The organism is Enterobacter cloacae complex sp. SHL018 (genome assembly GCF_049237905.1).
GTDB lineage: Bacteria > Pseudomonadota > Gammaproteobacteria > Enterobacterales > Enterobacteriaceae > Enterobacter > Enterobacter hormaechei_C.
Genome location: NZ_JBMKJE010000007.1, coordinates 1 through 115343 on the forward strand (window position 1 = coordinate 1; position 115343 = coordinate 115343).

Genomic DNA, 115343 nt, shown 5'->3' on the forward strand with positions numbered 1-115343 from the left:
CCACTCGTCAGCGAAGCAGCAAGCTGCTTCCTGTTACCGTTCGACTTGCATGTGTTAGGCCTGCCGCCAGCGTTCAATCTGAGCCATGATCAAACTCTTCAATTTAAGTTTGATGCTCGTGAATTAAACTTCGTAATGAATTACGTGTTCACTCAGAGACTTGGTATTCATTTAGTGTCCGAAGACATTAAGAATCCATGTCACTTTGAGTGCCCACACAGATTGTCTGATAAATTGTTAAAGAGCAGTTGCAACGCGGCTTTCAGCTCATCGTTGCGAGGTCCCGTATATTACGTTTTCCTCATTCAGAGTCAAGCAATTATTTTCACTTTTCTCTGTTGGTGTTCATCTCTGAACCCCGCTGTCCCGGCGGCTTGTAAGCCGTTGTTCCGTGTCAGTGGAGGCGCATTATAGGGAGTTCTCCGACGTTGACAACCCCTCTTTGAAAAAAAACGTTCAACCGTCTCTTTTTTGCTCAAAACCGTGCTACAGCGCCAGTTTTTCGAGCGTTTCGAAGCCATAACGACGTAAAACGGGCAAAAGTTGTTCGGTTTCTTTTGTTATCGCCATACAGAAAGCGATGTTCGCATCCGCTGATTTCGCATCCGGCGCCTCGTGTTCCAGCAGCCAGGCCGTCCGACGCGCAATTGCAGCACCGGAATCCACCAGCCGGGTCCCTTCAGGCAGAACCTTTAACAGCTCTTCCTGTAATAGCGGGAAATGGGTGCAGCCGAGAACAACCGTATCCGGTGGTTCCTGCATCCGCAGCCATGGACGCAGAATACGGCGCAGCTCTTCAAGCGATACCGTCTCGCCGTGCAGTTTTGCTTCCGCCATTTCCACCAGCTCCGCGGAGCCGAGCATGGCGATCTGGCATTCATTGGCAAAGCGCTCTATAAGCTCACGCGTATAAGGACGTTTTACCGTACCGCGCGTAGCCAGCAACCCCACAATGCCGTTCGCCGTCAGACGCGCCGCAGGTTTGATTGCCGGAACAACGCCCACAACCGGGAACGGGAATTTTTCGCGCAGGGCAGGAAGAGAGACCGTGCTTGCCGTATTACAGGCAATGACCGCCAGCGCCAGGGGATAACGCTTTTGTACCGCGGTGACGATTTCAACCACACGTTCAACAATAAAGTCTTCACTCTTTTCCCCATACGGGAACGCGACGTTATCGAAGGCGTAGATGTAATGGAGATCCGGCAGGAGCTGCCGAATCTCATCATAGACCGACAGCCCACCGACGCCGGAATCAAACACCAGCACGGTGGGACGCGGATCAGAAGGTGTAGCTGCCAGACAAGGTGTATTCCCGTCCTGCAGTTTGGTAGCCATAAACTGTCTCGTAATCTTTATCGAACAGGTTGGCTATTTTACCACGAACTGTGAGATGAGAGGTGACAGGATATGAAACCGCGACGTCCCACAGGCTGACGCCGCCCATTTTCACGCGTTCTGTTGCATAGGTATTCGGATCAACGGCAACATCATAGCGAGTGCCCAGATAACGGTACGCCAGATTCCAGTCGAGATCCCACACCTGCCAGTCAAGCTGATACTTAACCTGTTGCTTTGAGCGACGAGCCAGGACTTCGTTAGTTTTCGCATTACGCGGGTCGACGTAGTCGTAAGAAATCTGATGCCCTACCGGGCCAGTGTCGAACTGGGCCGTCGCCTCGATTCCTTTAATACGGGCTTCATCGACGTTGTAATAACGGTAAGTCCGCGGGTCGCTATTAATGAGGTTATCGATATCATTACGATAGCCCGTCACACGCCAGTTTACCGGCCCCGTCAGACCTTCAAAGCCGCCTTCCCACTGCTTACTCTCTTCTGGCTTCAGATCCGGATTACCGTAATCTTTACTGTGGATCTGGCTCATGGTCGGTGCTTTATACGCTGTACCGTAAGAACCGATGATGCGATACCCCTCGATGAACTCCCATGCGGCGCTGGTCTGCCAGGTGGCGTGATTGCCAAAATTAGAGTTATCGTCATTACGCGCCGCCGCTTCCAGCGTCACGCTGTTGAACTGCTGCATCGCCGAAAGGAACACGCCGGTATTACGTTGTTCGTAACCTTTTTCCAGATAGCCCGTACCCGCCTGGGTTTTCTGCTTCTGCCAGTCCAGACCCGCGCCGATATTGCCGTGACCCACTTCAACCGTATTCAGCCACTGGGTGGTGTACTGCTTCACGTCATCCATGGTTGCGGAGTCAGCGTAGCGGCCTTTTTTCGGATCATAGTTCTGATCTTTGCTACGGCCATACCCTGCCACCAGCTGTGACTGGAAAATACCCTGGTTATAGCGCAACCCGGTGTCCCAATTCTGGCTGTAAACCTGACGCGTGTCCGGCCGCCCATCAATGCCGGTCGCACCATAGTGATCGTAACCGTCATACGCGGAGCGGTTATCGTAGCCAAAGCCACGGAAGAACCCACTGACGCTGTCGGTAAACTGCTGCTCCACCGAGCCAAATAGCGATTTACTCATAAAACCATCGCGGTCTGGCTGGCGCGGGGCATCTTTTGCGGCAATATCAAAACCACGGGTATAGGTATAATCACCGGCCATGGTGATTTTGGTTTTATCGAACACCTGCTGGAAGGCACCGTTATAGTTTTGATACCCCTTTGAACCGACACCCGCAGAAATTTCTGCACCCGGCTTGTCGCGCCCGGTAATGATGTTAATCACACCGCCAATCGCGTCGGAGCCATACAGCGCCGAACGTGGGCCGCGAATGTACTCAATACGCTGAATCAGCGACGTCGGAATTTGGCTTAAATCGGGAACATTGCTGATCCCGGCATTATTCAGGGGGATACCATCAATCAGTACCAGAACATGGCGGGATTCCGTACCGCGAATAAACGTTGAAGAGGTTGACCCCATCCCGCCGCTTTGTGCGATGTCCACACCCGGCAGGCGTGACATGATTTCCACAACACTCGTTGCCTGCCAGCGTTCAATATCCTCACGGGTCACGACGGAGGTCGGAGCCAGAACGGTTTTTGCTGGTTGTTCGAAACGGTTTGCTGTCACCACCAACGAGTCGGCGCTTTCCTGCGCCCAGCCCGAAAATGCCGTGACGGAAAACGCCGTCAACAGCGATACTTTTTTAATCATTGTTAAAGCATCCACAATATAAGAAGGATGCCGCAGGCCTCATCGATAGCACGCGATGATGAAACCAAATGCGACGTGATCCCGGCAGGTCTTCGGGCTGGGTGGCGTTATACGGATGAAGACTTCCCATTTTCACAGTGTCTACAACTCTCATCCCGCCAGTCTTTACCGCTGCGCGTCAGCTCCAGATTTGCACTGAATTCCCTTTTCACTCTCAGGAGACCGGAAACAGAATGCTACAATTAGACACGTATAGATGTCCAGATAGCTATTAGCCATTAAATCTGGACATCCACTGCACAATCCCTACAATCCCCGCGTAATTCTTTATCACTCAGGACGCATCATGACCCCCGAACACCTCCCGACAGAACAGTACGACGCACAGCTGGCAGAAAAAGTTGTCCGCCTGCAAAGTATGATGACGCCTTTCAACGCGCCGGTTCCCGAGGTGTTTCGTTCTCCGGTCAGCCACTACCGTATGCGCGCTGAGTTCCGCATCTGGCACGATGGCGATGACCTGTACCACATCATTTTCGATCAGCAGACGAAATCCCGCATTCGCGTAGACAGTTTTCCGGCGGCGAGTGAGCTCATCAACCAGCTGATGACGCTAATGATCGACGGTGTACGCAATAATCCGGTGCTGCGCAACAAGCTGTTCCAGATTGACTACCTGACCACTCAAAGCAATCAGGCCATTGTTTCTCTGCTCTATCACAAAGCGCTGACCGACGAGTGGCGCGAGCAGGCAGAAGCCCTGCGCGATGCGCTGCGCGCACAGAACATCAACGTGCACCTGATTGGCCGCGCGACCAAAACCAAAATCATGCTGGACCAGGATTACATCGACGAGCGTCTGCCGGTAGCAGGTAAAGAGATGGTTTACCGTCAGGTAGAGAACAGCTTCACCCAGCCGAACGCCGCCATGAACGTGCAGATGCTGGAGTGGGCGCTGAAGGCGACAGAAGGGTCTAAGGGCGATCTGCTGGAGCTCTACTGCGGTAACGGCAACTTCTCGCTGGCGCTGGCGCGTAATTTCGAGCGCGTGCTGGCGACGGAAATCGCCAAACCGTCGGTGGCCGCCGCGCAGTACAACATCGCCGCTAACCATATTGATAACGTACAAATTATTCGTATGGCGGCAGAAGAATTTACCCAGGCGATGAACGGCGTACGCGAGTTTAACCGCCTGCAAGGGATTGATTTGAAGAGCTACCAGTGTGAGACAATTTTTGTCGATCCGCCGCGCAGTGGCCTGGACAGCGAAACCGAGAAGATGGTGCAGGCGTACCCGCGTATTTTGTACATCTCCTGTAACCCGGAGACGCTGTGCAAGAATCTGGAAACATTAAGCCAGACGCACAAGGTTGAACGTCTGGCGCTGTTCGATCAGTTCCCGTATACGCACCATATGGAGTGCGGCGTTTTACTTACCGCACGGTGATCTGTAGGCCGGATAAGCGTAGCGCCATCCGGCATTTTTTGGCAGATGGCGCTTCGCTTACCTGCCCTACAAATAATTCATTACTCCGGTAACTGGCTCTTGCGGCTACGCATGCGCGAGCCAATCCAGAACACCAGCGCCACAGACAGTACCGCAGGCAGGAAGTTAGAGCCAATATCCGGATACTCTGCGCGCACCACGGTGCTGTACAACAGTACACCCAGAATAAAACAGGCTGCGGCCAGTCCCGGTAACCCAACCGGCATGGTGCGGTTCAGATAACGTTGATGCAGGCAGTACACCGTCAGCACCAGCGCGATAATCGGGAAAATCGAGAACGGTACAATTGAGCTAAAAACCGCCGCAAACGTACCATTAATGGATAAGCCAGCGATCAATGCCAGCAACAGCGTTCCTTTATCCTGACCTGACTGTTTCATTACTCACCTTCACTCATCGTTTTGATGTGCCAACTTCTCTTGTTCACGGCGATACCAGTAGTACGCACCTTTAGAAATCATCCGCAGCTGCAATACCAGTCGCTCTTCGAGTTGCTTACGTTGTTCAATGCTGACATCCAGCGCTTCGGCACCCGCGCTGAAAACAATCGTCACCATCGCCTCGGCCTGTGCTTCAGTAAACGCACGCGGCATATGGTTTTCGAGTTCAAGATAGTCGGCAAGTTCCGCGATGAAATGCTGAATTTCACGCGCGACGGCGGCACGAAACGCGGCTGACGTTCCGGAACGCTCACGCAACAGCAGGCGAAACGCGTTAGGGTTATTGCCGATAAATTCCATAAATGTCGACACGGAGGTGCGGATCACGCTGCCGCCTTTGGCGATACGCTGACGCGCCTGACGCATAAGCTGGCGCAGCATCAAACCGCTCTCGTCGACCATGGTCAGGCCCAGTTCATCCACATCACGGAAATGACGATAGAAGGACGTTGGCGCAATCCCGGCCTCGCGCGCCACTTCACGCAGGCTCAAACTGGCAAAACTCCGCTCAGCACTCAGTTGACTGAATGCGGCTTCCACCAGCGAACGCCGGGTTTTCTCTTTTTGTTGTGCTCTTACGCCCATCACGATAGTTGAATCCTTCCAAAGGCCCGTTGGCACTATACCAGAGAATAAAATTAATCTGTTTACCTGGCTTTGTGAATGATTGTTTACGGGCGGTTTGTGCTCCACTGCCCGAAAAAAGCACAACGATAATTGGGTTACCCTGGCAATGATGTTATGATTCTGTTGCTTTTATGTATAAGAACAGGTAAGCCTTGCCATGCCACATTCCTACGATTACGACGCAATAGTTATTGGTTCCGGCCCCGGCGGCGAAGGTGCTGCTATGGGTCTGGTAAAACAGGGAGCCAGAGTAGCGGTTATTGAGCGCTACCATAACGTCGGCGGCGGTTGCACCCACTGGGGCACCATCCCTTCGAAAGCCCTCCGCCACGCCGTTAGCCGCATTATCGAATTTAACCAGAACCCTCTTTACAGCGACCACTCCCGACTTCTTCGCTCCTCCTTTGCCGATATCCTGAATCACGCAGACACGGTCATTAACCAGCAGACGCGCATGCGTCAGGGTTTCTATGAGCGCAACCACTGTGAAATTCTGCAAGGGAACGCGCATTTTGTGGATGAACACACCCTGGCGCTGGAGTGCCACGACGGTTCGGTTGAGACGCTCACCGCTGAAAAATTTGTGATCGCCTGCGGCTCCCGTCCTTACCATCCGGCAGACGTGGATTTCTCGCACCCGCGCATTTACGACAGCGACTCCATCCTCAGCCTGCACCACGAGCCACGCCATGTGATCATCTACGGCGCGGGCGTGATTGGCTGCGAATATGCGTCGATTTTCAGGGGAATGGAGGTCAAAGTTGATCTGATCAACACCCGCGACCGCCTGCTGGCGTTCCTCGATCAGGAGATGTCAGATTCCCTCTCCTACCACTTCTGGAACAGCGGCGTGGTGATTCGCCACAACGAAGAGTACGAGAAAATCGAAGGCTGCGACGACGGTGTGATCATGCACCTGAAATCTGGTAAGAAGCTGAAGGCGGACTGCCTGCTGTACGCCAACGGCCGTACCGGCAACACGGATTCATTGCAGCTGGAGAATATCGGGCTTGAAACCGACAGCCGCGGTCAGCTCAAGGTCAACAGCATGTATCAGACTGCGCTGCCGCACGTTTACGCGGTGGGCGACGTGATTGGTTACCCAAGCCTGGCCTCCGCCGCGTACGATCAGGGCCGCATTGCCGCACAGGCGCTGGTGAAAGGTGAAGCGACGGCGCATCTGATTGAAGATATCCCGACGGGCATCTACACCATTCCGGAAATCAGTTCTGTCGGCAAAACCGAGCAGCAACTGACGGCCATGAAGGTGCCTTACGAGGTGGGTCGTGCCCAGTTTAAACATCTGGCGCGGGCGCAAATCGTGGGGATGAGCGTAGGTACGCTTAAGATCCTGTTCCATCGCGAGACGAAAGAGATCCTCGGTATTCACTGCTTCGGTGAACGCGCGGCGGAAATCATTCATATCGGCCAGGCGATCATGGAGCAAAAAGGTGGTGGCAACACCATTGAGTACTTCGTTAACACCACCTTTAACTACCCGACCATGGCGGAAGCTTATCGGGTAGCTGCGCTGAACGGCTTAAACCGCCTGTTTTAACGCGCTGTCGAAATGGCCATCCATCGCACCCCGGATGGCCTCTGCCAGCTGCTCATAGCGGCTGCGCAGCGGTGACCCCGGACGATAAACCAGACCAATGGTGCGACGCGGCTCCGGCTTAATACAGGGCAGATAGACCACGCCATCACGTTTACGCTCGTGCGGCACCGCCAGCGCCGGCAGCAGCGTAATACCGCTTCCCGCCGCCACCATATTACGCAGCGTTTCCAGGCTGGTTGCGCGGAAATGGGTATCTTCATCGGCACCCGCTTCGAAGCAGAAGCCCATCGCCTGATCGCGCAGACAGTGGCCATCTTCCAGCATCAGCAGTTTTTCACCGGCCAGATCGGCCATCGGCACGCGATCGCGGTTCGCCCACGGGTGATCTTCATAGATCGCCAGCATCATCGGCTCATCGAACAGCGGTACTTCAATAAACGCTTCACTCTCTTTGACCAGCGCCAGGATCGCGCAGTCGAGCTTGCCGCTGTCTAACTGCGCCAACAGCTGATGGGTTTGCGCTTCATGCAGGTACATTTCGAGTTTCGGGAACGTCTGGTGCAGCATCGGAATGATTTGCGGCAACAGGTACGGGCCAACGGTTGGGATCAGGCCAATATGCAGCGGGCCGGACATCGCTTCCCCCTGCTGGCTTGCCATTTCCTTGAGCACTTTGACCTCGCGCAGTACGGTGCGCGCCTGATCCACCAGCAGCAGACCTGCCTGCGTGAACAGTACCTTACGACTGGTGCGCTCCAGCAGCATCACGCCCAGCTCATCTTCCAGCTTGCGGATCTGACCGCTCAGCGTTGGCTGGCTGACGTGGCAGGAGTCTGCCGCGCGGCGAAAATGGCGATGCTCAGCTAACGCTACCAGGTATTCAAGATCACGAATATTCATTATTCATCCTCCGTCGCCACGATAGTTCATGGCGATAGATAGCATAGCAACGAACGATTATCCCTATCAAGCATTCTGTTGAATAATACATCACATAGACGAGGCGGCACGTGTTTGACCCTTGACGTCCCCGCACCGTCAGCGAGTTTCTCTCAAAACTCGAAAAACTAAAGCCAACGTGAACTTTTGCGGACCCCGTGGTCCGCTTTTTTTTGCGTAAAAAAAAGCCCAGCACTAAGCCAGGCTCCGTTTTTCTCCCTCTCCCTGTGGGAGAGGGCCGGGGTGAGGGCACCAGCCCGCACTATTCAAACCAACCGGTTTTTCGCATCCGCAATCGCCTGCGCTATCTGCTTCGGCGACACGCCACCTTTCGCTGCACGCTTATCCAGGCAGGATTGCAGGGCCAGAATCGGGTAGACATCATCCCCGATAACCGCGCTGAATTTTTGCAGGTCGGCAAGCGCCAGCTCTTCAAGGGCTTTACCCTGACGAATCGCTTCCACCACCGCTTCACCCACAATATGGTGCGCCTCGCGGAACGGTACGCCTTTCGCCACCAGGTAGTCCGCCAGCTCGGTAGAGTTAGCATACCCCTGCTGCGCCGCTTCCTGGCAGCGCGGACGTTTCACCTGAATGCCGTCCAGCACCAGCGCGCCCATATGCAGACAGTCCAGCCAGGTGTCGAGCGCGTCGAACAGCCCCTCTTTGTCTTCCTGCATATCTTTGTTGTATGCCAGCGGCAGCCCTTTCAGGGTCATCATCATACCGGTCAGCGCGCCCTGCACACGGCCACACTTACCGCGGATCAGCTCCAGCGCATCCGGGTTTTTCTTCTGCGGCATCAGGGAGGAGCCGGACGTCACGCGGTCGGACAGCTCTACAAACCCGGCTTCGCCAGAGTTAAAGAAGATCAGGTCTTCGGCAAAGCGCGACAGGTGCACCATCCCGATAGAGGCATTCGAGAGCAGCTCCAGCACGTGGTCACGGTCAGAGACGCTGTCCAGGCTGTTGCGGGTGGCGGAGGCAAAGCCCAGCCAGCCTGCCAGCTGCTCACGGTCGATTTCATACGCCGTACCAGCCAGCGCGCCGCTGCCCAGCGGGCTGACGTCCAGACGCTTTAAGGTATCCTGTAAACGGCTCTCATCACGCGCCAGCATCTCAACGTAGGCCAGACACCAGTGCGCGAACGTCACTGGTTGCGCGCGTTGCAGGTGGGTATAACCCGGCATCACCGCATCCTGATTGCTCTGCGCGGTGTCCACCAGCGCGCTCTGCAACTGACGATTCGCCGCCAGCAGTTCGCCGACGGTCTCTTTGCACCACAGCTTCAGGTCGGTCGCCACCTGGTCATTACGGCTACGCCCGGTATGGAGCTTTTTACCCAACTGGCCGACTTTGTCGATCAGTTTGCCTTCCACCCAGCTGTGAATATCTTCGGCATCGCTCTGGAGGATTTGCTCCGGATCCAGACGCACCTCTTCCAGCAGGTTGTTCAGCGCCTCTTCCAGCTGCTGCTGTTCGTCTGCGGTCAGCACGCCAACGGTCACCAGCGCTTTGGACCAGGCCACAGAGCCGACAATATCCTGTTCGGCCAGGCGGTAGTCGAAGCGCAAAGAGTCGTTGAACTGTTTGAACCGCTGATCCGCTGCCTGTGTAAAACGCCCACCCCAAAGTGCCATAACGAATTTCCTTAATGATGATATTTTTGCCCGGTGGCGCTGCGCTTACCGGGCCTACAAAATTCACGTAGGCCGGATAAGCGAAGCGCCATCCGGCACAGAATCTTAAGCCAGAATACGCGTGCCAATCGGCGTGCCGTTAAACAGCGCCGGAAGCTGCTCTGCGTGACGCCAGGAGGCGATATCCACCGGGCGGCCCAGCGTGCGGGCCGCATCCAGCGCGGCGTTAACTTTAACGATCATGCCGTCGGTGATAATGCCCTGATCGATCAGCTGCTCGGCTTTTGCGGCGGTCATTTCCGCAATGCGCTGGCCTTTGCCGTCCAGAATGCCGCTCACGTCGGAGAGCAGGATCAGGTCTGCGCCCAGCGTTGCCGCCAGCGCCGTCGCCGCCTGGTCCGCATTGACGTTCATCAGTTCGCCCTCTTCGGTCACGCCGATTGAGCTCACCACCGGCAGGAAACCGCCTTCCAGCAGGGTGTTAATCAGCTCAGGCGAACCTGGCTGCGCCAGTCCAACATGGCCAAGCTCTTCGTCGAGCTGGGTCACTTTTACGCTATCTCCATCGCCCAGACAGAGGCCAACGGAGGCGATATGGTGTTTCTTCGCCCACGCCAGCAGCGTTTTGTTCGCCGTTCCCGCCAGCGCGCCGGTAATGATGTCAATCTGGTCCGCTGGCGTCACGCGCAGGCCATTTTTCTTTTTCACCGGCAGGTTGAGCCCTTTCATCAGCTCATCCACCACGCAGCCGCCGCCATGCACAATCACCAGCGGACGTTGGTGTGATTCGCGATAGTTCACCAGTGCGGTAAACAGGCGCTCCAGCGCTTCTTCGCTGTCCAGCAGTACACCACCGAGTTTGATAATTAATGGATTCATCATCACACCTTAAATAAGAGCCTGCGTTTCAGGGAAGCCGAAACGAATATTTGCACACTGCATTGCCTGTGCGGCAGCGCCTTTGAGTAAGTTATCTTCTGCGGCGACCACAATCAGATGCTCGCCCTGCACGGCAAAGCCGATGTCGCAGAACGGCAGGCCAACCACGTTTTTCAACGCCGGCACGCCTTTGTCATACAGGCGCACCAGCGGTTTATCCGCATACGCCTGCGTGAAGACCTCGCTCACCTGTTCTTTGGTCACACCCGGTTTCAGGCGGCAGGTAATGGTTTCGAGGATCCCACGCGGGAAGCTGCCGAGGTGCGGGGTGAAAATCACGTCCGCGCCCAGATGGGTGGTGATTTCAGGGTGATGGCGGTGATTAAACACGCCATACGGCTGAAGGCTCACTTCGCAGAAGCTGTTGGAGATCGCCGCTTTGCGCCCGGCGCCGCTCACGCCACTGGTGGCGTTGATCACCGGCCACTGATTCAGATCCAGCAGACCCGCGTCGATCAGCGGCTTCAGGGAAAGCTGCGCCGCCGTCGGGTAGCAGCCCGGCACGGCAATCAGATCCGCTTCTTTCAGTTTGTCAGCGCTCCACTCCGCCAGGCCATACACCGCTTTTTCGAGCAGATCCGGGTGCTGATGGGTGAAACCATAATATTTTTCGTAGAACGCGCTGTCGTTAACGCGAAACGCGCCGGAGAGATCAAAGACCACGCAGCCGGCCGCTAAAAATTGCGGTGCCAGGTCGTGGCTAACTTCATGCGCCGTGGCTAAAAACACAACGTCAACGCCGTCGGTGAACTCGCTGATGTCAGACATGGGCTGCAAAGGCAAATCAACCACGCCCTTAAGCTGTGGATGCAAATCGGAAATTAACTTTCCGGCATCATTGCTTTGCGCTGACACCGTCAAAGCGGTTATGGTCATATGAGGGTGGCGATTTACGTAGCTTACAAGCTCTGCGCCCGCATAACCGCTAGCGCCTACAATCAGCGTATTCAACATCGGGTTCCTTTATGCTCAACGATAATGTATTTTTATTCACATTTATTGCATGAATATTGATACTATCACGACCTAAGGTGTGTCAACAATGAAAATGAACTTACCGCCATTTATCGAGATTTACCGCGCCCTGATTGCCACACCCTCCATCAGCGCGACGGAAGAAGCCCTGGATCAGAGCAATGAGTCTTTAATCAATCTGCTGGCGGGTTGGTTTAGCGATCTTGGGTTTAACGTTGAGGTTCAGCCCGTCCCCGGAACACGCCACAAATTTAACCTGCTCGCCAGTACCGGACATGGCGCGGGCGGCCTGCTGCTGGCTGGCCACACTGACACCGTGCCGTTTGATGATGGCCGCTGGACGCGCGATCCGTTCACGCTGACCGAACATGACAACAAACTCTACGGTTTGGGCACCGCCGACATGAAAGGCTTTTTCGCCTTTATCCTCGACGCGCTGCGTGACGTGGACGTGACAACCCTGAAAAAGCCGCTCTACATTCTGGCGACCGCCGATGAAGAGACCAGCATGGCGGGCGCACGTTATTTCTCTGAAAATACATCGATTCGTCCTGACTGCGCGATCATCGGCGAACCGACCTCTCTGCAACCGATTCGGGCGCACAAAGGCCATATTTCTACCGCGGTGCGCGTGCTCGGACAGTCCGGCCACTCCAGCGATCCGGCGCGCGGCGTGAACGCCATCGAGCTGATGCATGACGCGATTGGCCGCATCATGACCCTGCGCGACGATCTGAAAGAGCGCTATCACTACGAGGCGTTCACCGTGCCGTATCCGACGCTAAACCTCGGCAGCCTGCACGGCGGTGATGCGTCCAACCGTATCTGCGCCTGCTGCGAACTGCATATGGATATCCGTCCTCTGCCGGGCATGACGCTGAGCGATCTGGATGGCTTACTGAACGAAGCGCTGGCACCGGTCAGCGAGCGCTGGCCGGGCCGTCTGACGGTCTCCGAACTGCATCCGCCGATTCCAGGCTACGAATGTCCGCCTGACCATCAACTGGTTCAGGTGGTGGAAAAACTGCTCGGCGAGAAAACCGACGTGGTGAACTACTGCACCGAAGCGCCGTTTATTCAGACGCTGTGCCCGACGCTGGTTCTGGGCCCTGGCTCCATCAACCAGGCCCACCAGCCGGACGAATATCTCGAAACCCGCTTCATCAAGCCCACTCGCGAACTCATTACCCAGGTTGTGCATCACTTCTGCTGGCATTAAAAACGCACCGAACAGTCCCCTCTCTCTGTGGGAGAGGGTTAGGGTGAGGGCAACAAATCGCATGATCTTCGTCACATTCCCATAAGCATCTCTTATCTGACGCAATACGAATTAAATTTCGTAAATTGCCCACATTTATTCGTTTGCTGAACCGTTTTCGCAGCAATTGACGACGGGGGTTTTACGTGGCTTTATAAAGGGAGATGACAAAATAATGTCCAGAAGATTTTCGCATGGGCATAAACAAAAATGATGGGGTGACTGGGTTTTTATGAACGAACAATATTCCGCGTTGCGTAGTAATGTCAGTATGCTCGGCAAAGTGCTTGGAGATACCATCAAAGACGCACTGGGGGAGAACATCCTCGACCGCGTTGAAACCATCCGCAAGCTGTCCAAATCTTCCCGCGCCGGTAACGAGGCCAATCGTCAGGAGCTGCTCACCACCTTGCAGAACCTCTCTAACGATGAGCTGCTGCCCGTTGCCCGCGCCTTCAGCCAGTTTCTGAACCTGGCAAACACCGCTGAGCAATACCACAGCATTTCGCCAAAAGGCGAAGCGGCCAGCAACCCGGAAGTCATTGCCCGCACCCTTCGTAAACTCAAAGACCAGCCCGACCTCAACGAAGCGACCATCAAAAAAGCGGTAGAATCCCTTTCGCTGGAGCTGGTGCTGACCGCACACCCAACCGAAATCACCCGTCGTACGCTGATCCACAAAATGGTGGAAGTGAACAACTGTCTGAAGCAACTGGATAACAAAGACATTGCCGACTACGAACGTAACCAGCTTATGCGCCGTCTGCGCCAGCTGATTGCCCAGTCCTGGCACACGGATGAAATTCGTAAGCATCGCCCAAGCCCGGTCGACGAAGCCAAATGGGGCTTTGCGGTGGTGGAAAACAGCCTGTGGGAAGGGGTCCCCAACTACCTGCGCGAGCTGAACGAACAGCTGGAAGAGAACCTGGGCTACCGCCTGCCGGTTGATTTTGTTCCGGTGCGCTTTACCTCCTGGATGGGCGGCGACCGCGACGGCAACCCGAACGTGACGGCGGAAATCACCCGCCACGTCCTGCTGCTGAGCCGCTGGAAAGCGACCGACCTGTTCCTGAAAGATATTCAGGTGCTGATCTCCGAGCTGTCGATGGTGGAAGCCACGCCGGAACTGCGCGCGCTGGCCGGTGAAGAAGGCGCCAGCGAACCGTACCGTTTCCTGATGAAAAAACTGCGCGGTCAGCTGATGGCCACTCAGGCCTGGCTGGAAGCGCGCCTGAAAGGCCAGCGCCTGCCGAAGCCGGAAGGTCTGCTGAGCCAGAACGAACAGCTTTGGGAGCCGCTGTACGCCTGCTATAAATCGCTCCAGGCCTGTGGGATGGGCATCATTGCCAACGGCGAACTGCTCGACACCCTGCGCCGCGTGAAGTGTTTCGGCGTGCCGCTGGTGCGTATCGACGTTCGTCAGGAAAGTACCCGTCATACCGAAGCACTGGGCGAGCTGACCCGCTACCTCGGCATCGGCGACTATGAAAGCTGGTCAGAAGCCGACAAACAGGCGTTCCTGATCCGCGAGCTGAACTCCAAGCGCCCGCTGCTGCCGCGCAACTGGGAGCCAAGCAACGACACCCGCGAAGTACTCAACACCTGTAAAGCGATCGTGGATGCGCCGAAAGGATCGGTGGCCGCCTATGTGATCTCCATGGCGAAGACCCCGTCCGACGTGCTGGGCGTTCACCTTCTGCTGAAAGAAGCGGGCATTGACTATGCCCTGCCAGTGGCCCCGCTGTTTGAGACCCTCGACGACCTGAACAACGCTAACGACGTGATGACCCAGTTGCTGAACATCGACTGGTATCGCGGCTTTATTCAGGGCAAACAGATGGTGATGATTGGCTATTCCGACTCCGCGAAAGATGCGGGCGTGATGGCAGCCTCCTGGGCGCAGTATCAGGCGCAGGATGCGCTAATCAAAACCTGCGAAAAAGCCGGTATTGAACTGACCCTGTTCCACGGACGCGGCGGCTCCATTGGTCGTGGCGGTGCGCCTGCACACGCAGCGCTGCTCTCTCAACCACCAGGAAGCCTGAAAGGCGGCCTGCGCGTGACCGAGCAGGGTGAGATGATCCGCTTCAAGTACGGCCTGCCGGAAGTGACCATCAGCAGCCTGTCGCTCTATACCAGTGCGATCCTGGAAGCCAACCTGCTGCCGCCGCCGGAGCCAAAAGAGTCCTGGTGCCGGATCATGGACGAGCTGTCTGACATCTCCTGCGACCTCTATCGCGGCTACGTGCGTGAAAACAAAGACTTTGTGCCTTACTTCCGCTCAGCCACGCCTGAGCAGGAGCTGGGTAAACTGCCGCTGGGTTCGCGCCCGGCCAAGCGTCGCCCGACCGGCGGCGTTGAATCCCTGCGCGCCATTCCGTGGATCTTCGCCTGGACGCAAAACCGTCTGATGCTGCCGGCCTGGCTGGGTGCCGGTGCGGCGCTGCAAAAAGTGGTGGAAGACGGAAAGCAGAGCGAACTGGAAACCATGTGCCGCGACTGGCCATTCTTCTCTACCCGTCTGGGCATGCTGGAGATGGTCTTCTCGAAAGCCGACCTGTGGCTGGCGGAATACTACGATCAGCGTCTGGTGAAACCAGAGCTGTGGGCGCTGGGTAAAGAGCTGCGCGAGCTGCTTGAAGGCGATATTAAAGTGGTGCTGGATATCGCTAATGACTCCCACCTGATGGAAGACCTGCCGTGGATCGCCGAGTCTATCCAGCTGCGTAACATCTACACCGACCCGCTGAACGTTTTACAGGCTGAACTGCTGCACCGTTCGCGTCTGGCGGAGGAGGAAGGTAAAGAGCCGGATCCGCGCGTTGAACAGGCGCTGATGGTAACGATAGCAGGCGTTGCGGCAGGTATGCGCAACACCGGTTAATGCTCAGTGCCCGGCAGCGCTACGCTTGCCGGGCACTTCTCGATCTTCCCCCTTCCCTGATCTCCCCCTCAATCTTTGCCACCGGTAAGGCAATCACGTTTCCCTTAGACGTAGCGCAACAAATGACCGGCACGCCGGGAGTAGAGTCACTCTTAGTGCAGCTCGAACAGGACAGAATTTACCTCAAACACTAAGGGAGTAATGTTATGGACCGTGTCATTCAATCCCCGGGAAAATACATCCAGGGCGCAGATGTTCTCACTCGCCTCGGCGACTACCTGAAGCCGCTGGCAAATCGCTGGCTGGTGGTGGGCGATAAATTTGTGCTGGGTTTTGCTGAAGAAACCCTGCGCCAGAGTTTTAAAAAAGCCGGACTCCATGCCGAAATTGCACCATTTGGTGGCGAATGTTCGCAAAATGAAATCGATCGCCTGAAAAAGCTGGCCGACAGCACTGACTGTCTGGCGGTGCTGGGTATCGGCGGCGGAAAAGCGCTGGATACTGCCAAAGCGCTGGCCCACTTTATGGACGTGCCGGTGGCCATTGCCCCGACCATTGCCTCCACCGATGCGCCGTGCAGCGCCCTTTCCGTGATTTATACCGACAGCGGCGAGTTCGATCGCTACCTGATGCTGCCGCACAACCCGAACATGGTGATTGTCGATACCAAAGTGGTGGCGGGCGCACCTGCGCGCCTGCTGGCCGCCGGGATTGGCGATGCCCTGGCAACCTGGTTTGAAGCGCGTGCCTGCTCACGTAGCGGCGCGACGACCATGGCGGGCGGCAAGTGCACGCAGGCAGCGTTAGCGATGGCAGAGCTGTGCTACAACACGCTGGTTGAAGAGGGCGAGAAAGCGATGCTGGCGGCGGAACAGCACGTGGTCACACCGGCTCTGGAACGCATTATCGAAGCCAACACCTATCTCAGCGGCGTGGGCTTTGAAAGCGGCGGGCTGGCGGCGGCGCATGCCATTCACAACGGCATGACGGCGGTGCCGGATGCGCATCATTTCTACCATGGTGAAAAGGTCGCATTCGGTACGCTGACGCAACTGGTACTGGAGAACGCGCCGGTTGAAGAAATTGAGACCGTCGCCGCGCTTTGCCACAGTGTTGGGCTGCCGATCACGCTGGCGCAGCTGAATATCAAAGAGGATATTCCGGCCAAAATGCGGCTGATCGCGGAGGCGTCCTGTGCCGAAGGGGAAACCATTCACAACATGCCTGGCGGCGTAACGCCGGATCAGGTCTATGCGGCGCTGCTGGTGGCGGACCAGTACGGACAGCGATTCTTGCAGGAGTGGGAGTAACGAAAAAAGCCGGGTGGCGCTGCGCTTACCCGGCCTACATGGCACTTTAATTTGTAGGCCGGGTAAGGCGTAGCCGCCACCCGGCACAATGGTTACTTCACATCAAACCGGTCCAAATCCATCACTCGCGCCCATGCGGCAACAAAATCACGAACGAACTTCTCGTGTGCATCACTGCTGGCGTAAACTTCGGCCAGCGCACGCAGGACTGCGTTTGAACCGAAGACCAGATCGGCGCGGGTCGCGGTGTATTTCACTTCCCCGCTGGCGCGATCGCTACCGGCAAACAGCTCGTTTGAGTCGTCGGTCGCTTTCCACTGGGTGTTCATATCCAGCAGATTAACGAAGAAGTCGTTGCTCAGCACGCCCTCGCGGTTGGTAAACACGCCATTCTTGCTGCCATCGAAGTTTGCACCCAGTACGCGCAGACCGCCGATCAGCACCGTCAGTTCCGGCGCAGTCAGGGTCAGCTGCTGGGCTTTGTCGATCAGCAGCGACTCCGTAGTGGACACATCCACCTGCGCACGGTAGTTGCGGAAACCGTCAGCAACCGGTTCGAGCAGGTTAAACATCTCGATGTCCGTCTGGTCCTGACGCGCATCCACGCGGCCCGGCGTGAACGGTACGTTGACGTAAACACCTGCGGCTTTCGCAGCCTGCTCAACGCCTACGACACCCGCCAGCACGATGATATCGGCCAGTGAAGCTTTGTTGGTGGTGCGCTGGATGGCTTCCAGAGCCGGTAACGCGCGAACCGCTGCGGCGTTCACATCCCAGTCGCGCTGAGGCGCCAGTGCCAGACGCGCGCCGTTGGCACCGCCGCGCTTATCGCCACCTCGGAAGGTTGAAGCCGACGCCCAGGCAACCGAAACCAGTTCGCTCACGGACAGACCGGATGCCACAATTTCCGCTTTCAGGCTTTCAATGTCTTCTTTCGACGGATTGAACACCGCCTGCGGCAGCGGATCCTGCCAAATCAGATCTTCTTTCGGTACTTCCGGGCCGATGTACCGCGCTTTTGGCCCCATATCGCGGTGGGTCAGCTTGAACCAGGCACGCGCAAAGGCTTCGTTGAAGGCCTGCGGATCGTTCAGGAAGCGACGGGAAATTTTCTCGAATTCCGGATCAAAACGCAGCGTCAGGTCGGTGACCAGCATGGTTGGCTTGCGTTTTTTCGACGGGTCGAACGGGTCAGGCATAATTTCCGGCGCATCCACGGCTTCAAACTGAATGGCGCCCGCCGGGCTACGCGTCTGCACCCATTCGTATTTGAACAGGTTCTCGAAGAAGTAATTGCTCCACTGGGTCGGGGTTTGAGACCAGATAACTTCCAGCCCGGAGGTGATGGCGTCAGCGCCAATACCGGTGCCGTGCGTGCTGGCCCAGCCCAGGCCCTGCGCTTCAATCGGCGACGCTTCCGGGTCAGTGCCCACGTGCGTGGCTTCACCTGCGCCGTGCGTTTTACCGAGCGTATGTCCGCCCGCAATCAGCGCGACGGTCTCTTCGTCATTCATGCCCATGTTGCCAAAGGTAGCGCGGATCGCCGCCGCCGCAGACAGCGGTTCACCGCTGGCGTTTGGCCCTTCCGGGTTCACATAAATCAGACCCATTTCGGTGGCCGCCAGCGGGCGCTTCGCCAGCGCTTCCGGGTCACGGTGGGTCAGCCAGGCTTTTTCATCGCCCCAGTTCACGTCCAGATCCGGTTCCCAGACGTCTTCACGCCCGGCACCGAAACCAAAGGTGCGGAAGCCGGAGTTCTCCAGCGCCACGTTACCCGCGAGGATAAAGAGGTCAGCCCAGGAGATTTTTTGTCCGTATTTTTGCTTAATTGGCCACAGCAGGCGGCGAGCCTTATCCAGGCTGACGTTATCCGGCCAAGAGTTCAGCGGTGCAAAGCGTTGCTGACCGCGTCCGGCGCCGCCGCGACCGTCAACGGAGCGATAGGTACCCGCACCGTGCCAGGCCATACGGATAAACAGGCCCGCATAGCTGCCCCAGTCGGCAGGCCACCACGGTTGTGAGTCGGTTAACAGTGCTTTGAGATCGCCCTTAAGGGCGGAATAGTCGAGCTTGCTGAATTCTTTGCGGTAGTCGAAGTCTTCACCCAGAGGGTTAGAACGGCTGGAGTGTTGATTAAGTAGATCGATGCGAAGTTGTTTAGGCCACCATTCTTTGCTGCCGGTACCTGCACCCGCGCTATGATCGACGCCGCCCTGGTGGAACGGACATTTGCCGGCGGATGCCGCGTTATTGGTCTCGTCTGACATGCTCATCGCTATGCTCCCTTTACAGTGTTACCGTTACGATATACACCACTAGCGATAAGAGATAGTTGAATTAATCCACAGATTCGATAGCTAATACCTTTTAACTCTCCGTTCGATTAAAAATCCCTCATTTTATGAGGGATTTTTACTTTACAGCGCCGGGCGAACACCGAGCGTATGGCAAATGGCGTAGCTCATTTCCGCGCGGTTCAGGGTATAGAAATGGAAATCTTTCACCCCTTCGCGACTTAAAATCTTCACCATGTCCATCGCGATATTGGCCCCCACCAGCTTACGGGTTTCCGGATCGTCGTCCAGCCCTTCGTACATTTTGGACATCCACAGCGGAATGCGCACGTTGGTCATATCTGCGAATTTCTTCGCCTGTTTGAAGTTCGAGACCGGCAGAATGCCAGGAATGATTTCGACATCAATACCCGCCGAGACGCAGCGGTCGCGAAAGCGCAGGTAGCTTTCCACGTCAAAGAAGAACTGAGTAATCGCGCGGCTAGCACCGGCCTCCACTTTACGCTTCAGGTTGAGCAGATCCGCCTGGGCGCTTTTGGCTTCCGGGTGAACTTCAGGGTAGGCAGCCACGGAGATATCAAAGTCGGCAACGTCTTTCAGCAGCCCGACCAGATCGGCGGCAAACATCTCTGGCTTGCCGCTGCCTGGCGGGAGGTCGCCGCGCAGGGCCACAATGTGGCGAATGCCGTTATTCCAGTAGTCCTGGGCAATGGCGCGCAATTCATCACGGGTGGCGTCGATACAGGTCAGGTGCGGTGCCGCTTCCAGACCGGTTCGATCTTTAATGCCCTTAATGATGCTGTGCGTGCGGTCACGCTCACCGGAGTTGGCGCCGTAGGTCACGGAGACGAACTTCGGCTTGAGGCTGCTCAGACGATCGATAGAGCTCCACAGGGTTTGCTCCATTTCACTGGTGCGCGGCGGGAAAAATTCAAAAGAGACGTTAATCTGGCCGTTTACTTCGGCCAGGCTCTGATTCAGGGCTTCCCGCTGGTTGGCGTGAAAAAAGCTCATACCTTACCTCTATCTTTCGCGTGTCGTTGTTTGTTGTGTTGTGAACTTCTATACGTTTAGACGTCCAGATGTAAAAATGACGGAAAAGCGGGATGACGTCAACAGAAATAATCAACATTAACGGTGAGGTTTGTTCAGGCAAGATGAAGGGCGTTCATGATGGGGGTGAGAAGCACGCCCTCTCCCCATTGGGGAGAGGGTTAGGGTGAGGGGTTACAGCAGCTTAGCCAGACGATTAATATCAGACTGAATGGCTCCGGCGGTGACATCACGTCCCGCGCCCGGGCCACGGATCACCAGCGGGTTATCGCGATACCAGCGGCTTTCGATGGCGAAGACGTTGTCGCACGGCAGGAGCGCCGCCAGCGGATGTTCAGGACGCACCGCCTCCACGCCCACGCGCGCTTTACCGTTCGCCTCGAAACGCGCCACGTAACGCAGCACCAGGCCCATCTCGTTAGCCGCTTCCAGACGTTGCACCATCTGCTCGTTCAGCTCGTCACCGTTCTCGAAGAAGTGATCGACGGACCCCTCCTCGCAGCCCGCAGGCACCAGAGACTCAACGCGTACCTGACCCGGCTCAATGTCGTAGCCGGCTTCACGCGCCAGGATCACCAGCTTGCGCATCACATCTTTACCGGCAAGGTCAACGCGCGGATCCGGCTCGGTTAAGCCCTGCTGCCACGCCTGATCCACCAGGTCGGTGAACGGAACGGTGCCATCAAACTGCAAAAACAGCCAGGAGAGCGTGCCGGAGAAGATCCCGCTCAGCGCCAGAATGCTGTCGCCGCTTTCAATCAGGTCGCGCACGGTATGGTTCACCGGCAGACCCGCGCCAACGGTGGCGTTATACAGCCAGTGACGGCCCGTTTTTTCGAATGCGTCATGGATCTGACGGTATTTATCAGTGCTGCTCGCGCCCGCCAGCTTGTTGGCGCTGATGACGTGGAACCCATAGCTGGCAAAATCCAGATACTGATCGGCCAGCTGTTCGCTGGCGGTCACATCCAGCACCACCAGATCGTCGTACGGGTGCGCGCGCATCCACAGGAACAGCGACTCTTCATCCTGCTCAACCGCTTCATCGTTAAAGAAGGCCAGCGCCCGGCTGGCGTCCAGCCCTTCGTAGTTCAGCAGGCTGCGGCGGCTGTCCACCACCCCTGCCAGAATAAATTCAAACCCGGTACGCGCCGAAAGCGTTACCTGCTCGCGGGCGAACAGCTCCAGCCAGCGGGAACCGATGTTCCCTTTCCCGAACAGTACCAGGCCGATGCGTTTTTCCGCGCGGAACAGGGAGGTGTGCAGACCCTGAATCAGGCTTTCGGTTGGCCCTTTACGCAGCACGGCAACCAGACTGATGCCCTCTTCCGACTGCCAGGTGAACTCCACCGGCTGACCTTTCAGTTGCTGCCAGAAGCGGTGGCAGTGGAGCGGGTTACGGGTGACGCCCGCGCCCACCATCGCCACCAGCGCCAGCCCCTGACGCAGGCGAAGCTCGCCCGGCAGGCCCGCTTCATCCAGAATTTTCAGGGCGCTGTCCACCACTTCAGCGGTATAGCAGAACTGCAACAGCTGACGATCGTTATGTACGCCAACGGCCAGCGGACGCACCTGGGCACGTTTCAGGATGGTGTCGATATCTTTGTGTGCCAGTTTGAAATCCTGGCCCGCAGGCACCTGGAACTCAATCAGGCAGATGTCATCATGGCTGGTGACAATGCGCGCGCCCGTACCGGATGCCAGCACGCGTTCAATGCGGGTGGAACCCTGATCCGGCGTGTAGCTACAGCGTAGTTGCAGGTCGATGTCGCTGCCGGAAACCGGCTGTAGCGTGCGCGCGTGCAGCACCGGGGCCGCCAGACGCGCCAGTTCGCTCGCTTCGTCGAGACGCAGCAGCGGCAGCAGGCAGGCATCTTTTACTTTGCGCGGGTCCGCGCTGTAGACACCGGCCACGTCGCTCCAGATGGTGACGCGGGACACGCCCGCCAGGGCACCAATCTGCGTTGCCGAGTAGTCAGAGCCGTTACGGCCCAGCAGAACGGTTTCGCCGGCATTGCTGCGGCTGATAAAACCGGTGACGACAATACGTTTACCAGGATGTTGCACCAGTAGCTGTTGCAGCAGCGGGTAAGACAACCCTTCGTCCACCTGCGGCTGTGCGGCACGTTCGGCACGCAGGAAATCACGCGCGTCGAGCCAGGCGGCTTCCACACCAAGATGTTGCAGCACGGCGGCCATCAGGCGCGCAGACCACACTTCACCGTGGCCAACCACTTCCGCATACACTGCATCGGTAATGCCGCTGTCCAGCAGAGCGGCCAGACGCTCAAGGTCGTGCGTAAAAGCGCTAATCAGCCCGTCCGCCACGTCCGCAGGCAGCAAACCGGCAATCAGTTCACTCTGGTAACGACGTAAGGACTGTTGCACCTGATGCGCAGAGAGGCGATCGGTCTGGCTCAGTTTCAGCCAGCTAATCAACTGGTTGGTGGTGCTGCCCGCCGCAGAGACAACCATCATGTCCCCCGGCTGTGAATACTCGGTCATGATCCCTGCGACACGCAGGTAACATTTCACATCAGCAAGACTACTACCACCAAACTTGTGCAGCTGACGACCCTTCGTCCCTGCCTGCGCTATCACACTCATGATTACCCCTTGGCTGCGACCCGGAAGCCATTTTCCAGATCGGCAATTAAATCTTCAGAATCTTCAATACCGGTCGAGATACGCAGCAGCGTCTCGGAAATCCCGGCGGCGGCACGTGCTTCGGGTGCCATACCTGCGTGCGTCATGGTTGCGGCGTGGGAGATCAAGCTTTCTACTCCCCCTAAGGATTCCGCCAGCGTAAACAATGACAACCCGCTCAGGAAGCGACGCAGCGTTTGCTCGTCACCGTCCAGTTCAAAACTTAACATCGCGCCAAATCCTTTCTGTTGGCGCGCGGCAATCTCGTGCCCCTGGTTTTCCGGCAGCGACGGGTGATAAAGCTTCTTCACCAGCGGCTGGGTTTTCAGGAAATCCACGATCGCCTGGGCATTACGCTGCGCCACGTCCATACGCGGCGACAGCGTACGGATGCCGCGCAACAGCAAATAGCTGTCGAACGCGCCCGCGGTGACGCCAATGTTATTGGCCCACCATGCCAGTTCGGTGACTACATCAGGATCTTTGGCAATCACCACACCTGCTACTACGTCAGAATGGCCGTTCAGATATTTAGTGCATGAATGCAACACCAGATCGGCACCCAGTGCCAGTGGGTTCTGAAGGGCCGGACTGAGGAACGTATTATCCACTACACTTATCGCTCCCGCATCCCTTGCGAGCTGACAAATTTTCGCAATATCGACTACGCGCAACAATGGATTGCTTGGACTTTCCACCAGCACCAGCTTCGGCTGCTCGGCAAGCGCCTGTTTCAGCGCCTGTTCGTCGTTTTGATCGACAAACAGCACACGGTAGCAGCCACGTTTCGCCAGGCTATCAAACAGACGATAGCTGCCGCCATAACAGTCGTGCGGCGCCACCAGCAGATCGCCAGGTTTCAGGAACACCGTAGTCACCAGGTGAATGGCAGACATGCCGGTATTGGTTAATACCGCACCCGCACCGCCTTCCAGTTCCGCCAGCGCGCGCTGGGTGACGTCACGCGTAGGATTGCCGCGACGCGAGTAGTCATGCGCGCGGGGTTCATTAAATCCGGTGAAATTATAGGTGCTGGAGAGATGAATTGGCGGGACAACGCAGCCGTACTGCTCGTCATCATTCAATCCGCTACGCACTGCGATGGTGGCCTGTTTACGCGTCATGGTGAGGCTTCCTGGCGAATGAGGTGAAAAGTCAGGCACCAGAGTAAACATTGAAAGTATGGACGTCAATACATCTGGACATCTAAACTTCTTTGCGTATAGATTGAGCAATGTGCAAATAGCCGTTAAAATTATATGCTTTAGGACACGCTACAGCGGCAATATCCGTGCCTCGGTATCGTCTCTACGGTAAACTACGCAAGATTACGGTTCAAAACTGATGGTTACCGGTTTTGCACCTTTAGATTAATGACTGAGAGGATTAAAGGTATCTCATGGCTGAATGGAGCGGCGAATATATCAGCCCATACGCTGAGCACGGTAAGAAGAGTGAGCAAGTCAAGAAAATCACGGTGTCCATTCCTCTGAAGGTGTTGAAGATCCTCACCGATGAACGTACGCGTCGTCAGGTGAACAACCTGCGTCACGCCACCAACAGCGAACTGCTGTGCGAAGCGTTCCTGCATGCGTTTACCGGCCAACCGTTGCCGAACGATGACGATCTGCGCAAAGAGCGCAGTGACGAAATTCCAGAAGAGGCGAAGGTGATCATGCGTGAACTGGGTATCGACCCGGATACGTGGGAATACTGATAAGCGGATACAAAAAAGGCACCTTGCGGTGCCTTTTTTTCGGGAAACTTATTTAGCGCCCGGGATGCTGAAACGCTTGTTGAAGCGGTCAACACGGCCACCGGTTGCAACATCACGCTGCTTACCAGTGTAGAACGGGTGGCATTTGCCGCACACGTCCAGGTTCAGATCGTGACCCACGGTAGAGCGGATCTGGATAGAGTTACCGCAAGAGCAGTTTGCAGTAATCATTTCGTATTTCGGGTGAATATCTTTTTTCATGGGAGAACCTCAGTTAAGGCCGCGTCGCTCTTCCAGCCCTAACGCCAGACACCACGCGATGTTGAATGTAAGTTCTTTGGCGTAAAATACACCAAAGGCGGCGAATCATACAGAATTTGACCAACGTATGCAAACTGATCCGCACGCCGCTTTCACTAATGTGTATACTAACGCGCCACTTTTCAAGTCAGGAAGATTCGATGCCCGTCGCTCACGTTGCCCTGCCCGTTCCGCTTCCCCGCACCTTTGACTACCTGCTGCCCGACAGCATGAGCGCCAAAGCGGGCTGTCGCGTGACCGTGCCGTTTGGCAAACAGCAGCGTGTGGGGATCGTGGTGTCCGTCAGCGAACACAGCGAACTGCCGCTTAACGAGCTGAAATCGGTTGTTGAGGTGCTGGACAGCGAGCCGGTTTACTCCACCAGCACCTGGCGACTGCTGCTGTGGGCGGCAGATTATTATCATCATCCGATTGGCGACGTGCTGTTCCATGCCCTGCCCATTATGCTGCGCCAGGGCAAGAGCGCCAGCCACGCGCCAATGTGGTACTGGTTTGCCACCGAGCAGGGCCAGGCTGTGGACATTAACAGCCTGAAGCGCTCGCAGAAACAGCAGCAGGCGCTGGCCTCGCTGCGCCAGGGAAAAATCTGGCGCCATCAGGTCGACGAGCTTGAGGTAAGCGAAACCGCGTTGCAGGCATTAAGGAAGAAAGGGTTGAGCGAGCTGGCCAGTGAAGCACCTGCCCTTCACGACTGGCGCGACGGCTTTTCCGTCTCGGGCGATCGCCTGCGTCTGAATACCGAGCAGGCCACCGCCGTGGGCGCGATTCACAGCGCCGCCGATCGTTTTTCCGCCTGGCTGCTGGCGGGCGTCACCGGCTCCGGTAAAACCGAAGTATATCTGAGCGTGCTGGAAAACGTGCTCGCGCAGGGCAAACAGGCGCTGGTGATGGTGCCGGAAATCGGCCTGACGCCGCAAACCATCGCGCGTTTCCGTGAACGCTTTAATGCGCCCGTTGAGGTTCTGCACTCCGGCCTGAACGACAGCGAGCGCCTCAGCGCCTGGCTGAAAGCGAAAAACGGCGAAGCGGCGATTGTGATCGGCACCCGTTCATCGCTGTTTACGCCGTTTAAAAATCTCGGCGTTATCGTGATCGATGAAGAGCATGACAGCTCCTATAAACAGCAGGAAGGCTGGCGCTACCACGCCCGCGACTTAGCCGTGTACCGCGCCCACAGCGAGCAAATCCCCATTATTCTCGGGTCCGCCACCCCCGCGCTTGAAACGCTGCACAACGTTCGCCAGTGTAAATACCACATGCTGCGCCTGACGCGACGCGCGGGGAATGCCCGCCCGGCCATTCAGCATGTGCTGGATCTGAAAGGCCAGCAGGTGCAGGCCGGGTTAGCGCCTGCGCTGATTAGCCGCATGCGCCAGCATTTGCAGGCGGGCAACCAGGTGATCCTGTTCCTGAACCGCCGCGGCTTCGCGCCTGCGCTGCTGTGCCACGACTGCGGCTGGATCGCGGAGTGCCCGCGCTGCGATCACTACTACACCTTCCACCAGGCTCAGCGCCATTTACGCTGCCACCACTGCGACAGCCAGCGTCCGGTCCCCCGTCAATGCCCGTCCTGCGGCTCAACGCACATCGTGCCGGTCGGTCTGGGAACGGAACAGCTTGAACAGGCGCTCGCGCCCTTCTTCCCGGACGTGCCCATCTCCCGTATAGACAGGGATACCACCAGCCGTAAAGGGGCGCTGGAACAGCAGCTTGCGGAAGTGCATCGCGGCGGCGCGCGCATCCTGATTGGTACTCAGATGCTGGCGAAAGGGCACCACTTCCCGGACGTGACGCTGGTCGCCCTGCTGGACGTCGACGGCGCGCTGTTCTCCGCGGATTTTCGCTCCGCCGAGCGTTTCGCCCAGCTTTATACCCAGGTTGCCGGTCGCGCTGGTCGAGCGGGTAAGCAGGGCGAGGTAGTGCTGCAAACGCACCACCCTGAACATCCGCTGCTGCAAACTCTGCTGCACAAAGGCTATGACGCCTTCGCGGACCAGGCGCTGGCCGAACGTCAGACGATGCAGCTTCCCCCATGGACCAGCCACGTTATCATCCGTGCGGAAGATCATAATAACCAGCAGGCGCCGCTGTTCCTGCAACAGCTGAGAAACCTCCTGCAAGCCAGCCCGCTGGTGGATAATCAGCTGTGGATTTTAGGCCCGGTACCCGCGCTCGCCCCGAAACGCGGGGGCCGTTTCCGCTGGCAACTCTTACTTCAGCACCCCTCGCGTATCCGTTTACAGCAGATCGTCAGCGGCACGCTGGCGCTGATCAATACCCTACCGGAAGCGCGAAAAGTGAAGTGGGTTCTTGACGTCGATCCGATTGAAGGCTGAAGACGGATCGAAAAATTTAATGCGCCTCACACTTTTTATGAAAATTCTGTAACCGATTCCATTAACTATCTGTAAAAATGGTGCAGTCCGCAGTTCGGTGTTCAGGCGAGGAGAAGACGTTGAAGTCCAGGAAAGAGGTTGCCTCGGCGACCATGAAAGACGTTGCCGAGAAAGCACAAGTCTCAACAGCAACCGTGTCCCGCGCATTGATGAACCCTGACAAAGTCTCCCAGGCGACCCGAAACCGGGTTGAAAAGGCGGCGCTTGAGGTCGGTTATTTCCCGCAAGCCATGGGACGCAACGTTAAACGCAACGAATCCCGCACCATCCTGGTGATCGTGCCGGATATCTGCGATCCCTTCTTCAGCGAAATCATCCGCGGCATTGAGGTCACGGCCGCCGCCCAGGGCTATCTGGTGCTGATTGGCGATTGTGCTCACCAGAACCAGCAGGAAAAAACGTTCATCGACCTGATCATCACCAAGCAGATTGATGGCATGCTGCTGCTTGGCTCACGCCTGCCGTTTGATGCCAGCATTGAAGAACAGCGCAATTTACCGCCGATGGTCATGGCGAACGAATTCGCGCCGGAGCTGGAGCTGCCAACCGTTCATATCGATAACCTCACCGCCGCATTCAACGCCGTGAACTATCTTCAGGAACTGGGGCATAAGCGTATCGGCTGTATCGCCGGACCAGAAGAGATGCCGCTGTGTCATTACCGCTTGCAGGGCTACGTTCAGGCGCTGCGCCGTACCGGGGCTATCGTCGATCCGCACTACATTGCGCGCGGTGATTTCACCTTTGAAGCGGGCGGGCAGGCGCTGGAAAAATTGCTGGCCTTGCCAGAACCGCCCACCGCGGTCTTCTGCCACAGCGACGTGATGGCGCTGGGGGCGTTATCCTACGCCAAACGTCACGGCCTGCGCGTGCCGCAGGACCTGTCGATAATCGGTTTTGATAATATTTCACTTTCGGAGTTTTGCGATCCGCCGCTTTCGACCGTTGCACAGCCGCGGTATGACATCGGCCGTGAAGCGATGCTGCTTTTGCTGGATCAGCTGCACGGTCAATCAGTTAGCAGTGGGTCACGACTACTGGATTGTGAGCTGATTGTGCGCGGCTCTACCCAGGCATTAACTTAAAGTAAATACCTTTCGACACCCTTATCTGGTCAAAGCCCCGTCGCTTAAGTAACATGGCGGGCTGACGAACGAATAAATACAGCGAAACGATAGTGGCACAACGAGATTATGTACGTCGCGGCCAGCCGGCACCTTCGCGACGCAAAAAGAGTAGTTCAAAAAGCAAGCAACGCAGCCTGTCTGCTGTCTCCCCAGCTATGGTCGCCATTGCTGCGGCTGTGCTGGTGGCCTTTATTGGCGGCCTCTACTTCATTACGCATCATAAAAAAGAAGAGTCTGAAGCCCTTCAGGGTAATAAGGTCGTCGGCAACGGCCTGCCGCCGAAGCCTGAAGAGCGCTGGCGCTACATTAAAGAGCTGGAAAGCCGCCAGCCTGGCGTACGTGCGCCTACCGAGCCTTCTGCCGGGGGTGAAGTAAAGAATGCCGATCAGCTGACGGACGAACAGCGTCAATTGCTCGCTCAGATGCAGGCGGACATGCACCAGCAGCCTACGCAGCTGAACGAAGTACCGTGGAACGAACAAACCCCGGCGCAGCGTCAGCAAACGTTGCAGCGCCAGCGTCAGGCTCAGCAGCAAACGCAACAGCAGCAGTGGACGCAGACGCAGCCGGTACAGCAGCCGCGTACACAACCGCAGCAGCAGACGCGTACCGTACAAACTCAGCCTGTCCAGCAGCAACCGAAGGCGCAGCCGCAGAAGCAAACGGCACAGCCGTATCAGGATCTGTTGCAGACGCCTGCGCATACCACTGCGCAACAGCCAAAAACGCAGCAGGCTGCGCCGGTCACCAAAGAGACCGAGGCACCGAAGCAGACGGCTGAGAAAAAAGATGAACGCCGCTGGATGGTTCAGTGCGGTTCGTTTAAAGGCGCCGAACAGGCAGAAACGGTGCGTGCTCAGCTGGCATTTGAAGGATTTGACTCACGCATTACCACCAACAACGGCTGGAATCGCGTAGTAATTGGACCGGTCAAAGGCAAAGAAAACGCAGACGGCACCATTTCCCGTTTGAAAGTGGCTGGCCACACAAACTGCATTCGACTCGCCTCCGGGGGTTGAAACCCCCAAAATCCCCCCCATCTATCATTTAATTCAGCCCTGAGCACAGGCTCAGGGCTTCTGTTTCCCGAATCTGTAACCAGGGGGTCTGCTCGTGACAACAATAGTAAGTGTACGCCGTAACGGCCAGGTGGTAATTGCCGGTGATGGCCAGGCCACGCTGGGTAATACCGTCATGAAAGGCAACGTGAAGAAAGTACGTCGTCTTTATAACGACAAAGTGATCGCCGGTTTCGCAGGCGGCACGGCTGATGCCTTCACGCTGTTTGAACTGTTTGAACGCAAACTGGAAATGCATCAGGGTCATCTGGTGAAAGCCGCCGTTGAGCTGGCAAAAGACTGGCGTACCGACCGCATGCTGCGCAAGCTCGAAGCGCTGCTGGCCGTGGCTGACGAAAACGCCTCGCTGATCATCACCGGTAACGGCGACGTGGTTCAGCCTGAAAACGACCTGATTGCCATCGGCTCTGGCGGCCCGTACGCCCAGGCCGCAGCCCGTGCGCTGTTGGAAAATACCGACATGAACGCGCGCGATATCGCGGTGAAAGCGTTGGATATTGCAGGTGATATCTGCATCTATACCAACCACAATCACACCATCGAAGAATTACCGTCTAAAGCGTAAGGATCGCCCATGTCTGAAATGACCCCACGCGAAATTGTCAGCGAACTGAACAAACACATTATCGGCCAGGACGACGCCAAGCGCTCCGTGGCTATCGCACTGCGTAACCGCTGGCGTCGCATGCAGCTCGACGAAGAGCTTCGCCACGAAGTAACGCCAAAAAATATTCTGATGATCGGCCCGACCGGTGTGGGTAAAACCGAAATCGCCCGTCGTCTGGCCAAACTGGCTAACGCGCCGTTCATCAAAGTTGAAGCCACCAAGTTCACCGAAGTGGGCTATGTGGGTAAAGAAGTGGACTCCATCATCCGTGACCTGACCGACTCGGCGATTAAGATGGTGCGTGTCCAGGCAATTGAGAAAAACCGCTATCGCGCCGAAGAGATGGCCGAAGAGCGTATTCTCGACGTGCTGATCCCACCGGCAAAAAACAACTGGGGACAGGCTGAACAGCAGCCTGAACCTTCTGCTGCGCGTCAGGCATTCCGCAAAAAACTGCGCGAAGGCGAGCTGGACGACAAAGAGATTGAGATCGATCTCGCTGCCGCGCCAATGGGCGTGGAAATTATGGCGCCTCCGGGCATGGAAGAGATGACCAGCCAGTTGCAGTCCATGTTCCAGAACCTGGGCGGGCAGAAGCAGAAAGCGCGTAAGCTAAAAATCAAAGACGCGATGAAGCTGCTGATTGAAGAAGAAGCCGCGAAGCTGGTTAACCCGGAAGAGCTGAAACAGGATGCTATCGACGCGGTTGAGCAGCACGGTATCGTGTTTATCGACGAAATCGACAAGATCTGTAAGCGCGGCAACGCGTCCGGCCCGGATGTCTCACGCGAAGGCGTTCAGCGCGACCTGCTGCCGCTGGTGGAAGGTTGCACCGTCTCCACCAAGCACGGCATGGTTAAAACTGACCACATTCTGTTTATCGCCTCCGGTGCGTTCCAGATTGCCAGCCCGTCTGACCTGATCCCGGAACTTCAGGGACGTCTGCCAATCCGCGTCGAGTTGCAGGCGCTGACCACCGAAGATTTCGAACGTATCCTGACTGAGCCAAACGCTTCTGTGACCGTACAGTATAAAGCGCTGATGGCGACCGAAGGCGTGAACATTGAATTTACCGATGACGGTATCAAGCGCATCGCCCAGGCCGCGTGGCAGGTCAACGAAACCACCGAAAACATCGGTGCGCGTCGTCTGCACACCGTGCTGGAACGCCTGATGGAAGACATCTCTTATGATGCGAGCGACCTTAACGGTCAAAGCATTACCATTGACGCAGACTATGTGGGCAAACACCTGGATGCGTTAGTGGCAGATGAAGATCTGAGCCGTTTTATTCTATAATCGCGTTCAATGCATTTTCATCACTGTTGATGGGGGCTATGGCCCCCATTTTTATTGGCTAAATAACTATGACTGATATCAGCCGTACACAGGCGTGGCTCGAAAGTCTGCGCCCTAAAACGCTTCCTCTGGCTTTTGCCGCCATTATCGTCGGTACCACGCTTGCCTGGTGGCAGGGTCATTTCGATCCGCTGGTAGCAGGTCTGGCGCTTGTCACCGCCGGGCTGCTGCAAATCCTCTCTAATCTCGCCAATGATTACGGCGATGCGGTAAAAGGCAGCGACAAGCCTGACCGCATCGGGCCGCTGCGCGGGATGCAAAAAGGGGTGATTACCCAGGCACAGATGAAACGGGCGCTGATTATCACCGTGGTGTTGATTTGCCTGTCCGGGCTGGCGCTGGTGACGGTCGCCTCGAAAACCACCAGTGATTTCATTGGCTTCCTGGTGCTGGGCTTGCTCGCCATTATTGCAGCCATTACCTATACCGTCGGGACGCGTCCTTACGGGTATATTGGTCTGGGCGACATCTCCGTGCTGGTGTTCTTCGGCTGGCTGAGCGTGATGGGAAGCTGGTACTTACAGGCGCACACGGTGATCCCTGCCCTGTTCCTGCCGGCGACCGCCTGTGGTCTGCTGGCGACGGCGGTGCTGAATATCAATAATCTGCGCGACATCGACAGCGACCGCGAGAACGGTAAAAACACGCTGGCCGTGCGTCTGGGTCCGGTGAATGCACGCCGCTATCACGCCTGCCTGCTCATCGGCGCGCTGGTCTGCCTGGCGCTGTTCAATCTGATTTCGCTGCACAGCCTCTGGGGCTGGCTGTTTGTGCTCGCCGCACCGCTGCTGATTAAGCAGGCCCGCTACGTTATGCGTGAACTCAGCCCGGCCGCCATGCCACCGATGCTGGAACGTACGGTAAAAGGCGCGCTGTTGACTAACCTGCTGTTCGTCATCGGGATTGTCTTAAGCCAGACGCTGAGTTAGCTGACAAATATCAATTAACAATTGATGATTTTGCCAACAACGCATTTCGCACGATATACTGAACACATTCGCAGCAACAGAGCGTTAAACCTATGAAATACGATACCTCCGAGCTTTGTGACATCTACCAGGAAGATGTCAACGTCGTTGAACCCCTGTTCTCCAACTTTGGTGGACGGTCGTCGTTTGGCGGACAAATCATCACGGTGAAATGTTTCGAGGACAACGGGTTGCTGTACGATCTGCTCGAAGAGAACGGTCGTGGTCGCGTCCTGCTGGTGGATGGTGGCGGTTCCGTGCGCCGTGCATTGATTGATGCTGAACTGGCGGGAATTGCCGTCCAGAACGAGTGGGAAGGCATTGTGGTGTACGGTTCCGTGCGTCAGGTGGACGATCTCGAAGACCTGGATATCGGGATTCAGGCCATCGCGGCCATACCGGTAGGCGCAGCGGGCGACGGCATCGGCGAAAGCGACGTGCGCGTCAATTTCGGCGGCGTGACCTTCTTCTCGGGTGACCACCTTTATGCTGACAATACCGGCATTATCCTTTCTGAGGATGCGCTGGATATTGAGTAGTTAATCGGTAAGCGAGATGCATAAAAAAACCGCCAACAGCAATGTGGCGGTTTTTTTGTCCCTCGGGATTCGCGGTCCGTTGGGACGTCTTACAGACTAACACCAAGGAACTTCATCATACTCTCGCCCAAACCTTGGGCAACCCTTCCTAACCTTTATAAAATCCTAATTGTCTGTGAATACCTTAACTACCTGGTTGATGCTCATTATGATACCGCGTCCCTTTCCGCCATCTCGCAAATGGGCATCGGTCCAGGGAAAGGTGTATTCACTACCGTAAAGCAGGCTAACATCAAGGCTTGTGTCCACCGACTTATCACCGGTGGTGAACGGTGGAGCGGTAAGCAGCAGGGACCGCATAATGAAACGCTATTTATGTATCGCGTTCATTGTCGCCAGCGTACTCGTGGTAAAGAGCGATGAACCTGTTGGGTTTGTTGCTTTTGCTACGACAGCGCAGGACAAGTAGCGTTAAGGCCGCCCAGGGCGGCCTTTTTTATGGTTTGATATCGGTTAGCGGAAACCATAAAAAAGCCGGGTGGCGGCTTCGCCTTACCCGGCCTGTTCAATGCATTCCCTAAGGAAATCAAACTTCTTCCATACGTCCCAGCAGCGCCTGCAAGCGTTCCTGCCAGCCGTTCTGCTGTTCGCGCAGCTGGTTGTTTTCGCGCTCCAGTTCTTCACGGCTGTGCTGAGCATTCTGAACTTCCTGTGACAGGGAGTTGTTCTTTTCTTTCAGCTCTTCAATTTCCATTTGCAGCAGCGTGATGGTGTCAATCGCCTGCTGTACTTTCGATTCCAGTTTCTCAAACACTTCTAAAGACATGATCCTACCTCTCCTGAATTGCAAGGCGACGCTTTAACGTAAACGCGCACAACATATGTTCCGATTGTATGGAGCGCCGTCGCCCCTGTCCAGCGGCATGCCACGCAGATCGCGGTTTGCAACACTTTTCGGCCTCGTCCTGGTGCGTTCGCCGCATATACCCCTAAGTTGTTAACCCATAAGTTAAAGAAATGATTCAGCCCATAATCATTATCTGATGCAAAAACGCGCTTTATGGCGCGAAAACGCTCATTTTATTGACGCAGACCACACATTTAGATTTCGATATTTCTCGTTTGTGCTCGTTAACGATAAATTAACACTATGTCTACAGGGCATCGTGACTGTCACGGGCGGTCACGCAAACAATAAACATTACTCTTTTGCAGGATTCCGATTATGAGTCAGACATCAACCTTAAAAGGCCAGTGTATTGCCGAGTTCCTGGGTACCGGGTTGTTGATATTCTTCGGAGTAGGCTGTGTCGCAGCACTGAAAGTGGCGGGTGCCAGTTTTGGTCAGTGGGAAATCAGTATTATCTGGGGTCTGGGCGTGGCGATGGCCATCTACCTGACCGCAGGGGTTTCCGGTGCACATCTTAACCCGGCGGTGACCATCGCGTTGTGGCTATTCGCGTGTTTTGACGGACGCAAAGTTGTTCCTTTCATCATTTCGCAATTTGCCGGCGCCTTTTGCGCAGCGGCGTTAGTTTACGGGCTTTATTACAATCTTTTCATCGACTTCGAACAGACGCATCATATGGTGCGTGGCAGTGTCGAAAGTCTGGATCTGGCAGGCATTTTCTCAACGTATCCGAATCCGCATATCAATTTTGTGCAGGCGTTCGCGGTTGAGATGGTGATTACCGCTATTCTGATGGGCGTCATCATGGCGCTGGGCGACGATGGAAACGGCATTCCGCGCGGCCCGCTGGCGCCACTTTTGATTGGCCTTCTGATTGCGGTAATTGGCGCATCCATGGGTCCGCTGACCGGCTTTGCGATGAATCCGGCGCGTGACCTGGGTCCAAAAACCTTCGCCTTCTTTGCGGGATGGGGCGATGTCGCCTTCACGGGCGGCAAAGACATTCCTTACTTCCTGGTTCCGCTGTTCGGGCCAATCGTAGGGGCGGCGCTGGGCGCATTCGGCTATCGCAAATTAATTGGTCGCCACTTACCGTGCGACACTTGTGTGGAAGAGGAGAAAGAGACGGCTTCCACCACACAACAAAAAGCTTCGCTGTAATCTGACTACGGGACACATACCATGACCGAAAAAAAATATATCGTTGCGCTCGACCAGGGCACCACCAGCTCCCGCGCTGTCGTAATGGATCATGACGCGAACATTGTCAGCGTGTCTCAACGCGAATTTGAGCAAATTTACCCGCGTCCAGGCTGGGTAGAACACGACCCGATGGAGATCTGGGCGTCGCAAAGCTCCACGCTGGTGGAAGTGCTGGCGAAAGCCGACATCAGTTCTGACCAGATTGCCGCTATCGGTATCACCAACCAGCGTGAAACGACTGTGGTCTGGGAGCGCGAAACCGGTAAGCCCATCTACAACGCCATTGTCTGGCAGTGCCGTCGTACGTCAGAGATCTGCGAACAGTTGAAGCGCGAAGGAATGGAAGAGTACGTGCGCAGCGCCACCGGCCTGGTGGTTGACCCCTATTTCTCCGGCACCAAAGTGAAGTGGATCCTCGACCACGTGGAAGGTTCACGCGAGCGCGCACGACGTGGCGAGCTACTGTTCGGCACCGTCGATACCTGGCTTATCTGGAAGATGACTCAGGGACGCGTTCACGTTACCGACTACACCAACGCCTCGCGCACCATGCTGTTCAACATCAACACCCTTGAGTGGGATGACAAGATGCTGGACGCGCTGGACATTCCGCGCGCGATGCTGCCTGAAGTCCGTAAGTCTTCTGAAGTATACGGCCAGACCAACATTGGCGGTAAAGGTGGCACCCGTATTCCTATCGCCGGTATCGCCGGTGACCAGCAGGCGGCCCTGTTCGGCCAGCTGTGCGTCAAGGAAGGGATGGCGAAGAACACCTACGGCACCGGTTGTTTTATGCTGATGAACACCGGCGAGAAAGCGGTGAAATCAGAAAACGGTCTGCTGACCACCATCGCCTGCGGCCCGCGCGGCGAAGTGAACTATGCCCTGGAAGGCGCGGTATTCATGGCGGGTGCCTCCATTCAGTGGCTGCGCGACGAGATGAAGCTGATCAGCGATGCGTTTGACTCCGAATACTTCGCGACCAAAGTGAAAGACACCAACGGCGTGTACGTGGTGCCAGCGTTCACCGGTCTGGGCGCACCGTACTGGGACCCGTATGCCCGCGGCGCGATTTTCGGCCTGACGCGCGGCGTGAACTCAAACCACATCATTCGCGCGACGCTGGAATCCATCGCCTACCAGACGCGCGACGTGCTGGAAGCGATGCAGGCTGACTCCGGCATTCGTCTGCACGCCCTGCGCGTGGACGGCGGTGCGGTCGCGAACAACTTCCTGATGCAGTTCCAGTCCGACATTCTGGGCACCCGCGTTGAACGTCCTGAGGTGCGAGAAGTGACGGCGCTGGGCGCGGCGTATCTGGCAGGTCTGGCGGTTGGCTTCTGGCAAAACCTCGACGAGCTTCAGGAAAAAGCGGTTATCGAACGCGAATTCCGTCCTGGCATCGAAACCACCGAGCGCAACTACCGCTACAGCGGCTGGAAGAAAGCGGTGAAACGTGCCCTGGCGTGGGAAGAGCACGACGAGTAAACCTATATTCCCTCTCCCCTGGGAGAGGGTTAGGGTGAGGGGCTCCGACCGCACCGGTCCCCTCGCCCCTCCCCACTCTGTGATAAACTTCGTGCAATTCCTTTTGATTGTACGAGTACCTCATGAAACGTGAACTTGCTATCGAGTTTTCCCGCGTCACCGAAGCTGCCGCCCTCGCAGGCTACAAGTGGCTGGGCCGTGGCGACAAAAATACCGCAGACGGCGCTGCCGTCCACGCCATGCGCATTGTGCTTAATCAGGTCAATATCGATGGCACTATCGTCATTGGCGAAGGCGAAATCGACGAAGCGCCGATGCTCTATATAGGTGAAAAAGTCGGGACGGGCAAAGGCGATGCGGTGGATATCGCGGTCGACCCGATTGAAGGCACGCGCATGACGGCGATGGGCCAGGCCAACGCGCTGGCGGTACTGGCGGTGGGCGATAAGGGCTGCTTCCTCAACGCCCCCGATATGTATATGGAAAAACTGATCGTCGGTCCTGGCGCTAAAGGCGCTATCGACCTTAGCCTGCCGCTGGACGCCAACCTGCGCAATATCGCTGCGGCGCTGGGTAAAGCGCTCAGCGAACTCACCGTGACCATTCTGGCGAAACCGCGCCACGACGCCACCATTGCGTACCTGCAAGCGCTCGGCGTACGCGTGTTTGCTATTCCGGATGGCGACGTTGCCGCCTCTATTCTGACCTGCATGCCTGACAGCGAAGTCGACGTGCTTTACGGCATCGGCGGCGCGCCGGAGGGTGTGGTCTCTGCGGCAGTGATCCGCGCGCTGGACGGCGATATGCAGGCGCGTTTGCTGCCACGCCATGAGGTCAAAGGCGACAGCGACGAGAACCTTCGCATTGGTGCAGACGAACTGGCGCGCTGCGCGGCGATGGGCATCGAGGCCAATAAAGTGCTCGCGCTGAACGAGATGGCCCGCAGCGATAACGTGGTCTTCTCCGCAACCGGCATCACCAAAGGCGATCTGCTGGACGGCATCACCCGCAAGGGCAACATGGCCACCACTGAAACCCTGCTGATCCGTGGTAAATCCCGCACCATTCGTCGCATTAAGTCCATTCATTATCTCGATCGTAAAGATCCGGACGTACAGACGCACATTCTGTAAAACCGTTTGATCGATAGAGCTTTCCGGCCCGAATGGGCTGGAAATGTTTCCCGCAAGTACGGAAGATAGAAGAGAGAAACAGCACAGGAGAAGATCATGGCGGACTGGGTAACAGGTAAAGTCACAAAGGTACAGTTCTGGACCGATGCGCTATTTAGCCTCACGCTGCACGCTCCCGTTCATCCGTTTACTGCCGGGCAGTTTGCCAAGCTCGGGTTGGATATCGACGGTGAACGCGTACAGCGCGCCTACTCTTACGTTAATGCGCCTGATAACCCGGACCTTGAGTTCTATCTGGTCACCGTCCCGGACGGTAAGCTCAGCCCGCGCCTCGCCGCGCTGAAACCGGGCGATGAAGTGCAGATTGTCTCCGACGCGGCGGGGTTCTTCGTGCTGGATGAAATCCCCGACTGTGACACGCTCTGGATGCTGGCGACCGGCACGGCCATTGGCCCGTATCTTTCCATTCTGCAATACGGCAAAGATCTGGAGCGCTTTAAAAATATCGTGCTGGTTCACGCCGCGCGCTACGCCGCAGACCTGAGCTATTTGCCGCAGATGCAGGCGCTGGAACAGCGATATGGCGGGAAGTTAAAAATTCAGACGGTGGTCAGCCGCGAAACCGCAGCCGGCTCGTTAACCGGTCGCGTTCCGGCGTTGATTGAAAGCGGCGCGCTGGAAGAAGCGGTGGGTTTACCGATGAATACCGAAACCAGCCATGTGATGCTGTGCGGTAACCCGCAGATGGTACGCGATACGCAGCAGTTGCTGAAGGATACCCGGCAGATGACGAAGCACCTTCGCCGCCGGCCGGGCCACATGACCGCCGAACACTACTGGTGATCAGCGGTACTTCACCTCAAGGGTATCTTTTCCATATTTGTTCTCGCTCTGGGTGCCGATAAACGCGCCCAGTTCGACAACCATCATTACAAAGATAACCGTCGGCAGCAGTCTGCCCACCACCCATGGGAGGATTGAGGGCAGCATTGACCAGTTCCCCGCCACCAGCATCCACGCCAGAATAATCAGGAAAGCCCATGCGCCGGAGCGGCCACGATCGTGCAGACGTTTCACCACTACGGCGGCGGTTGGCCACAGTAAACAGACCAGCGCAAATGCCGCCGTTTGCGTGCTCAGCCATGCGTTGTAGGCAACAAAAAACAGAAGCAGCATGGCGACAACCCACGTTGCAATCCAGATCCAGAAGTCACGGCGTCCAATACGCCCTTTGAATGAAAACAGCCACTGCTGTATGGTCATGTAAGGTTCCTTATTATTGTTTAGCCCGCATTTTACCCTGGAGTTGTGACCTTTTGACAAGCCGACCAGATATCGTTTTAATCATGGGCAATGACGGCCAGGGGCAATGTTGATGAAAAGTTCGGCACACTCTCTTTATTTGTGTTTAGCGATGCTGAGCGCCAGTTTTTCCCTGTATGCCGCGGAAACGGCTTCCCCGGTCACCGCCCCCTATCTTCTGGCGGGCGCCCCCTCTTTCGATCAATCTATCAGCCAGTTCCGCGAAGCCTTCAACAAAGAAAACCCCTCACTTCCGCTGGGAGAGTTCCGTGCGATTGACAGCGCCCGCGATACGCCGACCCTGACCCGCGCGGCCAGCAAAATTAACGAGAATCTGTATGCCTCTACCGCCCTTGAGCGCGGAACGTTAAAAATCAAAAGTATGCAGATCACCTGGCTGCCGATTCAGGGGCCAGAGCAGAAAGCGGCGAAAGCGAAAGCGCTGGAGTACATGAGCGCTATTCTGCGCGCCTTTACCCCCACCTTCACGAAAGCGCAAAGCCAGCAAAAGCTGCAAAAACTGCTTACCGCCGGGAAAAACAAACGCTATTACGCCGATACCGAAGGTGCCGTTCGCTATGTCGTCGCAGATAACGGCGAAAAGGGGCTGACCTTCGCGGTTGAACCGATTAAGCTGGCCCTATCAGACGCACTCGAGGGGGCGAATTAATGACAAAAAGCAAAGCCTTTCGAGGGAAAATCTCTATACTGATTCACAGACCATGCTGCCCGACAGGGCGGCCATATTCCTTAATTCGCTTATTGAGCGTGGAGAATTGAAATGCGACATCCTTTAGTGATGGGTAACTGGAAACTGAACGGCAGCCGCCACATGGTAAACGAACTGGTTGCTAACCTGCGTAAAGAGCTGGCTGGCGTGACCGGCTGCGCGGTTGCTATCGCTCCGCCGGATATGTACCTGGATCTGGCTAAACGTGCCGCTGACGGCAGCCACATCATTCTGGGCGCGCAGAACGTTGACGTTAACCTGTCTGGCGCGTTCACCGGTGAAACCTCCGCTGAAATGCTGAAAGATATCGGCGCGAAATACATCATCATCGGCCACTCCGAGCGTCGCACCTATCACAAAGAATCCGATGAGTTCATCGCGAAGAAATTCGCTGTGCTGAAAGAGCAGGGTCTGATCCCGGTTCTGTGCATCGGTGAAACCGAAGCAGAAAACGAAGCAGGCAAAACCGAAGAAGTGTGCGCACGTCAGATCGACGCTGTGCTGAAAACCCAGGGCGCGGCAGCGTTCGAAGGCGCGGTTATCGCTTACGAGCCAGTCTGGGCGATCGGTACCGGCAAATCTGCAACTCCAGCGCAGGCACAGGCGGTGCACAAGTTCATTCGTGACCACATTGCAAAAGCAGACGCGAAAGTGGCTGAGCAGGTCATCATCCAGTACGGCGGTTCCGTTAACGCATCAAACGCAGCTGAGCTGTTCACCCAACCAGACATCGATGGCGCACTGGTTGGCGGCGCATCCCTGAAAGCAGACGCTTTCGCGGTGATCGTTAAAGCGGCAGAAGCGGCTAAGCAGGCGTAATTGCCTTTGTGGCGGGTGGCGCTTCGCTAACCCGCCCTACAAACGACCTAACACGCTAAACCACAAATAATCCAGCGGCAGCAGCACCAGATACGTCGCAATCGCCAGCGCCAGACAGAGCAGCATCCCCGCCTTCGCAGGCACTTTCCCTAAGCCCATCGCCACCACAATCGGCGACGCCTGATAAGGCAGCAGCGGCGTGGAATACCCCAGCACCTGAATCATGATCACCGACAGCAGCGGGAAGCCGGTCGCGTCGGAGAAGCTCTGCGCCAGCGTGGTGTACAGCGCAGGAACGCCGTTGGCGGTCATAATGAAGTTGAGCGCCGTGGTGATCCCCGTCAGCGCCAGGAAGCTGGTAAACGGGCGGTCTGCATCCAGCGGCATGATATGGAGCAACGCCTCGCCTACGGCCGCACCGATACCGGTCTGCGTCACCGTAATGGCCAGCCCGAGTATACCCGCGACGTAAATACAGGTGCGCATATTCACCCCCGCCGAGAACTCCTCCCCGGTGATAAAACCGATGCGCGGCAGCATAACGATGACCGAGGCCGCCAGCCCCGTCCACGCTGGCCCAACGCCATGCCAGCTCTCCGTCACCCACATCGTCAACACCACCGCCAGCAGCCAGGCGAGTCGTTTTTCGTCACGCCCCATCGGTTCCGATGGCGCGAGATCCTTCGCCGGTTTCGGGTTGCCGGGGAACAGCCAGCAGATCAGGCCAATCAGAATCAGGCCTTTGAGAATACCCAGCACCGGGGTGTGCAGCAGCAGATACGGGACATAGTTGAGGTGGATACCGTATGAGCCTTCCGCCGCGCCGCTCATCACCAGGTTTGGCACGTTGGCGGGCAAAATAGTGGCCGAGAGCTGGAAGGTGCCAAACCCGACCGCCAGCGCCAGGCCAAACCAGGCCCGCGAGCCATCAGGAATGCCGGCCCGCTTCGCCATCGCGGCGACAATCGGCATCAGCAGCGCAATACGTCCCATGTTCGACGGCATCACGAATGCCAGGGCATAGCTCAGCAGCACAACGCTCGCCACCATCAGCACCCAGGAGTCGGTAAGCTTTGCCGACAGCGCCTGGGCGGCCCTGTCCGCCAGGCCAGTTTTCCGAATCGCCACACCCAGCACAAAGCCGCTGAACACCAGCCAGAAGGCAGACGAGGCGAAGCCGCCGAAGATCACTTCCGGCGGGGCGATTCTGGCGGTCATCGCCGCCGTGAAAAACAGCAGCGCGGTGATAAATTCCGGCAACAGCGACGTCGCCCACAGCACGATGGTGACGCCGACGATCAGCGAGGGAAGCAGCAGAGGATGCGTTAACCAGAGCGACATACCTGTCTCCTGTAGAATTTTTCAGCAAGTCTACGGCGACAGGCAGGGCGAGTAAACGCTATTTATGGTGGGGTCACTTCAGGATATCGCATTGATGATCCTGCAATTCCTCAGCCGACGCGCGGTTAAAGGTAAGCAGGTTACGCTCTGTCGCCAGCAATACAAACGAGCCGTCCGACTGCTGCGCCATCGCCAGCGCGAAGCGTCCCATATGATCGCGGGCTTCCGGCAGCTCTTCCGCCAGCATCATAAACGGGCTGCGCTGCACCAGTTCGTTCTCCGTCACCCGACGGGCAAGGTATTCATGCCCTTCCAGCCCGCCCGGAAGCGGTAACCACTGGGTGCTGATTTGCCCCTGCGACGCGTTCAGCTTCTCGCGCACGTCTGGGCGCAGACAGGAGATGTGGATATGAAAATGGTTTTGCGTGCGCCCGGTCGGGGAGTTGATGGTCAGCGAAACGGCGCTGTCAGGCACGTCGGCCCCCCGTTTCATGCTCATAAAATGACGAGACTGCCATGCCAGCCAGAAGAAATTCGGTGTCTGCGGCTCAGTCAGCAGCGGGCTTTCGGTGCCGTTGATACGGTACGTGGGCATCAGCAGGTATTGCAGCGGCCCGTTGCGGTCCTTGAACACCACGTAGCCCGCATCTGGCTTCACCTGCGCACACGGTGCCGGGTTACGGTTATGCAGCTGGTTGGGCACACACTGGTCGAGAACGATATGACGCAACGCATTCGGATTACCCGCTTTCATCCAGTACACGCCGCCTGCGGCAAGGGCGATAACGATCAGAATCAGTAAGATAATTTTTTTCACAACGCGTTCCCTGTTTTCAATAGAGGCAAAAGAGTAACGCAAAATGATGACCAAATAAAAAACCCGGCGGATTTCTCACACCGGGTTACCGTGTCGTTCTTTGTAAAACGCTTAGCGCTTGCTGATCTGGTCGAAGGTGCCGCCGTTAGAGAAGTGCTCTTTCTGCGCTTTGGTCCAGCCGCCAAACACATCATCAATAGTGAACAGCTTCAGTTTCGGGAAGGCGTTTTCGTATTTCTTCGCGACGGCCTCATCGCGTGGGCGGTAGAAGTTTTTCGCCGCAACTTCCTGCCCTTCAGGTGAGTAGAGGTACTTCAGATAGGCTTCCGCCACCGCTTTGGTGCCCTTCTTATCAACAACCTTATCGACGACGGAGACGGTCGGCTCAGCCAGGATCGATTCGCTCGGGGTGACGATCTCGAACTTGTCTTTACCCAGCTCGTTGGTCGCCAGCAGGGCTTCGTTTTCCCAGGCGATCAGCACGTCGCCAATGCCGCGTTCGACGAAGGTGTTGGTTGCGCCGCGCGCGCCGGAGTCCAGCACCTCGACGTTTTTAAACAGTGCTTTGACGAAGTCCTGTGCTTTGGCCTGATCGCCGTTGTTGTGGTGCAGCGCGTAGCCCCAGGCTGCCAGATAGTTCCAGCGTGCGCCGCCGGAGCTTTTTGGGTTCGGGGTAATGACAGACACGCCTGGCTTAATCAGGTCGTTCCAGTCCTTAATCTGTTTCGGGTTGCCTTTACGCACCAGGAAGACAATGGTCGAGGTGTATGGCGCAGAGTTGTCCGGCAGACGCTTGATCCAGTTTTTGTCGATACGGCCACGCTCCGCGATCGCGTCCACGTCATAAGCCAGCGCCAGGGTAACCACATCGGCTTCAATACCGTTGATCACCGATGTCGCCTGCTTACCGGAACCGCCGTGAGACTGGCGAACCACCACGTTATCGCCGGTTTCCTGTTTCCAGTGCGCCGCGAAAGCTTTGTTGTACTGGTCGTACAGTTCACGCGTCGGATCGTACGACACGTTCAGTAACTGAATGTCCTTTGCCAGAACGCTGGTCGATGCCAGCAATAATGTTAACCCCACGCCCCATTTATTCATCGCCCAGCTCTCTTGTGTAGTGTTTTGATGAATGCAGCGTGCCAGAAAGCTAACCGATGATTAAAGAATAAAAAAAGATTGGCTATAACGTGGAGGAATAAAAGAAAGGGTGGGCGCATAAAAAAGCCCGGTGGCGCTTCGCTTACCGGGCCTACGAACCGTGCTTTTGTAGGCCGGGTAAGGCGAAGCCGCCACCCGGCGCAATACAGACGCCGATCAGTACAGTTTTTTCGCGCAGTCCAGCCAGTCACCCTTGAACGGACGCTTCATGTTTTCAATGGCATCGATGATGTCATGGTGAACCAGTTTCTCGTTCTGAATACCGACGCAGCGGCCGCCGTGGCCCTGAAGCAGTAGCTCGATCGCGTACGCGCCCATGCGGGACGCCAGGATACGGTCGTACGGGCCTGGGGAACCACCACGCTGAATGTGACCCAGAACGGTCGCGCGGGTTTCGCGTTTGGTTTCGGTTTCGATGTACTTCGCCAGCTCGTCAACGTCACAGATGTGCTCGGTGATAGCAACGATGGCGTGTTTCTTACCTTTCGCGATACCGGCTTTGATTTCAGCGACCAGATCTTCACGGCTAAATTCCACTTCCGGCACCACCACGAACTCACAGCCACCGGCAATTGCCGCCGCCAGAGTCAGGTCACCGCAGTAACGGCCCATCACTTCAACAATAGAAATACGCTGGTGAGAGGAAGAGGTGTCACGCAGGCGGTCAATCGCTTCCACAACGGTACCCAGCGCGGTGAAGTAACCGATGGTGTAGTCGGTGCCTTTGATGTCATTGTCGATGGTGCCAGGCAGGCCGATGCACGGGAAGCCCATTTCAGTCAGACGTTTTGCACCCATGTAGGAGCCGTCGCCGCCGATAACCACCAGCGCATCCAGACCCCGTTTTTTCATGTTTTCGATAGCCACTTCACGGATGTGTTCGTCACGGAATTCCGGGAAGCGCGCAGAACCGAGGAAAGTACCGCCACGGTTGATCATGTCAGAAACGCTGTAGCGGTCGAGCTGAACCATGCGGTCTTCATACAGACCCAGGTAACCGTCATAGATACCAAAAACTTCCAGACCTTCCGTCAGCGCTGCACGGACAACCCCACGGATTGCCGCGTTCATGCCCGGCGCATCACCGCCGCTTGTCAACACACCGATTTTCTTAATCATGACTACCTCTGAACTTAGGAATGCAAAATTGAAATCTGCTGCCGGAAGAAACTGTTCAACCGTCGAATACTGCAAATAGTATATCAATCCCTTCCAGCTGAATTGATTCAGGTCAGGCCATATGGTGGTAATTTATCCACAAAATGCTGCTCTGGCTCACTTTTTTACAACGAATTACGAAAGCTCAAAACGCCCTGGGTACGACAGAGCACGGATCCTGATGAATAATGACGTCTGACCCAGGGAAACGCTGCAAAATCGCCTGCTCCACCTGTTCAGCGACCATATGCGCCTGAACCAGTGGCAGGTTGTCTTCCATTTCCAAATGAATCTGAATAAAGCGGGTCGGCCCTGACTGCCGCGTACGAAGATCGTGAGCACCACTGACGCCAGGCCAGTTGGTCACGATGGCATAAATTTCATCACGTTCTGCGTCCGGAAGCGCACGGTCAAGAAGCGACTGCACCGCGTCATACCCCATCCGCAACGCGCTGTATAAAATATAGATCCCTATCCCTAACGCAAACAACGCATCGGCCCGATGCCAGCCATACCAGGCCAGACCGAGCGCAATAAGAATAGCCCCATTCATCATAACATCAGACTGATAATGAAGCATATCGGCCCGTACAGCCTGGCTTTGTGTTTTGCGTACAACCCAGCGCTGGAACGTTACAAGAACAAGTGTGCTTATAAGTGCAACTACCGTTACGACCACGCCAACGCCCGGATCGTTCATCGGAGAAGGCGAAATAAGGTGCTGAATGCCGGTCAAAAACAGGAAAAGGGCGGAGCCCGAAATAAACATGCTTTGTGCCAGCGCAGCCAGCGATTCCGCTTTGCCGTGGCCAAACGTATGCTCTTCATCCGCCGGTTGCAGCGAGTAGCGCACCACCAGCAGGTTGGTCAGCGAGGCGGCAATATCCACCAGTGAATCCACCAGCGCCGCCAGAATACTGACCGACCCGGTGTACCACCACGCGAAAATTTTAATGATCAGCAAACACGACGCCATCACCGTCGCGGCTATTGCGGCCCGGCTTACCAGCCGTCCATAGGATTGATTCATAAACACTCCTGTCATGCCATGGCGCTAGTATAACGGATGGTGGTGGAGTGAAAGGATGAATAAAGCGTTAACAAACCTGAACGATGGGCAAAAAAAACCCCCACATCATGTGGGGGAAGACAGGGATGGTGTCTATGGCAAGGAAAACAGGGTTTACTGGTTACTACGGGTACTGCTATTGCTACTGAAAAGCGTCATATCTGAGCTTCGCTGCATCCGTGCAACCTCACGCAACTGGTTCATCCGTTGCTGATGTTTGGTATTCAAAACCGCTTGCTGCTCGGGCGTTAGCAGGTGGAACATCTGGTTGCGAACCTTCGCCATCTCTACCTGGCGGGCAACCTGTTCCTGCGCCATTTTTTCGGCCTGAGCGCGTACAGCGCTTTCGTCAAAATTTTCTGCGGTGACAAGGCGATGCATTGTCTCCATTTCGCTAACATTAACAGGGGGCTGGTCGTGTCTTGCCCTCTGCATCAGATCTCGCATCTGTTGACGCTGATGTTCGGTTAAACTTATGCCGTCAAACATATGGCTTTGGCTGCTGTGCTGCGTTGCGCCCTCTGCTGAGGTACCGTTATCGCTGATGATAGCTACAGCAGCCTGGCTAAACGCACTGAAGGCCAGCGTTGAGGCCATGACGGCAGCGGTAACTTTGCGCATCACTTGCTCCCAAAATCTTTCGTGTCGCGATTCAACGAGAGACAGTCTACGATTCAGGCTGCAAACATGCGTCAGGGGGTGTAAAACAACGTAAAGTCATGGATTAGATAGCCTTGATGTCGTAATTTCTGCCTCGGAGGTATTTAAACAATGAATAAAATCCTGTTAGTTGATGATGACCGAGAGCTCACATCTCTTTTAAAGGAGTTGCTCGACATGGAAGGTTTCAACGTCCTGGTTGCCCATGATGGGGAACAGGCGCTGAGTCTCCTTGACGACAGCATCGATTTACTTTTGCTCGACGTCATGATGCCGAAGAAAAACGGTATTGATACGTTGAAAGAGCTTCGCCAGACACACCAGACCCCCGTCATTATGCTGACCGCACGCGGCAGCGAGCTTGACCGCGTACTCGGCCTTGAGCTGGGTGCGGATGACTATTTACCTAAGCCGTTCAACGACCGTGAACTGGTGGCCCGTATTCGCGCGATCCTGCGCCGCTCTCACTGGAGCGAGCAGCAGCAGAATACCGACAACAGCTCACCTACGCTGGAAGTGGACTCCCTGAGCCTGAACCCGGGCCGCCAGGAAGCGAGCTTCGACGGTGAAACGCTGGAGCTAACCGGCACCGAGTTCACCCTGCTGTATCTGCTGGCGCAGCATCTCGGCCAGGTGGTGTCGCGTGAACACTTAAGCCAGGAAGTGCTCGGCAAACGCCTCACCCCGTTTGACCGCGCCATCGATATGCATATCTCGAACCTGCGCCGTAAGCTGCCGGAGCGTAAAGACGGTCATCCCTGGTTTAAAACCCTGCGTGGTCGCGGTTATCTGATGGTTTCCGCTTCATGATAGGCAGCTTAACCGCCCGCATCTTCGCCATCTTCTGGCTGACGCTGGCACTGGTTTTAATGCTCGTTTTGATGTTGCCAAAACTCGACTCACGCCAGATGACGGAGCTACTCGACAGCGAGCAACGTCAGGGCGTGATGATCGAGCAGCACGTGGAAGCGGAGCTGGCAAACGATCCGCCGAACGATTTAATGTGGTGGCGCAGGTTGTTTCGCGCTATCGACAAGTGGGCGCCCCCCGGACAACGTCTTTTACTGGTCACCAGTGAAGGCCGCGTGATTGGGGCCGATCGCAATGAAATGCAGATTATCCGCAACTTTATTGGCCAGGCGGATAATGCCGATCACCCACAGAAAAAGAAATATGGTCGGGTAGAGATGGTCGGTCCTTTCTCGGTGCGGGATGGGGAAGACAATTACCAGCTCTATCTGATTCGCCCTGCGAGCAGTTCCCAGTCCGACTTTATCAACCTGCTGTTTGACCGTCCGCTTTTGCTGTTGATTGTCACGATGCTGGTCAGTTCCCCGCTGCTGTTATGGCTGGCGTGGAGCCTGGCGAAACCGGCGCGTAAGCTGAAAAATGCGGCGGACGAAGTGGCGCAGGGCAACCTGAGGCAGCATCCGGAGCTGGAATCCGGGCCGCAGGAGTTCCTGGCCGCCGGAACCAGTTTTAACCAGATGGTCTCTGCTCTTGACCGCATGATGACCGCGCAGCAACGCCTGCTGTCGGATATCTCCCACGAGCTGCGGACGCCGCTCACGCGCTTACAGCTGGGTACCGCCCTGCTGCGCCGCCGCAGCGGTGAGAGTAAAGAGCTGGAGCGTATTGAGACGGAAGCGCATCGCCTGGACAGCATGATCAACGATCTGCTGGTGATGTCGCGCAATCAGCAGAAAAACGCGCTGGTGAGCGAAACGGTGAAAGCCAATCACCTCTGGCATGAGGTGCTGGACAACGCGGCGTTCGAAGCGGAGCAGATGGGCAAATCGTTCACCGTCAACTTCCCGCCGGGCCCGTGGCCGCTCTACGGTAACCCCAACACGCTGGAAAGCGCGCTGGAGAATATCGTGCGTAACGCCCTGCGCTATTCGCACACGAAGATTGAAGTGGCGTTTTCGGTGGATAAAGACGGGATTACGGTCATTGTCGATGACGATGGTCCCGGCGTCAGCCCGGAAGATCGCGAGCAGATTTTCCGTCCGTTCTACCGCACCGACGAGGCGCGCGACCGTGAATCTGGCGGTACGGGGCTGGGTCTGGCGATTGTTGAAACCGCCATGCAACAGCACCGTGGCTGGGTGAAAGCCGATGACAGCCCGCTGGGCGGGCTGAGGTTAACGCTGTGGCTGCCGCTGTATAAGCGTTCGTAACCGTATGTGCCGGGTGGCGGCTTCGCCTTACCCGGCCTACTTTCTACGGAACCTCTTTCCCCCACAATCTCCGCGAACTACTCTCGATCTTGCCGCTTATCCGCCGCTTCTGCATCGTTCTGGTCCAGCTGGTGGATAATCCCGCCGCTGACAGCAGGCGGTGATACTGCTCGTCATCAAACGGCATATGCCAGGCAATTGCGCAGGCCTCGTACACCGACACCTCACTCAGGCGCGAAGCGAGCTCAAGCGGCGCATCCGCCGAAACCTGTCCCGCCTGCACAACGCGATACAGCCAGCCGGTTTTACCCGCGTTTTGCAGCTGGGCCGACATATCCTGAATGCCGAAATGGTAATTAAGCTTAAAGCACGGTGAGCGCGGCTGGGTGACCTGAATCAAAGCATCGCCCCAGCGGTAAATATCGCCGATAAAGACGTTCTTCTCCGTCAGCCCCTCCGTTGAGAGATTTTCGCCAAACGCGGGGGCGACGAAGAGGTCCGCCTGTTCAGGAAATTCGGCTTTCCAGTGCTGATAGTGCTCGCGCGGATAGTGGCACAGCGCGCGATCGGGCCCGCCGTGGATTTTCTTTTCAGCCTGCTGGTCACCCGCAAGCCCGAGATCGGTCAACGTCAGCTCACCGTCGACCTGCACTTTGGCGATGGCGCTCGGGCGGCTGCCTTCGTACTCCCTTACCTTGCCTGTAAACACATTCACCGGGTAATGCATCTCCACTCCTTCAGATACAAAAAAAGCGAGTCATCAGACTCGCTTCTCACATGCGTCAATGCAACCTTATTTTTTAGCGGCGAAACGCGCTGCTGCTTCGTCCCAGTTCACTACATCCCAGAAGGCTTTGATGTAGTCAGGGCGACGGTTCTGGAACTTCAGGTAGTAAGCGTGTTCCCACACGTCCAGACCCAGAATTGGGAAGCCGGATGCGCCAGAGATAGCTTCACCCATCAGCGGGGAGTCCTGGTTAGCGGTAGAAACGACCGCCAGTTTGTCACCTTTCAGGACCAGCCACGCCCAGCCAGAGCCGAAACGGGTTGCAGCGGCTTTTTCGAATTCCGCTTTGAAGTTGTCAACGGAACCGAAGTCACGCTCGATAGCCGCTTTCAGGTCGCCCTGAAGGGTGGTGCCGGTTTTCAGGCCTTTCCAGAACAGGCTGTGGTTAGCGTGACCGCCCGCGTTGTTGCGCAGCACGGTTTTCTTGTCTGCCGGCAGCTGGTCCAGTTTGGTGATCAGCTCTTCAACAGGCAGATTAGCGAACTCTGGCAGGCTTTCCAGCGCAGCATTCGCGTTGTTCACATAGGTCTGGTGGTGTTTAGTGTGATGGATTTCCATCGTCTGCTTGTCGAAATGCGGTTCCAGTGCGTCGTAGGCATACGGCAGGGATGGCAGTGTATAACTCATAATCCTCTCCATTATTGTCGGGCGGCACAGCTGTTAATGCCGCGTAAGCAGTTGGTTCATTATAGTTAATTAAATGATATTGAAAATGATTATCAATGCCGTAGTTTTTATAAGGTTATTAGATTTTTGATAAATGACAAAATTGTGAGTCTGCTCACGTGCTTAACGTGGTGATTGCCATCCTGAACAAAAGTGCGGCAACCTTCTGAAGGTTCCCAAACCGCCTCATTTTTACACTCATCAAGTCGGCGGGAAGCCTCCGGCTATAAAAACGATGAGGATGTAAAAATGAATCATGCGATTACGATGGGTATTTTCTGGCATTTGATAGGCGCGGCCAGTGCAGCCTGTTTCTATGCCCCGTTTAAAAAGGTGAAAAGCTGGTCATGGGAAACCATGTGGTCCGTTGGCGGCACCGTGTCCTGGCTGATTTTGCCGTGGACAATCAGCGCCATGCTGCTGCCCGATTTCTGGGGCTACTTCTCCTCCTTCAACGCCTCCACCCTGCTGCCGGTATTCCTGTTCGGCGCGATGTGGGGCATCGGTAATATCAACTACGGCCTCACCATGCGCTACCTAGGCATGTCGATGGGGATTGGCATCGCGATTGGCATTACGCTGATTGTTGGCACCCTGATGACGCCAATCCTCAACGGCCACTTCGACGTGCTGATCAACACTCAGGGCGGGCGAATGACGCTGCTGGGCGTGCTGGTGGCGGTGATCGGCGTGGGCATCGTCACCCGCGCAGGCCAGCTGAAAGAACGCAAGATGGGCATCAAAGCCGAAGAGTTCAACCTGAAGAAAGGGCTGCTGCTGGCGGTGATGTGCGGCGTATTCTCGGCGGGCATGTCGTTCGCCATGAACGCCGCCAAACCGATGCACGACGCCGCTGCGGCGCTGGGCGTCGATCCGCTGTACGTTGCCCTGCCAAGCTACGTGGTGATCATGGGCGGCGGCGCGCTGGTAAACCTCGGCTTCTGCTTCATTCGTCTGGCAAAAGTGAAGAACCTGTCGGTAAAAGCCGACTTCTCGCTGGCAAAACCGCTGATCGTCACCAACGTCCTGCTCTCCGCCCTCGGCGGTCTGATGTGGTATCTGCAATTCTTCTTCTACGCCTGGGGTCACGCCAGTATTCCGGCGCAGTATGACTACATGAGCTGGATGCTGCACATGAGCTTCTACGTGCTGTGCGGCGGGCTGGTTGGGCTGGTGCTGAAAGAGTGGAACAACGCCGGGCGTCGTCCGGTTGGCGTGCTGAGCCTGGGCTGTGTGGTGATTATCATTGCGGCCAATATCGTCGGCCTCGGCATGGCGAACTGATTACGCTGCCTTTCGACTGCGATGACGCCACTGAACCGGCGTCATCCCCACCTCACGGTTAAACACCACCGAAAAGTAGTTACTGTCCTCAAAGCCGCAGCGCATCGCCACTTCACTCACCATCAGCTCCGTATGCTGTAACAGGTACTGGGCGTGGCAGATGCGCAGCTGGCGCAGATAGTGGTTGACCGTCATCCCCGTCTGGGTGCGGAACTGCTGGCGCAGCGCGCGCTCGCTGCACTGCTCCTGCTCGCAGAATTTTTCCAGCACGAAACTCTTGTTCAGACTGCCCGCAAGCCGGGTGATGAGCTTATCCAGCAGCGCTTCCTGTGTGGTAGCAGAGGGATTATCCGTAGCGTAACGATGCCGCTTCAGGGTCATCACCAGCTGGGCAAAAAGCAGCTCCGACATCTGGTTTGCCACCGGATCGCTCTTCTGGCTCTCCTGCTCCAGCTGGGAAATCGTCTGGCGCACCTGAGCCATGCCGTTGCTGCTTAAGCGCCAGTGCGGTTCGCCTCTGGCATCATGAAAACCGGGGATATTGCCCGCCCAGTCGACATTCAGTTTAAGTCTGTCGGGGCAGTAGATGACGTTCTGCAACACCAGATCGTTAACCGAGGCGTAGGAGTGTTTGTCTTCAGCGCGGATGTAGAACAGGTCTCCGCGCGTGATGCGGTAGGGGCGGTCGTTGAGGACGTGCAGGCCGTTGCCTCGCCATACCAGCACCAGCTCGCAAAACTCGTGGGTGTGCTCGGCAAAGACGTTTTGCGGGTAGCGGTCGGCCACCGCGACGGCCTGACTCGCGGAGGCAAAAAAATCATCTTTGCGAAGAATGAACTGAGCAGCCACACCACAACCTCTACGGCGAATAACCGGACATTATTAGCCTTTTTGCGGCAAAAAAACGGTGACTGCCCTCGCGTTACTGAAGCAACGCGTCTTTCCCCTGACGAATATCGCGCGGCGACCAGTTAAACTCCCGGCGAAAAAGCGTCGAAAAGTGGTTACTGTCGCCGAATCCGCAGCGATAGGCGATATCGGTGACGCTTTCGTCGGTATGACGTAAAAGGTGCCGCGCTTTGATCAGGCGCAGACGGTTGAGGTAGCGCTGCGGCGTCAGCCCGGTATGCTGCTTGAGCTGACGATGCAGCGTGCGCAGCGAGAGCGAAAAGTCATCCGCCAGCGTTTCCCAGCAGACATCTTCGGCAAAATGATCTTCCAGCCAGGCCATCAGCTGGTTCAGGCGCGCGTCGTTATTTTCCAGCCCTTCCACCAGGCTGCTGCGCCGCAGCAGCACCAGCAGCTGCATAAACAGCAGCTCGCGGGTAGCAATGGCGTGCGTCTCCTGTCCATCCTCGCTCTGCTCCATCTGGCTCACCAGCTGACGCACCTGCTGCAACGTGGACTGATTCACCCGCCAGTGCGAGGGGTAGTGACCGTCCTTCTCCTGCGGCAACAGCTGATTCAGCCCGGAGAGAAACTGGAACGCATCCGGAGAACGATAGAGCACATTGGTCAGGCAAAGGTTGTCGGTATGTTCATACAGGTGCCTGTCGTGATCGCGCACGAAGCACACCGTACCGCCGCTGATGGTATACGGCTGACCGTTAAACACGTGGATACCCGTTCCGTGCTCAACAATCACAATTTCATGAAAATCATGATGATGCTCCGGGAACGCAGCCTGAGGCAGCCGTGGCTCAATCGCGACCGGCGAAGCCCCCGAAGGAAAAAAATCGACGCTGTGCAGTACGGTCATAACGGCCCCCACCAATGAGAAAAGTTCTCAAAATAGTAATTAAGGCCTTCCACGCTCACCTTAAATTTTTGACAGCAAACCGCGCAAAAGCTGTCGGTTTTTCAAGAAACAGACGGAAAGATCAGGAAATGCGGTCAGCGTCACACTGCCTGCAAACCCCGCCATTACTGGAAACTGTGAACTCCCTCACGTTCATCTTTGCTTTCTTGCCAGCGCGAGATTTGGGCTGTCAGTGGCGAGAAGGTGGCTATTTCTTCCCTTTCTTACACTCCTCGCTAATGACTTAAGAAAGGATCCGACCATGACTTTTCGCCATTGTGTGGCTGTCGATTTAGGCGCATCCAGCGGCCGTGTAATGCTCGCCACCTGGGACTGCGACCTGCACACCCTTACGCTTCGCGAAATGCACCGTTTCGCCAATTGTCTGCAAAAACAGGACGGTTTTGTTACCTGGGATATCGACGCCCTGGAAGCAGAGATCCGCACCGGACTTCACAACGTCTGCGAAGACGGTATTCGCATCGACAGTATCGGCATTGATACCTGGGGTGTGGATTACATACTGCTGGACAGTCACGGCGAACGCGTCGGCCTGCCCGTCTCCTACCGCGACAGCCGCACCGATGGGCTAATGGCGCACGCCATCGCCCAGCTTGGCAAGGAGAACATCTATGGTCGCAGCGGCATTCAGTTTCTGCCGTTTAACACGCTGTATCAGCTGCGCGCGCTGGTTGAGCAACAGCCAGAGCTGGTCGAAAAGGTGGCGCATGCGCTGCTGATCCCGGACTACTTAAGCTACCGTCTGACCGGCAACATGAACTGGGAATACACCAACGCCACCACCACGCAGCTGGTTAACATCAACACCGATAACTGGGATGAACATCTGCTGGCCTGGACGGGCGCCTCGCCGTCCTGGTTCGGCGCGCCAACCCATCCGGGCAATGTGATCGGCCACTGGCTTTGCCCGCAGGGGAATGAGATCCCTGTTGTCGCCGTCGCCAGTCACGACACCGCCAGCGCGGTCATTGCCTCGCCGCTCGCCGGCAAAGATGCGGCGTACCTCTCTTCCGGCACCTGGTCGCTGATGGGCTTTGAGAGCAAAACACCCTACACCAGCGATGCCGCACTGGCGGCGAACATCACTAACGAAGGTGGCGCCGAAGGGCGCTACCGGGTGCTGAAGAACATCATGGGCCTGTGGCTGCTCCAGCGGGTGCTGAAAGAGCAGAACATCACCGACCTGCCCGCGCTTATCGCGGAAACCGAAACGCTGAAGGCCTGCACCTTCCTGATTAACCCGAACGACGACCGCTTTATCAACCCGGCGCACATGAGCGCTGAAATCCAGGCCGCCTGTTTTGAAGTGGGGCAGCCGGTACCTTCCCGCCCCGCCGAGCTGGCGCGCTGCATTTTTGACAGTCTCGCCCTGCTCTATGCCGACATCCTGAGCGAGCTGGCTGACCTTCGCGGCAAACCGTTCACGCAGTTGCATATCGTGGGCGGCGGCTGCCAGAACCAGCTGCTGAACCAGCTCTGCGCGGATGCCTGCGGCATTACCGTGGTGGCAGGTCCGATTGAAGCCTCCACGCTCGGCAATATCGGCATTCAGCTGATGGCCCTGGACGAACTGTCCAACGTTGACGATTTCCGTTCGGTGGTGACGGCGAATAACAGCCTGACCACCTTCACCCCCCATCCCTGCCATGAAATTGCCCGCTACCGGGCGCAGTTTCAGCAAAAACGACTGACTAAGGAGCTTTGCGCATGACCACTCAACTTGAACAAGCCTGGGACCTGGCTAAACAGCGTTTCGCCGCCGTCGGCGTGGATGTCGAAGAGGCGCTGCGCCAGCTCGACCGTCTGCCCGTCTCCATGCACTGCTGGCAGGGTGATGACGTTGCTGGCTTCGAGAACCCGGGCGGTTCCCTGACGGGGGGTATTCAGGCCACGGGTAACTATCCGGGCAAAGCGCGCAACGCCACCGAACTGCGTGCGGATCTGGAGCTGGCGCTGAGCCTGATCCCCGGGCCAAAGCGCCTGAATCTGCACGCCATTTATCTCGAATCCGACGAGCCAGTGGCGCGTAATGAAATCAAACCGGAGCACTTTACGAACTGGGTGGCGTGGGCGAAAGCCAACAAGCTGGGCCTGGACTTTAACCCCTCCTGCTTCTCGCACCCGCTGAGCGCGGACGGCTTTACCCTTGCGCACGCCAACGACGAAATCCGCCAGTTCTGGATCGACCATGTCAAAGCCAGCCGCCGCGTTTCTGCGTATTTCGGCGAGCAGCTTGGCACACCGTCGGTGATGAACATCTGGATCCCGGACGGTATGAAGGACATCACCGTCGACCGTCTGGCTCCGCGCCAGCGCCTGCTGGCCGCGCTGGATGAGGCCATCAGCGAGAAGCTGGACCCGGCGCACCACATCGACGCCGTGGAGAGCAAGCTGTTCGGCATTGGCGCCGAGAGCTACACCGTGGGCTCAAACGAGTTCTACATGGGGTACGCCACCAGCCGCCAGACCGCGCTGTGCCTGGATGCCGGTCACTTCCACCCAACCGAGGTGATCTCCGACAAAATCTCCGCTGCCATGCTCTACGTGCCGCGCCTGCTGCTGCACGTCAGCCGCCCGGTGCGCTGGGACAGCGACCACGTGGTGCTGCTGGATGACGAAACCCAGGCCATTGCCAGCGAAATCATCCGCCACGACCTCTTTGACCGCGTACACATTGGCCTCGACTTCTTCGACGCCTCCATCAACCGCATCGCGGCGTGGGTTATCGGCACCCGCAACATGAAGAAAGCCCTGCTGCGCGCGCTGCTGGAGCCTGTCGCCGCCCTGAAACAGCTGGAAGAAAACGGCGACTACACCGCGCGCCTGGCGCTGCTGGAAGAGCAGAAATCCCTGCCGTGGCAGGCGGTGTGGGAGATGTACTGCCAGCGTCACGATGCGCCTGCGGGCAGCCAGTGGCTGGACAACGTGCGGGCATATGAGAAAGACGTTCTTGCCGCTCGTCAGTAAAAAACATTGCCCGGCGGCGCGTTGCTTGCCGGGCCTACAGGTAAAAGTAGGCCGGGTAAGCAACGCGCCACCCGGCATTTTCAAAGGAAACACAGTATGCAGACCATCACCACCTCCTGGTTCGTCCAGGGCATGATCAAAGCCACCTCCGACGCCTGGCTGAAGGGCTGGGACGAGCGCAACGGCGGCAACCTGACGCTGCGCCTGGACGATGCGGATATCGAACCGTTCGCAGCCGATTTCCACCAGAAGCCGCGCTATATAGCCCTGAGCCAGCCGATGCCGCTGCTCGCCAACACGCCGTTTATCGTCACCGGTTCCGGGAAGTTCTTCCGCAACGTTCAGCTCGACCCGCAGGCCAACCTCGGCGTAGTGAAAGTGGATAGCGACGGCGCGGGCTACCACATTCTGTGGGGGCTGACGGATGAGGCGGTGCCAACCTCTGAGCTGCCGGCGCACTTCCTCTCCCACTGCGAGCGCATCAAGGCGACCAATGGCAAGGACCGCGTGATCATGCACTGCCACGCCACCAACCTGATCGCCCTGACCTACGTGCTGGAAAATAATTCTGATTTCTTCACCCGCAAACTGTGGGAAGGCAGCACCGAGTGTCTGGTGGTGTTCCCGGACGGCGTCGGCATTCTGCCGTGGATGGTGCCGGGCACCGACGAAATCGGCCAGGCAACCGCGACGGACATGCAGAAACATTCACTGGTGCTGTGGCCGTTCCACGGCGTCTTCGGCAGCGGCCCGACGCTGGATGAAACCTTCGGCCTGATCGACACCGCCGAGAAATCCGCGGAAGTGCTGGTGAAGGTCTATTCCATGGGCGGCATGAAGCAGACCATCACCCGGGAAGAACTGATCGCCCTGGGTAAACGCTTTGGCGTCACCCCCATGCAGTCGGCGTTAGATTTGTACCAATAACAACATCGCGCCCCGCTCACCGAGACGGGGCGAAAACCACCTGCAATCCCTACAACTAACTCAAGTCAGTGGAGTAAAAGCAATGAAAATAAAAGCAAGCTTGATCCTCACCGTTGCCGCTCTGGCGTTGTCCGGTTCCGCTTTAGCAGAAGTGAAAATCGCCCTGGTGGCGAAGTCCTTAGGGAATGGATTCTTCGAGGCAGCGAACGTCGGCGCGCAGGAGGCGGCCAAAGAGTTAGGCGATGTAAAAGTGATTTATACCGGCCCGACCACCACCACGGCGGAAGCGCAGATCGAGGTGCTGAACGGGCTGATCGCCCAGGGCGTGGATGCGATCGCGATTTCCGCGAACGATCCGGACGCCGTCGTGCCGGTGCTGAAAAAAGCGATGCAGCGCGGCATCAAGGTTGTGTCGTGGGATTCCGGCGTGGCGAAAGCCGGGCGTCAGATCCACCTCAACCCGTCCAATAACGCCCTGATTGGCGAAACTAACGTCAAGCTCGCCGCCGATGCCCTGAAAGCGCTGAACGTGGAGAAAGGCGATGTGGCGGTGCTGAGCGCCACGCCAACCTCCACCAACCAGAACACCTGGATTGCGGAGATGAAAAAGGTGCTGCCGAAGTACCCGTCCGTCAATCTGGTGACCGTGGCCTACGGGGACGATCTCTCTGACAAGAGCTACCGCGAAGCTGTCGGCCTGCTGAAAACCTACCCGGAGCTGAAAGTGATTGTTTCGCCTTCTTCCGTGGGCATTGTGGCTGCCGCGCAGGCGGTGAAGGACCAGGGCAAGATTGGCAAAGTGTACGTCACCGGTTTAGGCCTGCCGTCTGAGATGGCGGGCGCGGTGAAGTCCGGCGCAAGCAAGAGCTTTGCCATCTGGAACCCGATTGACCTGGGCTATGCCGCAACCTACCTGGCGGATGACCTGGTGAAAGGCAACGCCACGAAAGGCGAGGCCAGCATGGGCAAGCTGGGCAAAGTGAAGCTGGATGCCGACGGCAACGGCGCGATGGCCGAGCCGTTCGTTTACGATGCCAGCAATATTGATAAGTTCTCAAAAATCTTTTGATGCGATTTGTAGGCCGGATAAGCGTAGCGCCATCCGGCAAAAGGCGGGTGGCGCTGCCGCTTACCCGCCCTACAAATTCCCCTGTCCAGGAGAACTATCATGACCCCATTGCTACAGCTTTCTGGCATCACCAAGGTGTTCCCCGGCGTGCGTGCTCTTGAGAACGTGCAGCTTGCGCTGTGGCCCGGCAAAGTGACGGCGCTTATCGGCGAAAACGGCGCGGGCAAGTCGACACTGGTCAAAGTGATGACCGGCATATACCAGCCCGACGAGGGCGAAATTCTTTACAAGGCGATCCCCGTTCACCTTCCGACGCCGGAGTCGGCGCATAAAATGGGCATCACCGCCATTCACCAGGAAACCGTCCTGTTCGATGAACTCTCGGTCACCGAAAATATCTTTGTCGGTCAGTACCTTCAAAAAGGCTTCCTGAAAAAGCTCGACTGGCCGGAAATGCACCGCCGGGCGCAGGCTATTCTCGCCCGCCTTGAGGTGCAAATCGACCCGCGCGCAACGCTGAAAACCCTGAGCATCGCCCAGCGTCACATGGTGGCGATTGCCCGCGCGCTGTCGTTTGAGGCGCAGGTGGTTATTCTTGATGAACCTACAGCGGCGCTGTCACAGCATGAAATCCTCGAGTTTTACCAGATTGTGGAGCGCTTAAAGCAGGAGGGAAAAGCCATCCTGTTTATCTCCCACAAGTTCGACGAGATTTTTGAGCTGGCCGATCACTACACCATTTTGCGCGACGGCGTTTTCGTCGGTGCAGGGGCAATAAATGAGATCACCGAGGAGCGGATGGTGTCGATGATGGTCGGGCGCGCCATTACCCAAACCTTCCCGAAAATCGACTGCGAAAAAGGCGAGACGGTGCTGGAGGTGAAAAACCTCTGCCATCCGACCGAGTTTGCGCATATCTCGTTCTCCCTGCGTAAAGGGGAGATCCTCGGCTTTTACGGGCTGGTGGGTGCCGGGCGTACCGAGCTGATGCAGGCGCTTTCCGGCGTCACGCGGCCATCGTCCGGGGAAATTATCCTCAACGGACAGCCCCGGCGCTTCCGCCAGCCTGCGGATGCGATCAAGGCCGGTATCGTCTGTGTGCCGGAAGAAAGGCAGAAACAGGGGGCGATTATCGCCCTGCCGATTGCCCAGAACATCAGCCTGCCTCAGCTCAGCAGGCTCAATCCGAACGGCGTACTGCACGACGACCGCGAATGGAAGCTGGCAGACGAATACGCCAGGCGCCTGCAAGTGAAAGCCTTCAGCTGGAAGCAGGCGGTGGAGACCCTCTCTGGCGGCAACCAGCAAAAGGTGGTGATCGGCAAATGGCTGGCGACGCACCCTGACGTGATCATCCTCGATGAGCCAACAAAAGGCATCGATATCGGCTCAAAGGCAGCCGTGCATCAGTTTATGTCCGAGCTGGTCAGTCAGGGGCTGGCGGTGATTATGGTCTCGTCCGAACTGCCGGAAGTGATGGGCATGGCGGATCGCATTATCGTCATGCACGAGGGGCTGATGGTGGCCGAATACCAGGCGGGAGACGCGACGGCGGAAACCATCGTCAGCGCCGCCAGCGGTGCAAAACAGGAGGCGGCATAAATGCTTAGCTCACTCTTAAAACACCGCGAGGCGCTGCTTGGCGCGGTGATTGTCCTGATGGTCGTCGCCATTGGCAGCCGCGTGCCATCGTTTATCGCACCGGGCAACCTGGTGGAGATGTTTAACGACACCGCCATTCTGATCGTCCTCGCGCTCGGGCAGATGATGGTGCTGCTCACTAAAGGCATCGACCTGTCGATGGCGGCTAATCTGGCCCTGACCGGGATGATTGTCGCCCTGATTAATTTCCATTACCCGGACGTGCCCGTCTGGGCGCTGCTGTTCCTCGCCAGCGCGCTTGGGCTGCTGATGGGCGCAATAAACGGCCTGCTGGTGTGGAAACTGGGCATTCCGGCGATTGTGGTGACGCTCGGCACCATGAGCATCTACCGCGGAATGATCTTTTTGCTCTCCGGCGGCGGCTGGGTGAACTCCAACCAGATGGGTGCAAACTTCCTCGGCCTGCCGCGTGCGTCAGTGCTGGGCCTGCCGGTGCTGAGCTGGTGCGCCATCGCCGTACTGCTGCTGGTGGGCTACTTCCTGCGCTACAGTCGCACCGGACGGGCGCTCTACACCGCAGGCGGGAACGCCACGGCAGCGTACTACACCGGGATCAACGCCGGGAAAATGCAGTTCATCAGCTTCTGCCTTTCCGGTCTGCTGGCCGGGTTCTGCGGCTACCTGTGGATATCACGCTTTGCCGTTGCGTATGTTGACGTCGCTAACGGTTTTGAATTGCAGGTGGTGGCAGCCTGTGTGATTGGCGGGATCAGCACCATGGGCGGCACCGGCCGCGTGCTCGGCTGTCTGTTCGGGGCGCTGTTCCTTGGCGTCATCAACAACGCCCTGCCGGTGATCGGCGTCTCCCCGTTCTGGCAGATGGCGATTTCCGGCTCGGTCATTGTAATCGCTGTGCTGCTGAACGAGCGCGGCAACAGGCGCAAAGGCAGGCTGATCCTGCGCGACGCGGCGCTGGCACGTCAGAAACTGGCGGTGAAACCATGAGCAAAATGATGACATCTGAAGAGTTCAAACCCGCTTCTGCGCCGGGCATCTTCCAGCGCCTGCTGTGCTGGGAGGGCTTCCTGCTGGCGGTGACGCTGGCGGTGTTTGTGGTGAACGCGCTCGCCTCGCCCTACTTCCTCAATATCTGGAACCTCTCCGACGCGACGTTCAACTTCACGGAAAAAGCGATCATTGTGTTGCCGATGGCGATGCTGATTATCGCCCGGGAAATTGACCTGTCTGTGGCCTCCACCATCGCGCTCAGCTCCACGGTGATGGGCTTTTGCGCGGCGGCGGGCGTCGATACGCCGCTGCTGGTGTGCGTGGGATTAGGCGTCGGGCTACTGTGCGGGCTGTTCAACGGCATTCTGGTGACGCGCTTTAACCTGTCGTCCATCGTCATCACCATCGGCACCATGAGCCTGTACCGCGGGATCACCTACATCCTGCTCGGGGACCAGGCGCTGAACAGCTACCCGGAGAGCTTCGCCTGGTTCGGCCAGGGCTACGTCTGGGGCGCGCTGTCGTTTGAGTTCGCGCTGTTTATCGTGCTGGCCGCTCTGTTTGCCTTTGTGCTGCACCGCACCAATTTTGGCCGCCGCACCTACGCCATCGGCAACAACCCGACCGGCGCGTGGTACTCCGGCATCAACGTGAAGCGCCACAACCTGATCCTGTTTGCGCTGGTAGGACTGATGTCCGGCCTGGCGTCGGTGCTGCTCACCTCGCGTCTGGGCAGTACCCGCCCGACCATCGCGATGGGCTGGGAGCTGGCGGTGGTGACGATGGCGGTGCTCGGCGGCGTCAATATTCTCGGTGGGTCCGGCAGCATGGTGGGCGTGATTATCGCCGCCTTCCTGATGGGGCTGGTGACCTTTGGCCTGAGCCTGCTTAACGTGCCCGGCATCGTGATGTCGGTGATTATCGGCGCGATGCTGATCGTGGTGATTTCGCTGCCGATTATTACCCGCCGGGTGATGCAGCGAAGACGGATCTCATAGCCGGGTGGCACTGCGTTTACCCGGCCTACTTAACCGTAGGCCCGCGCAAGCGCAGCGCCGCCGGGCATAAAAATCACAGTAATTAAGGAGAATTATCATGAGCTTTATGTTGGCACTCCCCAAAATCAGCCTGCACGGCGCGGGCGCGATCGGCGATATGGTCAATCTGGTGGCAAACAAACAGTGGGGAAAAGCGCTGATTGTCACCGACGGCCAGCTGGTGAAACTTGGCCTGCTCGACAGTTTGTTTTCCGCGCTCGACGCCCATCAGATGTCGTATCACCTGTTCGATGAGGTATTCCCGAATCCGACGGAAGCGCTGGTGCAAAAAGGCTATGCGGCATATCAGGATGCGGAGTGTGATTACCTGATTGCCTTTGGCGGCGGCAGCCCGATTGATACTGCCAAGGCGATCAAAATCCTCACCGCCAACCCAGGTCCGTCAACCGATTACTCCGGCGTCGGCAAGGTGAAAAACGCGGGCGTGCCGCTGGTGGCGATCAACACCACCGCAGGCACGGCGGCGGAGATGACCAGCAACGCGGTGATCATTGACGCCGCGCGACAGGTGAAAGAGGTGATTATCGACCCGAACATCATCCCGGATATCGCCGTGGACGATGCCAGCGTGATGCTTGATATTCCGGCCTCCGTGACCGCCGCAACCGGCATGGATGCCTTGACCCATGCGATTGAAGCCTACGTGTCCGTCGGCGCGCACCCGCTGACCGATGCTAACGCGCTGGAGGCGATTCGCCTGATCAACCTCTGGCTGCCGAAAGCGGTCGACGACGGTCACAACCTGGAAGCGCGCGAGCAGATGGCCTTTGGTCAGTATCTGGCGGGCATGGCGTTTAACAGCGCCGGTCTGGGGCTGGTGCACGCCCTGGCGCACCAGCCGGGCGCGACGCACAACCTGCCGCACGGCGTGTGCAACGCCATTCTGCTGCCGATCATCGAAAACTTTAACCGCCCGAACGCGGTCGCACGTTTCGCCCGCGTGGCGCAGGCGATGGGCGTTGACACGCGCGGCATGAGCGACGAAGCCGCCAGCATGTCGGCCATTCAGGCGATTCGCGACCTGAGCGCTCGCGTCGGCATTCCGTCCGGATTTAGCCAGCTCGGCGTCACCAAAGCCGATATTGAAGGCTGGCTGGATAAAGCCCTCGCCGACCCGTGCGCGCCGTGCAACCCGCGCACCGCCAGCCGCGATGAGGTCCGCGAGCTGTACCTGGAGGCTTTATGATCCGCAAAGCGTTTGTGATGCAGGTAAACCCGGACGCGCACGAGGAGTACGCACGTCGCCACAACCCGATCTGGCCTGAGCTGGAGGCGGTACTGAAAGCCCACGGCGCGCACCACTACGCCATCTATCTCGACAAAGCTCGCAACCTGCTGTTTGCGACGGTGGAGATTGAATCGGAAGAGCGCTGGAACGCGGTGGCAAACACCGATGTCTGCCAGCGCTGGTGGAAATATATGGGTGACGTTATGCCGTCGAACCCGGATAACAGCCCGGTGAGTTCGGCGCTGAAAGAGGTGTTTTACCTGGACTGATGTGTTAACGCTGCTGCCCCCGAGGCGGCAGCAATCTCCCGCCTGCCACTCAGCGTAAACGCCGACACCACCGTGATCGCCAGCACGAAGCAGCCCAGTATCAGATACGTCTCCTGGAAGCCGACCCGGTCATACATATTTCCGGCAAAGGCGGAGAGGAAGATCGCCGCCGACTGTTTGGCAAACTGGAAGCCAATCAGGTAGATGGTGGCCGACAGGCGCGTATCAAACACCCCGGTGATGTACTTGAATGCCCCCACCAGCAGGAACGGGACTTCCAGCGCGTGCAGCATCTTCAGGGCAATCACCTCCACGGCAGTGGTGGCAAACGACGAGCCGATAATGCGCGTCGCCATGATCACCCCGGCAATCAGCAGCGTGTTTTTCGCGCCGATGCGGTTAATGATCCACGGCGAGCAGAACATAATGATCGCGTTACAGATTTCCCCTGCCGTGGTGGCGAAACCAAAGGCACGGGTCCCCTCCTGCGGCGTGGCGAAGAAGGTTTTGAAGAAGGTGGCAAACTGCTGGTCGAAGACGTCATACACGCAGGCCACGCCAATCACGTACAGGATGAACATCCACATTCTGCGCTGGCGGAACAGGGTAAAAACGGTTTTAGCGGTGATCTGCGGCTGATTCGCGCCCAGGGCGTTCATCACCTGCGCCGTCTGGTTAGGCTTCGGTTTCGCGACCACCAGCAGCAGCATCAGCAACAGCGCCGCGGCCGACCCCATCCAGAAGACGTACGACGGATCGATGCCGAACAGGATGCCGCCCGTTGAGGCGCACAGCCCCCAGCCGAGACAGCCGAACATACGCGCCTTGCCGTACTCAAAAAAGCTGTTGCGGCTTACGCGCTCAATATAGGCCTCAATCGCCCCCGACCCCGCTGAGAAGACAAAGCCGATATACAACCCACCGCTCAGCGCCCCCAGCCAGATATTGGTTTTCAGCAGCGGGGCGAAGACGTACAGGAAGAACGGCGCGAACAGGAACAGCAGCACCGAGATGATCCAAAGCAGGTGTTTTTTCAGCCCCAGCTTGTCCGAAATGACCCCCAGCACCGGCTGGAAGGCAATGGCCGACAGCGAGATGCAGGAGAAAACAATCCCGGTATGGGTTTTGTTCAGGCCGATGATGTCCGACAGCCAGATCGGCAGGAACGGAAAGCAGGTGGCCATGATGAAGAAGTAGAGAAAGAAGAACAGCCCGAAGATCCAGAAATTAGGGTTGTCTTTGTGGGTACAGGTTGTTGTGTTCATTATTTTTATCCTCAACGGAGGGCCGGTTGCCCGGCCCGTCACCCTTACACGCGTTCCACACCAATCAGAATGGCGGTTTCCGGATCCAGAATCGGCAGTGCAATACCCGCCTGCATCAGCCACTCGCCGCTTACCGTTTGCGGCGCGTTCATCCACGCCGGCAGCTTACGCATGGTGTGCCCGCCCTCGCCCGTAATCTGGATGTTCGGGTGATCGAGCAGCGTGATGCGGTACAGCGCGCTGGCGTCTAACCCCGGCATGCGCAGCGGCATCATCAGGGTGTAATCCGGCATCGCGAGCTGGCTGACCAAAAACAGCCCCTGCGTCTTGTCTTCGCTCACTATACCCTGCGCCAGGGTGGTGGCGTCCGGCATATCCACGCGCCACTGGGTGCCGTGATGAATGACCTCTCGCCACCGCTTGTGCAGCGCGGCGTAATGGCGATAGCCTTCACGCTCCTGCGCATCGACGGTGAGCGGATCCAGCTCCAGCCCCATGTGACCAAAAAGCGCCGTCAGCCCGCGGAACTGAATGCTGTGCTGGCGGAAGGTGGCGTGACATTTATGATGACCGATATGCGCCCCCATCACCTCCGGCGGGAAGAAGTAGCTCATGCCGCGCTGGATAGTGTTGCGCTCCAGCGCGTCGTTGTTGTCGGACGCCCAGAAGCGGTGGCAGCGGGTCAGCACTTCATAATCGATTCGCCCGCCGCCGGAGGAGCAGGATTCAAACTCAATGTGCGGGAAGCGCTCGCCCAGCACGTCCAGCAGGCGGTAAAACTGGCGCGTCTGGGCGTCGGCGGCGGCTTTGCCCTTGTGCCCTGGCTGCACCAGCTCGCGGTTCATATCCCATTTCACGTAGTCGACCGCGTGTTCGCCCAGCAGCCAGCTCATGCGTTCGACCAGGTATTCAAAGGCCTGCGGAATATTGAGATTGAGGACCAGCTGGTGTCGCCCGGTCGCCTGGGCGTAGCCCGGCAGCGCTAGCACCCAGTCAGGGTGCGCGCGATACAGATCGGAATCGGGGTTAATCATCTCCGGCTCAACCCAGATACCAAACTCCATGCTGAGCTGTTTAACGTGATCGATTACCGGCTTTAGGCCGTTCGGGTATTTTTTCTTGTCCAGATACCAGTCGCCCAGCGCGGCGTGGTCGTCGTTGCGGCCTTTAAACCAGCCGTCGTCGATAATAAAGCGCTCCACGCCCAGCGCAGCGGCCTCGTCGGCCATGCGCATGATGTAGTCCGGATCGTGGTTGAAGTAGATCCCCTCCCAGGTGTTGAGGTGCACCGGGCGCGGTTTATCTTCCGGGAAGCGGATAACATTGTCGCGCAGGTAGCGGTGGAACTGCTGGCTCATGCCGTTCAGCCCTTGCGGGGAGTGACTGGCATACAGGCGCGGCGTCCAGAGCGTTTCCCCCTCTTCAATCGCCATTTCACCCGGCAGGTAGAGCGCTTCGGCCTGCATATAGCGGCGGCCATCGGTTTTCGCCTCTGCGCGCAGGCGGTGGTTACCACTCCAGCCCAGATGTATACCCCAGACGTTGCCGTGCATTTCACTGAATGACGGCGTACCTGAAATCAGCGCCGGGAAATGTTCATGGGAGGTTTTACCCCGACGGTTTTCAATCACAAAGCTGTCATGTTCAAGCATCACGCGGTGCGGCTGAAACTCCCTGATCCAGCGTCCGTGGAAGGCCATCACCTCCTGCGCGCGTTCGGCCACCGGCAGCGTCACGGCAAAGCGATCCACCTGCCACGCCTGCATTTTCAGGTTGGTTAACCCATGACGCACCACCAGTACGCCGCTGGCATCCAGCGTTATTTCACTGGTCAGACGCAGGCCTGCATGCTCGTCTTCAGCAGTGATTGTCAGGGCGTTTAACGCCTGCTGCACCTGCGTGGTTTTAAATACCGGCGATCCGTCCAGCCCCTGGCGGTGCCCCTCGATGCCCGGCGAGCCAAACAGCCCATGCCCCAGCTCTGCCATCAGCGTGACGGGGGAGTCGACGTCCAGCCTGCCATTAGCAACCGGGCGCGCAATACTCAGCACATCCTGCGGCGAAAAGTGCTGAAGGTGTGCCCCCCAGTAGAGAATTTCGGCGAACGGGTGGGTTTTTACCACCACGTCAACCGTATTGCTTTCAAGTCGAAAAATGGAATCTTGCATCAGACATCTCCTGTCATCGGGATGTCCTGAGTGTTGATCCGAAACGTTTCGGATACAAACCAAAACGTTTTGGATCTGTGATCGGGTTTGGAATTTTTGGTGTAATCAGGCCGTCTGGCCTGGGGAGAATTCTGGCTGCCAGAGCACCTGAAGGGTGTCAATGTCGTCGCCATTAATCAGCTGGCGCACCATATCGGCAATCTGTTTCCCGACACCCTGACGGGTAGACTGGATCACCGCCGCGACGTCGATATCGACAATGCTGTCCTGCGGTAAGCCGTCATAGACCACCAGCGAAACGGCATTTTCACCGGTTAAGCGCCCCATCTGCGCCAGGGCCATCGCTGCGCCGTCGCCGTGGGTGTTGCAGTCGGTAATGATGGCCGTGGGCGGCTGCGGCAGGGAGAGAAGTTCTTGCGTGGTGGCATACCCCACGCGACGCGAAGGGGGCATGGCACGCAGCCATTCGCTGGAAAGTCCGGCTTCCCGCAGCGCGTCCAGGTAGCCCTGGCGGCGCTGGGTGATGAATGCCTGGTTGTTGCTTTCGCCCAGCAGCGCAATGCGCTGATGGCCTTTCTCGATCAGCCAGCGGGTGGCCTGATATGTGCCGGCATAGTTGTCGAAATCGAACCACGCGTACGGCTGCGGGAGCTGGCTGCGGCCGAGCGCCAGGAACGGGAACCCGGCGGCCTGTAGCTGCTCAAGACGCGGATCGTGATCCAGCGTATGCGCCACAATCAGCGCATCCACGCGTCGGCTCTGCACCATGCGCATATAGCTGTGTTTGTCCGCCAGATCGTCGTCAGCGATGAGCAGCAGGTCAATCTCATGTCGCGCCAGTTCGTGGCTAATTTCGCCGACCATGTCCATAAAAACGCTGTTATTGAGCGGAACAGGATGCACCGGAAACACCAGCCCGACGGCGTCGATTTTGCCCATCTTCAGGCGACGGGCAAAGGTATTTGGTCGATAGCCACGGCGCTGGGCCTCCGCTTCCACGCGGGCGCGCGTCTCAGCAGAAACGTCGTCATACCCGTTGAGGGCGCGGCTGACGGTGGTAACAGACAGCCCCAGTTCTTTGGCAATGGCTTTAAGCGACATGATTTTCCGTATCTTTGTTAGTTTTGTTCCGCCACCAGCAGCGCGTGCGTATCTGGCTCCAGCGCCTTAAAGATATGCGGCTGGTCAGCGGGGTAGCAAATGTAATCTCCCGGGCCGAGCTCTTCCGCCGCGTCGATCAGACCGACCATCGCCCGCCCCTGGGTCACGATAATATGCTCAACCGAACCAGGCGGATGGGGCTGGGAAATACGGTCTGCCCCCGGCTGAGTCAGCAGCAGATAGATATCACGACGCGCGCCAGGCGGACACGCCGCGAGCAAAATCGCCTCGTAGTTCGCCTGCCCAGCGACGACTTTTGTGCCCTCGCCGCGGCGGATCACCTGCGTGACGGGTTGCTGCGGCTCCAGTAACCGGGCAAACGGAATATCCAGCGCCACGCAAAGCGACCACAGCGTTTCCAGGCTAGGATTGCCGTTGCCAGACTCCAGTTGAGAAAGCGTGGATTTGGCGATCCCGGCACGGCGGGCAATTTCCGCCAGTGAGAGCCCGGTTCGCAAGCGTTCTCGCACCAGGCTTTTGGCGATCACGCTGATTGGCTGCGTCATAATAACGGCCTCTTTCTCTCTATAACGAACGAATCGTTCGTCTTGTAAAACGTTTCTGATGCGTTCATTATAATGGAAATACGTTCGATATGGCTAAAATGGTATGAAGAATCACCTCTCTTGCCTGAAAGGCGACACGATAAAAGCGATCGTCCTGGTCTGCCTCGCGGTGGGCGTGGTCGGCATGTCTTATGGCTCACTGGCGATGGCCTACGGTTTCCCGCTGTGGGTGCCGTTTGTCCTCTCCCTCACGGTGCTGGCAGGCGCATCCGAGTTTATGTTTATCGGCATCGTGGCGAGCGGCGGCAATCCGCTGGCAGCGGCAGCGGCCGGTTTACTGGTTAACGCGCGCCATGTGCCGTTCGGCGTTACGGTGCGTGAACTGGTGGGCAAGCGCGGCCTGAGCTTTCTGGGCTGTCATATCATGAATGATGAAAGTGTGGTGTTCGGCCTGTCGCAAAAAACCGCCGAGCAGCGTAAAGCGGCCTACTGGCTGTGCGGCCTGGGCGTGGCAATCATCTGGCCGCTGGGGGCGGTGCTGGGCGCGATGGTCGGCAAGCTGCTGCCAGATCCGGAAACCATTGGGCTGGACGCGGTGTTCCCGGCGATCCTGCTGGCGTTAGTGGTGCCGGCATTTAAAAACCGTACCACGCTGATCCGCGCCTGTAGCGGTGCAGTGTTGTCGCTGGCCGCCGTACCGTTTGCGCCGGTTGGCCTGCCGGTGCTGCTCTCTTTGCTCGGCCTTGCCGCGAGGAAAAAATAATGGAAAACATGACGGTTTTTATTCTCGGCATCGCCATTCTTTCTGCCGGAACCTATCTGATGCGTCTCGGCGGGGCGAAACTCGGTAGCCGGCTGGCGCTTTCTGAACGGTCGCAGGCGCTGCTTTCAGACGCGGCAACCGTTTTGTTGTTCTCCGTCGCGCTGGCAACAACGTTTTATGAAGGGGACCATTTTGCCGGGATGGCGCGCGTACTGGGGGTGGGGTTCGCGGTGTTTCTGGCCTGGCGCAAAATGCCGTTAATTGTGGTGATCGTCGCGGCGGCGGTGGTGACGGCGCTGCTGCGTCTGGCGGGGATCCACTAAGAAAAATGCCCGACAGAACAGCGCTGCCGGGCATCTGAGGGGTTAATGCGCAGGAAGCGTATCGACGTTAAGCGTCAGCGTTTCTTCAAAATCCGTGGTGTTAGTAACGCTAAATGCCTTGTCAGAGAGATAGGTCGTGATCATCATGGTGGCGACAAATTGCTCGCCCGCCACTTCTGTACCGTTTACGGCAGCCAGCGCTTTTTCCGGCTTTAGCGTCACCTGAGAAGCGCCTCCCTGAACGGCTACCGCGCCAATATCGACCGCGGCCAGCTGCACGGGATTCCCGTCCACCCGCCCATCTTTGAATTCGATTTTCATCGCGCCGCTGTCCGTAAAACGATACGCCAGGTTCTGTCGGGCAATCCCGTCTACGGAGATGCGCATTTTGCGCACATCCGGACACAGCACCGAAACCTGAACTTCACGCATCACAGAAGCATAACCGTTGTACACTTTGCCAATATGTTCAGCGGACGTTTGCCGCATATCCTCTTTACGGTAGCGCCCGTAATCGACTTTCTTCACCGCCGACATCATTTCACAGGCGCCGTCATCGGCCTGCGCCATTCCCGAAAGTCCCGCTGCGCCGCAGAGCAGCATAAGCATCAGCGCGTATTGACGAACGTTATTCAGAGACATTTCCCTGTCACCTCTTCATAGAATTTATTCGGTTCTGCCTCCGGCAGGGTGTACGTCAGCCTGCAACGCCCTTCATCCAGCTTCGCATACAGCTGCTGGCTGGCAGAGATATCGTTCAGGAAGATCACGCCGTCTTCTGGCGCACTCGTCACATACTCCCCTGCCGCGTCCACAATCGAGACACCTTCCGGCAGCGGCGTACCGTCCGCACGGCGTATACTGAGCAGCACGCGGCGCTGGCTTAACGTCGCAAACTCCCACTTCGCCACAGCGCCGTGAGACGCTTTGATCGCTGTTCTGCCATTTCTTACGTCCAGATTGCCTGGCAGGCTTTCCGTGTTGATCTCAATCGTGCTTTCACGGAACGGCGACAGCGCAGGAATAATCGCCTGGCCCCATTTATCGGTCCATACCGCGCCGCGCGGGGTACCTATCTCGATGCCAGCCACCGGTTTATCCAGTCTGGCAATGGCGTACGTATCGGTCACGCGGTAAGGCGAGAAGGTCACCCCGTCGCTGTGGGCGACAATCCCGCCGCTTAATGCTGCTGAGTAGTTGGTATTGCTGTCGTTATCTCCTCCTGCCGCCAGCGCCAGGTTGGTGTAATGCAGATTACTGTTCAGCGAGCTGTCCCAGCTGGTGGTGTTCTCTTCCTGGTCCTGAGTGACCCCCACCGTGTACTGGTTCTCAGCGTTGAGCGAGCCCATCGCCCGCGTGCCGTAAGAACGCTTACCTTCGCTCTCGCGATACCAGGAGCTGGTTGTCACGCCTGAGCGTCCCAGCGGGATCGACACGTTTACGTAAAACTGATCGTTGTCGCTGCTGTCGTGCCGGCTGACATCCGACTCCCAGTTCACGCTCACGTTGAAGTATTTAAAAGTCTGTGACCACGACGAGATAAACCGGCGACTGTCATAGTCGCTGTTCCAGCTCTCGTTGCGATAATAGCTGAGGGAAAAGCGGCCCAGCGTGGTACTCGACCAGTTGATACCGACGCTGGTGTCGTATTTGGTTTGCGACATATCGTCATCGTCGCCGTAAAGTTCCGCCATCTCGCGATAGTCCGGTGTGCCATAGCTACCGCCCAGCGAAAGCCCAATGCCCCACGGCAGGGAGTAACCCAGATCCAGCGTAGTTTTGTTGCCGTCGGTTTGCGTCTGGTTGTCTATTGACGCCAGAAAACCCAACGAGGCATACAGGTTCTGCATCGGTATGGTATCGAGGTTGCCGGAGAAGCCATAATAGTGGTTATCCGCCATCACCATACCGGCCAGAAAATTGACACGCTTATTGACAGACCAGCCGTTGTTGGCGGACACCACCCACGGATTTTCAAAGCGTGAGTCCATGTCTTCAACGCGGCCCATAGCCAGCGTAAAGCCCGGGGCGCGGCCCACGTGGTTGCTGCGGAATGTGCTCGCCGAAACGGTAAACCGGTTTTCGCTGCCGTCAGTCTCGGTGACCGTTACGTTCAGGTCGGTGTTGAGGTTCGCCAGCGGCACGTCATCCAGGTTGAACGGACCGGCAGGAACCAGCGTTGAGTAAATGAGCTGTCCGCCCTGGCGGATATCGACGCGCGCCTGCGGATTACGGGCAATACCGCTGACTTCGACGCCCGTCCCCACCTGAGGAGTGAGTGCGGTATCCGGCATCATCTGGACCCCGTAAATTCCCGGAATACTGAAGCGGCTGTTGGCGATGTTAATCTGGCCACCCTGCACCATCACGCCATAATCGGTAAAGGTACGCTGGGCATAGGTGTAGAGGGAGTCGACATCAAAATCCTGATCGCTGCCGTCGCTAATGAACTGCGTGCTGCGCACAATCCAGTCTCCGGCATTAAAGCCCATTTCAAAGGTCGACTGGAAACGGTCAGCGTTCTCATCATCATAGTGATTATGGGTGCCAAACATGGAGTAATTCAGCATGGCTGCACGTCCGCCACGCACCTCGGCGAACTGTCGGCCATAATCAGGGTCGATCGCTTCAGGCGGTACAACAACCGATATTTCATCAATATCCGGCGAAGTCTGAATCGTTGATCCGGACCAGTAGTGATAAATCTTCGGGCAGGTGCCTCTTTTCGTCTGTTTAATCAGGCCTGCGTTTTCCAGAAACGCTTTATCAATACAGGGCGTTCCTTCCTCATCAAATTTCACGGGCATAATATTGCGCTGCTTACCATTAATATTAACCGTCACATTATGGTAGCCAGGGGTAAAACGGGGAGTGAGGGAATAGTAATCCGCAATGGTCGGATCAAGCCCGTTATTTTTTAAAGCATCGCTGTCAAATATGGCTCGCGCCAGTTCCAGAGATTCATTCGCATTAGAGGAAATCTCAGCCCGAATATTAAATGCCAGCACGCTAAGGCAAAACACGAGCATTCCCTTTTTACAGGAACCGTTTAACATAACTACTCCATGTTTGTTAAGTGATTTTATTGTTGAAGGTCGGCGATATAATTCCCTGCCTTATAGCCATAACGCGTTGCCGGATAGATTTCGATTTGTTTTTCGGATGCTGATATTTTGGCTGACGCGCTGGCCGTCATTTTTTCGCCAGGAAGAATGTAGGTCTTAGCTAATGTCGCGATCGTACCCGAGGCCATTAATTTCACCTTTTGCTCCAGTCGGACGACATAAGGCGTATTATTCTCAACCGTGACATTGCCATTTTTTATCTGCCAGGTGAGTGCCTTCCAGGGTTCAATATTTACCGCCAGGCCAGCCGGGTGAATAATGACGGGAAGGTTCTGGCTAAACACCACTTTAACTTTATTTTTTTCACGCTGTGGGATAGCGGTAAAAATGACACGCTTAAAATGTTCCACCTTCAGCGGCTCATTACTGTTTTTCAGCACAAAACGCACGCGCTGGGTTTTACCCGCATCTACGCGCACAACCGGCTGCGTGGCAATCAGACCCGGTTTGGGGTCGTCCGGGAGATCAATAATTTTGGTGTACAGCAGCTGTGCTTCAGCATCGGTGTTTTTGACATCCATGCTGGCCCCCTGCTTGTCTTCATTGACAATAAGCAGCGAGGTATCCGGCACCATCCCGGCAGCCATACCGTTGAATGAGGCCAGCAGGCAGGCACAGATCAGCGTTCTCTTTAAAAGCAGCATAATATTAGTCCATTAATATTGGTATAGGACACCCCACCGGGGTGAGGTGTCAGGTATTTCATGATACGTGGGGGTGATTACAGATAAACCAGCTCAACGTTGGTTAAGCCGTCCAGGGTGGCTTCATCCGTGATATTTAAATCGTTGGTTGGGTTAATCATCGCGGCAATGCCCACGTTGAAGTTAATTTTAGTTTGTGCAACAGGTGCAATTGTACCGGTCGCTTGATCTGTGAAGGAATAAATCTCACTCTTATCAGGTTTTACCTGTAAATAGCGAACCCCGCTTTTAACTCCCCATGATGCACCGTTATCGCTGGTGAAGATTGGATAAAGGTTTACACCGTCTCCGTTGGTCGTCGCCCCGTCGGTCTTTTGGATACCCATTGAATAAGCGCCAATCTTCTTATCGCCATACATCCCCAGGCCAGCCGTAAAACCCACGCTGGTAGGGAAATCCGAATCAATAAAGTTCACCGGAATAGTCTCCGTAGGCGCAGAATCCACATGCGAATCGTTAAAGGTCACGCCAACGCGGGTCGCTTCTTCACAGGTAATAGAAATAGGGATAATTTTAACATCCGCCAGAGGGGTTGGGGTGGTGGAATTCAGACTAGCCACCTTCATGGTACCAAAATCAGCAATACCGCCACCGCTAATAAATGCCGGTGTACAGGAAGACGGAACAATTTTCCCCGTAACCTGAATATCAACACTGGAAGCCGCCATTGCTGAAGACGCCGCTACTGCCAGTACAGATGCCAGCACTCCTTTTTTAAACATCGCGTTCATTTAATTTCCTTATATGAGTTAAATACAAAATAAACCAAAAGAGAAATATTTGGTTTTAGGGGTAAAGATTTAATATTGTTTTTGAAACTATCATCATGAATAACCGGGGTCAATGACTCCGAATCTCTTTAGGATTAAAGCCTGAGGATTTCCTTATTATTTGGGATCAATTATTGATTATTTATATAATAAATCCCGAAATACAGTCTGAAAGACATGAAATCATACATTATTGAAATGAATTAAAAGAACTGGTCAGACCTTGTATTTAGATCATGTATGAGATTGCTGATTTTTAAGTAAGGGTAACTCAACCGGACGGCACATTATAGTTATTATTCAACCAATAAGAAATATCCCGGAGGATATGGCTATCTTCTGTCAGGTTGAAAATACAGGCGGTTTGTACAGGAAGGCGGGTTAAAACAGGGGAGCAGAATGAAACCTGTCCCTGCTCCGAAAAGCAAGGGACAGCGGCTATATGACTTATTTGTTCAGTTCAGCGGTCATGTGTACGCGGTTACCGGTGAATGCCTGGGTAATTTTGTAGGATGACGCGCCCGCTTCCTGAGCCTGTGCGGCGATTTTGGCTTCTGCGCCATCAAGGGTAGAGGCGGATGCGGTCACAGTCTGCGCAGCGAAAGAACCGAAAGAAGCAGCCAGAGCGATTACAGCGACAAAATTTTTGATGCTTTTCATGAGATAAACCTTTTCGTTAAGTTGTTTAGATAAGGCACCGTGCCTTGATGAGATAAATACTAGCCCTCATCATGAACAACTAAAAGCGGAAGGTTTTGCTATACTCATTCAAAATTACTGATTAACAATCAATCGCTGCGGATGGGTGTAAATTGTCGCCCTGCCCGGCTTGCAGAACCCCACCAGCGTCAGGTTGCAGCGCTCTGCCACTTCGACCGCCAGCGTTGTCGCAGCCGACACCGCAAACAGGATCTCCACGCCGCACATGGCCGCTTTCTGCACCATTTCATAGCTGGCGCGGCTGGAAACGAGCGCGGCCCCTTGCTGCCAGACGGCATCTTCACGCGCGCGACGGCCCAGCAGCTTATCCAGCGCCACATGGCGGCCCACATCTTCATGACCTCCGACGATCTCGCCCGACGGGAGCAACCACGCCGCAGCATGTGTACAGCCGCTCAGCTGACCTATGGGCTGGACATCATTGAGGTGCTCCAGGGCTTTGTCGAGGTTACCGAGGTTGAAGGTCTGGGTAAACGGCAGCGGCGCGACGGGCTTACCGATATCGTTAAGCTGTTCAACGCCGCACACGCCACAGCCGGTACGTCCGGCCAGCGCCCGGCGGCGCTCTTTCAGCCCCATAAAGCGACGACTGGAGAGTTCGATTTGTACTTCAAGGCCATTACAGGCCTGAACCACATCCATACCGTAGATCTCCTGCGGATGCGCAATGATGCCTTCCGAGAGGGAAAAACCTATGGCGAACAGTTCCAGATCTTTCGGCGAAGCCATCATCACCACATGCGAAATCCCGTTGTAAACCAGGGCAACGGGGACCTCTTCCGCCAGAAAATCCGGCGTGGCATGTGAAATGTGAGGCGGTCTGTGTACCGACAGTTCCACAATGCCCGCAGGCAGTGGCGACACGTGGGCAGCACGGTTTTGTTTAGACACAACGGTATTCCTGAACAACCACGGAAGTGAGCCTGCTATTGCAACACAAACGGCAGGCCTTACGCATAGTATGGATCAACTTTTCAGCAACCATTCTCCTACTCAATACGGAGGGGTGCAACCGATCAGCTGCTACACCTCTTTAACATGCACAGGATAAAATGTGATTGATATCACATTTTATAATCAATGCCGTGATAATACGTTCACTTTGTTTTAACCCCGTTAGAACAGGCGTACCGACATTGTGGTATTCTGGGCTTATCCCTCGGAGAAATGAGGGATTAATGCAAATTTTTCTCCTTTGCGGTTAATTCTCAACCGCAAAGTAAAACTACATAGCAATGTCGTAATGAACCAAGGAGTGACCCATGCAGGTCAGCAGAAGGCAGTTCTTTAAGATCTGCGCTGGCGGTATGGCAGGCACCACGGCGGCGGCACTGGGCTTTGCGCCCGGTGTAGCGCTGGCGGAAACACGGCAGTATAAACTGCTGCGCACCCGCGAAACCCGTAACACCTGTACGTACTGCTCCGTCGGCTGTGGGCTGTTAATGTATAGCCTCGGCGACGGTGCGAAAAACGCCAAAGCATCCATTTTCCACATCGAAGGCGATCCGGATCACCCGGTCAACCGTGGTGCGCTGTGTCCGAAAGGGGCCGGTCTGGTAGATTTTATCCACTCCGAAAGCCGCCTGAAGTTTCCTGAGTATCGCGCTCCCGGCTCTGACAAATGGCAGCAAATCAGCTGGGAGGAAGCGTTCGATCGCATCGCTAAGCTGATGAAAGAAGACCGCGATGCCAACTTTATCGCGAAGAATGCCGAAGGCACCACCGTTAACCGCTGGCTCTCCACCGGCATGCTGTGTGCTTCTGCGTCCAGTAACGAAACCGGCTATTTAACCCAGAAATTTACGCGCGCACTCGGTATGCTCGCGGTCGACAACCAGGCGCGTGTCTGACACGGACCAACGGTAGCAAGTCTTGCTCCAACATTTGGTCGCGGTGCGATGACCAACCACTGGGTCGACATCAAAAACGCCAACCTCATTGTGGTGATGGGCGGTAACGCCGCTGAAGCGCACCCTGTCGGGTTCCGCTGGGCGATGGAAGCCAAAATCCACAACGGCGCGAAGCTGATTGTGATCGATCCCCGCTTTACGCGTACAGCGTCAGTGGCGGATTTCTACACCCCTATTCGTTCAGGTACTGACATCACTTTCCTGTCAGGCGTATTGCTGTACCTGATGACCAACGAAAAATATAACCGCGAGTACACCGAAGCTTATACCAACGCCAGCCTGATCGTGCGTGAGGATTACCACTTCGAAGATGGCCTGTTCAGCGGTTATGACGCCGAAAAACGCAAATACGACAAAACCAGCTGGAACTACGAGCTGGACGAAAACGGCTTTGCGAAGCGCGACACCACCCTGCAACACCCGCGCTGCGTGTGGAACCTGCTGAAAGAGCACGTTTCCCGCTATACGCCGGAGGTTGTCGAAAACATCTGTGGGACGCCGAAAGCGGATTTCCTGAAGGTGTGCGAGCTGATTGCGGAAACCAGCGCGAAAGATAAAACCGCGTCGTTCCTGTATGCGCTCGGCTGGACGCAGCACTCCATCGGCGCGCAGAACATCCGCACCATGGCGATGGTTCAGCTGCTCCTCGGCAACATGGGGATGGCAGGCGGCGGCGTGAACGCCCTGCGCGGTCACTCCAACATTCAGGGTCTGACCGACCTCGGCCTGCTGTCTCAGAGCCTGACGGGTTACATGAACCTGCCGAGCGAGAAACAGACCGATCTGCAAACCTACCTGACGGCCAGCACGCCAAAACCGCTGCTCGAAGGCCAGGTGAACTACTGGGGCAACTATCCGAAGTTCTTCGTCTCGCTGATGAAAGCCTTCTACGGCGACAAGGCGACGGCGGAAAACAGCTGGGGCTTTGACTGGCTGCCGAAGTGGGACAAAGGTTACGACGTACTTCAGTACTTCGAAATGATGCACCAGGGCCAGGTCAACGGCTATATCTGCCAGGGCTTTAACCCGGTGGCGTCGTTCCCGAACAAGAACAAGGTTGTCGAGTCTCTGTCGAAGCTGAAGTTCCTGGTGACGATTGACCCGCTCAATACCGAAACGTCGACGTTCTGGCAGAACCACGGTGAGTCGAACGATGTCGATCCGTCGAAGATTCAGACCGAAGTGTTCCGTCTGCCGTCTACCTGCTTCGCGGAAGAGAACGGGTCTATCGTCAACTCCGGCCGCTGGTTGCAGTGGCACTGGAAAGGCGCGGATGCCCCGGGCATCGCCTTGAACGACGGCGAGATCCTGGCCGGTATCTTCTTACGTCTGCGTAAAATGTACGCGGCTGAAGGCGGCGCAACGCCTGAGCCGGTGCTGAACATGACCTGGAACTACTCGACGCCAGAGAATCCGTCTCCGGAAGAAGTGGCGATGGAGAGCAACGGTAAGGCGCTGGCGGACGTTATCGACCCGGCGACCGGTGCGGTGCTGGCGAAGAAAGGCGATCAGCTCAGCACCTTTGCGCACCTGCGCGATGACGGTACGACCTCCAGCGGCTGCTGGATCTTTGCCGGTAGCTGGACGCCGAAAGGCAACCAGATGGCCAACCGCGATAACGCCGACCCGTCGGGCCTCGGCAATACGCTGGGCTGGGCATGGGCGTGGCCGCTTAACCGCCGCATCCTCTATAACCGCGCCTCTGCTGACCCGCAGGGCAACCCGTGGGATCCGAAGCGTCAGCTACTGAAGTGGGACGGCGCGAAATGGGGCGGCGTGGATATTCCGGACTACAGCACTGCCGCACCAGGCAGCGATGTCGGGCCGTTTATCATGCAGCCTGAAGGGATGGGGCGCCTGTTTGCTATCGATAAGATGGCGGAAGGTCCGTTCCCGGAACACTACGAGCCGTTTGAGACGCCGCTGGGTACTAACCCGCTGCACCCGAACGTGGTCTCTAACCCGGCAGCCCGCATCTTCAAGGGCGATTTTGAAGCGCTGGGTAAAAAGGACAAGTTCCCTTATGTCGGCACCACTTACCGTCTGACCGAGCACTTCCACTACTGGACCAAGCACGCGCTGCTGAATGCCATCGCGCAGCCGGAGCAGTTTGTGGAGATCGGCGAGAAGCTGGCGAACAAACTCGGCATTGCCCATGGCGATACCGTGAAGGTCTCCTCTAACCGCGGCTACATCAAAGCCAAGGCGGTGGTGACCAAGCGTATTCGCACGCTGAACGTTCACGGTCAGCAGGTGGATACCATCGGCATCCCAATTCACTGGGGTTATGAGGGCGTGGCGAAGAAAGGGTTTATTGCGAACACCCTGACGCCGTTCGTCGGCGATGCGAACACGCAGACGCCGGAGTTTAAGGCCTTCCTCGTGAACGTGGAAAAGGTGTAACGGAGACGACTTATGGCTTATCAATCTCAAGACATTATCCGTCGTTCCGCGACTAACGGTTTCACGCCCGCGCCTCAGGCGCGGGACCACCAGCAGGAAGTGGCGAAGCTTATCGACGTGACCACCTGTATCGGCTGTAAAGCCTGTCAGGTGGCCTGTTCAGAGTGGAACGACATCCGTGACGAAGTGGGTCACAACGTCGGGGTGTACGACAACCCGGCGGACCTGACCGCCAAGTCCTGGACGGTAATGCGTTTCTCGGAAGTGGAGCAGAACGACAAACTGGAATGGCTTATCCGCAAAGATGGCTGTATGCACTGTGCGGATCCGGGCTGCCTGAAGGCGTGTCCGTCAGAAGGGGCTATCATTCAGTATGCCAACGGCATCGTCGACTTCCAGTCCGAGCAGTGTATTGGCTGCGGCTATTGCATCGCGGGTTGTCCGTTTGACGTGCCGCGCCTGAACCCGGAAGACAACCGCGTCTACAAATGTACGCTGTGCGTTGACCGCGTAAATGTCGGCCAGGAGCCAGCGTGCGTGAAGACCTGTCCAACTGGCGCTATCCACTTTGGCTCCAAAGAGGATATGAAAACGCTGGCGGCAGAGCGCGTGGGCGAGCTGAAAACCCGTGGTTACGATAACGCAGGCCTGTACGATCCGGCCGGGGTTGGCGGTACGCACGTGATGTACGTGCTGCACCACGCCGACAAGCCGAATCTGTATCACGGCCTGCCGGAGAACCCGGAAATCAGCGCGACCGTGAAGTTCTGGAAAGGCATCTGGAAACCGCTGGCCGCGGTCGGTTTTGCGGCCACCTTCGCAGCGAGCATCTTCCACTACGTCGGCGTTGGTCCGAACCGTGCGGAAGAGGAAGACGACAACCTGCATGAAGAGAAAGACGAGGTGCGCAAATGAGAAAACGTGACACCATCGTGCGCTACACCGCGCCGGAACGCATCAACCACTGGGTCACCGCCTTCTGCTTCATGCTGGCGGCGATAAGCGGGCTGGGGTTCTTCTTCCCGTCCTTCAACTGGCTGATGCAGATCATGGGGACACCACAGCTGGCGCGTATACTGCACCCGTTTGTGGGCGTCATCATGTTCGCGTCGTTCATCATCATGTTTTTCCGTTACTGGCACCATAACCTAATCAATCGGGATGATATCTTTTGGGCGAAGAATATTCGTAAGATCGTCGTCAACGAGGAAGTGGGTGATACCGGGCGTTATAACTTCGGCCAGAAATGCGTATTCTGGGCGGCGATTATCTTCCTGGTCCTGTTGCTGGTGAGCGGCGTGATCATCTGGCGTCCGTACTTTGCGCCTGCTTTCTCAATCCCGGTGATCCGATTCGCGCTGATGCTGCATTCATTTGCCGCAGTGGCGTTAATTGTGGTTATCATGGTGCATATTTACGCCGCCCTCTGGGTGAAAGGCACCATTACCGCGATGGTGGAAGGCTGGGTCACCAAAACGTGGGCGAAGAAACATCACCCGCGCTGGTACCGAGAAGTCCGCCAGAAACAGGAAAAGTCATCTGAATGAGTATTCGCATAATCCCGCAAGATGAGCTGGGGTCGAGCGAGAAACGTACGGCGGAGTATATTCCGCCGTTGTTATTCCCCAGACTCAAGAACCTCTACAACCGCCGCGCAGAGCGTCTGCGCGAGCTGGCAGAGAACAACCCGCTGGGCGATTTTCTGCGTTTTGCCGCGCTGGTCGCCCATGCGCAGGAAGTGGTGCTGTACGACCATCCGCTGCAAATGGACCTGACCGCACGCATCAAAGAAGCCAACGAGCAGGGCAAACCGCCGCTGGATATTCACGTCCTGCCGCGCGACAAGCACTGGCATAAGCTGCTGCATTCCCTGATCGCCGAGCTGAAGCCCGAGATGAGCGGCACGGCGCTGGCAGTCATTGAGAACCTGGAAAAAGCCTCCGATCAGGAGCTGGAAGAGATGGCGAGCGCGCTGTTTGCTTCCGACTTCTCACTGGTGAGCAGCGATAAAGCGCCGTTCATCTGGGCTGCACTGTCGCTCTACTGGGCGCAAATGGCGAGCCTGATTCCAGGTAAAGCCCGCGCCGAATACGGCGAAGCGCGCCAGTTCTGCCCGGTGTGTGGTTCAATGCCGGTCTCCAGCATGGTGCAAATCGGCACCACTCAGGGGCTGCGCTACCTGCACTGCAACCTGTGTGAAACCGAGTGGCACGTGGTGCGCATCAAGTGCAGCAACTGCGAACAGACCCGCGATCTGAACTACTGGTCGCTGGAAAATGAAGAAGCGGCTGTGAAAGCGGAAAGCTGCGGCGACTGCGGAACCTACCTGAAGATTCTGTATCAGGAAAAAGACCCGAAAGTCGAAGCGGTGGCCGACGATCTCGCCTCGCTGATTCTGGACGCGAAGATGGAGCAGGAGGGCTTTGCCCGCAGCTCGATCAACCCGTTCCTGTTCCCGGGTGAAGGGGAGTAATCTCCTGTGAGAGTGCCGGGCGGCGCGAGCTTGCCCGGCCTACACCTGGTAAGGCGTAAGGACCTCGTCAATACCCGCAAAATCTTTCGTGTTGCGAGAAATCAACGGACATTTTCTGCTCTGCGCTGTGGCCAGAATGATAGCATCAGGCAGTTTCATTCCATGCTTCTCACGTAGTGAAACGCTTCTTTCCGCAATATCCCGAGACACATCAATAATTTCAAAAGCGCCCATCACGGCTGCCGTTTTCGCTTCATGACCACGCCTGCGAGCGCCCACCATTACTTCCATCCAGGTAATTAAGCTGATGGCACGATGCGACGCGGTATGCTCAATCGCATCCGCAGCTTCAACACGGTTGTTGAAGAGATCAATGAGAATATTGGTATCAAACACTGCCATGTGCTCCATGATTACCACTCCTCACGCAGCTTGCGTTCATACTCAAGCCCGTCCTCTTTTCTGTCTCCCCACAGACCAAGCGCATTTCGGATAACAGAAGAACTCTGCTGGTCGAGATACAGTTCTATCGCTTCCCGAAGCAGTTCAGCACGTGGTTGATTTCGCAATTGCTTGAGATTATCCAAACGTTGAATCACGTCATCAGACAAATCGATAAGTATTCTGCCCATATCAAGTTCCGCCAAAACGCTCATATATCACCTTAGTATATCATCTTTGGTTAATTTTCAGGCAAAATACTCTTTATCAATTTAGGGTGAAAGGACGTTTTTTAGGGAATGTTCGATTTTGCGAGCCGCTTTCCACAATATGCACCTCTCAACATTTCTCTGTTTTCATCTGCTGTAAACCAGGCTATAAACTGTATAAAAACACAGTAAAAGGACGTAATCATGGCACTGGAAAAGGGTATTGATAAGCTGGTACAGGAGTTTATTGCCGCAGGACGACCTTCCTCGCGAAAGCAGAGTATTGATGACCGGAGAAGCGGATATGTCGCCAGCACAGCGCTGGCCGGGGAAACAGAAACGCGTATCCAGGTTGAAACGCTTGTTCTTGAGAATATGACCTTTCGGGTCTTTTCGCCTTTCAATGCCCCTGAAATGTTACCTTGTGCCCTCTACTATCATGGCGGTTGTTTTGTCAGCGGTGGGTTTGAAACCCATGATAATCAGCTTCGCCAACTGGCGTTTTACGGTAACTGCCGGGTCATTGCGGTACAGTACAGACTCGCACCCGAGCATACATTCCCCGCAGCGCATGACGATGCAGAGAGAGCGGCAGATCTTGTCTGGCAAAATGCAGAACAATTAGGTGTGGATAAAAACCGGATTACACTTTGTGGAGACAGCGCGGGAGGTCATCTTGCGCTGGTAACGTCATTGCGGCTTAAGGCCAAAGGTCTCTGGGATCCCGCGCAGCTCATTCTTATCTACCCCATGCTCGACGCTACGGCCAGTTTTGAAAGCTATACCCTCAATGGCATGGATTACGTGATTACTCGCGATACCCTTTTGAGCGGCTATGAAATGTATCTGGCTGGAGCCGACCGTCAACATCCTGACGTCAGCCCACTGTGGCGCAACGACTTTAGCGGTCTGCCGAAGGTCCATATTGTTACCGCGGAGTATGATCCGTTACGCGACGAAGGCGAGGCGCTTTATCAGCGCCTCACGGAGCAAGGCGTGAAGTGTACCGCTCAACGATGGCGGGGTGTAATACACGGCTTCTTCCAGTTGGGTGGAATTAGCCAGTCAGCGCGAGACGTTATGCGAGATATTGCCTGGCGCATTAACCATGCCGGGCGAGAGTGAAAAGGAGACTACTCCTCCTCGTTCCCGCCCTCTTCATACGCGCCATACGGCTTCGCAGGCAGAACGATATAGGTGCCTTCAAACACCGCGCCTGGCGTTTCATCGCCGAACAGCTCCACCTGCATCTGTACGCGTGCTTTACGTCCACGCGCCAGACGGTCGAGATCGCCGCCCAGTGCGCCCAGGTCAGCAACCGCGCTCGGCTTGCCGCTGATCGGGGCGCTGTAGCGGATATGGGCATCGGCCAGAATAATGGTGCCGCCGAGATGACGTTCGCGCAGCATCAGCCAGATCAGTCCCCAGCCGGTGAGCGTGGCAAGTGAAAACAGGCTGCCGGCAAACAGGGTATGGTGCGGGTTCTGGTTGCCGGTTTCCGGCATGGTGGTAATAAATTTTTGCCCGGTATATTGCTGAATACGCACACCCATTTTTTCACTGAGAGGAATGTGCTGATACCACGCCTGCTGGAGCTGCCCGCACCAGTCGGCGCGATGGAGAATATCGTCCAGCGTGGCGATGGGTTTGATCATCAAAAAGTGACGAATCGGCGTAGTTTGCGGGGCGGTGATTTCCCCCTGATTCACGAAACCAAGCTTGGCAAAGAACTCAACGGCATCTTCGCGGGCGCTACAGGTGACACGCTTGACCCCTTCCTGACGGGCAACGGATTCCAGCGTCATAGCCATCAGCGTTCCAAGGCCTTTGTCCTGCACGGAGGGATGAACGGCCATAAAGCGGATTGAAGCTTCGTTGTCGGCATTGATATACAGACGTCCCACGGCAACGAGGTTGCCCTCTTCATCAACCACCATCTGGTGGTGCGCCATCGCGTCCCAGGCGTCGCGTTCAGAGCCTTTAGGTTGATGCAGTGGCTTGCGCAGCATTTCCCAGCGGAAATGGTAATAAGCGTCTAATTCTTCTTCCGTTTGCGGTACTCGAAGGTGATACATAGCTGTACTCTCTCTTGTTACCCGCGGCCATGCCGCCAGTTGGCTCATACCTGGAGCCAGAATGTGACGGGGCCATCGTTCACCAGCGAAACCTGCATATCCGCAGCGAATCGTCCGGTTTGTGTATTCATGTCCTGTTGGCGACAGCGCTCAACAAAGTACTCGTAAAGGGCTTCTGCGCGATCCGGTGCCGCGCCCTTCGAAAAACTCGGGCGCATGCCGCGTTCGGTATCCGCGGCCAGCGTAAACTGGGAGACCACCAGCACGCTGCCGCCCGCCTGCTGAACGTTCAGGTTCATCTTGCCTTCCGCATCGCTGAAAATGCGGTAGCCCAGTACGCGCTCACACAAGCGGTTGGCTTTTTGTTCGTCGTCATCCTTTTCGACACCCAGGAGCACCAAAAGTCCTGGGCCAATTTCACCCGTCACCTCATCCGCCACGGTGACGCTGGCACGGGTTACGCGCTGAATCAATGCAATCATGGTTGGTCTGCTTCTTGTTGTTTTTCAGCTTCTGCTGCTTTTTTGAGTTCGCGGTAGACCCCGAGAGTGACAGTTATTTCGGCGCCAAGCAAGACGATACACCACGTCCAGTAGACCCAGACAAACAAAATGGGGATCACCGCCAGCACGCCGTAAATCAGCTGATAAGAGGGGAACATGGTGATATAAAGCGCGAATCCTTTCTTGCCCAGCTCAAAGAGCAACGCCGCGACCAGCGCACCCACCACGGCATCCCGGTTGGGTACGCGCGTGGTTGGTACCACGCTGTAGAGCAGCCAGAACGAAAGCCACGATAAAATCAGCGGGAATATACGCAGCACGTTATCGATCACGCTGTTTAAGTCGGTCGCCCAGCGCAGCGAAAGAAGGTAGGAACTGATCGCCAGGCTTGCCCCCGCCAGCAATGGGCCAAGGGTTAAAATCATCCAGTAGACGGCAAAGGAGTAAACCTTCGGGCGGACTTTTTTGCTCCGCCAGATGGTGTTGAGCGCACTGTCGATGGAGTACATCAGCAGCAGCGCGGTAACAATAAGCCCACATGCCCCCACCGCCGTCATCTTGCTGGAGTTAGCGACAAACTGTTCAATGTAGTTCTGGATCACATCGCCGGTGGCAGGAATAAAGTTCGCGAAAACAAAATGGCGAAGCTGCATGCTCACATCGGCAAACATCGGAAACGCCGAAAAAAGCGCAAAAATCACCGCCACCAGCGGCACCAGCGAGAGCAAGGACACGTAAGCGAGATTGCCCGCCAGCGTGGTCATGTTGTCCTCGTCAATGCGATGCCAGAGGAGTTTCAGCCACGCCCTCAGCGGGCGCGTGTGGTGATTGGCTTTTTGATGAACGGTTTTTAGCATAACTGCTTCGCAAAGTAGTTCGGTATCGTCTCTTTTCCGGTCACCAGAATGGAGGTGATACCTAACTGATTAGCCCCTTCTATATTATCGGCGTTGTCGTCAAAAAAGACCGCATCCGCCGCCGTGAATCCTTCTTCCTGCAATACCGCCTGATAGATGCGCGCCTCAGGTTTACGCATCCCCATCTCCTGGGAGAGATACACCTTATCTGCCGCCGCGTGGATTTCCGGGTATTCATCCGGCCAGAAGGTGGTATGCAGGCGGTTGGTATTCGACAGGACGACGACACGATGCCCCTGCTCGCGCAGCTTGTGCATGATGTCGATCACTTCGGGGCGGATCGCGACAAATATGGCCTGCCAGCCGTGGGAAAACTGCTCGTAGCTTAACGAGAGACCCATTTCCTGACAGAAACGCTCTGCGAACGCTTCATCGCTGATCTCACCGCGCTCGTGCAGATGGAAAGTCTCACCCATCGCGAAATTCTGCTTTAACGTCGCCAGCGGAACACGGCTAAAATCGCTCCATGCGCCCAGCACCCGGTTAAAATCGATATCGACGATTACATTTCCTAAGTCAAAGATATAAAGCATGTTTATCTCCTTTCGCCGTGGAAAAGTAACTGTAGCGGGAAAGAGAAACTTTAGCTATGCGCCAGATTCAGCTTAGAGAAAGGAAAGGCCCGAATCGCAATATCGGGCCATAGGATTTTCAGCCAGCCTGCTGCTCTTCTCCGGAATTGACTTCGACAACCTCAACCTTGCTGGATTTGAGGTGATTTTGCAGCGCCGGGCCGGGCAGCTCATCGGTGAACAGCGCCGTCGCCTGCGCCACGTTGCCAATTTCAACCGCCGCGGAGGCGTGGTATTTCGTATGATCGGCCGCCAGTAAAATGTGACGGGAGTGAGCGATCATGGTTTTCACCACGCTGGCTTCGTTAACGTCAAATTCCATCATCGCGCCATCGTGCTCTATCGCCCCGACGCTGGTGACCAGGTAATCTGCGCGAAATCCTGACACGAACGCCGTTGCCGCAGGACCGATAATGCCGCCGTTATGCGGGCGCAGCGTACCGCCGGGCACCATCACCTCAAAGCGCGGATTCTTATAAAGAATGTGCGCCACCCGCAGGCTGTTAGTGATGATGCGCAGATGATTATGGTTAAGCAGTGCCCGGGCAACGTGCTCCACGGTCGTCCCGATGGTGATAAAAATGGTCGAACCGTCGGGAATATAGTCCGCAATCGCTTCGGCAATCGCCCGTTTCTCTTCGGTAAGCGAGACTTCACGCTGTTCGAACGCCGTGTTGACCACGCTGGATGCCCTGCCCGCGCCGCCGTGATGACGGGTGATCAGCCCCTGCTCGCTGAGCTTACGGATATCCCGGCGCACGGTTTGCGTGGAGACATCCAGTAGCTGCGCCAGTTCATCAATGTTCATATAGCCGCGTTCGGCAATCAGCGTCAGCAGCTGATCGTGACGCGGGTTGCCGGTCAGTTCGGTAAGGCTCATGGGCTGTCCTCTGAAAACCATCACGCCCCGCATTTTATACAAAAAGTGACAAAAAAGAGCGGGTTTGATCACAGTCGGGTATACCCGCGCGCCCGCCGGGCTTTGTACATTTCAGTGCTGCGACGGCGCTGGCAAAACGCACGGCGTCTGCGGCGGGTAATTTCTGCCCCAGGCTGACCGCCAGCGCACCGTGGAACACGTCGCCCGCCCCGGTGGTATCAATGACGTTCACTTCAAACCCAGGCTGATGACATAGCGTGTCGTTTTCCAGCCAGAAACAGCCGTCTCGCCCCTGTGTGACATACACATGTCCATTTGTGAGCGTTTGTGCTTTCTTCAGCGCGTTTTCGGTTTCATCCAGCTGCGTTAACCGCCGCAGTCCTGGCGCGGAGAAGGCCGCGTGGTCGCTTAAGGCGATCAGCTCCGCGATATCCTGCGGGGTGACATCCGCATCCAGCAACGTCGGTACACCCTGCTGACGGGCCAGGGTAAATGCCTGTTTTGCCCCGTCATGCCAGCGCACGTCGGCTAAGACAATGTCCCACTGAGAGAAGTCGATTTCTTGCAACCAGTCTGCCGACGCAGGGAGATCGGGGCTGGGGTAGTTGGCAATCACCCTTTCCCCACCTGCGTCCACCAGCACCGCCGATTGCGACGATCGGGCTCCCTTAACAACGCGCGTATAGCGTGTGTTCACCCCCAGGGATTCCAGCTCCGCGAGCAGCCGTCTGCCGGTATCGTCGTCCCCCACCCGGCCAATAAAATCCACTTCCGCACCCAGTTTCGCGGCTGCCACCGCCGCCGTTGCCGCCGGGCCGCCGCCCACTTCCGTATAATCTTTTGCGACATATTTCCCACCTTCTTTCGGTAAATCATCGAGATACCAGATGCGATCCAGCACGGTAATGCCGACACAAACGATGCGAGTCATGGTGATTCCTTCTGCGATTTCTGATGCCTTCATTTTAATTTCACCAAATGTTTAAAAAGTGACCCGTGTCAATTTTTTGACTATAAATTACAAATACGATCAAAAACAGACACCACAAACGCGCAAAAATTGACACGATGTGACAGGAGAGAGGCATGTCAGCAATCGCATTTATCGGCTTAGGACAGATGGGCGCGCCCATGGCGAAGAATCTGTTGAAACAGGGCCACCAGCTTAACGTTTTTGATGTGAACCCGCAGGCGGTTCAGGCGCTGGTAGAGAGCGGCGCCCGGGCGGCGGCTACGCCCGCACAGGCAGCAACGGATGCCGAATTCGTGATCACTATGCTGCCAAACGGCGACCTGGTGCGCAGCGTGCTGTTCGGCGAGCACGGCGTGTGCGAAGGGTTATCCCGCGACGCGCTGGTGATTGATATGTCCACCATTCACCCGCTGCAAACCGACGCGCTGATCCGCGACATGGCTGAGCAAGGCTTCAGCCTGATGGACGTGCCCGTCGGACGCACCTCTAATCATGCCATCGCCGGTACGCTGCTCCTGCTGGCGGGCGGTACGGCGCAGCAGGTTGAGCGCGCCACCCCCGTCTTAATGGCGATGGGCAATGAACTGATTAACGCTGGCGGGCCGGGCATGGGCATCCGCGTGAAGCTCATCAATAACTACATGAGCATCGCCCTGAACGCCCTTTCCGCCGAGGCCGCCGTACTGTGCGAAGCGCTTGGCCTCTCCTTTGACGTGGCGCTCAAGGTGATGAGCGGCACGCCGGCGGGTAAAGGCCACTTCACCACGTCATGGCCGAACAAGGTACTGAAAGGGGATCTTTCACCCGCCTTCATGATCGACCTTGCGCATAAAGATCTGGGGATCGCCCTGGACGTAGCCAACCAGCTCCACGTTCCGATGCCGCTGGGCGCGGCGTCCCGCGAAGTTTACAACCAGGCACGCGCCGCCGGGCGCGGGCGCGAAGACTGGACGGCCATTCTTGAACAGGTTCGCGCATCTGCCGGGCTGAAAAAATCACACTGATACGAAAGGACTGAGGAATGACGATGTACACCCTGAAAGATATCACCCGACCTTCCGGCGGTTTTGCGATGCTGGCCGTGGATCAGCGCGAAGCGATGCGCCTGATGTTTGCTGCCGCAGGCGCGCCGGTGCCGGTAACCGACCAGCACCTGACGGATTTTAAGGTCAATGCGGCGAAAATTCTGTCGCCGTACGCCTCTGCGATCCTCGTCGACCAGCAGTTCTGCTATCGCCAGATTGTCGAGCAGCAGGCCGTGGCCAAAAGCTGCGCAATGATTGTCGCCGCCGACGAGTTTATCCCGGGGAACGGCATTCCGGTCGACAGCGTGGTGATCGACAAGAACGTTGACGCGCAGGCGGTCAAACGCGATGGCGGTAAGGCGCTGAAGCTGCTGGTGCTGTGGCGCAGCGATGAAGATCCGCAGCAGCGCCTGGAAATGGTGAAAGCGTTCAATACGCTGTGCCACGACAACGGGCTGCTGAGCATTATCGAGCCGGTGGTGCGTCCCCCGCGCCGCGGCGCCGCGTTTGACCGCGAGCAGGCGATTATCGATGCGGCCAAAGAGCTGGGCGACAGCGGTGCCGACCTCTACAAAGTGGAAATGCCGCTGTTTGGTAAGGGCACGCAGCACGAGCTACTGACGGCCTCGCAGAAGCTGAACGAGAACATCGCCATGCCGTGGGTAATCCTCTCCTCCGGCGTGGACGATAAGTTATTCCCGCGTGCCGTAAGCGTGGCGATGCAGGCGGGGGCATCAGGCTTTTTAGCCGGTCGCGCCGTCTGGTCATCGGTGATTGGCCTACCGGACACCGAGCTGATGCTGCGTGATATTTCCGTACCAAAACTTCAGCGTCTGGGTGAGATCGTCGACGAAATGATGGCTCGCCGTTAAGAAAGGACCCGAACATGAAATGGTTTAACACCCTGAGCCATAACCGCTGGCTCGAACAAGAGACCGACCGCATTCTCGATTTCGGTAAAAACGCTGCCGTACCGACCGGCTTTGGCTGGCTGGGCAATAACGGGCAGGTGCGCAGCGATATGGGCACCCATCTGTGGATCACCGCCCGCATGCTGCACGTTTACGCGGTGGCGGCGAACATGGGGCGCCCCGGCGCGTACGCCCTGGTTGAGCACGGCATTAATGCCCTGAACGGTCCGCTGCGCGACAAACAGCACGGCGGGTGGTGCGCCTGCGTAAACGATGAAGGCGTGATTGATGCGTCCAAACAGGGCTATCAGCATTTCTTCGTCCTGCTGGGCGCGGCGAGCGCCGTCACCACCGGCCACCCCGAGGCGCGCAAGCTGCTGGACGACGCCATCGAAGTGATTGAGCGCTACTTCTGGAGCGAACAGGAGCAGATGTGCCTGGAGTCCTGGGACGAAGCCTTCAGCAAAACGGAAGATTACCGCGGCGGTAACGCCAATATGCACGCAGTGGAAGCCTTCCTCATCGTCTATGACGTGACCCACGACCGGAAATGGCTCGACCGCGCCCTGCGCATCGCCTCGGTGATTATTCACGACGTGGCGCGCAAAGGGGAGTACCGCGTTAACGAGCATTTCGACACCAACTGGAACCCGATCCGCGATTACAACATCGATAACCCGGCCCACCGCTTCCGCGCTTACGGCGGCACGCCGGGGCACTGGATCGAGTGGGGCCGCCTGATGCTGCACCTGCGTGCCGCGCTGGAAGCCCGCTTTGAAACCCCGCCGGAATGGTTGCTGGAAGATGCGAAAGGCCTGTTTCACGCCACCATCCGCGACGCCTGGGCACCCGACGGGGCTGACGGGTTTGTCTATTCCGTGGGCTGGGACGGCAAGCCTATCGTGCGCGAACGCGTGCGCTGGCCAATCGTCGAGGCGATGGGCACGGCCTATGCCCTCTACACCGTCACCGGTGAGGCGCAGTACGAAGCCTGGTATCAGAAATGGTGGGATTACTGCATCAAGTACCTGATGGATTACGAAAACGGTTCATGGTGGCAGGAGCTGGACACCAATAACGAAGTGACCACCAAAGTCTGGGACGGCAAGCAGGATATTTACCACCTGCTGCACTGCCTGGTGATCCCCCGCCTGCCGCTGGCGCCGGGCTTAGCCCCTGCCGTAGCCGCCGGATTACTGGATAGCCTGGCCAAATAATAAAGACGGAGTTTTTATGCGTACCCTACACAATATTGACCTGAAAAATAACGAAAGTGGTTTCACCCTGCGCTGGCAGGACCGTCTGATTTTATCCCACTCTGCGGATGCCCCCTGCCTGTGGATCGGTGCAGGCGAAGCGGATATCGAGATGTTTCGCGGCAATTTCAGCATCAAAGACAAGCTTAACGAAAAGATTGCCCTGACGAACGCGACCGTCACACAGCAAAGCGCGGGCTGGGCAATCCGCTTTACCCGCGGCGACGCGGTGAGCGCGACGCTGCTGGTGGGCGTGGATGGCGAAGGCCGTCTGGAGCTGAAGCTGAAAAATGACGCCGCCAGCCATAACCGCATCTGGCTGCGGCTGGCGGCTCAGCCTGACGATCATATCTACGGCTGCGGCGAGCAGTTCTCGTATTTCGATCTGCGCGGCAAGCCGTTCCCGCTGTGGACCAGCGAGCAGGGCGTGGGCCGCAACAAGCAGACTTACGTCACCTGGCAGGCCGACTGCAAAGAGAACGCGGGCGGCGATTACTACTGGACCTTCTTCCCACAGCCTACCTTCGTGAGCACCCAGAAGTACTACTGCCACGTGGATAACAGCTGTTATATGAACTTCGACTTCAGCGCGCCGGACTTCCACGAGCTGGCATTCTGGGAAGATAACGCCACGCTGCGCTTCGAATGCGCAGAAACCTACGTCGATCTGCTGGAAAAACTGACCGGCCTGCTGGGGCGTCAGCCTGAACTGCCGGACTGGGTTTACGACGGCGTGACGCTGGGTATTCAGGGCGGCACCGAGGTGTGTCAGCAGAAGCTCGACGCCATGCGCGAGGGCGGCGTGAAGGTAAACGGCATCTGGGCGCAGGACTGGTCTGGCATCCGGATGACCTCCTTTGGCAAACGCGTAATGTGGAACTGGAAGTGGAACAGCGCGCTCTATCCGCAGCTTGATGAGCGGATTGCGCAGTGGAAAGAGGAAGGGGTGCAGTTCCTCTCCTATATCAACCCTTACGTCGCCAGCGATAAAGATCTCTGCGAAGAGGCGTCGAAGCGCGGCTATCTGACCAAAGATGCCGACGGCAAGGATTACCACGTTGAGTTCGGCGAGTTCTACGCGGGCGTTATCGACCTGACTAACCCGGAAGCCTACAGCTGGTACAAAGAGGTGATCAAAAAGAACCTGATCGAACTGGGCTGCGGCGGCTGGATGGCCGATTTCGGGGAATATCTGCCGACCGATACCTTCCTGCACAACGGCGTGAGCGCGGAGATCATGCATAACGCCTGGCCTGCCCTGTGGGCGAAATGTAACTACGAAGCGCTGGAGGAGACCGGCAAGCTCGGGGAGATCCTGTTCTTCATGCGCGCGGGCTACACCGGCAGCCAGAAGCACTCTGTGATGATGTGGGCGGGGGATCAGAACGTCGACTGGAGCCTGGACGATGGTCTGGCGTCCGTCGTACCGGCGGCGCTGTCGCTGGCGATGACCGGGCACGGGCTGCACCACAGCGACATTGGCGGCTATACGACCCTCTTCGAGATGAAGCGCAGCAAAGAGCTGCTGCTGCGCTGGTGCGACTTCAGCGCCTTTACGCCGATGATGCGTACCCACGAGGGCAACCGCCCTGGCGATAACTGGCAGTTCGATGGCGACGCGGAAACTATCGCCCACTTCGCGCGCATGACCACCGTCTTCACCACTCTGAAGCCGTACATCAAAGCTGCGGTAGCGCAGAACGCGAAGAGCGGCCTACCGGTGATGCGCCCGCTGTTCCTGCACTACGAGGACGACGCGCGCGCCTACACGCTGAAATACCAGTACCTGTTTGGCCGCGATCTGCTGGTGGCGCCGGTTCATGAAGAGGGACGCCGCGACTGGTCGCTCTATCTGCCGCAGGACACCTGGGTCAATGCGTGGACCGGGGAAACCTGCCAGGGCGGTGACATCACCGTTGATGCCCCGCTCGGCAAACCGCCGGTCTTCTATCGCCAGCACAGCGAATGGGCAGATCTGTTTAGCACCTTACGTCATATCTGATAAGGCTCGCCCGCGGGGAAACCTGCGGGCAGACGGAGAACAATAATGAGTCAACATACTTCTGATCCGGCAACCCTGCGCCTGCCGTTTAAAGAAAAACTCGCCTACGGGATGGGCGATCTCGGCTCTAACATCCTGCTTGATATCGGCACGCTGTATCTGCTGAAGTTCTACACCGACGTGCTGGGGCTGCCTGGCACCTACGGCGGGATTATCTTCCTGATTGCGAAGTTTTTTACCGCCTTCACCGACATGGGCACCGGGATCATGCTCGATTCCCGGCGCAAGATCGGCCCGAAAGGGAAATTCCGCCCGTTCGTGCTGTATGCAGCCTTCCCGGTAACGTTGCTGGCCATAGCTAACTTCGTCGGCACACCGTTTGAAATTACCGGTAAAACGGTGATGGCGACGGTGCTGTTCATGCTGTACGGCCTGTTCTTCAGCATGATGAACTGCTCCTACGGCGCGATGGTGCCCGCCATTACTAAAAACCCGGACGAGCGTGCTTCGCTGGCCGCCTGGCGCCAGGGCGGTGCCACGCTGGGTCTGCTGCTCTGTACGGTGGGCTTTGTCCCGGTGATGAATCTCATTGAGGGCAATGACCAGCTAGGCTACATCTTTGCCGCCACCCTCTTCTCGCTGTTCGGGTTGTTCTTTATGTGGTGGTGCTATAAGGGCGTAACCGAGCGTTACGTCGAGACGCAGCCTGCTAACCCGGCGCAGAAACCGGGGCTGTTGCAGTCGTTTCGCGCCATCGCCGGGAACCGTCCGCTGTTTATCCTGTGCATCGCTAACCTGTGCACGCTGGGCGCCTTTAACGTCAAACTCGCCATTCAGGTCTACTACACGCAGTACGTGCTGAACGACCCGATCCTGCTGTCGTATATGGGCTTCTTCAGCATGGGCTGTATTTTTATCGGCGTCTTTATGATGCCCGGCGCGGTGCGGCGCTTCGGCAAGAAAAAGGTCTACATCAGCGGGCTGACGATTTGGGTGGCAGGCGATCTGCTTAACTACTTCTTCGGCGGCGGCTCGGTGAGCTTCGTGGCGTTCTCCTGCCTGGCGTTCTTCGGCTCCGCGTTCGTGAACAGCCTGAACTGGGCGCTGGTGTCCGATACCGTGGAATACGGCGAGTGGCGCACCGGCGTACGCTCCGAGGGGACGGTCTACACCGGCTTTACCTTCTTCCGTAAGGTATCGCAGGCGCTGGCGGGCTTCTTCCCGGGGATCATGCTCACGCAGATCGGCTATGTGCCCAACGTGGTGCAATCCGCCGGCACGGTTGAAGGGCTACGGCAGCTGATATTTATCTATCCGAGTCTGCTGGCAGTCATCACCATCGTGGCGATGGGCTGCTTCTACAACCTTAACGAGAAGATGTATGTGCGCATCGTGGAAGAAATTGAGCTGCGCAAACGTACGGCATAAATGACGTGATTGAGCGCCCTGCGGGGCGCTTTGAGGATCGACCATGACACATAATACTGATCCGTTAACCCTGAAATTGAGCCTGCGAGAGAAGTGCGCCTACGGGATGGGTGATTTTGGCTCGAACCTGATGCTGTGTATTGGCACGCTGTATCTGCTGAAGTTTTACACGGACGAGCTGGGCATGCCCGCGTTCTACGGCGGCATCATTTTTCTGGTCGCCAAGTTCTTTACCGCGTTTACCGACATGCTGACCGGGGTGCTGCTGGACTCCCGGCGTAATATCGGCGCGCGGGGCAAATTCCGGCCATTCATTCTCTACGCCTCCGTTCCGGTGGCGCTGGTGGCCACGGCGCAGTTTATGGCCAACGACTTTAGCCTGACGGTGAAAACGGCCCTCGCCACCGTGCTCTTCATGATGTTTGGCCTCTGCTACAGCCTGATGAACTGCGCCTACGGTGCAATGGTTCCGGCCATCACCAAAAACCCGAACGAGCGCGCGCAGCTTGCGGCGTGGCGTCAGGGCGGCGCAACGGTAGGACTGTTGCTCTGTACTGTCGGCTTTATGCCGATTCAGGCGCTGTTCGTCAGCCAGCCCTCACTCGGCTATCTGGTGGCCGCGCTGGTGTTCGTCACCGGGGGACTGTTCTGCATGTGGTGGTGCTACAGCGGGGTGAAAGAGCGCTACGTCGAGCTTACGCCCGATCACCATAAGCCCGGCATTCTGAAATCGTTCTGCGCGATTTTCCGCAATCCGCCGCTGCTGGTGCTGTGCATCGCCAACCTGTGTACCCTCGCCGCGTTTAACATCAAGCTGGCGATTCAGGTCTATTACACCCAGTACGTGCTGAACGATCTGCATCTCCTGTCATGGATGGGCTTTTTCAGCATGGGTTGCATTCTGATTGGCGTGTTTCTGGTGCCTGGCGCGGTGAAGCGCTTTGGCAAGAAGCCGGTCTATCTGGGCGGGCTGACGCTGTGGGCGGTGGGCGACGTGCTGAACTTCGTCTGGGGAACCAGTTCCCTGCTGTTCGTGCTCTTTTCCTGCATGGCCTTTTTCGGCACCGCGTTTGTGAACAGCCTGAACTGGGCGCTGGTGCCGGATACGGTTGATTACGGCGAGTGGAAAACCGGGATCCGCGCCGAAGGGTCGGTGTATACCGGCTATACCTTCTCGCGCAAAATCTCCGCGGCGCTGGCCGGTTTTCTGCCCGGTATCATGCTGACCCAGATTGGCTATGTTCCCCATGCCGTACAGAGCGCAGGCACGCTGCTTGGGTTGCGTCAGCTTATTTTCCTCTGGCCGTGCGGCCTGGCGATCGTTGCCGCCGTGACCATGGGGCTGTTTTATAAACTCAACGAAGCGCGCTTCGCCTTTATTATCGAGGAGATTGGAAAACGGAAAAAACAGACAGCAAATACCCCTGAGATAACCACCAACAATAAAGCGTCAGCAGTCACTTTATAACAATAAATCCGGCCAGTATGTCCTTCCTGTTTATCAGGAGGGAGGCCTTTCTGTACCTGATACATGGACAAATTATGAAAAGAATCATCACCGTACTGATCGTGTCGTCTGTATCCTGCCCGGTTTTTGCCGGGGCCTATGTCGAAACGCGCGAAGCCTACAACACCGCCTCTGAGCTGCACGAAGTGATCCTGCGTGCGGGCTATAACTTCGATATGGGCGCGGGACTGATGTTCACCAACGCTTATAACGTGGGGAAATGGGACGAACTGAAGCACAGCTATAACGAAATTGAGGGGTGGTATCCACTCTTCAAACCGACCGACAAACTGACCTTCCAGCCCGGCGGCTTGATTAATGACAGCAGCGCAGGATCAGGTGGCGCGGTTTATTTAGATACTAACTATAAATTTACGGACTGGTTTAATCTGACGTTCCGCTATCGCTATAACCATAACAATTACGATACGCCGGACTATAACGGGCAGATGGATAAGAACGACACACATGAATTTGCCAACTACTGGAATTTCAAAGTGACGGATGCGTTTTTCTACACCTTTGAGCCGCACTTTTTCCAGCGGGTGAATGATTACCACAGCAAAAATGGCAAAGACCATCACTGGGAAATTACCAATAAATTCAGCTATAAGATCGACAGAAACTGGCTGCCGTATCTTGAGCTACAGTGGCTGGACCGATGGAATGATTACAACCGCGAGCAGTACCGGATCCGTTTAGGGTTGCGGTATTCGTTCTAATAAAAAAAGCCGCTGATCGCTCAGCGGCTTTTTCGTTGCCGGGTGGCGCATGCGCTTACCCGGCCTACGGCATAACCGAATTACTCTTCTTTCGCACCGCGCATTGCACGTTTACGATCGTTCTCGGTCAGGTGACGTTTACGGATACGAATTGACTGAGGCGTCACTTCGACCAGTTCGTCATCATCGATGAATTCCAGAGCCTGCTCCAGGGTCATCTTGATCGGTGGAACCAGAACCGTTGCTTCGTCAGTACCGGACGCACGCATGTTGGTCAGTTTCTTACCGGTCAGGCAGTTTACCGTCAGGTCGTTAGAACGGCTGTGAATACCGATGATCTGGCCTTCGTAAACTTCAGCACCGTGGCCCAGGAACAGCTTACCGCGATCCTGCAAACCGAACAGCGCAAACGCAACCGCTTTACCCTGACCGTTGGAGATCAGCACGCCGTTGTTACGCTGGCCCACTTCGCCCGGACGAACGTCGTCGTAGTGGCTGAAGGTGGAGTACAGCAGACCAGTACCGGAAGTCATGGTCATGAACTCAGAACGGAAGCCGATCAGGCCACGGCTTGGGATCACGTAGTCGAGACGTACGCGGCCTTTGCCATCTGGATTCATGTTTTTCAGGTCGCCTTTACGCTCACCCAGTGCCTGCATCACAGAACCCTGGTGCTGCTCTTCAACGTCCAGCGTTACGTTTTCGAATGGCTCTTGTTTACGGCCATCGATTTCGCGGAAGATAACTTTCGGACGGGAAACCGCCATCTCGAAACCTTCACGACGCATGTTCTCGATCAGAACAGACAGGTGCAGCTCACCACGACCCGAAACGCGGAATGCATCAGCGTCTTCGGTTTCTTCAACGCGCAGCGCAACGTTGTGCACCAGCTCTTTGTTCAGGCGGTCAAGGATCTGACGAGAGGTAACAAACTTACCTTCTTTACCACAGAACGGAGAGGTGTTGACGTTGAAGAACATGGATACGGTTGGTTCATCAACGGACAGGGCTGGCAGCGCTTCGACGTTCTGCGGATCGCAGATGGTGTCGGAGATGTTCAGTTCACCCAGACCGGTGATGGCGATGATGTCGCCCGCTTCAGCGATGTCGCTCTCGATACGCTCAAGACCCAGGTGAGTCAGAACTTTACCGACTTTACCGTTACGGGTTTTGCCTTCGCTATCGATGATAGTGACCTGCTGGTTAGGCTTCACTTTACCGCGCTTGATACGACCAATGCCGATTACGCCAACATAGTTGTTGTAGTCGAGCTGAGAGATCTGCATTTGCAGGGTGCCTTCCAGGTCAACGTTTGGCGCAGGAACGCGGTCAACAATCGTCTGGTACAGCGGAGTCATGTCTTCCGCCATGTCTTCGTGATCCAGACCGGCGATACCGTTCAGCGCAGACGCATAAACGATAGGGAAGTCCAGCTGTTCGTCGGTCGCGTCGAGGTTAACGAACAGGTCGAAGACCTGGTCAACAACCCAGTCAGGACGCGCGCCAGGACGGTCAACCTTGTTGATCACAACGATAGGTTTCAGGCCGTGGGCAAATGCTTTTTTGGTCACGAAGCGCGTTTGCGGCATAGGGCCATCAAATGCGTCAACCACCAGCAGCACGGAATCCACCATGGACATCACGCGCTCAACTTCACCACCGAAGTCGGCGTGCCCTGGGGTATCAACGATGTTGATACGGTAGTCATTCCATTTGATAGCGGTGTTTTTGGCGAGGATGGTAATCCCACGCTCTTTCTCCAAATCGTTGGAGTCCATCACACGCTCTTGAGTTTCGGCACGAGCATCAAACGTACCGGACTGCTGTAGCAGCTTATCAACCAGGGTAGTTTTACCATGGTCGACGTGCGCGATGATGGCGATATTACGCAATTTTTCGATCACAACTTTGCCTCAGGCATTTAGAAATAGCGCGTTATTGTACACGGATTAATCGCACTACAAAACAGGATCACAAACATCCCCCGCAAACAAGTATTGCAGAGATGCTTTGTGATCGCTTTCACGGAGCGGTAAAAGGGCACTTTAACGTAAATTGCACCAATATGGTGCTCGATGTTCACACAGAAGCACTATAATGGTGCAACAAATCCAATGTGGTGCAGCCCTTCTGCACTATGGTGCGCATGATAACGCCTTTTTGGGGTGTTTTAAAAGTTGGCACAGATTTCGCTTTACAGAAATACAGTAAAAATATGGCAGCCCAGCCGATTTGAAGACCTCGTTACCACGACGACAATGACCAATCTGGAGAGTTAAGTATGTCCGCTGAACACGTTTTGACGATGCTGAACGAACATGAAGTGAAGTTTGTTGATCTGCGCTTCACCGATACCAAAGGTAAAGAACAGCACGTCACGATCCCTGCTCATCAGGTGAACGCCGAATTCTTTGAAGAAGGCAAAATGTTTGACGGCTCCTCCATTGGCGGCTGGAAAGGCATTAACGAATCCGACATGGTTCTGATGCCAGACGCAACCACTGCGCTCATTGACCCGTTCTACGAAGAACCTACGCTGATCATCCGCTGCGATATCCTGGAACCTGGCACGCTGCAAGGCTATGACCGTGACCCACGCTCCATCGCAAAACGCGCTGAAGAGTACCTGCGTTCTACCGGCATCGCAGACACCGTTCTGTTCGGGCCAGAGCCAGAGTTCTTCCTGTTCGATGACATCCGTTTTGGTGCTTCCATTTCTGGTTCCCACGTCGCTATCGATGACATCGAAGGCGCATGGAACTCTTCCACCAAATACGAAGGTGGTAACAAAGGTCACCGTCCGGGCGTGAAAGGCGGTTACTTCCCGGTTCCTCCGGTCGATTCTTCACAGGACATCCGTTCTACCATGTGTCTGATCATGGAAGAGATGGGCCTGGTTGTTGAAGCGCACCACCACGAAGTGGCAACGGCTGGCCAGAACGAAATCGCAACCCGCTTCAACACCATGACCAAGAAAGCGGATGAGATTCAGATCTACAAATACGTTGTGCACAACGTTGCGCACCGTTTCGGTAAAACCGCGACCTTCATGCCAAAACCCATGTTCGGCGACAACGGTTCCGGCATGCACTGCCACATGTCCCTGTCCAAGAACGGCACCAACCTGTTCTCTGGCGACAAATACGCGGGTCTGTCTGAGCAGGCGCTGCACTACATCGGCGGTGTTATCAAACACGCTAAAGCGATCAACGCCCTGGCGAACCCGACCACCAACTCCTACAAGCGTCTGGTCCCAGGCTACGAAGCACCGGTGATGCTGGCGTACTCTGCCCGTAACCGTTCTGCTTCTATCCGTATCCCGGTGGTGGCTTCTCCGAAAGCGCGTCGTATCGAAGTGCGCTTCCCGGACCCGGCGGCTAACCCATACCTGTGCTTCGCAGCACTGCTGATGGCCGGTCTGGACGGTATCAAAAACAAGATCCACCCGGGCGAAGCCATGGACAAAAACCTGTACGACCTGCCGCCAGAAGAAGCGAAAGAGATCCCACAGGTTGCCGGCTCGCTGGAAGAAGCCCTGCAAGCGCTGGACGCAGACCGTGAGTTCCTGACCGCTGGCGGCGTGTTCACCGATGAAGCAATCGACGCTTACATCGCGCTGCGTACCGAAGAAAACGACCGCGTTCGCATGACGCCGCACCCGGTTGAGTTCGAACTGTACTACAGCGTTTGATTGATTTGTTTTACCCGGCGCATACGCGTCGGGAGTAGTTGCCGTGGAAACTTTAGCCCATCTTCGGATGGGCTTTTTTCTCCACCAACAACCTGATCTCACGCGCTTTTTACCTCTAAAACGCTATACTGCACTAAAATAGTGCAACGACTCCAGGAGACTGCTGAATGGCAACTGGCACGCTGCCCGATGCTGGGCAGATCCTCAATTCTTTGATTAACAGTATCTTGCTGGTCGACGACGAGCTGGCGGTGCATTACGCCAACCCGGCGGCACAGCAGCTGCTCGCCCAAAGCGCCCGTAAACTGTTTGGCACGCCGCTGCCGGAACTGCTGAGCTATTTCTCGCTGAATATTGGTCTGATGCAGGAGAGTTTGCAGGCGGGTCAGGGCTTCACCGATAACGAAGTGACGCTGGTGATTGACGGACGCTCGCATATTTTGTCCCTCACCGCACAGCGCCTGCCAGATGGCATGATTCTGCTGGAAATGGCGCCGATGGATAACCAGCGTCGTCTCAGCCAGGAGCAGCTACAGCATGCTCAGCAGATTGCGGCGCGCGACCTGGTACGCGGGCTGGCTCATGAAATTAAAAACCCGCTGGGCGGCTTACGCGGTGCGGCACAGCTTTTGACCAAAGCGCTGCCTGACCCTGCCCTGGCGGAGTATACCAACGTCATTATCGAGCAGGCGGACCGTCTGCGTAATCTGGTCGATCGCCTGCTCGGGCCGCAGCAGCCAGGGATGCATATTTCAGAAAGCATTCACAAGGTCGCGGAGCGGGTGGTGAAACTCGTCTCTATGGAGCTGCCGGATAACGTCACGCTGGTGCGTGATTACGACCCAAGCCTGCCGGAGCTGGCGCACGATCCGGACCAGATTGAACAGGTGCTGTTGAACATTGTGCGTAACGCGTTGCAGGCGCTGGGCCCGGAGGGTGGCGAAATTATTCTGCGTACCCGCACCGCGTTCCAGCTGACGCTGCACGGCGTACGTTATCGTCTGGCGGCACGTATTGATGTGGAAGATAACGGGCCGGGGATCCCGCCGCATCTCCAGGACACCCTGTTCTACCCGATGGTCAGCGGTCGCGAAGGCGGCACCGGGCTGGGGTTATCCATCGCCCGTAATTTGATTGACCAACACTCCGGCAAAATTGAATTTACCAGTTGGCCGGGACATACCGAGTTTTCGGTTTTCCTGCCGATTAAAAAATAAAGGTGACGTTTATGCAACGAGGGATAGTCTGGGTAGTCGATGACGATAGCTCCATCCGTTGGGTGCTTGAACGCGCGCTCACAGGAGCGGGATTAAGCTGCACGACGTTTGAGAGCGGCAGCGAAGTGCTCGACGCACTCACCACCAAAACGCCGGACGTTCTGCTCTCGGATATTCGCATGCCGGGCATGGACGGACTGGCGCTCTTAAAGCAGATCAAACAGCGCCACCCCATGCTTCCGGTCATCATAATGACCGCCCACTCCGACCTGGATGCCGCCGTTAGCGCCTACCAGCAGGGGGCGTTTGATTACCTGCCAAAACCGTTTGATATCGACGAAGCCGTTGCCCTGGTCGAACGCGCCATCAGCCACTATCAGGAGCAACAGCAGCCCCGCCACGCGCCGGATTTCGGGCCTACGACGGACATCATCGGTGAAGCGCCGGCCATGCAGGACGTGTTTCGCATCATCGGGCGTCTGTCGCGCTCGTCTATCAGCGTCTTGATTAACGGTGAATCAGGGACCGGTAAAGAGCTGGTTGCGCACGCCCTGCATCGCCACAGCCCGCGGGCGAAAGCCCCCTTTATCGCCCTGAACATGGCGGCGATCCCCAAAGATTTGATTGAATCTGAGCTGTTCGGCCACGAAAAAGGGGCATTTACCGGGGCAAATACCATTCGTCAGGGACGCTTTGAACAGGCTGACGGCGGAACGCTATTCCTGGATGAAATCGGCGATATGCCGCTGGATGTGCAGACCCGACTGCTGCGCGTGCTGGCAGATGGCCAGTTTTACCGCGTGGGCGGGTATGCGCCGGTGAAGGTGGACGTGCGTATTATTGCCGCGACGCACCAGAACCTGGAGCTGCGCGTGCAGGAGGGGAAATTCCGTGAGGATTTATTCCATCGTCTGAACGTGATCCGCGTCCACCTCCCGCCGCTGCGCGAGCGTCGGGAAGATATCCCGCGTCTGGCGCGCCATTTCCTGCAAGTGGCGGCCCGCGAGCTGGGCGTGGAAGCCAAGCAGCTTCATCCGGAAACGGATGCCGCCCTCACCCGTCTGGCGTGGCCGGGCAACGTGCGTCAGCTGGAAAACACCTGTCGCTGGCTGACCGTGATGGCCGCCGGACAGGAAGTGTTGATTCAGGATCTCCCCGCCGAGCTGTTTGAAGCCACCGTGCCCGAAAGCACCGCCGGACATGCGCTGCCGGACAGCTGGGCGACGCTGCTGGCGCAGTGGGCAGATCGCGCGCTGCGTTCCGGTCATCAAAATCTGCTCTCCGAAGCGCAGCCTGAGATGGAGCGCACGCTGTTGACTACCGCGCTTCGTCATACCCAGGGCCACAAACAGGAAGCGGCTCGCCTGTTGGGATGGGGTCGAAACACCCTGACGCGCAAGCTGAAAGAGCTGGGAATGGAGTGATCTTACTCCGCTGTGTAAAGGTTACTAATTGAGCGCAAAGTGCCGTTATTTTGCGCTTTACTGTTCCGATGAGTTTTGTATGATCGTGCCCGGAAACAGGGGGGAGCATCATGCTGGAATCATTAGTGACTTTGCTTTCGAGCGGAGCAGCAGAAAGCCACACGCCACAAACTGCCGTTGCGGCGGTATTGTGTGCGGCACTGGTTGGGCTGTTTAGCTAACGAGCTGTTGATGAAAAGCCGGGTGGCGGCTTCGCCTTACCCGGCCTACATAAGTGCGAGATGTAGGCCGGGTAAGCGAAGCGCCACCCGGCATTGCAGCTCAAATCACCCGCGAGAACTGCTGTAAACGCGCCTTCTGACGCAGATAGGCATCGAAGCACATGCAGATATTACGAATCAACAGACGTCCTTTCGGCGTGACGACAACCGCACTCTCCGACACATCCACCAGCCCGTCTTTCGCCAGCGGCGCCAGAAGCTTCAGGTCTTCGGCAAAGTAATCGCTGAATTGCAGATCCCATTGCGACTCCACCTCGCGAAATTCGAGACGGAAGTTGCAGATAAGCGCCTTAATCACGTCCCGACGGATGCAGTCGTCGCGCGTTAGCGCAATGCCGCGCCACAGCGCGTTGCCGGTTTCGTCTATCTGCTGATAGTACAGCTTCAGCTCTTTCTGATTCTGGGCGTAGCAGTCGCCAATCATGCTGATGGCGGAGACGCCCATTCCGAGCAGATCGGTATCGCCCTGGGTGGTGTAGCCCTGGAAGTTACGGTGGAGAACACCTTCGCGCTGGGCAATCGCCAGCTCATCGTCAGGGCGGGCAAAGTGATCCATTCCGATAAACTGATAGCCGGTTTCGGTCAGCGAGGCGATGGTCTCCTGCAAAATGTCCAGCTTCTGCTGGGCGGAAGGCAGATCCGCATCTTTGATTTTGCGCTGAGCGGCGAACAGCGTCGGCAGGTGCGCATAGTTAAAGACGCTCAGACGGTCCGGGTTAAGCTCAGCCACGCGTTTAAGCGTGTAGGCGAAGCTCTCCGGCGTCTGCTTCGGCAGGCCGTAAATCAGGTCTATATTCGTTGAGGTAAAGCCGATTTCACGCGCATGGTTGAGTAAGGCAAAGATAAACGCTTCGTCCTGCTCGCGGTTTACCAGGCGCTGTACTTCTTTGTTGAAGTCCTGTACGCCCATACTCAGGCGGTTGAAACCTTCGGCGCGTAAATGATCCAGCACATCCAGCTCGATTTCACGCGGATCGACCTCGATCGAAATTTCGGCGTCGTCGTTAAAACTAAAATTGCCGCGCAGCAGCGCCATCAGGCGGCTGATCTGCGCTTTATTCAGATAAGTTGGCGTACCACCGCCCCAGTGAAGTTGGCTGACGTGACGCCCTTTAAACAGCGGTGCGCGGTGCAGAATTTCCTGTTCGAGCGCATCGAGGTATTGATCGGCTTTGTGCTGCTGGCGGGTAACGATTTTATTGCAGCCGCAGAAGTAGCAGAGCTTATGGCAGAACGGAATATGGACGTAGAGCGACAGCGGGCGCTCGGGATAGCGCGCCACAGCTTGCTGAAAATCCGCCTCGCCGAAAGCGTCAGAAAACTCCAGCGCGGTGGGGTATGAGGTATAACGCGGCCCGGAATAGTTATATTTCTGGATCAGGGCCAAATCCCAGTCGATAGATGGTACAGACATGCTCACTCCTTCCGTTGGTGTCGCGTTCGTATACGGCGGCCCGTTCTGGTCCCGTTGCGGGACATCATTCGGGTGCGCAGCCACTTCTGTCGCCGCGACAACCGCCGTAGTTTAACGAATAACCACACCAGATAACATATAACCGGAAGGGTTATAAGCAGGACGAGTGTACCTGCCGGGTGCAAATGTTAGTTTCCACCTTTCAGCAGACGCATCATATCTTCCTGCTTTTCATCTTCCTCTTCGTCTTCTTCATCATCGTAGGACAGACCCAGCTTCTGCATCAGTTCATCAATGCGGTCCAGTTTGGCGTCCACCCAGGACTGCTCTTCAGCGGTCAGGGTTTCACCCTCTTCAAGACGTTCCAGCAGCGCATCCAGGCGCTCATCGTTCTCCAGCATATCCAGCTCAGCCTGCGGTGAAAGCATAGGTTTCTCGCTCTTTGGTTTGTGCTGCTTAGTGACCGGCGTGTCTGTCACGCCCAGTGGAATGGGAGTTTTACTGCCGATACGAGGATCTTTCTGCTGTTTGCCTTTTGCAGAAGCGCCTGCGGCACCGCCACCGTTAGCACGGCTACCCGCAGCATGGCCACGATGTTTTTTATCGCGTTTGCGATCGCGCGCTTCCTGATTCAGTTCTTCGCGCGTTTTGCGGCGTGCTTTTGCAGGGCGTTTCACGCCCGCAGCGGAGGTCGGTTTTTTCATGATGTTTTATCTTTAAGTCGTTTTCTTCAGTATAGAATTGCGGCGAAATCTAGCAGAAAGCAAGCAAAGAAAAAAGGCGACAGAGCAATCTGTCGCCTTTTTTCCTGACTCACAACCCTTAACGGGTCAGACATTCCCTGTTTGCCTGCAACAAACCCTGTTTATCCCTTGGCTACTACCGTCCGTGATACGGTTCCGTTTCCTGTTAAAAACGCCTCCAGGCGCCGGTCGTCCTGACAATCCTGAGTCTTCGCCTCCTGGCGCTCCTGACCCTTATCCTTAAGTCGTTATCCTGTTGGCATCCTCGCCCTGGCACACACTTTACCTTGTTCCCTTAAACTAACAAGCTATGAAAAGGTACAAAACCGGATTTTCAGATAATTACTCATTAATAACTCTTTGAATTTTAATATTTTGAGTTTTTTAGCGCCTGCGATTTCTCTTAAATTTCTCATACGCTTAAGAGCAGATCTCTTACATTCCGTAGGGCTTTCACTTACATGTCAATGACGAAGGGAAAAGCCTTTTGCCCGCATTCAGGTATAATCCCCGCAGATTACGATTTTTGGAGACGACCACGTGACTACCTGGAACTACCAACAGACGCATTTTGTCACCAGTGCGCCCGATATTCGCCACCTGCCCTCAGACACAGGGATTGAAGTGGCATTTGCTGGCCGCTCCAATGCGGGAAAATCCAGTGCCCTGAATACGCTCACCAATCAGAAAAACCTGGCGCGTACCTCGAAAACACCTGGCCGTACTCAGCTGATTAACCTGTTTGAAGTGGCTGAAGGCAAACGCCTGGTCGATTTACCGGGCTACGGTTACGCGCAGGTACCGGAAGAGATGAAGATCAAATGGCAGCGTGCGCTGGGCGAATACCTGGAAAAACGCATGTGTCTGAAAGGTCTGGTGGTGCTAATGGATATTCGTCATCCGCTAAAAGATCTCGACCAGCAGATGATTGACTGGGCGGTGGCAAGCGATATTGCGGTGCTGGTGCTGCTGACAAAAGCGGATAAGCTGGCAAGCGGCGCGCGCAAGGCGCAGGTGAACAAGGTTCGTGAAGCGGTGCTGGCATTCAACGGTGATGTACAGGTTGAACCGTTCTCCTCGCTGAAAAAGCAGGGCGTGGATAAACTGCGACAGAAGCTCGACAGCTGGTTTAACGATCTGGAACCGGCGACTGAAGCGGAAGCAGAGTAACAACAGGCGCGGCGATGACCGCGCTTTTTTTTGCCAGAAACTTTCTTTGCCGCAATAAAAAACGCCCCAGTCATTACTGACTGGGGCGGCTAAAATATTCAGCCAAATCCGATTACGTGAAGTAAAAGGTCTGAAAGATAGAACATCTTACCTCTGTACCCTACGTCGTTAACTCTACTCTTTTTTTATCGCTGGACAAAGCACTTTTTGTAGTTTTTTTTCATTCTTTACATAGGGAATTCTAATGATCGTCACAAAACGCGCGTACTTATGTTGCTTACTTACATAAAACGCGCGTTATTCCGTTAACCCTTAGTGAGCCTGATCCCAGTTTTCGCCGCTACCCACTTCCACCAGCAACGGAACGTCCAGCTTCATGCTGTTTTCCATCAGTTCATGGATCTTCTGAGAGACCGTATCCAGATCGTCTTTATGAACTTCAAAGACCAGTTCATCGTGTACCTGCATGATCATTTTCACGCGCGGCTTCTCTTTTTCGAGCCAGGCATCGACAGCGATCATTGCGCGTTTAATGATGTCCGCCGCAGTGCCCTGCATGGGGGCGTTGATCGCAGCACGTTCAGCACCCGCGCGACGCGCGGCGTTGCTGGATTTGATATCCGGAAGGTAGAGACGGCGCCCATCCAGCGTTTCAACGTAGCCTTTCTCTTTCGCCTGCGCGCGGGTACGTTCCATATATTCCAGCACGCCCGGATACCGCTCGAAGTAGAGATCCATATACTTCTGCGACTCTTTACGCGGAATATTGAGCTGGCGTGAAAGACCAAAGGCACTCATGCCGTAAATCAGACCGAAGTTGATCGCTTTTGCACTACGACGCTGCTCGTTTGTCACGCTCTCCAGCGGCAGCCCAAACACTTCGGCAGCGGTTGCCCGGTGGATGTCCTTCCCTTCGGCAAAGGCCGTCAGCAGGCCTTTGTCGCGTGACAGGTGCGCCATAATACGCAGTTCGATTTGCGAGTAGTCCGCGGAGACAATCAGATAATCCTCTGGCGCAATGAAAGCCTGGCGAATACGACGACCCTCTTCATTACGCACCGGAATGTTCTGAAGGTTGGGATCGGTTGACGAAAGTCGCCCGGTCGCCGCCACAGCCTGATGATAGGAGGTATGCACGCGGCCCGTTTTCGGGTTAATCATCAACGGCAGTTTGTCGGTATAGGTCGATTTCAGCTTAGCCAGACCGCGGTATTGCAGAATAACTTTTGGCAGCGGATAGTCCAGCGCCAGCTCTTCCAGCACCTCTTCAGACGTTGAAGGGGCGCCGCCCGGGGTTTTCTTCAGCGGCTTGATACCCTGTTTTTCAAACAGGATGGTTTGCAGCTGTTTCGGTGACGACAGGTTAAATGCCTCGCCAGCAAGCTCATGCGCTTTCTGTTCAAGCTCGGTCAGGCGCTGCGCCAGCTCACCAGAGTGGTTATGCAGCACCGTTGGGTCGATTTTAACGCCATTGCGCTCAATGCGGGACAGCACAGGCACCAGCGGCATCTCAATGTTCTGGAACACATTCAGCGGCCCTTCGTGCTTCTGCAATTTCGGCCACATTTTGAGATGCAGCTGTAGCGTGACGTCAGCGTCTTCCGCGGCGTAGCGACCTGCTTCTTCCAGCGCGATCTGGTTAAAGGTCAGCTGATTTTTGCCCTTACCGGCAATTTCTTCGAAGGTGATGGTTTTGTGTTTCAGCCAACGATCGGATAAGGAGTCCATATCATGGCGGCCCGCCACGCTGTCCAGAATGTAAGATTCCAGCATAGTGTCAAAAGCGATACCACGCAGCTCAATGCCGTAGTTTTGCAGAATACCGCGGTCGTACTTCAGGTTTTGCCCGACCTTCAGCGCTTTCTCGTCTTCCAGAATCGGCTTCAGCAGTTCTAAGGCGCGCTCGCGGGAGATTTGCTCCGGCGCATCCAGATAGTCGTGAGCCACCGGAACATAGGCTGCAATACCCGGCTCCGTTGCGAATGACAGGCCCACCATATTAGCCGTAATGTTATCAAGGCTGTCTGTTTCGGTATCGAAAGCAAATACTGGCGCTTTTTTCAGCTTTTCAATCCAGGCGATGAGCCGTGACTCTTCAAGGATGGTTTCATAGTTGTCGAAGGAGAGCGCTGCCGCCTCTTCTTCTGCCTGCTCTTCGGCATTGACAACGATGGTCTCTTTCGGCTTCGCCGCAGGTTTAGCCCCTTTCGCCTGAAGCCATTTCCCGGCTTCAACATCCGCGGTCCAGCGTTTAAATTCGTATTTTCTGAACAGGCCAAGCAGTTCGTCGGCGGCGGGTTCCTGCACTTCCAGCTGCTCGCAGGTAAGCTCCAGCTCTACGTCAGTTTTGATGGTGGCCAACTGATAGGAGAGATAAGCCACCTCTTTGTTATCGGCGAGCTTTCCGGCCATGGTTTTTGCGCCACGGAAGGTAAGACCGGCAATTTTGTCGGGTTCTGCATACAGCGTATCCAGCCCGCCCAGCCCTTGCAGCAGCGCCTGAGCTGTTTTTTCGCCTACGCCCGGTACGCCAGGAATGTTATCCGAGGAATCGCCCATCAGGGCGAGGAAATCAATAATGAGCTCTGGCGGCACGCCATATTTGGCGACCACTTCTTCCGGGCCAAGAATGGTGTTTGTCATGGTGTTGATCAGCGTGATCCCGGGCGTTACCAGCTGCGCCATGTCTTTATCACCGGTACTGATCAGAACCGGGCGGCCTGCTTTTTCCGCTTCGCGCGCCAGGGTACCAATTACGTCATCAGCTTCAACGCCTGAGACCGCCAGCAGTGGCAGCCCCATCGCTTTCACCATAGCGTGCAACGGTTCAATTTGCGCACGCAGATCGTCAGGCATAGGGGGACGGTGAGATTTGTAATGCTCAAATAATTCATCGCGGAAGGTTTTACCCTTCGCATCAAACACCACGGCCGCATGGGTTGGGTGGTATTGCAGAATCAGGCTGCGAAGCATATTCAGCACGCCGTACATTGCGCCGGTAGGTTCCCCTGCGCTGTTGGTCAGAGGAGGAAACGCATGATACGCCCGATACAGGTAAGAAGAGCCATCGACGAGTATAAGTGGGTTTTCTGGGATCTGAACCATAATGTCCGTGCCTTTTATGAATTTATGGGTAAAGGATGCCACAGAAGGATGAAAACATCAGGTTTTAGCGCTTTATACAGAAAAAGATTTTGCGATCGGGAAGATCGCTCGCAAAACAAAACTGTGGATAAGTTTGTGCATATTTTTAATACAGGTGAATAACAGCTTTATAAAAGTGATACTGAAAACTTATTTATCTAATAAAATCAAAGCATTGCTATAAGATCACTTAAGATCGCGCTTCACTGATGTTTATTTAGTCTATGTGGATATAAGACTTAAGCACTCTGTCTATATGCAAAAATTTGCTGCCTGGCAGGAAAAGCCGCAGCCTCCTGGTGTGAAACCACCCTGGTCTGAGCGAATTTCTGATAAGATCGGCGCCCAGCACCGGATAGCCGGCTGCTCAATTACAGCTAACTATCTGAATAAATTCATTATGTCGAGAATACTCGCAGCGATAACATTATGGTTAAGCGTCATTTTAACTATTCTGGTTACCATCGCCTGTTCTGTGCCAATCATCGTTGCCGGAATAATTAAACTTCTGCTGCCTGTCCCTCCGGTATGGCGCGCGGTGTCTGCTTTTTGTAATTTTATGATGTACTGCTGGTGTGAAGGGCTGGCGATCCTGCTGCATCTGAACCCCTGGCTGAAGTGGGATGTTCAGGGGCTGGAGAAGCTGAACAAAAAGAACTGGTATCTGCTGATCTGCAATCACCACAGCTGGGCCGACATCGTTTTATTGTGCGTACTGTTTCGCAAACACATTCCGATGAACAAATACTTTCTGAAACAGCAGCTGGCCTGGGTGCCTTTCATTGGACTGGCCTGCTGGGCGCTGGATATGCCGTTTATGAAACGCTATTCACGCAGCTATTTAATTCGTCATCCGGAACGCCGCGGTAAGGACGTGGAAACCACGCGCCGTTCTTGCGAAAAGTTTCGCGCGCATCCCACCACCATTGTTAACTTCGTCGAAGGATCACGCTTTACCGAAGAGAAGCGCCAGCAGACTCGTTCTCCTTATCAGAACCTGTTGCCGCCAAAGGCTGCGGGCATCGCAATGGCGCTCAACGTGCTGGGTGAGCAGTTCGATAAATTGTTGAACGTAACGCTCTGCTATCCGGAAAATGACAGGACGCCGTTCTACGATATGCTCAGCGGCAGGCTGACGCGTATCGTTGTCCGCGTTGATCTGATGCCCGTCAACACTGAACTGCACGGGGATTATGTCAACGATAAAAACTTCAAACGTCGTTTCCAGCTTTGGCTTAATACACTCTGGAAAGAGAAAGACGAGCAGATAGCTAAGATTAAATCTTCATACAAAAACGCCGGTCAGTGACCGGCGTTTTTCTTTATGTTTGTTACTTTTTCTCAACCAGGTATTTCACGGTATCAGCGTACTGTTGTACGAAGATATCCATGCTGGTCGTGTCCATACCACGCATATTCACCTGGTATTTGCCGTTAACATACATCGCCGGCACGCCCTGCAACTGGAAGTCAGCGGCAGCTTTTTCCTGCTGTGCCACGAGAGATTTCACCACGAAACTGTTCCAGGCAGCGTCGTAGTCTTCACCTTTAACACCGGCATCCACGAACACTTTACGGATATCTGCCGTAGTTTGTACTGTCTGGGTTTTCTGTACGGCTTCAAACATAGGCGCGGTGATCTTATCTTCCACACCCAGCGCAATCGCGACCGCCCATGCCTGAGTCAGATCTTTACCCAGTGGGCCAAGGAACTCAACGTGGTATTTTGTCATTTTGGTGCCTTCCGGCAGCTTTTTCTTCACGTTGTCAGAAACATGAAGTACCTGCTCAAACTCATAGCAGTGCGGGCAGTAGAAGGAGAAGAACTCCAGCACCTGAGGCTCGCCAGCAACAGGCTTGTCCAGCGTAATGTACTGCTTGCCGTCGGTAAACTGCGCAGCAGTTGCGCTAAATGCCAGAATCATACCAGCCAGCGCCAGCCAAATTTTTTTCATGATTAACTCTCTCCTGGGTGTGTCCAATTAATACATCGGCGTTAATTGCAAAGGGGGTTCCTGTAGAACCTTAACCTGCGCGGTAAATGTGGATATCTGGTTGCGCCAGTAATCCTCCCCGGTAAGCCAGGGGAAATTTCGGGGAAAAGCCGGGTCTTCCCAACGCCTGATTAACCACGCGAGATAATAAACAAATCGCATCGCACGTAAAGGTTCTATCAAGGCAATTTCGTCTGAATTAAAGGGGCTAAATTCTTCATAAGCTTCAATTATGGTCTCAAGCTGCATGCGCTGCTCGGCTTTATCACCGTTGAGCAGCATCCACAGATCCTGCACCGCGGGTCCCATACGTGCGTCATCAAGATCGACAAATAGTGGGCCATCGCGCCAGAGAATATTCCCGGCGTGGCAGTCACCGTGCAGACGCAGAGTAGTAATATCATCCCGCCAGCAGGCTTTTACAGCATCAATAAGCTTATCGGTCGCCGTGAGGAAATTATCCTTTAGCGCATTCGGGATCAGCGCCGATGTTTCGAATACCTGTCGCGGCTCAATAAGATATTCCTGAACACCAATCGTCGGACGGGCAACAAACGGTTTTTTACGTCCCGTCTGATGAATGCGCCCCAGATAGCGGGCAACCCATTCCATCTGATCGATATTATCTGCCTCAAACTGTCTTCCGCCCAGGCTCGGAAATACCGCGTAGTAAAAGCCCTGATGGGTCAGCAGCGTTTGGTTATTGAATTTAATGGGTGCCGCAACGGGAACATCGTCATCCAGCAGATCGTGGGCAAACTGATGCTCTTCCTGAATTTGTTCTGCGGACCAGCGCTGTGGACGGTAAAACTTTACGACAAAGCGCTGGCGCTCTTCGTCCTGAAATTGGTAGACACGGTTTTCGTAGCTGTTTAAAGGGGTTAACCCGGAATCCACCCGAATACCCTGTTCGAACAGCGCATCCATAATGGTATCCGGGTGTAGTGTCTGGAAAGTAAAAGCCTGGTCGTTCATCCGATCATCCGGAAATTATACGAATGATTCAGGATATCATCTTGTGGCGATTTCGGTGGCTCCGCTTACAAGCTTTTACTCTTTAATTACGCCTCGGGCACGCAGTAATGCGGTTTTAAAATCCTCTTCATAATCTTTCTGAATGCCAGGAATAACAGCATCTTTAGCCGAGTCACGCATTTTCAGGTGGTAGATCAGGATGTCGTCAGAAAGGTCTGCCAGTTCGCCATCAAAACCTGACTCTTTCGCCAGTTTCTGTAAAAATTGCATCAGATTCAGCTCTGGCTCTTTTTGCCAGGCCGGCTGGAGAAGCTCAATGACTTCATTAAGACGTTTACATTTCATGGTAGTGCTCCTTTCATTTAGAGAGACACGTTAGCAGGGTCAATCCCACAATAAAAGAGGCGATATTCGTGAATCAATGCCAGGAAATCATCGGAGTTGTTCTGGCCGGGGGCAGGGCAACGCGTATGGGCGGAAAGGATAAGGGGCTTCAGCTCCTGAACAACACACCATTATGGCATCATGTTGCTGATACGCTTGCAGATCAGGTGTCCTCGATGGCGATCAGCGCTAACCGACATGTTGATATTTATCAGCGCAGCGGGTATCCGGTTTATCAGGATAACCTGGTGGACTACCCCGGTCCGCTGGCGGGAATGCTTTCCGTTATGCAGCAGTCGCATGGAGAGTGGTTTCTCTTTTGTTCCTGTGATACGCCCTTCATCCCGTCCTGCCTGGTTGAACGTCTGGTGCAGGGGCGCGGTGGTGCTCCCGTCGTCTGGGTACACGACGGTGAACGCGACCATCCAACGATCGCATTGATTAATCGCTCGTTAATATCCGCGCTGGAAGATTACCTGGCCGCAGGAGAGCGGCGCGTCATGGTATTTATGCGTCAGTCCGGAGGGCATTCCGTTGATTTCAGCGACATGAAATCGGCGTTTGTGAATGTAAACACGACGCAAGATTTGCAGATAATGCAGGAGAAGAAATGATACCCGTATTAGCGATCTCTGCCTGGAGTGGCACCGGGAAGACTACGCTGCTAAAAAAACTAATACCTGCACTTTGCGCCAAAGGCATTCGTCCCGGATTGATTAAGCATACGCACCATAATATGGATGTCGATAAGCCGGGGAAAGATAGCTATGAGCTGCGTAAGGCTGGCGCTGCACAAACGATGGTGGCGAGTAACCAGCGCTGGGCGTTAATGACAGAAACACCAGATGAAGCACCGCTGGATCTCGTTTATCTTGTCAGCCGGATGGATCACTCCACGCTGGATCTGGTGCTGGTTGAGGGGTTTAAGCATGAGGTCGTGCCTAAGATCTTGCTGTTCAGAAACGGCGCCGGGCATGATGTTAGCGAACTAATGCTGGATGAGCATGTGATTGCCGTGGCCAGTGACGTTGCGTTGTCGCTGGAAGTACCGGTTCTGGATTTGAATAATGTGGAGGGGATTGCAGCGTTTATTTTGGCGTGGTGTGCAGTCTGAGATCTGCCGGGTGGCGGCTTCGCCTTGCCCGGCCTGCCGTTTTTCGACGTACAAACGCAAAAAGGCCATCCTTCCGGATGGCCTCTTCACTTGTTTGATGCCTGGCAGT

The 115343-nt window shown here is 56.1% G+C and carries 103 protein-coding genes, 1 rRNA gene and 1 riboswitch; of the genes, 53 read left to right on the top strand and 51 right to left on the bottom strand.

All coding sequences use genetic code 11. The annotated features are described in order from the left end of the window. The 3 genes from ACOTY5_RS20500 to btuB all read right to left on the bottom strand — a co-directional run. A 16S ribosomal RNA gene (locus ACOTY5_RS20500) occupies positions 1–105 on the bottom strand; the annotation flags it as partial. A gap of 381 nt (positions 106–486) precedes the next feature. Continuing rightward, on the bottom strand, positions 487–1338 hold the full coding sequence (gene murI / locus ACOTY5_RS20505; RefSeq protein ID WP_003862067.1) for a glutamate racemase: 852 nt from the start codon (positions 1336–1338) through the stop codon (positions 487–489). Beyond that, entirely contained in the window at positions 1283–3133 is a 1851-nt protein-coding gene (gene btuB / locus ACOTY5_RS20510; protein ID WP_023304629.1) for a TonB-dependent vitamin B12 receptor BtuB, read from the bottom strand. The genes murI and btuB overlap by 56 nt, the downstream gene beginning before the upstream one ends. 66 nt (positions 3134–3199) lie before the next feature. Next, a riboswitch (cobalamin riboswitch) is annotated at positions 3200–3375 on the bottom strand. Between the two features lie 104 nt (positions 3376–3479). Between btuB and trmA the strand changes: the two genes are divergently transcribed. After that, a complete protein-coding gene (trmA, locus tag ACOTY5_RS20515) occupies positions 3480–4580 on the top strand; it encodes a tRNA (uridine(54)-C5)-methyltransferase TrmA (protein ID WP_003862063.1) in 1101 nt (366 codons plus the stop codon). Between the two features lie 80 nt (positions 4581–4660). Here the strand turns inward: trmA and ACOTY5_RS20520 are convergent, their stop codons facing one another. Both ACOTY5_RS20520 and fabR read right to left on the bottom strand, forming a co-directional pair. Next, a complete protein-coding gene (locus ACOTY5_RS20520; RefSeq protein ID WP_017383113.1) occupies positions 4661–5020 on the bottom strand; it encodes a YijD family membrane protein in 360 nt (119 codons plus the stop codon). A 9-nt stretch (positions 5021–5029) separates the two neighbouring features. Continuing rightward, positions 5030–5668 carry an HTH-type transcriptional repressor FabR gene (fabR, locus tag ACOTY5_RS20525; RefSeq protein WP_003862059.1) on the bottom strand — a complete coding sequence of 213 codons (639 nt, stop codon included), beginning with the start codon at positions 5666–5668 and terminating at the stop codon, positions 5030–5032. A gap of 196 nt (positions 5669–5864) precedes the next feature. Between fabR and sthA the strand changes: the two genes are divergently transcribed. Continuing rightward, positions 5865–7265, top strand: a complete 1401-nt coding sequence (gene sthA / locus ACOTY5_RS20530; RefSeq protein ID WP_003862057.1) for a Si-specific NAD(P)(+) transhydrogenase — start codon at positions 5865–5867, stop codon at positions 7263–7265. Here sthA and oxyR read toward each other — a convergent pair. From oxyR to argC, 4 genes are all read right to left on the bottom strand, one after another. Beyond that, positions 7248–8165 (bottom strand): DNA-binding transcriptional regulator OxyR, encoded by a 918-nt coding sequence (gene oxyR, locus ACOTY5_RS20535; RefSeq protein ID WP_003862055.1) that lies wholly within the window; start codon positions 8163–8165, stop codon positions 7248–7250. The two genes, sthA and oxyR, sit on opposite strands and share 18 nt — an antisense overlap. A gap of 305 nt (positions 8166–8470) precedes the next feature. Continuing rightward, on the bottom strand, positions 8471–9844 hold the full coding sequence (gene argH, locus ACOTY5_RS20540; protein ID WP_045142636.1) for an argininosuccinate lyase: 1374 nt from the start codon (positions 9842–9844) through the stop codon (positions 8471–8473). Positions 9845–9949: 105 nt separating this feature from the next. Then, positions 9950–10726, bottom strand: a complete 777-nt coding sequence (gene argB / locus ACOTY5_RS20545) for an acetylglutamate kinase (protein WP_015569958.1) — start codon at positions 10724–10726, stop codon at positions 9950–9952. A gap of 6 nt (positions 10727–10732) precedes the next feature. Next, positions 10733–11737, bottom strand: coding sequence for an N-acetyl-gamma-glutamyl-phosphate reductase (gene argC / locus ACOTY5_RS20550; RefSeq protein WP_033487965.1), 1005 nt, complete (start codon positions 11735–11737; stop codon positions 10733–10735). 88 nt (positions 11738–11825) lie between these two features. On the opposite strand from argC, the gene argE reads away from it, so the two are divergent. The 3 genes from argE (at position 11826) to gldA (ending at position 17210) form a co-directional block, all read left to right on the top strand. Next, positions 11826–12977, top strand: a complete 1152-nt coding sequence (gene argE, locus ACOTY5_RS20555) for an acetylornithine deacetylase (protein ID WP_015569956.1) — start codon at positions 11826–11828, stop codon at positions 12975–12977. Positions 12978–13248: 271 nt separating this feature from the next. Beyond that, positions 13249–15900, top strand: a complete 2652-nt coding sequence (ppc, locus tag ACOTY5_RS20560; RefSeq protein ID WP_017383108.1) for a phosphoenolpyruvate carboxylase — start codon at positions 13249–13251, stop codon at positions 15898–15900. 206 nt (positions 15901–16106) lie between these two features. Beyond that, the gene (gldA, locus tag ACOTY5_RS20565) at positions 16107–17210 is read left to right on the top strand and encodes a bifunctional L-1,2-propanediol dehydrogenase/glycerol dehydrogenase (protein WP_421632007.1); all 1104 of its coding nucleotides are present in this window, start codon (positions 16107–16109) and stop codon (positions 17208–17210) included. A 92-nt stretch (positions 17211–17302) separates the two neighbouring features. Here gldA and katG read toward each other — a convergent pair whose 3' ends face one another. The 4 genes from katG to metB all read right to left on the bottom strand — a co-directional run bounded on the left by katG (position 17303) and on the right by metB (position 24327). Beyond that, positions 17303–19483: a catalase/peroxidase HPI gene (katG, locus tag ACOTY5_RS20570; protein ID WP_045142634.1), complete on the bottom strand. Its 2181-nt coding sequence runs from the start codon at positions 19481–19483 to the stop codon at positions 17303–17305. 144 nt (positions 19484–19627) lie between these two features. Then, positions 19628–20518 (bottom strand): methylenetetrahydrofolate reductase, encoded by an 891-nt coding sequence (metF, locus tag ACOTY5_RS20575; RefSeq protein ID WP_045142633.1) that lies wholly within the window; start codon positions 20516–20518, stop codon positions 19628–19630. 213 nt (positions 20519–20731) lie between these two features. Then, positions 20732–23164 carry a bifunctional aspartate kinase/homoserine dehydrogenase II gene (locus tag ACOTY5_RS20580; RefSeq protein WP_045142632.1) on the bottom strand — a complete coding sequence of 811 codons (2433 nt, stop codon included), beginning with the start codon at positions 23162–23164 and terminating at the stop codon, positions 20732–20734. 2 nt (positions 23165–23166) lie between these two features. After that, positions 23167–24327 carry a cystathionine gamma-synthase gene (metB, locus tag ACOTY5_RS20585; protein WP_017383102.1) on the bottom strand — a complete coding sequence of 387 codons (1161 nt, stop codon included), beginning with the start codon at positions 24325–24327 and terminating at the stop codon, positions 23167–23169. Positions 24328–24602: 275 nt separating this feature from the next. Here metB and metJ point away from each other — a divergent pair, with 275 nt between their 5' ends. Then, the gene (gene metJ / locus ACOTY5_RS20590) at positions 24603–24920 is read left to right on the top strand and encodes a met regulon transcriptional regulator MetJ (RefSeq protein WP_006179183.1); all 318 of its coding nucleotides are present in this window, start codon (positions 24603–24605) and stop codon (positions 24918–24920) included. A 48-nt stretch (positions 24921–24968) separates the two neighbouring features. On the opposite strand, the gene rpmE is transcribed toward metJ, so the two are convergent. Then, positions 24969–25181, bottom strand: a complete 213-nt coding sequence (gene rpmE / locus ACOTY5_RS20595) for a 50S ribosomal protein L31 (RefSeq protein ID WP_003862040.1) — start codon at positions 25179–25181, stop codon at positions 24969–24971. A 200-nt stretch (positions 25182–25381) separates the two neighbouring features. Between rpmE and priA the strand changes: the two genes are divergently transcribed. The 7 genes from priA (at position 25382) to rraA (ending at position 33316) form a co-directional block, all read left to right on the top strand. Continuing rightward, entirely contained in the window at positions 25382–27577 is a 2196-nt protein-coding gene (priA, locus tag ACOTY5_RS20600) for a primosomal protein N' (RefSeq protein WP_062934166.1), read from the top strand. Between the two features lie 119 nt (positions 27578–27696). Next, positions 27697–28722: a DNA-binding transcriptional regulator CytR gene (gene cytR / locus ACOTY5_RS20605; RefSeq protein WP_017383100.1), complete on the top strand. Its 1026-nt coding sequence runs from the start codon at positions 27697–27699 to the stop codon at positions 28720–28722. A 92-nt stretch (positions 28723–28814) separates the two neighbouring features. Further along, positions 28815–29783, top strand: a complete 969-nt coding sequence (gene ftsN, locus ACOTY5_RS20610) for a cell division protein FtsN (protein ID WP_421632009.1) — start codon at positions 28815–28817, stop codon at positions 29781–29783. 94 nt (positions 29784–29877) lie between these two features. After that, positions 29878–30408 (top strand): ATP-dependent protease subunit HslV, encoded by a 531-nt coding sequence (gene hslV, locus ACOTY5_RS20615; protein ID WP_003862036.1) that lies wholly within the window; start codon positions 29878–29880, stop codon positions 30406–30408. A 9-nt stretch (positions 30409–30417) separates the two neighbouring features. After that, positions 30418–31749 (top strand): HslU--HslV peptidase ATPase subunit, encoded by a 1332-nt coding sequence (gene hslU / locus ACOTY5_RS20620; RefSeq protein ID WP_015569947.1) that lies wholly within the window; start codon positions 30418–30420, stop codon positions 31747–31749. Between the two features lie 62 nt (positions 31750–31811). Continuing rightward, positions 31812–32738 carry a 1,4-dihydroxy-2-naphthoate polyprenyltransferase gene (menA, locus tag ACOTY5_RS20625; protein WP_087924327.1) on the top strand — a complete coding sequence of 309 codons (927 nt, stop codon included), beginning with the start codon at positions 31812–31814 and terminating at the stop codon, positions 32736–32738. Positions 32739–32830: 92 nt separating this feature from the next. After that, the gene (rraA, locus tag ACOTY5_RS20630; RefSeq protein ID WP_033487969.1) at positions 32831–33316 is read left to right on the top strand and encodes a ribonuclease E activity regulator RraA; all 486 of its coding nucleotides are present in this window, start codon (positions 32831–32833) and stop codon (positions 33314–33316) included. Between the two features lie 586 nt (positions 33317–33902). Here the strand turns inward: rraA and zapB are convergent. Further along, positions 33903–34142 carry a septal ring assembly protein ZapB gene (gene zapB / locus ACOTY5_RS20635; protein WP_003862031.1) on the bottom strand — a complete coding sequence of 80 codons (240 nt, stop codon included), beginning with the start codon at positions 34140–34142 and terminating at the stop codon, positions 33903–33905. Between the two features lie 399 nt (positions 34143–34541). Between zapB and ACOTY5_RS20640 the strand changes: the two genes are divergently transcribed. The 4 genes from ACOTY5_RS20640 to fpr all read left to right on the top strand — a co-directional run bounded on the left by ACOTY5_RS20640 (position 34542) and on the right by fpr (position 38893). Further along, positions 34542–35387 carry an MIP/aquaporin family protein gene (locus ACOTY5_RS20640; RefSeq protein ID WP_015569943.1) on the top strand — a complete coding sequence of 282 codons (846 nt, stop codon included), beginning with the start codon at positions 34542–34544 and terminating at the stop codon, positions 35385–35387. A 21-nt stretch (positions 35388–35408) separates the two neighbouring features. After that, complete coding sequence (gene glpK / locus ACOTY5_RS20645; protein ID WP_006808669.1) at positions 35409–36917, top strand: glycerol kinase GlpK; 1509 nt, start codon at positions 35409–35411, stop codon at positions 36915–36917. A gap of 122 nt (positions 36918–37039) precedes the next feature. Beyond that, complete coding sequence (gene glpX, locus ACOTY5_RS20650) at positions 37040–38050, top strand: class II fructose-bisphosphatase (protein ID WP_015569942.1); 1011 nt, start codon at positions 37040–37042, stop codon at positions 38048–38050. 96 nt (positions 38051–38146) lie between these two features. Then, positions 38147–38893, top strand: coding sequence for a ferredoxin--NADP(+) reductase (gene fpr / locus ACOTY5_RS20655; protein ID WP_003862024.1), 747 nt, complete (start codon positions 38147–38149; stop codon positions 38891–38893). Here the strand turns inward: fpr and ACOTY5_RS20660 are convergent, their stop codons facing one another. Then, positions 38894–39313, bottom strand: a complete 420-nt coding sequence (locus ACOTY5_RS20660) for a DUF805 domain-containing protein (RefSeq protein ID WP_006808672.1) — start codon at positions 39311–39313, stop codon at positions 38894–38896. 112 nt (positions 39314–39425) lie between these two features. On the opposite strand from ACOTY5_RS20660, the gene ACOTY5_RS20665 reads away from it, so the two are divergent. After that, the gene (locus ACOTY5_RS20665; protein ID WP_017383094.1) at positions 39426–40022 is read left to right on the top strand and encodes a DUF1454 family protein; all 597 of its coding nucleotides are present in this window, start codon (positions 39426–39428) and stop codon (positions 40020–40022) included. Between the two features lie 111 nt (positions 40023–40133). Further along, positions 40134–40901, top strand: coding sequence for a triose-phosphate isomerase (tpiA, locus tag ACOTY5_RS20670; RefSeq protein ID WP_003862019.1), 768 nt, complete (start codon positions 40134–40136; stop codon positions 40899–40901). Positions 40902–40937: 36 nt separating this feature from the next. Here the strand turns inward: tpiA and ACOTY5_RS20675 are convergent, their stop codons facing one another. The 6 genes from ACOTY5_RS20675 to cpxP all read right to left on the bottom strand — a co-directional run bounded on the left by ACOTY5_RS20675 (position 40938) and on the right by cpxP (position 47068). Further along, positions 40938–42242, bottom strand: coding sequence for an SLC13 family permease (locus ACOTY5_RS20675; protein ID WP_045142630.1), 1305 nt, complete (start codon positions 42240–42242; stop codon positions 40938–40940). Between the two features lie 73 nt (positions 42243–42315). Next, complete coding sequence (locus tag ACOTY5_RS20680; RefSeq protein WP_003862014.1) at positions 42316–43059, bottom strand: CDP-diacylglycerol diphosphatase; 744 nt, start codon at positions 43057–43059, stop codon at positions 42316–42318. 111 nt (positions 43060–43170) lie between these two features. Beyond that, entirely contained in the window at positions 43171–44160 is a 990-nt protein-coding gene (locus tag ACOTY5_RS20685; protein WP_045142629.1) for a sulfate ABC transporter substrate-binding protein, read from the bottom strand. A 216-nt stretch (positions 44161–44376) separates the two neighbouring features. Continuing rightward, positions 44377–45339, bottom strand: a complete 963-nt coding sequence (pfkA, locus tag ACOTY5_RS20690) for a 6-phosphofructokinase (RefSeq protein WP_003862009.1) — start codon at positions 45337–45339, stop codon at positions 44377–44379. Between the two features lie 184 nt (positions 45340–45523). Continuing rightward, a complete protein-coding gene (gene fieF / locus ACOTY5_RS20695) occupies positions 45524–46408 on the bottom strand; it encodes a CDF family cation-efflux transporter FieF (protein ID WP_023304638.1) in 885 nt (294 codons plus the stop codon). A 153-nt stretch (positions 46409–46561) separates the two neighbouring features. Further along, a complete protein-coding gene (gene cpxP / locus ACOTY5_RS20700) occupies positions 46562–47068 on the bottom strand; it encodes a cell-envelope stress modulator CpxP (RefSeq protein WP_040118243.1) in 507 nt (168 codons plus the stop codon). A 150-nt stretch (positions 47069–47218) separates the two neighbouring features. On the opposite strand from cpxP, the gene cpxR reads away from it, so the two are divergent. Continuing rightward, the gene (gene cpxR, locus ACOTY5_RS20705; RefSeq protein ID WP_003862004.1) at positions 47219–47917 is read left to right on the top strand and encodes an envelope stress response regulator transcription factor CpxR; all 699 of its coding nucleotides are present in this window, start codon (positions 47219–47221) and stop codon (positions 47915–47917) included. Further along, on the top strand, positions 47914–49287 hold the full coding sequence (gene cpxA, locus ACOTY5_RS20710) for an envelope stress sensor histidine kinase CpxA (protein WP_015569937.1): 1374 nt from the start codon (positions 47914–47916) through the stop codon (positions 49285–49287). The genes cpxR and cpxA overlap by 4 nt, the downstream gene beginning before the upstream one ends. A gap of 43 nt (positions 49288–49330) precedes the next feature. Here the strand turns inward: cpxA and yiiM are convergent, their stop codons facing one another. After that, positions 49331–50014, bottom strand: coding sequence for a 6-hydroxyaminopurine reductase (yiiM, locus tag ACOTY5_RS20715; RefSeq protein WP_045142628.1), 684 nt, complete (start codon positions 50012–50014; stop codon positions 49331–49333). Positions 50015–50080: 66 nt separating this feature from the next. Continuing rightward, positions 50081–50701, bottom strand: coding sequence for a superoxide dismutase [Mn] (gene sodA, locus ACOTY5_RS20720; RefSeq protein WP_003861999.1), 621 nt, complete (start codon positions 50699–50701; stop codon positions 50081–50083). Between the two features lie 288 nt (positions 50702–50989). Between sodA and rhaT the strand changes: the two genes are divergently transcribed. Further along, positions 50990–52024 carry an L-rhamnose/proton symporter RhaT gene (gene rhaT / locus ACOTY5_RS20725; RefSeq protein ID WP_421632010.1) on the top strand — a complete coding sequence of 345 codons (1035 nt, stop codon included), beginning with the start codon at positions 50990–50992 and terminating at the stop codon, positions 52022–52024. Here the strand turns inward: rhaT and rhaR are convergent, their stop codons facing one another. Next, entirely contained in the window at positions 52025–52873 is an 849-nt protein-coding gene (gene rhaR, locus ACOTY5_RS20730; protein WP_045142627.1) for an HTH-type transcriptional activator RhaR, read from the bottom strand. A gap of 73 nt (positions 52874–52946) precedes the next feature. After that, positions 52947–53783, bottom strand: coding sequence for an HTH-type transcriptional activator RhaS (rhaS, locus tag ACOTY5_RS20735; RefSeq protein WP_015569934.1), 837 nt, complete (start codon positions 53781–53783; stop codon positions 52947–52949). Positions 53784–54084: 301 nt separating this feature from the next. Between rhaS (ACOTY5_RS20735) and rhaB the strand changes: the two genes are divergently transcribed. The 9 genes from rhaB to rhaM all read left to right on the top strand — a co-directional run bounded on the left by rhaB (position 54085) and on the right by rhaM (position 63971). Then, entirely contained in the window at positions 54085–55554 is a 1470-nt protein-coding gene (gene rhaB, locus ACOTY5_RS20740; RefSeq protein WP_045142626.1) for a rhamnulokinase, read from the top strand. Beyond that, on the top strand, positions 55551–56810 hold the full coding sequence (gene rhaA / locus ACOTY5_RS20745) for an L-rhamnose isomerase (RefSeq protein ID WP_045142625.1): 1260 nt from the start codon (positions 55551–55553) through the stop codon (positions 56808–56810). The genes rhaB and rhaA overlap by 4 nt, the downstream gene beginning before the upstream one ends. A 96-nt stretch (positions 56811–56906) precedes the next feature. After that, positions 56907–57737: a rhamnulose-1-phosphate aldolase gene (gene rhaD, locus ACOTY5_RS20750; protein WP_015569930.1), complete on the top strand. Its 831-nt coding sequence runs from the start codon at positions 56907–56909 to the stop codon at positions 57735–57737. 82 nt (positions 57738–57819) lie between these two features. Next, complete coding sequence (rhaS, locus tag ACOTY5_RS20755; RefSeq protein ID WP_015569929.1) at positions 57820–58806, top strand: rhamnose ABC transporter substrate-binding protein; 987 nt, start codon at positions 57820–57822, stop codon at positions 58804–58806. Positions 58807–58905: 99 nt separating this feature from the next. Further along, positions 58906–60408 carry a sugar ABC transporter ATP-binding protein gene (locus tag ACOTY5_RS20760; RefSeq protein WP_045142624.1) on the top strand — a complete coding sequence of 501 codons (1503 nt, stop codon included), beginning with the start codon at positions 58906–58908 and terminating at the stop codon, positions 60406–60408. After that, on the top strand, positions 60409–61413 hold the full coding sequence (locus ACOTY5_RS20765) for an ABC transporter permease (protein WP_045142623.1): 1005 nt from the start codon (positions 60409–60411) through the stop codon (positions 61411–61413). Continuing rightward, positions 61410–62414, top strand: coding sequence for an ABC transporter permease (locus ACOTY5_RS20770; RefSeq protein WP_045142622.1), 1005 nt, complete (start codon positions 61410–61412; stop codon positions 62412–62414). Before ACOTY5_RS20765 ends, ACOTY5_RS20770 begins: the two co-directional genes overlap by 4 nt. 97 nt (positions 62415–62511) lie before the next feature. Then, complete coding sequence (gene fucO / locus ACOTY5_RS20775; RefSeq protein ID WP_003861980.1) at positions 62512–63660, top strand: lactaldehyde reductase; 1149 nt, start codon at positions 62512–62514, stop codon at positions 63658–63660. Continuing rightward, positions 63657–63971: an L-rhamnose mutarotase gene (gene rhaM, locus ACOTY5_RS20780; RefSeq protein ID WP_015569925.1), complete on the top strand. Its 315-nt coding sequence runs from the start codon at positions 63657–63659 to the stop codon at positions 63969–63971. The genes fucO and rhaM overlap by 4 nt, the downstream gene beginning before the upstream one ends. On the opposite strand, the gene ACOTY5_RS20785 is transcribed toward rhaM, so the two are convergent. The 4 genes from ACOTY5_RS20785 to ACOTY5_RS20800 form a co-directional block, all read right to left on the bottom strand. Further along, the gene (locus ACOTY5_RS20785) at positions 63959–65236 is read right to left on the bottom strand and encodes an MFS transporter (RefSeq protein ID WP_015569924.1); all 1278 of its coding nucleotides are present in this window, start codon (positions 65234–65236) and stop codon (positions 63959–63961) included. The genes rhaM and ACOTY5_RS20785 overlap by 13 nt on opposite strands. A 44-nt stretch (positions 65237–65280) precedes the next feature. After that, positions 65281–67404 (bottom strand): alpha-galactosidase, encoded by a 2124-nt coding sequence (locus tag ACOTY5_RS20790; protein ID WP_045142621.1) that lies wholly within the window; start codon positions 67402–67404, stop codon positions 65281–65283. 105 nt (positions 67405–67509) lie between these two features. Further along, on the bottom strand, positions 67510–68505 hold the full coding sequence (locus ACOTY5_RS20795) for a LacI family DNA-binding transcriptional regulator (protein WP_003861974.1): 996 nt from the start codon (positions 68503–68505) through the stop codon (positions 67510–67512). A 17-nt stretch (positions 68506–68522) separates the two neighbouring features. After that, positions 68523–69071 carry a helix-turn-helix domain-containing protein gene (locus ACOTY5_RS20800; RefSeq protein WP_003861973.1) on the bottom strand — a complete coding sequence of 183 codons (549 nt, stop codon included), beginning with the start codon at positions 69069–69071 and terminating at the stop codon, positions 68523–68525. Positions 69072–69174: 103 nt separating this feature from the next. Between ACOTY5_RS20800 and ACOTY5_RS20805 the strand changes: the two genes are divergently transcribed. Continuing rightward, positions 69175–69834 (top strand): AzlC family ABC transporter permease, encoded by a 660-nt coding sequence (locus ACOTY5_RS20805; protein WP_015569922.1) that lies wholly within the window; start codon positions 69175–69177, stop codon positions 69832–69834. After that, positions 69834–70157 carry an AzlD domain-containing protein gene (locus tag ACOTY5_RS20810; RefSeq protein ID WP_015569921.1) on the top strand — a complete coding sequence of 108 codons (324 nt, stop codon included), beginning with the start codon at positions 69834–69836 and terminating at the stop codon, positions 70155–70157. Before ACOTY5_RS20805 ends, ACOTY5_RS20810 begins: the two co-directional genes overlap by 1 nt. Positions 70158–70199: 42 nt before the next feature. Here the strand turns inward: ACOTY5_RS20810 and ACOTY5_RS20815 are convergent, their stop codons facing one another. The 6 genes from ACOTY5_RS20815 to fdhD form a co-directional block, all read right to left on the bottom strand. After that, positions 70200–70799, bottom strand: coding sequence for a hypothetical protein (locus ACOTY5_RS20815; protein ID WP_032649890.1), 600 nt, complete (start codon positions 70797–70799; stop codon positions 70200–70202). Next, positions 70790–73213 carry a fimbrial biogenesis usher protein gene (locus ACOTY5_RS20820; RefSeq protein ID WP_045142620.1) on the bottom strand — a complete coding sequence of 808 codons (2424 nt, stop codon included), beginning with the start codon at positions 73211–73213 and terminating at the stop codon, positions 70790–70792. Before ACOTY5_RS20820 ends, ACOTY5_RS20815 begins: the two co-directional genes overlap by 10 nt. A gap of 26 nt (positions 73214–73239) precedes the next feature. After that, on the bottom strand, positions 73240–73926 hold the full coding sequence (locus ACOTY5_RS20825) for a fimbria/pilus chaperone family protein (RefSeq protein WP_045142619.1): 687 nt from the start codon (positions 73924–73926) through the stop codon (positions 73240–73242). A gap of 77 nt (positions 73927–74003) precedes the next feature. Continuing rightward, positions 74004–74717: a DUF1120 domain-containing protein gene (locus tag ACOTY5_RS20830; RefSeq protein ID WP_045142618.1), complete on the bottom strand. Its 714-nt coding sequence runs from the start codon at positions 74715–74717 to the stop codon at positions 74004–74006. 486 nt (positions 74718–75203) lie between these two features. Then, a complete protein-coding gene (locus tag ACOTY5_RS20835; protein ID WP_045142562.1) occupies positions 75204–75416 on the bottom strand; it encodes a DUF1471 domain-containing protein in 213 nt (70 codons plus the stop codon). A gap of 114 nt (positions 75417–75530) precedes the next feature. After that, positions 75531–76367, bottom strand: a complete 837-nt coding sequence (fdhD, locus tag ACOTY5_RS20840) for a formate dehydrogenase accessory sulfurtransferase FdhD (protein ID WP_023295636.1) — start codon at positions 76365–76367, stop codon at positions 75531–75533. A 371-nt stretch (positions 76368–76738) separates the two neighbouring features. Between fdhD and fdnG the strand changes: the two genes are divergently transcribed. The 4 genes from fdnG to fdhE are packed head-to-tail and all read left to right on the top strand — an operon-like array spanning position 76739 to position 82262. Then, positions 76739–79789, top strand: a complete 3051-nt coding sequence (gene fdnG / locus ACOTY5_RS20845; RefSeq protein ID WP_085929672.1) for a formate dehydrogenase-N subunit alpha — start codon at positions 76739–76741, stop codon at positions 79787–79789. A gap of 12 nt (positions 79790–79801) precedes the next feature. Further along, entirely contained in the window at positions 79802–80704 is a 903-nt protein-coding gene (fdxH, locus tag ACOTY5_RS20850; protein ID WP_014072386.1) for a formate dehydrogenase subunit beta, read from the top strand. Next, a complete protein-coding gene (fdoI, locus tag ACOTY5_RS20855; protein ID WP_003861958.1) occupies positions 80701–81336 on the top strand; it encodes a formate dehydrogenase cytochrome b556 subunit in 636 nt (211 codons plus the stop codon). The genes fdxH and fdoI overlap by 4 nt, the downstream gene beginning before the upstream one ends. Then, positions 81333–82262: a formate dehydrogenase accessory protein FdhE gene (fdhE, locus tag ACOTY5_RS20860; RefSeq protein ID WP_045142561.1), complete on the top strand. Its 930-nt coding sequence runs from the start codon at positions 81333–81335 to the stop codon at positions 82260–82262. The genes fdoI and fdhE overlap by 4 nt, the downstream gene beginning before the upstream one ends. A 39-nt stretch (positions 82263–82301) precedes the next feature. Here the strand turns inward: fdhE and ACOTY5_RS20865 are convergent, their stop codons facing one another. Together ACOTY5_RS20865 and ACOTY5_RS20870 are read right to left on the bottom strand one after the other, a co-directional pair. Beyond that, the gene (locus ACOTY5_RS20865) at positions 82302–82673 is read right to left on the bottom strand and encodes a type II toxin-antitoxin system VapC family toxin (protein ID WP_045142560.1); all 372 of its coding nucleotides are present in this window, start codon (positions 82671–82673) and stop codon (positions 82302–82304) included. Between the two features lie 2 nt (positions 82674–82675). Further along, positions 82676–82918 (bottom strand): ribbon-helix-helix domain-containing protein, encoded by a 243-nt coding sequence (locus tag ACOTY5_RS20870; RefSeq protein ID WP_015569912.1) that lies wholly within the window; start codon positions 82916–82918, stop codon positions 82676–82678. A gap of 198 nt (positions 82919–83116) precedes the next feature. On the opposite strand from ACOTY5_RS20870, the gene ACOTY5_RS20875 reads away from it, so the two are divergent. Then, positions 83117–84037: an alpha/beta hydrolase gene (locus ACOTY5_RS20875; protein WP_045142559.1), complete on the top strand. Its 921-nt coding sequence runs from the start codon at positions 83117–83119 to the stop codon at positions 84035–84037. A gap of 8 nt (positions 84038–84045) precedes the next feature. Here ACOTY5_RS20875 and fabY read toward each other — a convergent pair whose 3' ends face one another. The 6 genes from fabY to ACOTY5_RS20905 all read right to left on the bottom strand — a co-directional run bounded on the left by fabY (position 84046) and on the right by ACOTY5_RS20905 (position 88790). Continuing rightward, positions 84046–84987 (bottom strand): fatty acid biosynthesis protein FabY, encoded by a 942-nt coding sequence (gene fabY / locus ACOTY5_RS20880; protein WP_015569910.1) that lies wholly within the window; start codon positions 84985–84987, stop codon positions 84046–84048. 44 nt (positions 84988–85031) lie between these two features. Beyond that, entirely contained in the window at positions 85032–85469 is a 438-nt protein-coding gene (dtd, locus tag ACOTY5_RS20885) for a D-aminoacyl-tRNA deacylase (RefSeq protein WP_015569909.1), read from the bottom strand. Beyond that, entirely contained in the window at positions 85466–86347 is an 882-nt protein-coding gene (locus tag ACOTY5_RS20890; RefSeq protein WP_003861949.1) for a virulence factor BrkB family protein, read from the bottom strand. Before ACOTY5_RS20890 ends, dtd begins: the two co-directional genes overlap by 4 nt. Beyond that, a complete protein-coding gene (gene yihX / locus ACOTY5_RS20895) occupies positions 86341–86940 on the bottom strand; it encodes a glucose-1-phosphatase (protein ID WP_003861947.1) in 600 nt (199 codons plus the stop codon). Before yihX ends, ACOTY5_RS20890 begins: the two co-directional genes overlap by 7 nt. Positions 86941–87058: 118 nt before the next feature. Beyond that, positions 87059–87859, bottom strand: coding sequence for a DeoR/GlpR family DNA-binding transcription regulator (locus ACOTY5_RS20900; RefSeq protein ID WP_045142558.1), 801 nt, complete (start codon positions 87857–87859; stop codon positions 87059–87061). Between the two features lie 34 nt (positions 87860–87893). Continuing rightward, entirely contained in the window at positions 87894–88790 is an 897-nt protein-coding gene (locus tag ACOTY5_RS20905) for a sugar kinase (protein ID WP_045142557.1), read from the bottom strand. Between the two features lie 155 nt (positions 88791–88945). Between ACOTY5_RS20905 and yihU the strand changes: the two genes are divergently transcribed. The 7 genes from yihU to ompL all read left to right on the top strand — a co-directional run bounded on the left by yihU (position 88946) and on the right by ompL (position 97683). Then, positions 88946–89836 (top strand): sulfolactaldehyde 3-reductase, encoded by an 891-nt coding sequence (gene yihU / locus ACOTY5_RS20910; RefSeq protein ID WP_062934167.1) that lies wholly within the window; start codon positions 88946–88948, stop codon positions 89834–89836. A 17-nt stretch (positions 89837–89853) separates the two neighbouring features. Beyond that, positions 89854–90729 (top strand): sulfofructosephosphate aldolase, encoded by an 876-nt coding sequence (gene yihT, locus ACOTY5_RS20915; RefSeq protein ID WP_015569905.1) that lies wholly within the window; start codon positions 89854–89856, stop codon positions 90727–90729. A gap of 14 nt (positions 90730–90743) precedes the next feature. Then, a complete protein-coding gene (gene yihS, locus ACOTY5_RS20920; RefSeq protein ID WP_045142556.1) occupies positions 90744–91985 on the top strand; it encodes a sulfoquinovose isomerase in 1242 nt (413 codons plus the stop codon). A gap of 16 nt (positions 91986–92001) precedes the next feature. Next, on the top strand, positions 92002–94026 hold the full coding sequence (locus ACOTY5_RS20925; protein ID WP_015569903.1) for an alpha-glucosidase: 2025 nt from the start codon (positions 92002–92004) through the stop codon (positions 94024–94026). Between the two features lie 45 nt (positions 94027–94071). Then, positions 94072–95454, top strand: a complete 1383-nt coding sequence (locus ACOTY5_RS20930; RefSeq protein WP_006808723.1) for an MFS transporter — start codon at positions 94072–94074, stop codon at positions 95452–95454. Between the two features lie 43 nt (positions 95455–95497). Further along, complete coding sequence (locus tag ACOTY5_RS20935) at positions 95498–96922, top strand: MFS transporter (RefSeq protein WP_017382668.1); 1425 nt, start codon at positions 95498–95500, stop codon at positions 96920–96922. 74 nt (positions 96923–96996) lie between these two features. Next, positions 96997–97683, top strand: coding sequence for a porin OmpL (gene ompL / locus ACOTY5_RS20940; RefSeq protein WP_003861929.1), 687 nt, complete (start codon positions 96997–96999; stop codon positions 97681–97683). Between the two features lie 80 nt (positions 97684–97763). Here the strand turns inward: ompL and typA are convergent, their stop codons facing one another. Beyond that, positions 97764–99587, bottom strand: a complete 1824-nt coding sequence (gene typA, locus ACOTY5_RS20945) for a ribosome-dependent GTPase TypA (RefSeq protein WP_006808726.1) — start codon at positions 99585–99587, stop codon at positions 97764–97766. Positions 99588–99964: 377 nt separating this feature from the next. On the opposite strand from typA, the gene glnA reads away from it, so the two are divergent. From glnA to ACOTY5_RS20965, 4 genes are all read left to right on the top strand, one after another. Beyond that, positions 99965–101374 carry a glutamate--ammonia ligase gene (glnA, locus tag ACOTY5_RS20950; protein ID WP_003861925.1) on the top strand — a complete coding sequence of 470 codons (1410 nt, stop codon included), beginning with the start codon at positions 99965–99967 and terminating at the stop codon, positions 101372–101374. A 167-nt stretch (positions 101375–101541) separates the two neighbouring features. Further along, positions 101542–102591, top strand: coding sequence for a nitrogen regulation protein NR(II) (glnL, locus tag ACOTY5_RS20955; protein ID WP_015569900.1), 1050 nt, complete (start codon positions 101542–101544; stop codon positions 102589–102591). Positions 102592–102602: 11 nt separating this feature from the next. Next, on the top strand, positions 102603–104015 hold the full coding sequence (glnG, locus tag ACOTY5_RS20960) for a nitrogen regulation protein NR(I) (RefSeq protein WP_003861919.1): 1413 nt from the start codon (positions 102603–102605) through the stop codon (positions 104013–104015). Positions 104016–104125: 110 nt separating this feature from the next. After that, a complete protein-coding gene (locus tag ACOTY5_RS20965; RefSeq protein WP_017382667.1) occupies positions 104126–104236 on the top strand; it encodes a YshB family small membrane protein in 111 nt (36 codons plus the stop codon). Between the two features lie 100 nt (positions 104237–104336). On the opposite strand, the gene hemN is transcribed toward ACOTY5_RS20965, so the two are convergent. Together hemN and yihI are read right to left on the bottom strand one after the other, a co-directional pair. After that, a complete protein-coding gene (gene hemN / locus ACOTY5_RS20970) occupies positions 104337–105710 on the bottom strand; it encodes an oxygen-independent coproporphyrinogen III oxidase (protein WP_015569899.1) in 1374 nt (457 codons plus the stop codon). 188 nt (positions 105711–105898) lie between these two features. Next, positions 105899–106414: a Der GTPase-activating protein YihI gene (yihI, locus tag ACOTY5_RS20975; RefSeq protein WP_015569898.1), complete on the bottom strand. Its 516-nt coding sequence runs from the start codon at positions 106412–106414 to the stop codon at positions 105899–105901. Positions 106415–106993: 579 nt separating this feature from the next. Between yihI and yihA the strand changes: the two genes are divergently transcribed. Continuing rightward, entirely contained in the window at positions 106994–107623 is a 630-nt protein-coding gene (yihA, locus tag ACOTY5_RS20980; RefSeq protein ID WP_003861913.1) for a ribosome biogenesis GTP-binding protein YihA/YsxC, read from the top strand. Positions 107624–107935: 312 nt separating this feature from the next. On the opposite strand, the gene polA is transcribed toward yihA, so the two are convergent. Beyond that, a complete protein-coding gene (gene polA / locus ACOTY5_RS20985; protein ID WP_045142555.1) occupies positions 107936–110728 on the bottom strand; it encodes a DNA polymerase I in 2793 nt (930 codons plus the stop codon). Positions 110729–111167: 439 nt separating this feature from the next. Between polA and ACOTY5_RS20990 the strand changes: the two genes are divergently transcribed. Next, complete coding sequence (locus ACOTY5_RS20990; RefSeq protein ID WP_421632014.1) at positions 111168–112076, top strand: acyltransferase; 909 nt, start codon at positions 111168–111170, stop codon at positions 112074–112076. A 22-nt stretch (positions 112077–112098) separates the two neighbouring features. Here the strand turns inward: ACOTY5_RS20990 and dsbA are convergent, their stop codons facing one another. From dsbA to ACOTY5_RS21005, 3 genes are all read right to left on the bottom strand, one after another. Then, positions 112099–112722: a thiol:disulfide interchange protein DsbA gene (gene dsbA, locus ACOTY5_RS20995; protein WP_003861908.1), complete on the bottom strand. Its 624-nt coding sequence runs from the start codon at positions 112720–112722 to the stop codon at positions 112099–112101. Positions 112723–112749: 27 nt separating this feature from the next. Then, a complete protein-coding gene (locus ACOTY5_RS21000) occupies positions 112750–113736 on the bottom strand; it encodes a serine/threonine protein kinase (RefSeq protein ID WP_023295647.1) in 987 nt (328 codons plus the stop codon). Between the two features lie 75 nt (positions 113737–113811). Beyond that, complete coding sequence (locus tag ACOTY5_RS21005; RefSeq protein ID WP_003861904.1) at positions 113812–114081, bottom strand: YihD family protein; 270 nt, start codon at positions 114079–114081, stop codon at positions 113812–113814. A 68-nt stretch (positions 114082–114149) separates the two neighbouring features. Between ACOTY5_RS21005 and mobA the strand changes: the two genes are divergently transcribed. Next, on the top strand, positions 114150–114734 hold the full coding sequence (gene mobA, locus ACOTY5_RS21010) for a molybdenum cofactor guanylyltransferase MobA (RefSeq protein WP_045142554.1): 585 nt from the start codon (positions 114150–114152) through the stop codon (positions 114732–114734). Continuing rightward, positions 114731–115234, top strand: coding sequence for a molybdopterin-guanine dinucleotide biosynthesis protein MobB (gene mobB / locus ACOTY5_RS21015; protein WP_045142553.1), 504 nt, complete (start codon positions 114731–114733; stop codon positions 115232–115234). Before mobA ends, mobB begins: the two co-directional genes overlap by 4 nt. The last annotated feature ends 109 nt before the right edge of the window (positions 115235–115343 follow it).

Excerpts from the sequence above, each read along its gene's own strand:
- murI (WP_003862067.1), bottom strand. The coding sequence starts at position 1,338 with ATGGCTACCAAACTGCAGGACGGGAATACACCTTGTCTGGCAGCTACA.
- btuB (WP_023304629.1), bottom strand. The coding sequence starts at position 3,133 with ATGATTAAAAAAGTATCGCTGTTGACGGCGTTTTCCGTCACGGCATTT.
- trmA (WP_003862063.1), top strand. The coding sequence starts at position 3,480 with ATGACCCCCGAACACCTCCCGACAGAACAGTACGACGCACAGCTGGCA.
- ACOTY5_RS20520 (WP_017383113.1), bottom strand. The coding sequence starts at position 5,020 with ATGAAACAGTCAGGTCAGGATAAAGGAACGCTGTTGCTGGCATTGATC.
- sthA (WP_003862057.1), top strand. The coding sequence starts at position 5,865 with ATGCCACATTCCTACGATTACGACGCAATAGTTATTGGTTCCGGCCCC.
- oxyR (WP_003862055.1), bottom strand. The coding sequence starts at position 8,165 with ATGAATATTCGTGATCTTGAATACCTGGTAGCGTTAGCTGAGCATCGC.
- argH (WP_045142636.1), bottom strand. The coding sequence starts at position 9,844 with ATGGCACTTTGGGGTGGGCGTTTTACACAGGCAGCGGATCAGCGGTTC.
- argB (WP_015569958.1), bottom strand. The coding sequence starts at position 10,726 with ATGATGAATCCATTAATTATCAAACTCGGTGGTGTACTGCTGGACAGC.
- argC (WP_033487965.1), bottom strand. The coding sequence starts at position 11,737 with ATGTTGAATACGCTGATTGTAGGCGCTAGCGGTTATGCGGGCGCAGAG.
- argE (WP_015569956.1), top strand. The coding sequence starts at position 11,826 with ATGAAAATGAACTTACCGCCATTTATCGAGATTTACCGCGCCCTGATT.
- ppc (WP_017383108.1), top strand. The coding sequence starts at position 13,249 with ATGAACGAACAATATTCCGCGTTGCGTAGTAATGTCAGTATGCTCGGC.
- gldA (WP_421632007.1), top strand. The coding sequence starts at position 16,107 with ATGGACCGTGTCATTCAATCCCCGGGAAAATACATCCAGGGCGCAGAT.
- katG (WP_045142634.1), bottom strand. The coding sequence starts at position 19,483 with ATGAGCATGTCAGACGAGACCAATAACGCGGCATCCGCCGGCAAATGT.
- metF (WP_045142633.1), bottom strand. The coding sequence starts at position 20,518 with ATGAGCTTTTTTCACGCCAACCAGCGGGAAGCCCTGAATCAGAGCCTG.
- ACOTY5_RS20580 (WP_045142632.1), bottom strand. The coding sequence starts at position 23,164 with ATGAGTGTGATAGCGCAGGCAGGGACGAAGGGTCGTCAGCTGCACAAG.
- metB (WP_017383102.1), bottom strand. The coding sequence starts at position 24,327 with ATGACGCGTAAACAGGCCACCATCGCAGTGCGTAGCGGATTGAATGAT.
- metJ (WP_006179183.1), top strand. The coding sequence starts at position 24,603 with ATGGCTGAATGGAGCGGCGAATATATCAGCCCATACGCTGAGCACGGT.
- rpmE (WP_003862040.1), bottom strand. The coding sequence starts at position 25,181 with ATGAAAAAAGATATTCACCCGAAATACGAAATGATTACTGCAAACTGC.
- priA (WP_062934166.1), top strand. The coding sequence starts at position 25,382 with ATGCCCGTCGCTCACGTTGCCCTGCCCGTTCCGCTTCCCCGCACCTTT.
- hslU (WP_015569947.1), top strand. The coding sequence starts at position 30,418 with ATGTCTGAAATGACCCCACGCGAAATTGTCAGCGAACTGAACAAACAC.
- rraA (WP_033487969.1), top strand. The coding sequence starts at position 32,831 with ATGAAATACGATACCTCCGAGCTTTGTGACATCTACCAGGAAGATGTC.
- zapB (WP_003862031.1), bottom strand. The coding sequence starts at position 34,142 with ATGTCTTTAGAAGTGTTTGAGAAACTGGAATCGAAAGTACAGCAGGCG.
- ACOTY5_RS20640 (WP_015569943.1), top strand. The coding sequence starts at position 34,542 with ATGAGTCAGACATCAACCTTAAAAGGCCAGTGTATTGCCGAGTTCCTG.
- glpK (WP_006808669.1), top strand. The coding sequence starts at position 35,409 with ATGACCGAAAAAAAATATATCGTTGCGCTCGACCAGGGCACCACCAGC.
- glpX (WP_015569942.1), top strand. The coding sequence starts at position 37,040 with ATGAAACGTGAACTTGCTATCGAGTTTTCCCGCGTCACCGAAGCTGCC.
- fpr (WP_003862024.1), top strand. The coding sequence starts at position 38,147 with ATGGCGGACTGGGTAACAGGTAAAGTCACAAAGGTACAGTTCTGGACC.
- ACOTY5_RS20660 (WP_006808672.1), bottom strand. The coding sequence starts at position 39,313 with ATGACCATACAGCAGTGGCTGTTTTCATTCAAAGGGCGTATTGGACGC.
- ACOTY5_RS20665 (WP_017383094.1), top strand. The coding sequence starts at position 39,426 with ATGAAAAGTTCGGCACACTCTCTTTATTTGTGTTTAGCGATGCTGAGC.
- tpiA (WP_003862019.1), top strand. The coding sequence starts at position 40,134 with ATGCGACATCCTTTAGTGATGGGTAACTGGAAACTGAACGGCAGCCGC.
- ACOTY5_RS20675 (WP_045142630.1), bottom strand. The coding sequence starts at position 42,242 with ATGTCGCTCTGGTTAACGCATCCTCTGCTGCTTCCCTCGCTGATCGTC.
- ACOTY5_RS20685 (WP_045142629.1), bottom strand. The coding sequence starts at position 44,160 with ATGAATAAATGGGGCGTGGGGTTAACATTATTGCTGGCATCGACCAGC.
- pfkA (WP_003862009.1), bottom strand. The coding sequence starts at position 45,339 with ATGATTAAGAAAATCGGTGTGTTGACAAGCGGCGGTGATGCGCCGGGC.
- fieF (WP_023304638.1), bottom strand. The coding sequence starts at position 46,408 with ATGAATCAATCCTATGGACGGCTGGTAAGCCGGGCCGCAATAGCCGCG.
- cpxP (WP_040118243.1), bottom strand. The coding sequence starts at position 47,068 with ATGCGCAAAGTTACCGCTGCCGTCATGGCCTCAACGCTGGCCTTCAGT.
- cpxR (WP_003862004.1), top strand. The coding sequence starts at position 47,219 with ATGAATAAAATCCTGTTAGTTGATGATGACCGAGAGCTCACATCTCTT.
- cpxA (WP_015569937.1), top strand. The coding sequence starts at position 47,914 with ATGATAGGCAGCTTAACCGCCCGCATCTTCGCCATCTTCTGGCTGACG.
- yiiM (WP_045142628.1), bottom strand. The coding sequence starts at position 50,014 with ATGCATTACCCGGTGAATGTGTTTACAGGCAAGGTAAGGGAGTACGAA.
- sodA (WP_003861999.1), bottom strand. The coding sequence starts at position 50,701 with ATGAGTTATACACTGCCATCCCTGCCGTATGCCTACGACGCACTGGAA.
- rhaT (WP_421632010.1), top strand. The coding sequence starts at position 50,990 with ATGAATCATGCGATTACGATGGGTATTTTCTGGCATTTGATAGGCGCG.
- rhaS (WP_015569934.1), bottom strand. The coding sequence starts at position 53,783 with ATGACCGTACTGCACAGCGTCGATTTTTTTCCTTCGGGGGCTTCGCCG.
- rhaB (WP_045142626.1), top strand. The coding sequence starts at position 54,085 with ATGACTTTTCGCCATTGTGTGGCTGTCGATTTAGGCGCATCCAGCGGC.
- rhaA (WP_045142625.1), top strand. The coding sequence starts at position 55,551 with ATGACCACTCAACTTGAACAAGCCTGGGACCTGGCTAAACAGCGTTTC.
- rhaD (WP_015569930.1), top strand. The coding sequence starts at position 56,907 with ATGCAGACCATCACCACCTCCTGGTTCGTCCAGGGCATGATCAAAGCC.
- rhaS (WP_015569929.1), top strand. The coding sequence starts at position 57,820 with ATGAAAATAAAAGCAAGCTTGATCCTCACCGTTGCCGCTCTGGCGTTG.
- ACOTY5_RS20760 (WP_045142624.1), top strand. The coding sequence starts at position 58,906 with ATGACCCCATTGCTACAGCTTTCTGGCATCACCAAGGTGTTCCCCGGC.
- ACOTY5_RS20765 (WP_045142623.1), top strand. The coding sequence starts at position 60,409 with ATGCTTAGCTCACTCTTAAAACACCGCGAGGCGCTGCTTGGCGCGGTG.
- ACOTY5_RS20770 (WP_045142622.1), top strand. The coding sequence starts at position 61,410 with ATGAGCAAAATGATGACATCTGAAGAGTTCAAACCCGCTTCTGCGCCG.
- fucO (WP_003861980.1), top strand. The coding sequence starts at position 62,512 with ATGAGCTTTATGTTGGCACTCCCCAAAATCAGCCTGCACGGCGCGGGC.
- rhaM (WP_015569925.1), top strand. The coding sequence starts at position 63,657 with ATGATCCGCAAAGCGTTTGTGATGCAGGTAAACCCGGACGCGCACGAG.
- ACOTY5_RS20785 (WP_015569924.1), bottom strand. The coding sequence starts at position 65,236 with ATGAACACAACAACCTGTACCCACAAAGACAACCCTAATTTCTGGATC.
- ACOTY5_RS20790 (WP_045142621.1), bottom strand. The coding sequence starts at position 67,404 with ATGCAAGATTCCATTTTTCGACTTGAAAGCAATACGGTTGACGTGGTG.
- ACOTY5_RS20795 (WP_003861974.1), bottom strand. The coding sequence starts at position 68,505 with ATGTCGCTTAAAGCCATTGCCAAAGAACTGGGGCTGTCTGTTACCACC.
- ACOTY5_RS20800 (WP_003861973.1), bottom strand. The coding sequence starts at position 69,071 with ATGACGCAGCCAATCAGCGTGATCGCCAAAAGCCTGGTGCGAGAACGC.
- ACOTY5_RS20805 (WP_015569922.1), top strand. The coding sequence starts at position 69,175 with ATGAAGAATCACCTCTCTTGCCTGAAAGGCGACACGATAAAAGCGATC.
- ACOTY5_RS20810 (WP_015569921.1), top strand. The coding sequence starts at position 69,834 with ATGGAAAACATGACGGTTTTTATTCTCGGCATCGCCATTCTTTCTGCC.
- ACOTY5_RS20815 (WP_032649890.1), bottom strand. The coding sequence starts at position 70,799 with ATGTCTCTGAATAACGTTCGTCAATACGCGCTGATGCTTATGCTGCTC.
- ACOTY5_RS20820 (WP_045142620.1), bottom strand. The coding sequence starts at position 73,213 with ATGTTAAACGGTTCCTGTAAAAAGGGAATGCTCGTGTTTTGCCTTAGC.
- ACOTY5_RS20825 (WP_045142619.1), bottom strand. The coding sequence starts at position 73,926 with ATGCTGCTTTTAAAGAGAACGCTGATCTGTGCCTGCCTGCTGGCCTCA.
- ACOTY5_RS20830 (WP_045142618.1), bottom strand. The coding sequence starts at position 74,717 with ATGAACGCGATGTTTAAAAAAGGAGTGCTGGCATCTGTACTGGCAGTA.
- ACOTY5_RS20835 (WP_045142562.1), bottom strand. The coding sequence starts at position 75,416 with ATGAAAAGCATCAAAAATTTTGTCGCTGTAATCGCTCTGGCTGCTTCT.
- fdxH (WP_014072386.1), top strand. The coding sequence starts at position 79,802 with ATGGCTTATCAATCTCAAGACATTATCCGTCGTTCCGCGACTAACGGT.
- fdoI (WP_003861958.1), top strand. The coding sequence starts at position 80,701 with ATGAGAAAACGTGACACCATCGTGCGCTACACCGCGCCGGAACGCATC.
- fdhE (WP_045142561.1), top strand. The coding sequence starts at position 81,333 with ATGAGTATTCGCATAATCCCGCAAGATGAGCTGGGGTCGAGCGAGAAA.
- ACOTY5_RS20865 (WP_045142560.1), bottom strand. The coding sequence starts at position 82,673 with ATGGAGCACATGGCAGTGTTTGATACCAATATTCTCATTGATCTCTTC.
- ACOTY5_RS20870 (WP_015569912.1), bottom strand. The coding sequence starts at position 82,918 with ATGAGCGTTTTGGCGGAACTTGATATGGGCAGAATACTTATCGATTTG.
- ACOTY5_RS20875 (WP_045142559.1), top strand. The coding sequence starts at position 83,117 with ATGGCACTGGAAAAGGGTATTGATAAGCTGGTACAGGAGTTTATTGCC.
- fabY (WP_015569910.1), bottom strand. The coding sequence starts at position 84,987 with ATGTATCACCTTCGAGTACCGCAAACGGAAGAAGAATTAGACGCTTAT.
- dtd (WP_015569909.1), bottom strand. The coding sequence starts at position 85,469 with ATGATTGCATTGATTCAGCGCGTAACCCGTGCCAGCGTCACCGTGGCG.
- ACOTY5_RS20890 (WP_003861949.1), bottom strand. The coding sequence starts at position 86,347 with ATGCTAAAAACCGTTCATCAAAAAGCCAATCACCACACGCGCCCGCTG.
- yihX (WP_003861947.1), bottom strand. The coding sequence starts at position 86,940 with ATGCTTTATATCTTTGACTTAGGAAATGTAATCGTCGATATCGATTTT.
- ACOTY5_RS20900 (WP_045142558.1), bottom strand. The coding sequence starts at position 87,859 with ATGAGCCTTACCGAACTGACCGGCAACCCGCGTCACGATCAGCTGCTG.
- ACOTY5_RS20905 (WP_045142557.1), bottom strand. The coding sequence starts at position 88,790 with ATGACTCGCATCGTTTGTGTCGGCATTACCGTGCTGGATCGCATCTGG.
- yihU (WP_062934167.1), top strand. The coding sequence starts at position 88,946 with ATGTCAGCAATCGCATTTATCGGCTTAGGACAGATGGGCGCGCCCATG.
- yihT (WP_015569905.1), top strand. The coding sequence starts at position 89,854 with ATGACGATGTACACCCTGAAAGATATCACCCGACCTTCCGGCGGTTTT.
- yihS (WP_045142556.1), top strand. The coding sequence starts at position 90,744 with ATGAAATGGTTTAACACCCTGAGCCATAACCGCTGGCTCGAACAAGAG.
- ACOTY5_RS20925 (WP_015569903.1), top strand. The coding sequence starts at position 92,002 with ATGCGTACCCTACACAATATTGACCTGAAAAATAACGAAAGTGGTTTC.
- ACOTY5_RS20930 (WP_006808723.1), top strand. The coding sequence starts at position 94,072 with ATGAGTCAACATACTTCTGATCCGGCAACCCTGCGCCTGCCGTTTAAA.
- ACOTY5_RS20935 (WP_017382668.1), top strand. The coding sequence starts at position 95,498 with ATGACACATAATACTGATCCGTTAACCCTGAAATTGAGCCTGCGAGAG.
- ompL (WP_003861929.1), top strand. The coding sequence starts at position 96,997 with ATGAAAAGAATCATCACCGTACTGATCGTGTCGTCTGTATCCTGCCCG.
- glnA (WP_003861925.1), top strand. The coding sequence starts at position 99,965 with ATGTCCGCTGAACACGTTTTGACGATGCTGAACGAACATGAAGTGAAG.
- glnL (WP_015569900.1), top strand. The coding sequence starts at position 101,542 with ATGGCAACTGGCACGCTGCCCGATGCTGGGCAGATCCTCAATTCTTTG.
- glnG (WP_003861919.1), top strand. The coding sequence starts at position 102,603 with ATGCAACGAGGGATAGTCTGGGTAGTCGATGACGATAGCTCCATCCGT.
- ACOTY5_RS20965 (WP_017382667.1), top strand. The coding sequence starts at position 104,126 with ATGCTGGAATCATTAGTGACTTTGCTTTCGAGCGGAGCAGCAGAAAGC.
- hemN (WP_015569899.1), bottom strand. The coding sequence starts at position 105,710 with ATGTCTGTACCATCTATCGACTGGGATTTGGCCCTGATCCAGAAATAT.
- yihI (WP_015569898.1), bottom strand. The coding sequence starts at position 106,414 with ATGAAAAAACCGACCTCCGCTGCGGGCGTGAAACGCCCTGCAAAAGCA.
- polA (WP_045142555.1), bottom strand. The coding sequence starts at position 110,728 with ATGGTTCAGATCCCAGAAAACCCACTTATACTCGTCGATGGCTCTTCT.
- ACOTY5_RS20990 (WP_421632014.1), top strand. The coding sequence starts at position 111,168 with ATGTCGAGAATACTCGCAGCGATAACATTATGGTTAAGCGTCATTTTA.
- dsbA (WP_003861908.1), bottom strand. The coding sequence starts at position 112,722 with ATGAAAAAAATTTGGCTGGCGCTGGCTGGTATGATTCTGGCATTTAGC.
- ACOTY5_RS21000 (WP_023295647.1), bottom strand. The coding sequence starts at position 113,736 with ATGAACGACCAGGCTTTTACTTTCCAGACACTACACCCGGATACCATT.
- ACOTY5_RS21005 (WP_003861904.1), bottom strand. The coding sequence starts at position 114,081 with ATGAAATGTAAACGTCTTAATGAAGTCATTGAGCTTCTCCAGCCGGCC.
- mobB (WP_045142553.1), top strand. The coding sequence starts at position 114,731 with ATGATACCCGTATTAGCGATCTCTGCCTGGAGTGGCACCGGGAAGACT.